The sequence below is a fragment of the Pseudomonas sp. HMSC067G02 genome, from assembly GCF_001813485.1.
GTDB lineage: Bacteria > Pseudomonadota > Gammaproteobacteria > Pseudomonadales > Pseudomonadaceae > Pseudomonas > Pseudomonas aeruginosa.
On record NZ_KV812628.1, the window covers coordinates 54,076 to 157,784 of the forward strand.

At 68.0% G+C, this 103,709-nt stretch carries 97 protein-coding genes, 1 pseudogene and 5 riboswitches (1 of these 103 running past the window's edge); of the genes and pseudogenes, 41 read left to right on the plus strand and 57 right to left on the minus strand.

Annotated features, from left to right (window positions below):
• The 4 genes from HMPREF2914_RS03370 to HMPREF2914_RS03385 form a co-directional block, all read right to left on the minus strand.
• Nucleotides 1-377 carry the beginning of a DUF58 domain-containing protein gene (locus HMPREF2914_RS03370; RefSeq protein WP_023091607.1) on the minus strand. Its footprint begins 577 nt before the window's first position, so only the first 377 of its 954 coding nucleotides appear in the window; the start codon lies at nucleotides 375-377; its stop codon lies off the left edge, out of view.
• The gene (locus HMPREF2914_RS03375; protein ID WP_003090974.1) at nucleotides 377-1,294 is read right to left on the minus strand and encodes an AAA family ATPase; all 918 of its coding nucleotides are present in this window, start codon (nucleotides 1,292-1,294) and stop codon (nucleotides 377-379) included. Before HMPREF2914_RS03375 ends, HMPREF2914_RS03370 begins: the two co-directional genes overlap by 1 nt.
• A gap of 248 nt (nucleotides 1,295-1,542) precedes the next feature.
• Nucleotides 1,543-2,241, minus strand: a complete 699-nt coding sequence (pyrF, locus tag HMPREF2914_RS03380) for an orotidine-5'-phosphate decarboxylase (protein WP_003090975.1) — start codon at nucleotides 2,239-2,241, stop codon at nucleotides 1,543-1,545.
• A gap of 96 nt (nucleotides 2,242-2,337) precedes the next feature.
• Entirely contained in the window at nucleotides 2,338-3,231 is an 894-nt protein-coding gene (locus tag HMPREF2914_RS03385; protein ID WP_016263298.1) for a LysR family transcriptional regulator, read from the minus strand.
• Between the two features lie 45 nt (nucleotides 3,232-3,276).
• On the opposite strand from HMPREF2914_RS03385, the gene HMPREF2914_RS03390 reads away from it, so the two are divergent.
• Nucleotides 3,277-3,918 (plus strand): DUF924 family protein, encoded by a 642-nt coding sequence (locus HMPREF2914_RS03390; RefSeq protein ID WP_023091606.1) that lies wholly within the window; start codon nucleotides 3,277-3,279, stop codon nucleotides 3,916-3,918.
• A 22-nt stretch (nucleotides 3,919-3,940) separates the two neighbouring features.
• Here HMPREF2914_RS03390 and HMPREF2914_RS03395 read toward each other — a convergent pair whose 3' ends face one another.
• Nucleotides 3,941-4,831: a LysR family transcriptional regulator gene (locus tag HMPREF2914_RS03395; protein ID WP_003090978.1), complete on the minus strand. Its 891-nt coding sequence runs from the start codon at nucleotides 4,829-4,831 to the stop codon at nucleotides 3,941-3,943.
• A gap of 91 nt (nucleotides 4,832-4,922) precedes the next feature.
• On the opposite strand from HMPREF2914_RS03395, the gene HMPREF2914_RS03400 reads away from it, so the two are divergent.
• On the plus strand, nucleotides 4,923-5,393 hold the full coding sequence (locus tag HMPREF2914_RS03400) for a multidrug/biocide efflux PACE transporter (protein ID WP_003101714.1): 471 nt from the start codon (nucleotides 4,923-4,925) through the stop codon (nucleotides 5,391-5,393).
• 8 nt (nucleotides 5,394-5,401) lie between these two features.
• On the opposite strand, the gene HMPREF2914_RS03405 is transcribed toward HMPREF2914_RS03400, so the two are convergent.
• Both HMPREF2914_RS03405 and HMPREF2914_RS03410 read right to left on the minus strand, forming a co-directional pair.
• The gene (locus HMPREF2914_RS03405) at nucleotides 5,402-6,313 is read right to left on the minus strand and encodes a response regulator (RefSeq protein WP_003090981.1); all 912 of its coding nucleotides are present in this window, start codon (nucleotides 6,311-6,313) and stop codon (nucleotides 5,402-5,404) included.
• Nucleotide 6,314: 1 nt separating this feature from the next.
• A complete protein-coding gene (locus HMPREF2914_RS03410) occupies nucleotides 6,315-7,616 on the minus strand; it encodes a sensor histidine kinase (RefSeq protein ID WP_003160587.1) in 1,302 nt (433 codons plus the stop codon).
• 236 nt (nucleotides 7,617-7,852) lie between these two features.
• Between HMPREF2914_RS03410 and HMPREF2914_RS03415 the strand changes: the two genes are divergently transcribed.
• Together HMPREF2914_RS03415 and HMPREF2914_RS03420 are read left to right on the plus strand one after the other, a co-directional pair.
• Complete coding sequence (locus tag HMPREF2914_RS03415; protein WP_003090984.1) at nucleotides 7,853-8,020, plus strand: DUF2897 family protein; 168 nt, start codon at nucleotides 7,853-7,855, stop codon at nucleotides 8,018-8,020.
• Nucleotides 8,021-8,252: 232 nt separating this feature from the next.
• Complete coding sequence (locus tag HMPREF2914_RS03420) at nucleotides 8,253-9,017, plus strand: CPBP family intramembrane glutamic endopeptidase (RefSeq protein WP_003090986.1); 765 nt, start codon at nucleotides 8,253-8,255, stop codon at nucleotides 9,015-9,017.
• Here the strand turns inward: HMPREF2914_RS03420 and atuR are convergent, their stop codons facing one another.
• Nucleotides 9,018-9,641 (minus strand): atu genes transcriptional repressor AtuR, encoded by a 624-nt coding sequence (atuR, locus tag HMPREF2914_RS03425; protein WP_003114740.1) that lies wholly within the window; start codon nucleotides 9,639-9,641, stop codon nucleotides 9,018-9,020.
• Nucleotides 9,642-9,894: 253 nt separating this feature from the next.
• Here atuR and HMPREF2914_RS03430 point away from each other — a divergent pair, with 253 nt between their 5' ends.
• The 8 genes from HMPREF2914_RS03430 to HMPREF2914_RS03465 all read left to right on the plus strand — a co-directional run bounded on the left by HMPREF2914_RS03430 (nucleotide 9,895) and on the right by HMPREF2914_RS03465 (nucleotide 21,266).
• Nucleotides 9,895-11,697 (plus strand): acyclic terpene utilization AtuA family protein, encoded by a 1,803-nt coding sequence (locus tag HMPREF2914_RS03430; protein ID WP_023091605.1) that lies wholly within the window; start codon nucleotides 9,895-9,897, stop codon nucleotides 11,695-11,697.
• A gap of 72 nt (nucleotides 11,698-11,769) precedes the next feature.
• Nucleotides 11,770-12,648 carry an SDR family oxidoreductase gene (locus tag HMPREF2914_RS03435; protein ID WP_003130778.1) on the plus strand — a complete coding sequence of 293 codons (879 nt, stop codon included), beginning with the start codon at nucleotides 11,770-11,772 and terminating at the stop codon, nucleotides 12,646-12,648.
• A gap of 1 nt (nucleotide 12,649) precedes the next feature.
• Nucleotides 12,650-14,266 (plus strand): geranyl-CoA carboxylase subunit beta, encoded by a 1,617-nt coding sequence (atuC, locus tag HMPREF2914_RS03440; protein WP_023091604.1) that lies wholly within the window; start codon nucleotides 12,650-12,652, stop codon nucleotides 14,264-14,266.
• 116 nt (nucleotides 14,267-14,382) lie between these two features.
• The gene (gene atuD / locus HMPREF2914_RS03445) at nucleotides 14,383-15,543 is read left to right on the plus strand and encodes a citronellyl-CoA dehydrogenase (RefSeq protein ID WP_003101733.1); all 1,161 of its coding nucleotides are present in this window, start codon (nucleotides 14,383-14,385) and stop codon (nucleotides 15,541-15,543) included.
• Between the two features lie 20 nt (nucleotides 15,544-15,563).
• Entirely contained in the window at nucleotides 15,564-16,358 is a 795-nt protein-coding gene (atuE, locus tag HMPREF2914_RS03450) for an isohexenylglutaconyl-CoA hydratase (protein WP_003119850.1), read from the plus strand.
• 45 nt (nucleotides 16,359-16,403) lie between these two features.
• Nucleotides 16,404-18,389, plus strand: coding sequence for a geranyl-CoA carboxylase subunit apha (gene atuF, locus HMPREF2914_RS03455; RefSeq protein ID WP_023091603.1), 1,986 nt, complete (start codon nucleotides 16,404-16,406; stop codon nucleotides 18,387-18,389).
• Nucleotides 18,390-18,452: 63 nt separating this feature from the next.
• The gene (locus HMPREF2914_RS03460) at nucleotides 18,453-19,277 is read left to right on the plus strand and encodes an SDR family oxidoreductase (RefSeq protein WP_003101741.1); all 825 of its coding nucleotides are present in this window, start codon (nucleotides 18,453-18,455) and stop codon (nucleotides 19,275-19,277) included.
• 162 nt (nucleotides 19,278-19,439) lie between these two features.
• On the plus strand, nucleotides 19,440-21,266 hold the full coding sequence (locus HMPREF2914_RS03465; RefSeq protein WP_003101743.1) for a long-chain-acyl-CoA synthetase: 1,827 nt from the start codon (nucleotides 19,440-19,442) through the stop codon (nucleotides 21,264-21,266).
• Between the two features lie 13 nt (nucleotides 21,267-21,279).
• Here the strand turns inward: HMPREF2914_RS03465 and HMPREF2914_RS03470 are convergent, their stop codons facing one another.
• The 13 genes from HMPREF2914_RS03470 to cobG form a co-directional block, all read right to left on the minus strand.
• Nucleotides 21,280-21,702, minus strand: a complete 423-nt coding sequence (locus HMPREF2914_RS03470) for a hypothetical protein (RefSeq protein ID WP_003091000.1) — start codon at nucleotides 21,700-21,702, stop codon at nucleotides 21,280-21,282.
• A gap of 345 nt (nucleotides 21,703-22,047) precedes the next feature.
• On the minus strand, nucleotides 22,048-22,812 hold the full coding sequence (gene sbrR / locus HMPREF2914_RS03475; RefSeq protein ID WP_009877630.1) for an anti-sigma factor SbrR: 765 nt from the start codon (nucleotides 22,810-22,812) through the stop codon (nucleotides 22,048-22,050).
• Nucleotides 22,809-23,393, minus strand: coding sequence for an ECF family RNA polymerase sigma factor SbrI (gene sbrI / locus HMPREF2914_RS03480; RefSeq protein ID WP_003119848.1), 585 nt, complete (start codon nucleotides 23,391-23,393; stop codon nucleotides 22,809-22,811). The genes sbrR and sbrI overlap by 4 nt, the downstream gene beginning before the upstream one ends.
• 330 nt (nucleotides 23,394-23,723) lie before the next feature.
• Nucleotides 23,724-25,163, minus strand: a complete 1,440-nt coding sequence (locus tag HMPREF2914_RS03485) for an aminotransferase-like domain-containing protein (protein ID WP_003091003.1) — start codon at nucleotides 25,161-25,163, stop codon at nucleotides 23,724-23,726.
• A 221-nt stretch (nucleotides 25,164-25,384) separates the two neighbouring features.
• A complete protein-coding gene (locus HMPREF2914_RS03490; RefSeq protein WP_004350740.1) occupies nucleotides 25,385-25,753 on the minus strand; it encodes a hypothetical protein in 369 nt (122 codons plus the stop codon).
• Nucleotides 25,754-25,838: 85 nt separating this feature from the next.
• Nucleotides 25,839-26,477, minus strand: a complete 639-nt coding sequence (locus HMPREF2914_RS03495; RefSeq protein ID WP_003091005.1) for a LuxR C-terminal-related transcriptional regulator — start codon at nucleotides 26,475-26,477, stop codon at nucleotides 25,839-25,841.
• Between the two features lie 193 nt (nucleotides 26,478-26,670).
• The gene (locus HMPREF2914_RS03500) at nucleotides 26,671-27,480 is read right to left on the minus strand and encodes an OmpA family protein (protein WP_003091007.1); all 810 of its coding nucleotides are present in this window, start codon (nucleotides 27,478-27,480) and stop codon (nucleotides 26,671-26,673) included.
• Entirely contained in the window at nucleotides 27,480-27,839 is a 360-nt protein-coding gene (locus tag HMPREF2914_RS03505; protein WP_003091008.1) for a DUF4398 domain-containing protein, read from the minus strand. Before HMPREF2914_RS03505 ends, HMPREF2914_RS03500 begins: the two co-directional genes overlap by 1 nt.
• On the minus strand, nucleotides 27,836-28,684 hold the full coding sequence (locus HMPREF2914_RS03510; protein ID WP_003091009.1) for a substrate-binding periplasmic protein: 849 nt from the start codon (nucleotides 28,682-28,684) through the stop codon (nucleotides 27,836-27,838). Before HMPREF2914_RS03510 ends, HMPREF2914_RS03505 begins: the two co-directional genes overlap by 4 nt.
• Before the next feature lie 69 nt (nucleotides 28,685-28,753).
• Nucleotides 28,754-30,433, minus strand: coding sequence for a precorrin-3B C(17)-methyltransferase (gene cobJ, locus HMPREF2914_RS03515; RefSeq protein WP_023091602.1), 1,680 nt, complete (start codon nucleotides 30,431-30,433; stop codon nucleotides 28,754-28,756).
• Nucleotides 30,426-31,178, minus strand: coding sequence for a precorrin-2 C(20)-methyltransferase (locus tag HMPREF2914_RS03520; protein WP_003091011.1), 753 nt, complete (start codon nucleotides 31,176-31,178; stop codon nucleotides 30,426-30,428). The genes cobJ and HMPREF2914_RS03520 overlap by 8 nt, the downstream gene beginning before the upstream one ends.
• On the minus strand, nucleotides 31,175-31,801 hold the full coding sequence (locus tag HMPREF2914_RS03525) for a precorrin-8X methylmutase (RefSeq protein WP_003107929.1): 627 nt from the start codon (nucleotides 31,799-31,801) through the stop codon (nucleotides 31,175-31,177). The genes HMPREF2914_RS03520 and HMPREF2914_RS03525 overlap by 4 nt, the downstream gene beginning before the upstream one ends.
• Nucleotides 31,798-33,168, minus strand: coding sequence for a precorrin-3B synthase (cobG, locus tag HMPREF2914_RS03530; RefSeq protein ID WP_023091601.1), 1,371 nt, complete (start codon nucleotides 33,166-33,168; stop codon nucleotides 31,798-31,800). The genes HMPREF2914_RS03525 and cobG overlap by 4 nt, the downstream gene beginning before the upstream one ends.
• 89 nt (nucleotides 33,169-33,257) lie before the next feature.
• Nucleotides 33,258-33,509: riboswitch (cobalamin riboswitch) on the minus strand.
• A gap of 85 nt (nucleotides 33,510-33,594) precedes the next feature.
• On the opposite strand from cobG, the gene HMPREF2914_RS03535 reads away from it, so the two are divergent.
• Genes HMPREF2914_RS03535 through HMPREF2914_RS03545 form a run of 3 tightly spaced genes read left to right on the plus strand, consistent with a single transcriptional unit; the run spans nucleotide 33,595 to nucleotide 36,660 of the window.
• A complete protein-coding gene (locus HMPREF2914_RS03535) occupies nucleotides 33,595-34,842 on the plus strand; it encodes a bifunctional cobalt-precorrin-7 (C(5))-methyltransferase/cobalt-precorrin-6B (C(15))-methyltransferase (RefSeq protein WP_015502696.1) in 1,248 nt (415 codons plus the stop codon).
• Nucleotides 34,835-35,935, plus strand: a complete 1,101-nt coding sequence (locus HMPREF2914_RS03540) for a cobalt-precorrin-5B (C(1))-methyltransferase (RefSeq protein WP_004363317.1) — start codon at nucleotides 34,835-34,837, stop codon at nucleotides 35,933-35,935. The genes HMPREF2914_RS03535 and HMPREF2914_RS03540 overlap by 8 nt, the downstream gene beginning before the upstream one ends.
• On the plus strand, nucleotides 35,932-36,660 hold the full coding sequence (locus HMPREF2914_RS03545) for a cobalt-precorrin-6A reductase (RefSeq protein WP_004363314.1): 729 nt from the start codon (nucleotides 35,932-35,934) through the stop codon (nucleotides 36,658-36,660). Before HMPREF2914_RS03540 ends, HMPREF2914_RS03545 begins: the two co-directional genes overlap by 4 nt.
• A gap of 53 nt (nucleotides 36,661-36,713) precedes the next feature.
• Here HMPREF2914_RS03545 and mntP read toward each other — a convergent pair whose 3' ends face one another.
• Complete coding sequence (gene mntP, locus HMPREF2914_RS03550; protein ID WP_003091017.1) at nucleotides 36,714-37,283, minus strand: manganese efflux pump MntP; 570 nt, start codon at nucleotides 37,281-37,283, stop codon at nucleotides 36,714-36,716.
• A 9-nt stretch (nucleotides 37,284-37,292) separates the two neighbouring features.
• Nucleotides 37,293-37,458, minus strand: a riboswitch (yybP-ykoY riboswitch).
• Between the two features lie 157 nt (nucleotides 37,459-37,615).
• A riboswitch (cobalamin riboswitch) is annotated at nucleotides 37,616-37,821 on the plus strand.
• Nucleotides 37,822-37,919: 98 nt separating this feature from the next.
• Here mntP and HMPREF2914_RS03555 point away from each other — a divergent pair.
• From HMPREF2914_RS03555 to HMPREF2914_RS03570, 4 genes are read left to right on the plus strand one after another with little or no spacing between them, the layout of a single operon-like run.
• Nucleotides 37,920-40,076 carry a TonB-dependent receptor gene (locus HMPREF2914_RS03555; RefSeq protein ID WP_004363311.1) on the plus strand — a complete coding sequence of 719 codons (2,157 nt, stop codon included), beginning with the start codon at nucleotides 37,920-37,922 and terminating at the stop codon, nucleotides 40,074-40,076.
• A gap of 52 nt (nucleotides 40,077-40,128) precedes the next feature.
• Nucleotides 40,129-40,902, plus strand: a complete 774-nt coding sequence (locus HMPREF2914_RS03560) for an ABC transporter ATP-binding protein (RefSeq protein WP_003091019.1) — start codon at nucleotides 40,129-40,131, stop codon at nucleotides 40,900-40,902.
• Nucleotides 40,899-41,870: an ABC transporter substrate-binding protein gene (locus tag HMPREF2914_RS03565; protein ID WP_003101423.1), complete on the plus strand. Its 972-nt coding sequence runs from the start codon at nucleotides 40,899-40,901 to the stop codon at nucleotides 41,868-41,870. Before HMPREF2914_RS03560 ends, HMPREF2914_RS03565 begins: the two co-directional genes overlap by 4 nt.
• Complete coding sequence (locus HMPREF2914_RS03570) at nucleotides 41,867-42,898, plus strand: FecCD family ABC transporter permease (protein ID WP_023091600.1); 1,032 nt, start codon at nucleotides 41,867-41,869, stop codon at nucleotides 42,896-42,898. Before HMPREF2914_RS03565 ends, HMPREF2914_RS03570 begins: the two co-directional genes overlap by 4 nt.
• Here the strand turns inward: HMPREF2914_RS03570 and HMPREF2914_RS03575 are convergent, their stop codons facing one another.
• From HMPREF2914_RS03575 to HMPREF2914_RS03585, 3 genes are all read right to left on the minus strand, one after another.
• Nucleotides 42,899-43,765 (minus strand): MBL fold metallo-hydrolase, encoded by an 867-nt coding sequence (locus tag HMPREF2914_RS03575; protein WP_003091024.1) that lies wholly within the window; start codon nucleotides 43,763-43,765, stop codon nucleotides 42,899-42,901.
• A gap of 119 nt (nucleotides 43,766-43,884) precedes the next feature.
• Nucleotides 43,885-44,478: a LysE family translocator gene (locus HMPREF2914_RS03580; RefSeq protein ID WP_003114018.1), complete on the minus strand. Its 594-nt coding sequence runs from the start codon at nucleotides 44,476-44,478 to the stop codon at nucleotides 43,885-43,887.
• 50 nt (nucleotides 44,479-44,528) lie between these two features.
• Nucleotides 44,529-45,365 carry an AraC family transcriptional regulator gene (locus tag HMPREF2914_RS03585; RefSeq protein ID WP_004363294.1) on the minus strand — a complete coding sequence of 279 codons (837 nt, stop codon included), beginning with the start codon at nucleotides 45,363-45,365 and terminating at the stop codon, nucleotides 44,529-44,531.
• Nucleotides 45,366-45,576: 211 nt separating this feature from the next.
• Here HMPREF2914_RS03585 and HMPREF2914_RS03590 point away from each other — a divergent pair, with 211 nt between their 5' ends.
• Complete coding sequence (locus tag HMPREF2914_RS03590; protein WP_003130754.1) at nucleotides 45,577-46,350, plus strand: SDR family oxidoreductase; 774 nt, start codon at nucleotides 45,577-45,579, stop codon at nucleotides 46,348-46,350.
• A 53-nt stretch (nucleotides 46,351-46,403) separates the two neighbouring features.
• Complete coding sequence (locus HMPREF2914_RS03595; RefSeq protein WP_023091599.1) at nucleotides 46,404-46,661, plus strand: hypothetical protein; 258 nt, start codon at nucleotides 46,404-46,406, stop codon at nucleotides 46,659-46,661.
• A gap of 11 nt (nucleotides 46,662-46,672) precedes the next feature.
• On the opposite strand, the gene HMPREF2914_RS03600 is transcribed toward HMPREF2914_RS03595, so the two are convergent.
• Together HMPREF2914_RS03600 and HMPREF2914_RS03605 are read right to left on the minus strand one after the other, a co-directional pair.
• Entirely contained in the window at nucleotides 46,673-48,310 is a 1,638-nt protein-coding gene (locus HMPREF2914_RS03600) for a methyl-accepting chemotaxis protein (RefSeq protein WP_003130752.1), read from the minus strand.
• Nucleotides 48,311-48,394: 84 nt separating this feature from the next.
• Entirely contained in the window at nucleotides 48,395-49,384 is a 990-nt protein-coding gene (locus HMPREF2914_RS03605; protein ID WP_003130750.1) for a LysR family transcriptional regulator, read from the minus strand.
• A gap of 100 nt (nucleotides 49,385-49,484) precedes the next feature.
• On the opposite strand from HMPREF2914_RS03605, the gene HMPREF2914_RS03610 reads away from it, so the two are divergent.
• Genes HMPREF2914_RS03610 through HMPREF2914_RS03630 form a run of 5 tightly spaced genes read left to right on the plus strand, consistent with a single transcriptional unit; the run spans nucleotide 49,485 to nucleotide 53,742 of the window.
• Nucleotides 49,485-50,654 (plus strand): M20 aminoacylase family protein, encoded by a 1,170-nt coding sequence (locus tag HMPREF2914_RS03610; RefSeq protein ID WP_003114014.1) that lies wholly within the window; start codon nucleotides 49,485-49,487, stop codon nucleotides 50,652-50,654.
• A 59-nt stretch (nucleotides 50,655-50,713) separates the two neighbouring features.
• On the plus strand, nucleotides 50,714-51,499 hold the full coding sequence (locus HMPREF2914_RS03615; RefSeq protein WP_003124439.1) for an ABC transporter substrate-binding protein: 786 nt from the start codon (nucleotides 50,714-50,716) through the stop codon (nucleotides 51,497-51,499).
• 55 nt (nucleotides 51,500-51,554) lie between these two features.
• On the plus strand, nucleotides 51,555-52,244 hold the full coding sequence (locus HMPREF2914_RS03620) for an ABC transporter permease (protein WP_003110298.1): 690 nt from the start codon (nucleotides 51,555-51,557) through the stop codon (nucleotides 52,242-52,244).
• Nucleotides 52,241-52,954, plus strand: a complete 714-nt coding sequence (locus HMPREF2914_RS03625; RefSeq protein ID WP_003091035.1) for an ABC transporter permease — start codon at nucleotides 52,241-52,243, stop codon at nucleotides 52,952-52,954. The genes HMPREF2914_RS03620 and HMPREF2914_RS03625 overlap by 4 nt, the downstream gene beginning before the upstream one ends.
• A gap of 20 nt (nucleotides 52,955-52,974) precedes the next feature.
• On the plus strand, nucleotides 52,975-53,742 hold the full coding sequence (locus HMPREF2914_RS03630; RefSeq protein WP_003091036.1) for an ABC transporter ATP-binding protein: 768 nt from the start codon (nucleotides 52,975-52,977) through the stop codon (nucleotides 53,740-53,742).
• A 9-nt stretch (nucleotides 53,743-53,751) separates the two neighbouring features.
• Here the strand turns inward: HMPREF2914_RS03630 and HMPREF2914_RS03635 are convergent.
• Nucleotides 53,752-53,964 (minus strand): annotated as a pseudogene (locus HMPREF2914_RS03635) (GNAT family N-acetyltransferase); the annotation flags it as partial.
• A 99-nt stretch (nucleotides 53,965-54,063) separates the two neighbouring features.
• On the opposite strand from HMPREF2914_RS03635, the gene HMPREF2914_RS03640 reads away from it, so the two are divergent.
• Nucleotides 54,064-55,395: an esterase/lipase family protein gene (locus tag HMPREF2914_RS03640; protein WP_003160602.1), complete on the plus strand. Its 1,332-nt coding sequence runs from the start codon at nucleotides 54,064-54,066 to the stop codon at nucleotides 55,393-55,395.
• Nucleotides 55,396-55,450: 55 nt separating this feature from the next.
• On the opposite strand, the gene HMPREF2914_RS03645 is transcribed toward HMPREF2914_RS03640, so the two are convergent.
• A complete protein-coding gene (locus HMPREF2914_RS03645; RefSeq protein ID WP_019395894.1) occupies nucleotides 55,451-56,959 on the minus strand; it encodes a PA2928 family protein in 1,509 nt (502 codons plus the stop codon).
• Between the two features lie 122 nt (nucleotides 56,960-57,081).
• Complete coding sequence (locus tag HMPREF2914_RS03650; protein ID WP_003091040.1) at nucleotides 57,082-57,696, minus strand: LysE family transporter; 615 nt, start codon at nucleotides 57,694-57,696, stop codon at nucleotides 57,082-57,084.
• Nucleotides 57,697-57,761: 65 nt separating this feature from the next.
• On the opposite strand from HMPREF2914_RS03650, the gene HMPREF2914_RS03655 reads away from it, so the two are divergent.
• On the plus strand, nucleotides 57,762-58,688 hold the full coding sequence (locus HMPREF2914_RS03655) for a LysR family transcriptional regulator (RefSeq protein WP_003110292.1): 927 nt from the start codon (nucleotides 57,762-57,764) through the stop codon (nucleotides 58,686-58,688).
• Between the two features lie 10 nt (nucleotides 58,689-58,698).
• Here the strand turns inward: HMPREF2914_RS03655 and HMPREF2914_RS03660 are convergent, their stop codons facing one another.
• Entirely contained in the window at nucleotides 58,699-59,289 is a 591-nt protein-coding gene (locus tag HMPREF2914_RS03660) for a TetR/AcrR family transcriptional regulator (RefSeq protein WP_003119828.1), read from the minus strand.
• Between the two features lie 125 nt (nucleotides 59,290-59,414).
• Here HMPREF2914_RS03660 and HMPREF2914_RS03665 point away from each other — a divergent pair, with 125 nt between their 5' ends.
• The 3 genes from HMPREF2914_RS03665 to cif all read left to right on the plus strand — a co-directional run bounded on the left by HMPREF2914_RS03665 (nucleotide 59,415) and on the right by cif (nucleotide 62,749).
• Nucleotides 59,415-60,524: an alkene reductase gene (locus HMPREF2914_RS03665; protein WP_023091598.1), complete on the plus strand. Its 1,110-nt coding sequence runs from the start codon at nucleotides 59,415-59,417 to the stop codon at nucleotides 60,522-60,524.
• Nucleotides 60,525-60,589: 65 nt separating this feature from the next.
• Nucleotides 60,590-61,768, plus strand: coding sequence for an MFS transporter (locus HMPREF2914_RS03670; protein WP_003091044.1), 1,179 nt, complete (start codon nucleotides 60,590-60,592; stop codon nucleotides 61,766-61,768).
• 21 nt (nucleotides 61,769-61,789) lie between these two features.
• Nucleotides 61,790-62,749, plus strand: a complete 960-nt coding sequence (gene cif, locus HMPREF2914_RS03675) for a CFTR inhibitory factor Cif (protein ID WP_003091045.1) — start codon at nucleotides 61,790-61,792, stop codon at nucleotides 62,747-62,749.
• Nucleotides 62,750-62,768: 19 nt separating this feature from the next.
• Here the strand turns inward: cif and HMPREF2914_RS32880 are convergent, their stop codons facing one another.
• On the minus strand, nucleotides 62,769-62,900 hold the full coding sequence (locus HMPREF2914_RS32880; RefSeq protein ID WP_003091046.1) for a hypothetical protein: 132 nt from the start codon (nucleotides 62,898-62,900) through the stop codon (nucleotides 62,769-62,771).
• A gap of 458 nt (nucleotides 62,901-63,358) precedes the next feature.
• Between HMPREF2914_RS32880 and HMPREF2914_RS03690 the strand changes: the two genes are divergently transcribed.
• Both HMPREF2914_RS03690 and HMPREF2914_RS03695 read left to right on the plus strand, forming a co-directional pair.
• Entirely contained in the window at nucleotides 63,359-63,940 is a 582-nt protein-coding gene (locus HMPREF2914_RS03690) for a cytochrome b (RefSeq protein ID WP_009876747.1), read from the plus strand.
• 155 nt (nucleotides 63,941-64,095) lie between these two features.
• A complete protein-coding gene (locus tag HMPREF2914_RS03695; protein ID WP_003091048.1) occupies nucleotides 64,096-64,344 on the plus strand; it encodes a hypothetical protein in 249 nt (82 codons plus the stop codon).
• A 55-nt stretch (nucleotides 64,345-64,399) separates the two neighbouring features.
• Here the strand turns inward: HMPREF2914_RS03695 and HMPREF2914_RS03700 are convergent, their stop codons facing one another.
• A complete protein-coding gene (locus HMPREF2914_RS03700; protein ID WP_023091597.1) occupies nucleotides 64,400-65,929 on the minus strand; it encodes a nucleobase:cation symporter-2 family protein in 1,530 nt (509 codons plus the stop codon).
• 428 nt (nucleotides 65,930-66,357) lie between these two features.
• Between HMPREF2914_RS03700 and paaP the strand changes: the two genes are divergently transcribed.
• Nucleotides 66,358-67,968 carry an aminopeptidase PaaP gene (gene paaP, locus HMPREF2914_RS03705; protein WP_003101464.1) on the plus strand — a complete coding sequence of 537 codons (1,611 nt, stop codon included), beginning with the start codon at nucleotides 66,358-66,360 and terminating at the stop codon, nucleotides 67,966-67,968.
• An 86-nt stretch (nucleotides 67,969-68,054) separates the two neighbouring features.
• On the opposite strand, the gene HMPREF2914_RS03710 is transcribed toward paaP, so the two are convergent.
• The 3 genes from HMPREF2914_RS03710 to HMPREF2914_RS03720 all read right to left on the minus strand — a co-directional run bounded on the left by HMPREF2914_RS03710 (nucleotide 68,055) and on the right by HMPREF2914_RS03720 (nucleotide 70,994).
• The gene (locus HMPREF2914_RS03710) at nucleotides 68,055-69,194 is read right to left on the minus strand and encodes a thiolase family protein (protein ID WP_023091596.1); all 1,140 of its coding nucleotides are present in this window, start codon (nucleotides 69,192-69,194) and stop codon (nucleotides 68,055-68,057) included.
• 121 nt (nucleotides 69,195-69,315) lie between these two features.
• Nucleotides 69,316-69,960 (minus strand): vWA domain-containing protein, encoded by a 645-nt coding sequence (locus tag HMPREF2914_RS03715; RefSeq protein ID WP_009313843.1) that lies wholly within the window; start codon nucleotides 69,958-69,960, stop codon nucleotides 69,316-69,318.
• A 20-nt stretch (nucleotides 69,961-69,980) separates the two neighbouring features.
• Nucleotides 69,981-70,994, minus strand: coding sequence for a magnesium chelatase ATPase subunit I (locus tag HMPREF2914_RS03720; protein WP_003130733.1), 1,014 nt, complete (start codon nucleotides 70,992-70,994; stop codon nucleotides 69,981-69,983).
• Nucleotides 70,995-71,564: 570 nt separating this feature from the next.
• On the opposite strand from HMPREF2914_RS03720, the gene HMPREF2914_RS03725 reads away from it, so the two are divergent.
• A complete protein-coding gene (locus HMPREF2914_RS03725; protein WP_015502681.1) occupies nucleotides 71,565-72,659 on the plus strand; it encodes a 3-deoxy-7-phosphoheptulonate synthase in 1,095 nt (364 codons plus the stop codon).
• Nucleotides 72,660-72,687: 28 nt separating this feature from the next.
• Here the strand turns inward: HMPREF2914_RS03725 and cobN are convergent, their stop codons facing one another.
• Entirely contained in the window at nucleotides 72,688-76,434 is a 3,747-nt protein-coding gene (gene cobN / locus HMPREF2914_RS03730; RefSeq protein ID WP_023091595.1) for a cobaltochelatase subunit CobN, read from the minus strand.
• A gap of 75 nt (nucleotides 76,435-76,509) precedes the next feature.
• The gene (gene cobW / locus HMPREF2914_RS03735) at nucleotides 76,510-77,562 is read right to left on the minus strand and encodes a cobalamin biosynthesis protein CobW (RefSeq protein WP_003110205.1); all 1,053 of its coding nucleotides are present in this window, start codon (nucleotides 77,560-77,562) and stop codon (nucleotides 76,510-76,512) included.
• Between the two features lie 120 nt (nucleotides 77,563-77,682).
• Nucleotides 77,683-77,874, minus strand: a riboswitch (cobalamin riboswitch).
• A gap of 58 nt (nucleotides 77,875-77,932) precedes the next feature.
• Nucleotides 77,933-78,083, plus strand: a riboswitch (cobalamin riboswitch).
• Between the two features lie 101 nt (nucleotides 78,084-78,184).
• Here cobW and HMPREF2914_RS03740 point away from each other — a divergent pair.
• The 5 genes from HMPREF2914_RS03740 to HMPREF2914_RS03760 all read left to right on the plus strand — a co-directional run bounded on the left by HMPREF2914_RS03740 (nucleotide 78,185) and on the right by HMPREF2914_RS03760 (nucleotide 81,412).
• On the plus strand, nucleotides 78,185-78,367 hold the full coding sequence (locus HMPREF2914_RS03740) for a CbtB domain-containing protein (protein ID WP_003091059.1): 183 nt from the start codon (nucleotides 78,185-78,187) through the stop codon (nucleotides 78,365-78,367).
• A 17-nt stretch (nucleotides 78,368-78,384) separates the two neighbouring features.
• Nucleotides 78,385-79,086: a CbtA family protein gene (locus HMPREF2914_RS03745; RefSeq protein WP_003091061.1), complete on the plus strand. Its 702-nt coding sequence runs from the start codon at nucleotides 78,385-78,387 to the stop codon at nucleotides 79,084-79,086.
• A 72-nt stretch (nucleotides 79,087-79,158) separates the two neighbouring features.
• The gene (locus tag HMPREF2914_RS03750; protein WP_003138621.1) at nucleotides 79,159-79,587 is read left to right on the plus strand and encodes a cobalamin biosynthesis protein; all 429 of its coding nucleotides are present in this window, start codon (nucleotides 79,159-79,161) and stop codon (nucleotides 79,585-79,587) included.
• Nucleotides 79,584-80,336, plus strand: coding sequence for a precorrin-4 C(11)-methyltransferase (gene cobM / locus HMPREF2914_RS03755; RefSeq protein ID WP_003102926.1), 753 nt, complete (start codon nucleotides 79,584-79,586; stop codon nucleotides 80,334-80,336). Before HMPREF2914_RS03750 ends, cobM begins: the two co-directional genes overlap by 4 nt.
• Before the next feature lie 128 nt (nucleotides 80,337-80,464).
• A complete protein-coding gene (locus HMPREF2914_RS03760; RefSeq protein ID WP_003091085.1) occupies nucleotides 80,465-81,412 on the plus strand; it encodes an alpha/beta fold hydrolase in 948 nt (315 codons plus the stop codon).
• A 72-nt stretch (nucleotides 81,413-81,484) separates the two neighbouring features.
• Here HMPREF2914_RS03760 and fabV read toward each other — a convergent pair whose 3' ends face one another.
• From fabV to HMPREF2914_RS03855, 19 genes are all read right to left on the minus strand, one after another.
• Complete coding sequence (gene fabV / locus HMPREF2914_RS03765) at nucleotides 81,485-82,681, minus strand: enoyl-ACP reductase FabV (protein WP_003102929.1); 1,197 nt, start codon at nucleotides 82,679-82,681, stop codon at nucleotides 81,485-81,487.
• A gap of 415 nt (nucleotides 82,682-83,096) precedes the next feature.
• On the minus strand, nucleotides 83,097-83,342 hold the full coding sequence (locus tag HMPREF2914_RS03770; protein WP_011716368.1) for a DUF2274 domain-containing protein: 246 nt from the start codon (nucleotides 83,340-83,342) through the stop codon (nucleotides 83,097-83,099).
• The gene (locus HMPREF2914_RS03775; protein ID WP_020203103.1) at nucleotides 83,339-84,619 is read right to left on the minus strand and encodes a TraB/TrbI/VirB10 family type IV secretion system protein; all 1,281 of its coding nucleotides are present in this window, start codon (nucleotides 84,617-84,619) and stop codon (nucleotides 83,339-83,341) included. The genes HMPREF2914_RS03770 and HMPREF2914_RS03775 overlap by 4 nt, the downstream gene beginning before the upstream one ends.
• A 2-nt stretch (nucleotides 84,620-84,621) precedes the next feature.
• The gene (trbG, locus tag HMPREF2914_RS03780; RefSeq protein WP_021204027.1) at nucleotides 84,622-85,614 is read right to left on the minus strand and encodes a P-type conjugative transfer protein TrbG; all 993 of its coding nucleotides are present in this window, start codon (nucleotides 85,612-85,614) and stop codon (nucleotides 84,622-84,624) included.
• Nucleotides 85,611-86,315, minus strand: coding sequence for a conjugal transfer protein TrbF (gene trbF, locus HMPREF2914_RS03785; RefSeq protein ID WP_011716365.1), 705 nt, complete (start codon nucleotides 86,313-86,315; stop codon nucleotides 85,611-85,613). The genes trbG and trbF overlap by 4 nt, the downstream gene beginning before the upstream one ends.
• An 18-nt stretch (nucleotides 86,316-86,333) precedes the next feature.
• Entirely contained in the window at nucleotides 86,334-87,716 is a 1,383-nt protein-coding gene (gene trbL / locus HMPREF2914_RS03790) for a P-type conjugative transfer protein TrbL (RefSeq protein ID WP_021204028.1), read from the minus strand.
• On the minus strand, nucleotides 87,713-88,030 hold the full coding sequence (locus tag HMPREF2914_RS03795; protein ID WP_021204029.1) for a hypothetical protein: 318 nt from the start codon (nucleotides 88,028-88,030) through the stop codon (nucleotides 87,713-87,715). The genes trbL and HMPREF2914_RS03795 overlap by 4 nt, the downstream gene beginning before the upstream one ends.
• 12 nt (nucleotides 88,031-88,042) lie before the next feature.
• Nucleotides 88,043-88,786 carry a P-type conjugative transfer protein TrbJ gene (gene trbJ, locus HMPREF2914_RS03800; RefSeq protein ID WP_011716362.1) on the minus strand — a complete coding sequence of 248 codons (744 nt, stop codon included), beginning with the start codon at nucleotides 88,784-88,786 and terminating at the stop codon, nucleotides 88,043-88,045.
• Nucleotides 88,783-91,233, minus strand: coding sequence for a conjugal transfer protein TrbE (gene trbE / locus HMPREF2914_RS03805; protein ID WP_021204030.1), 2,451 nt, complete (start codon nucleotides 91,231-91,233; stop codon nucleotides 88,783-88,785). The genes trbJ and trbE overlap by 4 nt, the downstream gene beginning before the upstream one ends.
• A gap of 10 nt (nucleotides 91,234-91,243) precedes the next feature.
• The gene (locus HMPREF2914_RS03810; RefSeq protein WP_021204031.1) at nucleotides 91,244-91,513 is read right to left on the minus strand and encodes a VirB3 family type IV secretion system protein; all 270 of its coding nucleotides are present in this window, start codon (nucleotides 91,511-91,513) and stop codon (nucleotides 91,244-91,246) included.
• Nucleotides 91,510-91,896, minus strand: a complete 387-nt coding sequence (locus HMPREF2914_RS03815; protein WP_022960600.1) for a TrbC/VirB2 family type IV secretion system protein — start codon at nucleotides 91,894-91,896, stop codon at nucleotides 91,510-91,512. The genes HMPREF2914_RS03810 and HMPREF2914_RS03815 overlap by 4 nt, the downstream gene beginning before the upstream one ends.
• Complete coding sequence (gene trbB, locus HMPREF2914_RS03820) at nucleotides 91,893-92,963, minus strand: P-type conjugative transfer ATPase TrbB (protein WP_022960601.1); 1,071 nt, start codon at nucleotides 92,961-92,963, stop codon at nucleotides 91,893-91,895. The genes HMPREF2914_RS03815 and trbB overlap by 4 nt, the downstream gene beginning before the upstream one ends.
• A complete protein-coding gene (locus HMPREF2914_RS03825; RefSeq protein ID WP_021204032.1) occupies nucleotides 92,960-93,448 on the minus strand; it encodes a CopG family transcriptional regulator in 489 nt (162 codons plus the stop codon). Before HMPREF2914_RS03825 ends, trbB begins: the two co-directional genes overlap by 4 nt.
• Complete coding sequence (locus HMPREF2914_RS03830; protein ID WP_021204033.1) at nucleotides 93,445-95,451, minus strand: conjugal transfer protein TraG; 2,007 nt, start codon at nucleotides 95,449-95,451, stop codon at nucleotides 93,445-93,447. The genes HMPREF2914_RS03825 and HMPREF2914_RS03830 overlap by 4 nt, the downstream gene beginning before the upstream one ends.
• A 236-nt stretch (nucleotides 95,452-95,687) precedes the next feature.
• The gene (locus HMPREF2914_RS03835; RefSeq protein WP_024718240.1) at nucleotides 95,688-95,942 is read right to left on the minus strand and encodes an EexN family lipoprotein; all 255 of its coding nucleotides are present in this window, start codon (nucleotides 95,940-95,942) and stop codon (nucleotides 95,688-95,690) included.
• Between the two features lie 2 nt (nucleotides 95,943-95,944).
• Entirely contained in the window at nucleotides 95,945-96,889 is a 945-nt protein-coding gene (locus tag HMPREF2914_RS03840; RefSeq protein ID WP_021204034.1) for a LysR family transcriptional regulator, read from the minus strand.
• A gap of 14 nt (nucleotides 96,890-96,903) precedes the next feature.
• Nucleotides 96,904-98,526, minus strand: coding sequence for an efflux transporter outer membrane subunit (locus tag HMPREF2914_RS03845; RefSeq protein WP_226342114.1), 1,623 nt, complete (start codon nucleotides 98,524-98,526; stop codon nucleotides 96,904-96,906).
• On the minus strand, nucleotides 98,498-101,665 hold the full coding sequence (locus HMPREF2914_RS03850; RefSeq protein WP_021204036.1) for an efflux RND transporter permease subunit: 3,168 nt from the start codon (nucleotides 101,663-101,665) through the stop codon (nucleotides 98,498-98,500). Before HMPREF2914_RS03850 ends, HMPREF2914_RS03845 begins: the two co-directional genes overlap by 29 nt.
• Nucleotides 101,666-101,684: 19 nt before the next feature.
• Nucleotides 101,685-102,887, minus strand: a complete 1,203-nt coding sequence (locus HMPREF2914_RS03855; RefSeq protein ID WP_021204037.1) for an efflux RND transporter periplasmic adaptor subunit — start codon at nucleotides 102,885-102,887, stop codon at nucleotides 101,685-101,687.
• Between the two features lie 141 nt (nucleotides 102,888-103,028).
• Between HMPREF2914_RS03855 and HMPREF2914_RS03860 the strand changes: the two genes are divergently transcribed.
• Nucleotides 103,029-103,634: a TetR/AcrR family transcriptional regulator gene (locus HMPREF2914_RS03860; RefSeq protein WP_023110675.1), complete on the plus strand. Its 606-nt coding sequence runs from the start codon at nucleotides 103,029-103,031 to the stop codon at nucleotides 103,632-103,634.
• The last annotated feature ends 75 nt before the right edge of the window (nucleotides 103,635-103,709 follow it).

Below are 103,709 nucleotides of genomic sequence, written 5' to 3' on the forward strand. Positions count from 1 at the left end.
AGCGGCCGCTCCGGCCAGCCGACGGCGATGGCCTGGCGCGCCCGCCGCGGGCTTTCCAGGCGCACCCGGAAACCGGCGCGCTCGCCGGCGAACACCGGGTCCGCTCCCAACGCGGTGAGGCGCAGGCCGGCAAGGTTGCGATAGGTATGGAGGATGGTCACCACGCCCAGGGACAGCAGCAGGAAGGTCAACCCGTAGGCCAGGCTGTTCTGGTAGTTGATCGCCGCCAGCAGCATCACCAGCAGCGCCAGGCCGAAAGCGCCGCCCTGGCGGGTCGGCAGGATGAATACGCGGCGCTGGTTCAGCTCGACGCTGCTCGCCGGCGGTATCCGCCGGTTCAGCCAGCGCTGCCAGCGCGGCCAGTTGCGCAGGCGCATCAGAGCGCCGGGACTTCGCGCAGCAGCCATTGCACCAGCGCGCCGCCACCGTGCCCGGTGGGGTCCGCCTGGTCGCGCAGGCGATGCCCGGCGACCGCCGGCAACACCGCCTGGACGTCTTCCGGAATCACATAGTCGCGTCCCGCCAGCAGCGCCCAGGCACGCGCCGCGGCGAGCAACGCCAGGCTACCGCGCGGCGACAGGCCGAGGGCGAAGGCCGGCTGCGTGCGGGTCGCTTCGACCAGGCGCAGCACGTAGTCCACCAGCGCATCGCTGGCGCGGACCTTCGGCACTTCGGCCTGGAAAGCGGCCAGCGCCGCGTGGTCGAGCAAGGGTTCCAGGCGCGGCAGCAGATCGCGCCGGGCTTCGCCGAGCAGCAGCGAACGTTCCGCCGCGCGTCCGGGGTAGCCCAGCGACAGGCGCATCAGGAAGCGATCCAGCTGCGATTCCGGCAGGGAGAAGGTGCCGCCCTGGCTGGCCGGGTTCTGCGTGGCGATGACGAAGAACGGTTCCGGCAAGGGCCGGGTGGCGCCCTCGATGGTCACCTGGCCTTCTTCCATCGCCTCGAGCAAGGCGCTCTGGCTTTTCGGCGTGGCGCGGTTGATCTCGTCGGCGAGCACCAGCTCGGCGAAGATCGGCCCGGGATGGAAGACGAATTGCCCGCTGTCCTTGTCGAACACCGAGGTACCGAGGATATCGCCCGGCAGCAGGTCCGAGGTGAACTGGATGCGCTGGAAACTGAGCCCGAGCACCCGCGCCAGGGCATGGCTGAGGGTGGTCTTGCCCATCCCCGGCAGGTCTTCGATCAACAGGTGCCCACGGGCCAGCAGGCAGGCCAGGGCCAGGCGCACCTGGCGGTCCTTGCCCAGGAGAATCTCATCGACCGCCTTCAGGCAGGCTTCCAGGGTGTTCAGCATCCCGACCTCGCGTTTCCGGGGAAAACAGCGATCCTACTGGCCTGGGGCCAGCCGGCAAGGCACTTGCAATTTTTCCTCACGAAACTGTGAAACCGTTGCCACCGGTACTTGCCGGAGTGCCCGCTACAAGCCTAGACGCTGGGGAGGGACAGGCGCCCCCCTGGGCGCCGGCGCGGATGATGCCTGCGCCATGTCCGGCTCGACACGACGCGCGACGGTCACCGACGGCAGGCGTGGGGGAAGCCGCCTCAGCCCAGTTCGGCGACGATCGCCGCCAGCGCCTTGGCCGGGTCGGCGGCCTGGCTGATCGGCCGGCCGATCACCAGGTAGTCGGAGCCGGCGTCCAGGGCCTGGCGCGGGGTGAGGATGCGCCGCTGGTCGTCCTGGGCGCTGCCGGCCGGGCGGATGCCCGGCGTGACCAGTTGCAGGCCCGGATGGGCGGCCTTCAGCGCCGGCGCTTCCTGGGCCGAGCAGACCAGGCCGTCCATGCCGGCCTTCTGCGCCAGGGCGGCGAGGCGCAGTACCTGCTCCTGGGGCTCGATGTCGAGGCCGATGCCCGCCAGGTCCTCGCGCTCCATGCTGGTCAGCACGGTCACGCCGATGAGCAACGGCCTGGGCCCGCTGAAGGCCTCCAGCGTCTCGCGGCAGGCGGCCATCATGCGCAGGCCGCCGGAGCAGTGCACGTTGACCATCCACACGCCCATCTCGGCGGCGGCCTTCACCGCCATCGCCGTGGTGTTCGGGATGTCGTGGAATTTCAGGTCGAGGAACACCTCGAAGCCCTTGCCGCGCAAGGTCTCGACTATACCCGCGGCACAACTGGTGAAGAGTTCCTTGCCGACCTTCACCCGGCACAGTTTCGGGTCCAGCTGATCGGCCAGCGCCAGGGCGGCCTCACGGGTGGGGAAATCCAGGGCGACGATGATGGGGGACTGGCAGGCGGACATGGGCTCTCTCGCGGCGAATCGAAAACGGCGCGCATTGTCGCAGAATCCGGCCGTTTGCCGTAGCCCGGAACACGCCGGGGAGATGAACGTCGTGGACTAGAGGCGGGCGCGGAGCAGTTGCTCCAGCCAGTCGACGAATGCCCTGACCCGCCGCGACAGATGCCGCCGGTGCGGATACAGGGCGTACGCCGGCATCGCTTCGGCCCGCCACTGCGGCAGCACCTCGCGCAGCTCGCCGCGTTGGAGGTGCTCGCGCACGTCGTAGGCAGGGATCTGGATCAGGCCCAGTCCGGACAGGCAGCAGGCGATGTAGCTTTCCGCGTTGTTCACCGTGACCCGGCTGCGCAGCGCGCGGGTCAGGGTGCGCCCATCCTCGCGGTACTCCCAGGGCAACACCCGGCCGCTGCTGGGCGAGGCATAGTTGACCGCCCAGTGCCGGTCGAGGTCGGCCGGCGTCCGTGGCTCGCCATGCTCTTCCAGGTAGGCGGGACTGGCGCAATTGATCAGTTGCATCTCGCCGAGGCGTCGCGCCACCAGGCTGCTGTTGCCCAACTGGCCGACCCGCAGGACGCAGTCGACGCCCTCCTGCACCAGGTCCACCGAACGGTCGCTGGAGCCCAGTTCCAGTTCGATGTCCGGATGCTGGCGGAAGAATTCCGGCAGCGCCGGGGCGATCAGCAGTCGCGCCACCCGGCTCGGCACGTCGACCTTGAGCCGGCCGCTGGCGCGGCTGCCGTCGCGGAACAGGCTCTCCAGCTCTTCCATGTCTTCCAGCAGGTGACGGCAACGCTCCAGCACCACGCTGCCGTCGTGGGTCAGCTGGACCTGCCGGGTGGTGCGATGCAACAGCCGGCTGCCGAGTTGCGCTTCGAGCTGCTGGACCGCCGCCGAGACCGTCGCCCGCGGCATGTCCAGCAGGTCCGCGGCCTTGGTGAAGCTGCCGGTTTCGGCAACGCGCAGGAACACGCGCATGCTGTCCAGACGATCCATGGGCAGGCCCCTTCTCTCTATTCGGGATGGCTGGACAGTCTATCCATGCCACCCACGTTTATCCAAAGAACCCGGACCAATAGCCTGGAGTCCCTACTCTACTTCCTGGATCCGCAGATGCCCCATGCAGCGCTTTTGCCTTCTCCCAGCGCGTCCCCGCTGCCGGAAGTGGTCGGTTTCTGGCGCGATGCCGGCCCTACCCTCTGGTTCGCCAGGAACGCCGATTTCGACCGGCGCTTCCGCGAGCGCTTCGCCCACCTCTACGAGCTTGCCTGCGCCAACGCGCTGCGCCCGGCTGCCGGTGAAGCCGAGGACCATCTCGGCCTGCTGTTGCTGCTCGACCAGTACCCGCGCAACGCCTTCCGTGGAACCCCGCGCATGTACGCCAGCGACGCCCAAGCGCGGCGCTGGGCGGAGCGGGCTCTGGGACAAGGCCTCGACCGCCAGGTCGAGGACGCGCTGCGACTGTTCTTCTACCTGCCGTTCGCCCATGCCGAGAACCTTGCCGACCAGGATCGCTCGGTAGCGCTGAACCACGGACTCGGCCAGCCCTTCCTCGCCCACGCTCGTGAGCATCGCGAGATCATCCGCCGCTTCGGGCGCTTTCCCCATCGCAATCCGATCCTCGGTCGCCCGTCCAGCGCCGAGGAACTCGCCTTCCTCGCCGCCGGCGGCTTCGCCGGCTGAACCGGGGTTCAGCCGGCCCTCCCTAGATAGGCAGGTCGCGATCCAGCAAGCGGTCCAGCAACCAGTTGGCCGCCGGTCCCAACGGCCGCTGCCGCGACCAGACCACGTCCACCGCCTGGCTGCGCGGCCAGCCGGACACCGGCAACTCCTTCAGCCGTCCGTTGGCGTAGCCGCTGACCAGCCAGCGCGGCAGCTCGGCCCAACCGAAGCCGTGGGTGGCCATTTCCAGCAGCAACAGGTAGTTGGGCGCCGACCAGCAGCGCCCGCCGCTGGACGGCAGGCCGTCGTTGATCGCCGCGCCGGTCTCGCTATAGGTGTTCAGGCGCAGCAAACGCCATTCGGAAAGGTCACGCTCGCTGACCCGCTCCAGGCCCGCCAGCGGATGGTCGACGGCGGCGAACAGACCGAACTCGGCACGCTCGGCGACCGCCGCCACGCCCAGCTCCGGCGGGTAGTGCGGCTGCGCGGCGAGCAGGCCGAGGGTGGCGCGGCCGCGGCTGACCTGGGCGATCACGTCCTGGTCCTCGGCGATCAGGCATTCGAACTCCAGCTCAGGGTAACGCTCGTCCAGTTCGGCCAGACGCGCCTCGTAGCGCGCCGAATGGTAGGTGTCGGATAGCGCCAGGGTCACCCGTGGCTCCGAGCCGCCGGCGAGCAGCGCGGCGACCCGGCGCAGGCGGTCGGATGCGCCGAGGACCTCCTCGACCCGTCCCAGCAGGGTGCGTCCGGCCTCGGTCAGTTGCGGCTGGCGGCCACTGCGATCGAAGAGTTCCAGGCCGAGGTCGATCTCCAGCCGGGCAATGGCCTCGCTGACGGTCGACTGGCTCTTGCCCAGCTTGCGCGCGGCGGCGCTGAAGGAGCCGAGGGAAACGGCCTGGACGAAGGCCTCGAGGGATTCGGGTGACAAATGCATATCGGTTTTTCCGATGGTATCCAACTTAACCCTATCCCAAAGACCGATGACAATACAGCCCGACTTCAACGACGAACCGGGAGCGTTCGCCATGACCCACACCCACACCGCCCTCGACAAGACTCTCAAGGAGCGGATCTTCCACGCCCTGGCCTTCGAGGGCCTGGCCGTCCTCCTCACCGCGCCGGTGCTGTCGCTGGTGATGAACAAGCCCCTGGCGCACATGGGTGCGCTGACGCTGATGTTCTCCACCGTGGCGATGCTCTGGAACATGCTTTTCAACAGCCTCTTCGACCGCGCCCAGCGGCGCATGGGCTTCCAGCGCACCCTGCAGGTCCGGGTGCTGCATGCGATGCTCTTCGAGCTGGGCCTGATCGTGGTGCTGGTACCGCTGGCCGCCTGGTGGCTGTCGATCGGACTGGTCGAGGCGTTCCTCCTCGACATGGGCCTGATCCTGTTCTTCCTGCCCTACACCATGGCCTTCAACTGGAGCTACGACGTACTCCGCGCACGCCTGGTGGAAAGCCGCCAGGCCAAGGCCGCCGGTTGCGACGCCGGCTAGGCCGGCGTTCAGGCCGTCAGCCGCTCGCGCAGGCGGCCGAGCATACCGAGCAGGCTGCCGACCCGTTCCTTCTCGCGCTCGTCGCGCGGCACCTCGGCCAGCCGGTCGACCTCCGGCAGGCTTCGCCCGCGCCACAGCAAGGCCTGCTCGGCGGCCGCCTTCAGGCCTTTCTCGAACAATCCCCTGCGGATCGGCTTGGGCAGGTAGCGGAATATCTGCGCCTGGTTGATCAGTTCGAGCAGGGCCTGGGTGTCGCGGAACGGCGTAACCACCAGGCTGAGCAGGCGCGGATGGGCCTGGGCCAGGGATTTCAGCAGCGGCGCGGTATGCTCCCCGGCCAGCTTCAGGTCGCTGACCAGCACCTCCACCGGTTCGGTGTTCAGCCACACCAGCGCCTCGGCCAGGTTGCGCGCGCGCAGCAGGCGGTGCCCGCCGGCATGGCAGAAGGCCCCGACGCAGTCCAGGGTTTCCGGGTCGTCGTCGAGCAGCAGCACGCTCAGCGGCGCCGCCAGCGTGGCCGCGGGCGGTGCCGGCAGGCCCTGGCGGCTGGCGATCTCCGCCGCCTGGCGCAGGGTGAAGGCCATTTCCTGGGGATTCCAGGGCTTGGTCAGGTAGCGGAAGATGCCGCCGTCGTTGAGCGCGTCGACGGCGGCGTCGAGGTCGGAATAGCCGGTGAGGAGAATCCGCAGGGTCTCCGGATAGCGCTCGCGAGCCTGCGCCAGCAGTTCGGCGCCGCTCATCTGCGGCATGCGCTGGTCGCTGACCAGCACCTGTATCCGTTCCGTCTTCAGGCGCTCCAGGGCGCGCCGCGGGTCGCTCTCGGTGAGCACCTCGTAATGGCGACGGAACTGCATGGCCAGGCTGCGCAGGATGCGCTCCTCGTCATCGACGAAGAGGATGCGGACGGGAGATGGGCTCATGTCAGGCGCTCCGTTTCAGTTCGCGGGCCTGCTCTCGCGGCAGGCTGATGAGGAAGCGGGTTCCGCGGCCCGGTTCGGAGGCCACGCGGATGGTCCCGCCATGTTGCTGGATGATCTTGTAGCTGATCGACAGGCCGAGCCCGGTGCCCTGCCCCACCGGCTTGGTGGTGAAGAACGGGTCGAAGATCCGCCCGAGGACCTCGGCGGGCATGCCCTTGCCGTTGTCCTGCACGGAGAGGAACACCTGGCGCTCGTCGGCCCAGCTCTTCAGCAGGATGCGACCGAAACGCTCCATGGCCTGCGCGGCGTTGGTCAGCAGGTTCAGCAGCACCTGGTTGATCTGCGACGGCGCGCAGGCGATAAGCGGCAGCTCGCCAAGCTGGCTGCTGATCTCGGCCTTGTCCTTGATGGCGGTGCGGGCGATCAGCACGGCGTTGCGCACGCAGTCGTTGAGGTCGACCTCCTCGCTGAAGGCGCGGTCCAGGCGGGCGAAGTCCTTGAGCCCGGAAACCAGCTCGCCGATCTGGCCGAGGCCGTAGCGGGTATCGACGAACAACTGCCGCAGGTCCTCGCGCAACTGTTCGACGGCGGCCTCGCGGCGCACCGCGTCGGCCGCCTGCAGCGCCTGCGCCAGGCGCGCTTCGTCGCACTGCGGGTCGCCCAGGCAGTCGACCAGCGCCGCCTGGGCATCGGCCAGGCGCAACAAGGGATCGCTCAGCTCCTCCAGCAGCGCCAGGTTGTTGCCGACGTAGCCGAGCGGCGTGTTCAGCTCGTGTGCGACCCCGGCCACCATCTGCCCGAGCGAAGCCATCTTTTCCGACTGCACCAGTTGCGCCTGGGACTCCTTGAGGTCCACCAGCGCCTTGCGCAGCACCCGGTTGCGCTGGGCGATGCGCGCCTCCATGGCCTTCAGCAGGTCGAGCACGGTGCCCAGGCCACGGTAGCGGCCCTCTTCGTCGACCAGGGCGAAGTCCTCGGTGATCGGATACTGCAGGCGACCGGTGACCTGCTGCGCCGCCTCTTCCAGGCTGGCGCCGAGGGAGACGCTGAGGGGCGCCCGGTTCATGACGTCGCGCACCGGATGGCGGCCCCAGAGGTCGCGGCCGAAACGCTGCATGAAGATGTCCTGGAGGGTGTAGCGGCTGACCAGGCCGAGGACCCGGCGCTCGTCGTCGACCACCGGCAGCGAGAGGAAGGCACGGTGCTCCGGCATCAGCAGGCGGTCGGCGACGTCGCTGATGCTCATCGCCGGAGTCAGGGGTTCCACCGGGCGCAACAGACGGGACAACGCGCTCGGAGACATCGGCAACCTCTCGCTGGCAGGCCCGGACGGGGCAATGAAGGGATACCCGCCAGTTAAGCAATGTCAGATTGCCAACATGTGACAGGCATCACGCCGACCAGGCTCAGCGCTTTCTCCGCCCGCAACTTCCAAGCGCCGCCGGGAGTCTCAACCACAGGACCTCGCGCCGGAACGTTGCCTGACAGAAAGGCAAACCCGGCGTATGGTGAACATTCATATCGATGAGGGAGAACAACATGCCCTGGTACGCCTGGTTGATCATCGTCCTCGCCCTGGGCTCCATCGTCGGCGGACTCCTGCTGCTGCGCGACTCGGCGAAGAAGCTGCCGTTGAGCGAGGAACAGCTCAAACGCATCCATGAACGCAACGCCGAGCTGGACGCGCAGGAGGCGAAGGACCGCTGAACCTATTGGCCTGCCGGCGGGTCACTAGGTCTCGTAGGAAAACCCCGGCGGGCGAAAAACCGGCGAGGCGAAGACTCGCGTGGCGGAGTCATGCGGGCCGCGCATGGTTTTTCCTGCGCAACCTGGGGTTCGTTCCCCGTGTGTTTCCCTCTGGCAGAAGGTCCGTTCCTTGCGCTTTTCCCATCCGCGGGTCGAAATGCCTTTAGAATCCCTCCTTTAAACGGGAGGCTGCATGCTCGGGCGTCTGATACCGCTTCTACCCATTCTGTTCCTGCTCGGGGGCTTCTTCACCGGGCACATCGCGCTGCTGACGGCGGTCATCGTCCTGCTCTACATCATCTGGGTGACCTACGCCGAACGCTGGCTGCCGACCCTGCTCTGGTGGCCGGTGAGCCTCGCCGCCAGCGCCCTGATCGCCATCCACTACCTGCCCGGCTTCATTCCCCTGCGCCTGTTCCCCTGGGACCTGGCCAGCGCCAGCCCGCCGATCCAGATGATCTGGCTGCCCTGGGACAAGGCCCTGGTCGCCCTTACCCTGCTCGCCTGGTGGCTGCGCCGGCCGAAGCAGCCGCTGGTGTCGCTGGATATCACCGCGCTGGCCTTCTGCCTGACCTTCTTCGTGGTGCCGCTGCTGTCGATCATGACCAATGCCGCGAGCTGGCAGCCGAAGTGGCCGGATGCCTTCTGGTGGTGGCTGGTACTGAACGTCGGGGTGGTCTCCCTGGCCGAGGAGGCGTTCTTCCGCGGCCTGCTGCAAAGCCAGTTGATCCGCTGGTTCGGCGCCTGGCCGGGAATCATCGTCGCGACCCTCGCCTACGCCGCGCTGCACCTGCTGGTGAACCCGGTGTACGCGCTGCTGGCCGGGATCGCCGGGCTGGGCTACGGCATGGTCCTGCACTTCAGCGGGCGGCTGTCCCTGGCGGTGCTGCTGCACGCTTCGATCAACACCCTGCACTTCCTCCTGCTGAGCTACCCGTTCCGCCTGATCTCCGAGTGATCAGGCGTTCTTGATCACCAGCGCCAGGGCCTCCTCGGCGAGCTGGTCGAGACTCATCGGTCCTTCCGGACGGAACCAGGTGGTGGTCCAGGACAGCGCGCCGGTGAGGAAGCGCCGCAGGATGAACGGATCGCCCTGGCAATAGCCGGCCAGCCGCGCCTCCCCCAGCACGTCGAGCCACATCTGCTCGTAGATGTCGCGCAGGCCGAGGATGTACGCCTGGCCTTCGGCGGACAGCGAGCGCCACTCGTAGACCAGCACCGCCATCGCCTCGCCGGTGCCGCCCATGATCGATTGCAGCTCGCAGCGGATCAGTCCCAGCACCCGCTCGCGCAGGTCCTCGGCGTCGGCCAGGGCGGCGCGCATCAGGGCGGTGTTGTAGAGGATGGTCTCTTCCATCACCGAGCGCAGGATCTCGTCCTTGCTCTTGAAGTGATGGAAGATGCTGCCCGACTGGATGCCCACCGCGCTGGCCAGGTCGCGCACCGTGGTGCGTTCGTAGCCTTTGCTGCGGAACAGGTGGGCGGCGGTCTGCAGCAGCTTGCCGCGGGCGCTTTCCGGATCGGTGAGCTGTCCGGTAGCCACCAGCTCCAGCATCACTTCCCGGGCTTTCTGATCGTCCAACGCTGAGTACCCCTTTTCCGGATCGTCGGCGGCTCGGTGCCGCTCATCCGCGCGCCCGGCCGCTCCGTATTTGCCGACCGGCCTCGGGATTGCCCCGCAAGTGCTTGTCGGCATTCATGAAATGTATGCCTGCGAAGACGACCGAGCAAGCGCTTGGGTAACAGCCGAGAACGGATTTGTTTCTGCCCTCTTCTCAACCAAGCGCTTGCTTGGTAATGTCGCCCCACACTTCCGCCGTCACGGGTCAAGAACAATGCAAAAGACCGTACGCATCGGCTGCGCCTCGGCCTTCTGGGGCGACACCTGCACCGCGGCCGCGCAGCTGGTGCGCGGCGCGCCGCTGGACTACCTGGTGTTCGACTACCTGGCCGAGATCACCATGTCGATCATGGCCGGCGCCCGCCTGAAACAGCCGGACGCCGGCTACGCCACCGATTTCGTCGAGGTCCTCGCACCGCTGCTGGGCGAGATCGCCGAGAAGAAGATCCGCGTCATCAGCAACGCTGGCGGGATCAATCCGCAGGCCTGTGCCGCCGCCCTCGCCGCGGCCTGCGAGAAGGCCGGGGTGCAGTTGAAGATCGCCGTGCTCCATGGCGACAACCTGCAAGCGCGCCAGGCCGAACTGGCCAAGGCCGGCATCCGCGAGATGTTCAGCGACGCGCCTTTCCCGCCGATGTGCGTCTCGCTCAACGCCTACCTCGGCGCACCGGGCATCGTCGAGGCCCTGCGCCTGGGCGCGGATATCGTGATCACCGGCCGGGTGGTCGACAGCGCGGTGGTCAGCGCCGCCCTGGTGCACGAGTTCGGCTGGGCCTGGGACGACTACGACCGACTGGCCCAGGCCGCCCTCGCCGGGCACATCGTCGAATGCGGCGCGCAATGCACAGGCGGCAATTTCACCGACTGGGAGCAGGTGCCGGACTACGAGCACATCGGTTTCCCCATCGTCGAGGTCGAGGCCGACGGGCGCTTCGTGGTGACCAAGGCGCCCGGCACCGGTGGCCTGGTCAGCGAACTGAGCGTCGGCGAACAGATGCTCTACGAGATCGGCGACCCACGCGCCTACCTGCTGCCCGACGTGGTCTGCGACTTCACCGAGGTGCGTCTGCGCCAGGTCGGACCCGACCGGGTCGCGGTGGAAGGCGCGCGCGGCCTGCCGCCCACCGACCGGTACAAGGTCAGCGCCACCTATCCGGACGGTTTCCGCTGCACCGCCAGTTGCCTGATCGCCGGCATCGATGCGCTGAAGAAGGCCGAGCGGGTCAGCCAGGCGATCATCGCCAGGACCGAGGAAATCTTCGCCGAGCGCGGCTGGGAGCCCTACCGCGAGGTCAATGTCGAACTGCTCGGCAGCGAAGCCACCTATGGTCCCCATGGGCGACGGCAGGACAGCCGCGAAGTGGTGGTCAAGCTGGCCGTCCGGCATCCGCGCAAGGAAGCCCTGGTGCTGTTCTCCCGCGAGATCGCCCAGGCCGCCACCGGGATGGCGCCCGGCCTGACCGGCATCGTCGGCGGCCGGCCGACGGTGTATCCGGTGATCCGCCTGTTCTCTTTCCTGATCGACAAGGCGCAATGCGCGTTGAGCGTGGAGATCGACGGCCAGCGCCATCCGCTGGAACTGCCGGTCCTCGAAGCCTTCGACCCGGCACGATTGGCCGAGGCGCGCCAGCCGCCACGCCCGGAGCAGCCCGCCAGCGCCAGCGTGCCGCTGGTGAAGCTGGCGGTGGCGCGCTCCGGCGACAAGGGCAACCACAGCAACATCGGGGTCATGGCACGGCATCCGGAGTACCTGCCGTGGATCGCCGAGGCGCTGGAGGAAGGCGCGGTAGTGGACTGGATGCAGCATGTGCTCGACCCGCAGACTGGCCGGGTCGGCCGCTGGTACCTGCCGGGCAGCCACAGCCTGAACTTCCTGCTGGAGAACGCCCTCGGCGGCGGCGGCGTCGCCAGCCTGCGCATCGACCCGCAGGGCAAGGCCTTCGCCCAGCAGTTGCTGGAGTTCCCGGTGGCGGTGCCGCAGGCGCTCGCCGACGCGCTGGAAACGCAGGGCAGATAACCACGACCAGGAACGACGAATGCGGCGTTCCGCTGCAACCACCCCACGGGATTCATCGGAGTCACCAGAACAATGAGCTACGACTCGATCTTCCGACCTGGCCTGTTCGACGGCCAGACCATCATCGTCACCGGCGGCGGCAGTGGCATCGGCCGCTGCACCGCCCATGAGCTGGCGGCCCTCGGCGCCCACGTGGTGCTGGTCGGACGCAAGGCGGAAAAGCTGGAGAAGACCGCCGGCGAGATCGTCGAAGACGGCGGCAGCGCCAGCTGGCACGCCTGCGACATCCGCGAGGAGGAAGCGGTGAAGACGCTGGTGGCGAATATCCTGGCCGAACGCGGGACCATCCATCACCTGGTCAACAACGCCGGCGGCCAGTATCCCTCGCCCCTCGCTTCGATCAGCCAGAAGGGCTTCGAGACCGTGCTCCGCACCAACCTGGTCGGCGGCTTCCTGGTCGCCCGCGAAGTGTTCAACCAGTCGATGAGCAAGACCGGCGGCAGCATCGTCAACATGCTCGCCGACATGTGGGGCGGCATGCCCGGCATGGGTCACTCCGGCGCCGCACGCTCCGGCATGGAGAATTTCACCAGGACCGCCGCCGTCGAGTGGGGCCATGCCGGCGTGCGGGTCAACGCGGTGGCGCCGGGCTGGATCGCGTCCAGCGGCATGGATACCTACGAAGGCGCGTTCAAGGCGGTGATCCCGACCCTGCGCGAGCACGTGCCGCTCAAGCGCATCGGCAGCGAGTCGGAAGTCGCCGCCGCCATCGTCTTCCTGCTCTCCCCCGGCGCCGCCTTCGTCAGCGGCAACACGATCCGCATCGACGGCGCCGCCAGCCAGGGCAGCCGCGCCTTCCCGCTGCTCAAGGGCAAGCCGGGACAGAGCCGCGCGTACAACGGCTTCCACCGCGCCTACCTGCCCGACGTACTGAAGGACCAGGAGGACTGACATGCCCGCGATCCAGTCGGAACTCGACGTCAACGGCGAGGACTTCGCCCGTAACCGCGAGGCCATGCTCGCCGCCGTGGCCGGCTTCCGCGAATTGGAGCAGAAGGTCCTGGACAAGGCCGCCGAGGCCAGGCCGAAGTTCGAGAAACGCGGCCAACTGCTGCCGCGCGAACGCCTGGCGCTGCTGCTCGACCCGGGCGCGCCGTTCCTCGAACTGTCCTCGCTGGCCGGCTACAAGCTGCACGACGACAAGGACGGCACCCAGGCCGGCGGCGGGATCATCGCCGGGATCGGCTACATCGCCGGGGTGCGCTGCCTGGTCAGTGCCAGCAACAGCGCGATCAAGGGCGGCACCATCTCCCCGACCGGGCTGAAGAAGACCCTGCGCCTGCAGCAGATCGCCATGGAGAACAAGCTGCCGGTGGTGACCCTCACCGAAAGCGGCGGCGCCAACCTCAACTATGCGGCGGAGATCTTCGTCGAAGGTGCGCGCGGCTTCGCCAACCAGGCGCGGATCTCCGCCATGGGCATTCCCCAGGTCACCGTGGTGCATGGCTCCAGCACCGCCGGCGGTGCCTACCAGCCGGGGCTGTCGGACTACGTGGTGGTGGTGCGCGGCAAGGCCAAGATGTTCCTCGCCGGGCCGCCGCTGCTCAAAGCCGCCACCGGCGAGATCGCCAGCGACGAGGAACTCGGCGGAGCCGAACTGCACGCGCAGGTCGCCGGCACCGCGGAATACCTGGCGGAAAACGACGCCGACGGCGTGCGCCTGGCCCGCGAGATCGTCGGCATGTTGCCGTGGAACGCTCAACTGCCGGCGCGCCCGGCGCGTTCCTGGCGCGAACCGCTGTACCCGGTGGAGGAGCTGCTCGGGGTGGTTCCGGCCGACCCGAAGAAGCCCTACGACGTCCGCGAGATCATCGCGCGCATCGCCGACGGCTCCGAGTTCCTCGACTTCAAGAACGAGTTCGACGGCCAGACCGTCTGCGGCCACCTGCGCATCGAGGGCCACGCCTGCGGCCTGATCGGCAACAACGGACCGATCACCCCGCAGGGCGCGGCCAAGGCGGCGCAGTTCATCCAGCTCTGCGAACAGAGCAACACGCCGCTGCTGTTCCTGCACAACACCACCGGCTTCATGGTCGGCACCGAGTCGGAGCGCCAGGGCGTGATCAAGCACGGCTCGAAGATGATCCAGGCGGTGGCCAACGCCCGCGTGCCCAAGCTGACCCTGGTGGTCGGCGGCTCCTACGGCGCCGGCAACTACGCGATGTGCGGACGCGGCCTCGACCCGCGCTTCATCTTCGCCTGGCCGAACAGTCGCACCGCGGTGATGGGCGGCGCCCAGGCCGGCAAGGTGCTGCGCATCGTCACCGAGGAGAAACACGCCAAGGAAGGCAAGGAAGCCGACCCGAAGATGCTCGAGATGCTGGAAACCGTCACCGCGCAGAAGCTCGACAGCCAGTCCACCGCGCTTTACGGCACCGCCAGCTTGTGGGACGACGGCCTGGTCGACCCGCGCGACAGCCGCAGGCTGCTCGGCTACCTGCTGGATATCTGCGCGGAAGCCGAGGCGCGGCCGCTGAAGGGCAACAGCTTCGGGGTCGCGAGGTTCTGACTGCAACAGGCGAGCCGGCGACAGCCCCTCTCCCCGCTCTCCCTGAAGGAAGAGGGTTGGGAGAGAGCAAGCGGATCCTGCCGGAAAACAATGATGCCCAGGAGGAAAGACAACCCATGATCTTCACCCAGGAACACGAAGAACTCCGCCGCACCGTTCGCAGCTTCGTCGAGCGGGAAATCAACCCCAACGTCGACCAGTGGGAAAAGGACGGCCGCTTCCCGATCCACGAGATCTTCCGCAAGGCCGGCGAACTCGGCCTGCTGGGCATCTCCAAACCGGAGAAGTTCGGCGGCATGGGCCTGGACTACAGCTACTCGATCGTCGCCGCCGAGGAATTCGGCAGCATCACCTGCGGCGGCATCCCGATGGCCATCGGCGTGCAGACCGACATGTGCACCCCGGCCCTGGCCCGCTTCGGTTCCGACGAGTTGCGCGAGGAGTTCCTCCGCCCGGCCATCGCCGGCGAGATGGTCGGCTGCATCGGCGTCTCCGAGGTCGGCGCCGGCTCCGACGTCGCCGGCCTGAAGACCACCGCGCGCAAGGACGGCGACGACTATGTGATCAACGGCAGCAAGATGTGGATCACCAACTCGCCGTCGGCCGACTTCATGTGCCTGCTCGCCAATACCTCCGACGACAAGCCGCACGTCAACAAGTCGTTGATCGTGGTCCCGATGAAGACCCCGGGCATTACCCTCAGTCCGCACCTGGACAAGCTCGGCATGCGCAGTTCGGAGACCGCCCAGGTGTTCTTCGATAACGTCCGCGTACCGCAGCGCAACCGCATCGGCGCGGAAGGCGCCGGCTTCATGATGCAGATGCTGCAGTTCCAGGAAGAACGGCTGTTCGGCGCGGCCAACATGATCAAGGGCCTGGAGCACTGCATCGACGTCACCATCGAGTATTGCAAGGAGCGCAGGACCTTCGGCCAGCCGCTGATCGACAACCAGGTCATCCACTTCCGCATGGCCGAGATGATGACCGAGGTCGAGGCGCTGCGCGCCCTGGTCTACCAGGCCACCGAGCTGTACGTGAAAGGCAGGGACGTGACGCGCCTGGCTTCCATGGCCAAGCTCAAGGCCGGCCGCCTCGGCCGCGAGGTCAGCGACGCCTGCCTGCAGTACTGGGGCGGCATGGGCTTCATGTGGGACAACCCGGTCTCCCGCGCCTACCGCGACACCCGCCTGGTATCCATCGGCGGCGGTGCCGACGAGATCATGCTCGGCATCATCTGCAAGCTGATGGGCATCCTGCCGGGCAAGAAGAAAGGCTGACGTTCCAGGAGGAAACCGGCATGAGCCTGCCGCATTGCGAGACCCTGCTGCTGGAACCCGTCGAGGGCGTCCTGCGGATCACCCTGAACCGCCCGCAAAGCCGCAACGCCATGAGCCTGGCGATGGTCGGCGAACTGCGCGCGGTGCTCGCCGCCGTGCGCGACGACCGTAGCGTGCGGGCGCTGGTGCTGCGCGGCGCCGGCGGGCACTTCTGCGCCGGCGGCGACATCAAGGATATGGCCGGTGCCCGCGCCGCCGGGGCTGAAGCCTACCGCACGCTGAACCGCGCCTTCGGCAGCCTGCTGGAGGAAGCCCAGGCCGCCCCGCAACTGCTGGTGGCGCTGGTGGAAGGTGCGGTGCTCGGCGGCGGTTTCGGCCTGGCCTGCGTGTCGGACGTAGCGATCGCCGCCGCCGATGCGCAGTTCGGCCTGCCGGAAACCAGCCTCGGCATTCTCCCGGCGCAGATCGCGCCTTTCGTGGTCCGCCGCATCGGCCTGACCCAGGCCCGCCGCCTGGCCCTCACCGCCGCCCGCTTCGACGGCCGCGAGGCACTGCGCCTGGGCCTGGTGCATTTCTGCGAGGCCGACGCCGATGCCCTCGAACAGCGCCTGGAGGAAACCCTCGAGCAACTGCGCCGCTGCGCGCCGAACGCCAACGCCGCCACCAAGGCCCTGCTGCTGGCCAGCGAAAGCGGCGAACTCGGCGCCCTGCTGGACGATGCGGCGCGCCAGTTCGCCGAAGCGGTGGGCGGCGCCGAAGGCAGCGAAGGCACCCTGGCCTTCGTACAGAAACGCAAGCCGGTCTGGGCCCAGTGAGCCACGACCGCGAAACAGGGCAACAGCCTCCAGGAGCCGAACGACATGCCCAGCTTCAACAAGATCCTCGTCGCCAACCGCGGTGAAATCGCCTGCCGGGTGCTGCGCACCGCCCATGAACTGGGCTACCGCAGCGTCGCCGTGTACAGCGAGGCGGACGCCGACGCCCGCCATGTGCAACTGGCCGACGAGGCCGTGTGCATCGGCCCGGCAGCGGTGGCGCAGTCCTACCTGAACCTCGAGGCGATCCTCGACGCCGCCCGTCGCAGCGGCGCCGAGGCGATCCACCCCGGCTACGGCTTCCTCTCCGAGAACGCCGAATTCGCCCGTGCCTGCGAAGCCGCCGGGATCGTCTTCATCGGCCCGGATGCGGAAGCCATCCACCTGATGGGCAGCAAGCGCCTGTCGAAGATCGCCATGCTCGCCGCCGGGGTGCCGTGCATCCCCGGCTACGAAGGCGCCGAACAGGACGACGCGACCCTGCGGCGCGAGGCCGAACGCATCGGCTACCCGCTGATGATCAAGGCCAGCGCCGGCGGCGGCGGCCGCGGCATGCGCCTGGTGGAGGAACCCGGCCAACTGCTGGAACAGTTGCGCACCGCGCGCTCGGAAGCGCTGGGCGCCTTCGGCAGCGCCGAGCTGATCCTGGAGAGGGCCGTGCCGCGCCCGCGCCACGTGGAGATCCAGGTGTTCGGCGACCGCCACGGCAACCTGCTCTACCTCGGCGAACGCGACTGCTCGGTGCAGCGCCGCCACCAGAAGGTCATCGAGGAAGCCCCCTGCCCGGTGCTCGATGCCGACCTGCGTCGCGCCATGGGCGAGGCGGCGGTGAAGGCCGCGGCCTCGGTCAACTACGTGGGCGCCGGCACCGTCGAGTTTCTTCTCGGCGAGGATGGTCGCTTCTACTTCCTGGAGATGAATACCCGCCTGCAGGTCGAACACCCGGTCACCGAACTGGTCACCGGCCAGGACCTGGTGGCCTGGCAGATCCGCATCGCCGAGGGCCATCCGCTGCCGCTGCGGCAGGAGCAGGTGGAACTGCGCGGGCATGCCATCGAGGTCCGCCTCTACGCCGAGGACGCCGGTCGCGGCTTCCTGCCGCAGACCGGCACGGTGCTGCGCTGGGACCCGGAACTGCTGCCCGGCGTACGCATCGACCATGGCCTGGTCGAGGGGCAGGCGGTGACGCCCTTCTACGACCCGATGCTGGCCAAGCTGATCGCCTACGGGGCGACCCGCGACGAAGCCCGGCGCAAGCTGATCCGCGCGCTGGAGCGCTGCGTGCTGCTGGGGGTCGACGGCAACCAGCGGTTCCTCGCCAACCTCCTGGCGCATCCGGACTTCGCCGCCAGCGAGGCGACCACCGCCTTCATCGGTGAACGCTTCGCCGAAGACCCCAGCCTGCAACCGCGCCAGCCGGGCGCCGAGGAACTGGCCCTGGCCGCCGCCCTGCTCTACCAGGCCGGCGCCGAGGCCAGTGCGCACCAGCCCGGCCTGGCCGGCTGGCGCAGCGCCGCCGGGGCACCGTGGAAGATCGTCCTGAAGCACGCCGAACAGCGCCTGGAGATCGGCCTGGAGGTCCTCGAAAGCGGTCGTCGGCCGCGACTGCTGGCGCGCCTGGAGCGACGCGAGATCGCCGTGCGCCTGCTCGACTGCGACGGACGCTGGGCCAGCGCCGAACTCGACGGCATTCGCCGTCGCCACGCCTACCACCTGGACGGCGGGCGCCTCTGGCTATACGGCCACGGCGGCAACCTCGAACTGCTCGACGTCACCCACGCCGGCGCCAGCGCCCAGGTCGGCGCCAGTTCCGGCACGCTCAAGGCGCCGATGGACGGCGCCATCGTCGAGGTGCTGGTCGGCGAGGGCGAACGGGTCGGCAAGGGCCAACTGCTGCTGGTGCTGGAGGCAATGAAGATGGAACACCCGCTGAAGGCCGGAGTCGACGGCGTGGTCCGCCGCGTCCAGGTCGGCCGTGGCGAGCAGGTACGCAACCGGCAGGTGCTGGTCGAGGTGGAAGCCGACGCCTGAGACAACCCGCCGCTCATCCGCAACGACAACGACAACGACAACGACAAGAAAACGGAGACGCCCATGTCACTGCACGGCAAGACCCTGTTCATCACCGGCGCCAGCCGCGGCATCGGCCGGGAGATAGCCCTGCGCGCCGCGCGCGATGGCGCCAACCTGGTGATCGCGGCGAAGAGCGCCGAGCCGCATCCGAAGCTGGAAGGCACCATCTTCAGCGTCGCCGCCGAGGTCGAGGCCGCCGGCGGCCAGGCCCTGCCGCTGCAACTCGACGTGCGCGACGAGCAGGCCGTGGCGGCGGCCATGGCCCGCGCCGCCGAACGCTTCGGCGGGATCGACGCACTGGTCAACAACGCCGGGGCGATCCGCCTGGTCGGGGTGGAAAAGCTGGAGCCCAAGCGCTTCGACCTGATGTACCAGATCAACACCCGCGCGGTGCTGGTCTGCAGCCAGGCCGCCCTGCCCTACCTGCGCAGGAGCGCCAACGGCCACATCCTCAGCCTGTCGCCGCCGATCAACCTGGCCGGCAGGTGGTTCGCCCAGCACGGCCCCTACACGGTCACCAAGTACGGCATGAGCATGCTTACCCTGGGGATGCACGAGGAGTTCGGGAAATACGCCATCAGCGTCAACGCGCTGTGGCCGAAGACCATGATCGCCACCGCCGCCATCGAGTTCGAGCTGGGCAGCCGTGACGCCTTCCGCCGCGCGCGCACCCCGGCGATCATGGCCGACGCCGCGCACGCCATTCTCACCAGCGAGGGGCGCAGCCTCAGCGGGCGCCTGCTGGTCGACGAGGAATTGCTGCGCGAGCGCGGCCAGAGCGATTTCGAGCAGTACCGCTACGACCCGGAGGGTGGCGCGCTGGTGCCCGACCTGTTCCTCGACTGAGGTCTCCGACGAAAGGCGCGCGGCGCTCTGCGGCGGGCTTCCGGGCTATTTGCCGAAGTGCCCCGGGGCGACCGCGCAACGGTCATAGCCGAGGCGGCGGCTGCGGTCTAGAGTCGCGGGAGCGTCCTACGCCCCGCACAACAACGACAAAGCGCGAGAGCCATGACCCACGCCGACCTGATCACTTTCAACCGTTTCGTTGCCCGCCTGCCTGCCACCTTCGGCCGCGTGCCGCGCATGCTGCGCGGCCTGTACTACACCGCGATCCGTAACCGCGAGAAGAGCCTGTCCCTGGGCTGGGCGCTGGAGCGCGCGGCACGCCTGTACCCGGACAACCCGGCGGTGCTCGACGGCCAGCGGCGGATCAGCTACGCCCTGTTCAACGGCTGGGCCAATCGCCTGGCGCGCGCCTTCAAGGCCGAGGGCGTAGGCCACGGCAGCGTGGTCGCGGTGATGCTGGAGAACCGCGTCGAGCTGCTGGCGATCCTCGCCGCCCTGGCCAAGCTCGGCGCCATCGGCGCACTGGTCAACACCACCCAGCGCGGCAAGGTCCTGGTGCACAGCCTGAACCTGGTGAAGCCCGGCCACTTCGTGGTCGGCGAAGAGTTGCGCGAGGTGTTCGAGGAAGTCCGCCAGGAGGTGCTCGGCAACGCCGGCCATTGCTACTGGGTCGACGACGGCGACACCCTCGGCGATCCCGGCTCGCCGCCGATGGGCTGGCGCAACCTGATGCGCCTGGCCCAGGGACAGACCTCGGAGAACCTCGAGGACACCGGCAGGGTGCGGCTCAAGGACTCCTGCTTCTACATCTACACCTCCGGCACCACCGGCCTGCCGAAAGCCTCGATCATGAGCCACGGCAAGTGGATCAAGGCCTACGGCGGCTTCGGCCATTCCGGCCTGGGCCTGGGCCGCGACGACGTGCTCTACCTGACCCTGCCCTGCTACCACAACAACGCCGTGACCGTCTGCTGGAGCGCGGCGCTCGCCGGCGGCGCGGCCATGGCCCTGCGCCGCAAGTTCTCCGCCAGCGGTTTCTGGAAGGACGTGCAGCACTACCGGGCGACCTGCTTCGGCTACATCGGCGAACTCTGCCGCTACCTGCTGAACCAGCCGCCGTGCGCCGAGGAACGCGGCAATAGCCTGACCTGCATGATCGGCAACGGCCTGCGCCCGTCGATCTGGGCCGAGTTCAAGCAACGCTTCGAGATCCAGCGGATCACCGAGTTCTACGCTTCCAGCGAAGGCAACATCGGCTTCACCAACGTATTCAATTTCGACAATACGGTGGGCTTCTCCCCAGCCACCTACGCCATCGTCCGCTACGACCTGGAGAACGACCGCCCGGTGCGCGACGCCAAGGGCTTCATGGAGAAGGTCGGCAAGGGCGAGGTCGGCCTGCTGATCAGCGAGATCAGCGCGAAGTGGCCGTTCGACGGCTACACCGATCCGGCCAAGAGCGAAGCGGTGATCCTCCGCGACGTGTTCAAGAAGGGCGACGCCTGGTTCAACACCGGCGACCTGATGCGCGACATCGGTTTCAAGCACACCCAGTTCGTCGACCGTCTCGGCGACACCTTCCGCTGGAAGGGCGAGAACGTTTCCACCACCGAGGTGGAAAACGCCCTCGGCGCCTTCGACGGGGTCGAGGATGCGGTGGTCTACGGCGTGGAGATTCCCGGCACCAACGGCCGCTGCGGGATGGCCGCGCTGCGCCTGGCCGATGGCGTCGAACTGGACCGCGAGGCCCTCGCCGCGCACCTCGACCGCGAGTTGCCGGCCTATGCCACGCCGGTGTTCCTGCGCCTGCTGCGCGAAGTCGAGACCACCGGCACCTTCAAGTACAAGAAGACCGACCTCAAGCGCGACGCCTACGATCCCGCGCGGGTGAGCGACAAACTCTTCGTCAGGTTGCCCGGCAGCGCCGGCTACCAGCCGCTGGACGCGGAGCTGTACCAGGCGTTGCAGGAGCAGCGCTACCGCTTCTGAGCGCCGGGGCGGCCTACTGGCGGAACTCGAACTGCAACTCGGCCCCTTCCAGGGGCCGCGACACGCCCAGTTCGCGGTCGCGATAGAGCAACTGGCCGTTGAGGCGGAAGTCGCTGTCGTCCTTTTCCTCGAACATCGGCGGCAACAGCGGCTTGGGCTTATGGGTCTCTTCCGTGCCGGGCGGCGCCATCTTCTGCACCAGTTCCTTCGGCAGGCGCAGGTCCAGCTTGGCGCTCGGCAGCGGCTTGCGCACCTCGGGGTCGAGACGAGCGGTGGAAGCGCGCTTCGCCGGCGCCGGCTTGTCCTTGGCGACCGGCCTGCTGGCCGGCTTCGGCGGCGCAGCCGCAGGCTTCGGCTTGGCCGGCGGCTTGGGTTCGGCAACCTGCTCCGCGGCTGGCGCGACCTTCTTCGAAGCTGTTTTCGGCGCGGCAGGCACGGCAGGCGCTGGCTCCGCTCGTGCAGGCTTCACTGGCTTGGCAGGGGCGCGCTGCTCCTGCGGCGGTGCTTCCGGGGCTTTCTTTTCCGGTGCCTTGGAGCCGTCATCGCAGGCCGCCAGGAAGCAACCGAAAAGAACAACGACGCAAATTCGGCAAAGACGTTTCATAGTCACGCAGGTATGGCCAATTGCGGCAATGCTGACGGCAGACTGCAACCAAGGCAAGGGGTCACTATCGTCATCCTGGCACTCTCTCGGTTGTTCGCCCCATGTCTAACCTGTCATGCACGGATAACCGCTTGATGTCAGCCCGCGACGCCATCATGGCGTCGCGGGCCATGGTCGTCACGGCCGTTTCTTGGCGCTCGCGGCTATCGTCGCGAGGCGTTCCAGTCGTTCCACCAGGTTCTCTCCGGGGAAACGTTTCTGCAGCTCGGCCAACTGGGTCGCGGCCTGCTCCGTCTTGCCCTGCTCACGTAGGGCAAGGACCGCCCCGAGCGCCTCGTCGAGCACCTCCGGCTTCACCGCAACCGCCTTGCCCCTGGCCTGGGCGACGAAGTCGCCAGCCAGCTCCGCCTGGACCTTCGCCTGCTGCGCGGCCTGGGCCGGCGGTCGGTCGGCCAGGGCAGCCGGAGCCGGCGGCGCGGCCTCGGCCATCAGTTGCGGCGCCTCCCCGGACGATGCGTAGCTGGCCAGCAAGGCCGGGGGCTCCGACATCTCGCCGGACAGCGGAGCCGGCGCCGCCGGCGCGCGCATGGCCCGCTTCGCCGCAGCGGCCCCGGCGACTCCGTCGCGCAGGGGCACATCGCTGAACGCCACTTCGGGGCGGGCCTGACGCTCGGCGTCGTCCAGCACGTTGTGGCTGACCAGCCCCAGCACCAGCGCCACGCCCAGCAGGCTGGCGAAGGCCGCCTGCCAACGCGGCCTGCGGGAGGCTTCCAGCCAGCGCCGCCACCAGGACCGGGCGGGTTCGACATGCGCCGCCTGGCGTCGCGCGGCGGCGAGGATCGCCTGGTCCAGCGCCGGCGCCGGTTGCTGCGGCGCGTGGGCGCGGAAATGCGCCAGCATCTGCTCTTCGGCGACGCTCGCGGAATGCTTCTGTGGGTTCATACCGCCACCTCCTCGGCCAGCAGCCGGCGCAGCTTCTGCACCGCGTAGCGGAAACGGCTCTTCACCGTCTCCAGCGGCGACTGGGTGAGCGTGGCGATCTCGGCCAGTTCCAGTTCACCGTGGGCGCGCATCAGGAATACCTCGCGCTGTTCCTCGGGCAGGGTCTCCAGCGCGCTCTGCAAGCGCTCGCCGTCGCGGCTCAGGCTGAGCTGCTGCTCGGGGCCGGCGCCCTGGTCGGGTTGCGCGTGCAACTGTTCGTCGTAGCTGTCCTGCAACGGCTGGCGCTGGCCATGCTTGCGCCAATGATCGATCAAGCGGTTGCGGGCGATCTGGTAGAGCCAGGTGCGGAAGCTCGCCCGGCCCTGCGGCTGGCTCTCGCTGCGGATCAGGCTGAGCCAGGTTTCCTGGTAGATCTCGTCGGCCAGTTCGGTCTGTCCGGCCAGGCCGCAGAGAAAACGGTAGAGACCTTGCCGATGGCGCTGGTAGAGCACCTCGAAGGCCGCGCTATCGCCCTTGCGGTAACGCGCCAGCAGCGTTTCGTCGCTGCCGGCGGCCGTCGTGGCGCTGGTGGAGGCATGCATGCCGCTGGTCGACTCCTGTCCTGTGTCAAAGGCGACCGAGAGCAGGCTCATCGGCCACATCCTTCGCGGCACGCATCGGCGTCGCCACGAAACGCCCGGGCCGTCGCCAGAAGCGCGGCCGGAGCGGCTATCGGTAGACATTTTCCAGCGTCGGACAGTTCGGCGAAAGTGCCGGTCCGGATGGAAGCCGGGAAAAACATCGAGACGACCTCGTCGTGCAGCGGAGAGATACCCGCTGAGACGAAGCTGTCGGTGGATTCGGGTTAATCCCCGGGAAAATTCTTCGCGGACTGTCGCGGGGTGCCCCTCAGCCAGGGGAGCGCCTCGCGCTCAGGCGGCGATAAGGCCTTCCTGGCAAAGCTGCCCGGCAAGCATGCCGAGGGTCATGATCGCCCGCTCCGCCTCGCGGTTCCAGGGAATCCCGCAGGTCAGCCGCAGGCAGTTGTTGAACTGCTCGGTGTTGCTGAAGATCAGCCCCGGGGCGATGCTGATGCCCTGCTCCAGGGCCCGCACGTGGAGTTCCTTGGTGTTGACCTTGGCCGGCAGGCTGACCCAGAGGATGAAGCCGCCCTTGGGCCGGGTCATCTGCGTCCCCTCCGGGAAGTACTGCTGCACCGCCAACTGGTAGGCGGTCATGTTCTTCCGGTACTCCTGGCGGATGTAGCGCAGGTGGCGGTCGTAGCCGCCGTTCTCCAGGTAGGCGGCGACGCCCATCTGGGTCACGGTGCAGGCCGAATGGGTGGTGAAGGTCTGCAGGCGACGGATCTCCTCCTGGTAGCGCTCGGCGATGATCCAGCCGATGCGTACGCCGGGCGAGATGGTCTTGGAGAAACTCGAGCAGTAGATCACCCGGCCGTCGCGGTCGTGGGACTTGAGCGAGCGCGCCTGGCCCTGGTCGAACATCAGTTCGCCGTAGATGTCGTCCTCGACCACCCCGATGTTGTGTTCGGCGGTCAGTTTCAGCAGTTGCTTCTGGCGATCCTCGGGAATCGTCCCGCCGAAGGGATTGCTCAGCCGCGCGGTCAGCACCAAGGCCTTGATCGACCACTGGTTGGCCGCCAGTTGCAGCGCTTCCAGGCTGATCCCGGTGCGCGGGTCGCTGGGGATCTCGATCACCTTCAGGCCCAGCACGTCAGCCAGTTGCAGCAGGCCGTAGTAGCTCGGCGACTCGGTGGCGATCAGGTCGCCGGGACGGGTCAGCACCCGCAGGGCCATGTGGATCGCATCCACGCAGCCGTGGGTGATGGTCACCTGCGACGGGTCGACCACCACGCCGGCGTCGCGCATGCGGATCGCCACCTGCCGCCGCAGCGGCTCGAAACCGGGGCTGAACATGTAGCTGAACGCCCGTGGGCTCTGGAAGCGGGTGACCTTGGCCAGTTGCTGGTGCAAGGCGCGCACCGGCAGGTAGTCCACATGCGGCACCGCCGCGCCGAGCGGGAATACCCCTTCGCGGCGGGACTCGGCGAGCACCTGGTTGATGATGCTGCTGCGGGTGACCAGGCCGGGACGCTCGACCCGCGCGATATCCGGGGTCGGCGCGGTCAGTGCCGGGGTGCGGTGGACGTAGAAGCCGGATTGCGGACGGGCGCGGATCAGTCCCTGGTCCTCGAGGGTGGCGTAGGCCTGCAGCACGGTGGCGTGGCTGACGTTCAACTGGGTGCTGAGCTTGCGCACCGACGGTACCCGCTCGCCCGGCTGGTAGACGCCACGGCGAATGTCCTCGGCCAACTGCTGGGCGATGCGTTGGTAAAGCAGCAGATTGGTCATGGCGGGTTTTCCTCGGCGATTGAACCGAAACAGTAGCTCAATTCGTGAAACTGCTCCAGAACAGTTCGGCCGACAACCAGGCATACAGTCGCAAAACTGTACGGGTCGGTCGCAGAGACGGCGCGTTCGCGAGAAAAAGAAAACCCGGTCGGTCGCCACCGGCCGGGTACGGGCGGGAAATAGTCCGCCAAGAGCCGCCTGGGGAGCGGCCATAGGGAAAGTCAGAAACGCAACGCGTCCGCCGCCGCGCTCTCGCCGGTCGACGCTTGCCAGGCGAAGGGGCTTGGTGCCAGGCCGAGATCGCCGAACAGGCGGTAGTCCGGGACGGCGGCGGGCTGGCGGGCGGCCGGGGAAAAGTCATCGCGGCCGAGGCGGGTGACCAGAACCCGGGCCTGCACCTGCAATGCCACCAGGCTGAGGCTTTCCCGCGCCGTGCAGCCCACCTCGCCGCACGCCACCGGCGAGTCCTCCAGCAGGAGTTCCTGGCGGCGTGCTTCGGCAACCGCGCGGAGTTCGGCGGCGAAGGACGGCTGGCACAGGCTCAGCAACAACGGCAGGACGAAACGGGCAAAGCGGGGCTGGCGGATCATGCGGATTCCTCGGCTGCGGCGGGATGGCTCCCGGGGGCTGGCGAGGATTGTTCCGCAACTGGCGGTCGAGATGTTTCGAACCCGGTCAGGCGAGTTCGTGTAGCCAGTTCATCACGCCCAGGGCGATCAGTTCGGCGTCGCTGTTGAGGCCTATCTTGACCATCGCGTTCTTCTTGTGGGTGCTGATGGTCGACACGCTGCGCATGGTCCGCTGGGCGATCTCGCTGACCGTGTCGCCACGCGCCAGGCGCCGGAGGATGTCCACCTCGGTGGGGCTCAGCGGCTTGCCGGTATGCCGCTGCGGGTGCAGGCCGGGGTCGAGGAAGGTCTGTCCGAGCGCCATGCACTCCAGCGCCGCCTTCAGCGTCTCCAGCGGGCTGCGCTTGCTGATGTAGGCCGAGGCGCCGCTGCGCAGGACCGCCTTGGCCAGCAACGGCGCGCTGAACACCGAGTAGACCATCACCTTCATTTGCGGGCAGTGCCGGGTCAGCCATTCCACCAGGTGGATACCGTCGCGGCTGCGCTGGCCAGGCAAGCCCAGCTCGGTGATCAGGATGCTTTCCGGCGGCAGGTCGGCCAGGCGCTCCACCAGGCTGTCGCTATCGCCGACCACCGCCAGCACCTGGCGTCCGCACTCCTCGCTGAGGTAGCGCTGCAGCGCCCACTGCATGACCGGGAAGGAATCGGCGATCACCAACCCCGGCAGGGTTTCGTTCGAACTCATGGCGCCTCTCTACTCGTTATAACGAAATACAAGGTGCTTATGCTGCACGGATTGCCGCTCGAACTAGTTCGATCCCGATGATAGCCCGCTCTTGCGCAAGTTCTGACAGAGAAATCCAGCGCCACCCGGTTCGCCAGACGAAAAAAGCCCCGGACCCTTTGGGGTACCGGGGCTTCCTGCGGCGGCGCGGTTCTCAGCGCGGCGCGCTGAGCTGGCCCTTGTCGTTGGAGAAGACGATCTCCACCCGGCGGTTCTGCGCCCGTCCCCGGTTGGAGGCGTTGTCGGTGACCGGGAAGGCTTCGCCGTAGCCGACCACCTGCATGCGCGCGGGATCCACGCCGAGATCGGCGAGCACGTCGGCCACCGCCTGGGCGCGCTCGCGCGACAGGTCGAGGTTGGCCTGCCTGTCGCCGACGCTGTCGGTATAGCCTTCGATGCGGATCACCCGCCGCGGATTGAGCTGGAGGAACTGCACCAGCTTCAGCGCGGTGCGGTTGGCCGCCGGCTTGAGTTCGGCGCGGTTGAAGTCGAACAGCACGTCGCCAAGGGTGAGCACCAGGCCACGCTCGGTTTCCTCGGTGCTGAGACTGGCGATCTCCTCGCTCAGGCGCTGGCCCTGCTCCTGCACGCTGAGCAGCTTGGCTTCGCGCAGGGCCAGTTGCAGGCGCTCGCGCTCCAGTTGCAGGCGGGTCAGGCGCTCCTGGTTGAGGTTGAGCAAGGCGTGCTGGCGAGCGATCTCGCTGTAGCGCTGGCTCAGGTAGGCATACTGGATCACGTCGCTGCTGCTGCCCCAGTAGCTGGACAGGCGTTCGGCGCGGGCCAGCGATTCGCCGGCGCGGATCACATCCTTGGGCGCCGCGCGGAGCACGTCGGAATCTTCCTTGACCTGATCGAACTCGCTCTGCGCCTTGGCCAGCGACTGTTCGCTGAGCTTGTGGTCGGCGCAGCCAGCCAGCGCGGCGCAGGCCAGCAGGGTGGCGAAGAGAGTCGCTTTGCCCGGCATCAGTCGGTCTCCCCCAGTTGCTTGCGCAGACGTTTCAGGCTCTTGTCCAGCTCGCCGAGCTGGTCCTTGCTCTTCTGCGTCAGCACCTTGGACTCGGCGAGGCGTGCGTCCAGCTCGGCCTGCTCGGCCAACAGGCGCGCCTTCTTGTAGGACTCCGCGGTCATCGCGATCTGCGCTGCGGCGTACTTGTCCTGGGCCAGTTTCAGCTCGGCCACGTCGTCGGTGGCACCCACCGCCTTGGCCTGCTCCAGCGCCTGTTCGGTCAGGCGCATCTGCTCCAGCGGAGCCGGGTCGTTGCTCGCACAACCGCTCAGGGTCAGCGCGGCGAGGCCTGCGGCCATCATCCATCGAATGCTCACAAGTCACTTTCCTGCGTAGTCGAACTGGCGCCGGAAGCCGGCAATTGCTGGGCTTTCCAGCGTTCGAGATTGTCCTGCAAGAGCGTTACGGGAACGCCGGCAGCCGACAATTCTGTCATCTTTTTCGCCAGTTGTCCGCGCAGCCACGGATCGTTGCAGGCGGAGTTGTGCGACAGCGTCAGGTACAGCCCCTCGCTGCTCAGCACCGGTTCCAGCGCCTCCAGGTCGTCGGCCATGCCCAGCGCCTCGACCTGGGCCTGCCCGGGCAGCGCCTGGTAGAGGAGGAACTCGCTGCGTTTGAGCATCAGGTCCTGCAAGCCCTGGGTCAGGCTCGGCACCGGCTTCAGGTCGAGGCTGGCCTTGGCGAAACGGTCGAACTCCTCGCCCAGGCTGCTGCCGGCCAGCACGCTGCCCTTGTGCCCGATCAGGTCGTCGCGGCCGATGAACGGGAACGCGGCGTCCTTGTTCACCCAGACCACCCCGCTGGTCATCAGGAACGGCGGATGCACGTAGTCCATGCTGCCGAGCCGTGCCAGGGTCAGGTAGGCTCCGGCGAGCAGGTCGGCGCGACCGCTGGTCACCTCTTCCTGGGCCTTCTCCCAGGAGCCGCTGTAGAGCACGTCGATGCGCACGCCAAGTTCCTTGCCCAGGCGCTGCAACAGGTCGGCATTGGCTCCGATCAGGCGCTTCGGATCCTGCGGGTCGCGCCACAGGTAGGGTGGGTACTCCGGGTTGCCGGTGGCCACCAGGCGCTCGCAGGAGCCGGCCGCCGCGGCCAGCCCCGGAACGAACAGCGCCGCCAGCAGGATGCCGGCCAGGCGGCACGGGGAACAGCGAAAGGACATGGATTCAGGCTCCGCGGTACAGGGATGCGCGCAGCAGTCTGCCACATTTCCGCGCGCGCTCCCGCCCCGCTATTCCGATGGGTACCAGCGCGGCGTGTAGACCCAGGCTTCGCCGTCGGCACGCGGGAAGCTGCGGGTGGTGGACGAGCCGATGATCACCAGGGTGCGCATGTCCACCTGCTCCGCACGCAGCTCGCCCAGGGTGGTGCGCAGCAGGCGCTCGCCGGGCCGCCCGATGTCGCGACCGAGCACCACCAGGGTCTGCGGCGAACGATGGCGGGCGACGATCTCCAGCGCCCGTCCCAGTTGCCAGGGCCGCGCCCGCGAGATCGGATTGTAGAAAGCCATCGCCAGGTCGGCGGCGCCGGCCAGGTCGAGGCGCCGCTCGATCACCTCCCAGGGCTTGAGGTTGTCGGACAGCGACAGCAGGCAGAAATCGTGGCCCAGAGGCGCCCCCGCCCTGGCCGCGGTGGCCAGGGCCGCCGAGACGCCAGGGAAGATCCGCAGCTCGACCACGTCCCAGGCCGGCTCGCCAGCGCCATGCAGGGCTTCCAGCACCGCGGCGGCCATGGCGAACACGCCGGGGTCGCCGGACGATACCAGCACCACCGCCCTGCCCGTCGCCGCCAGTTCGAAGGCATGCCGGGCGCGCTGCAATTCCTCGCGGTTGTCGCTGCCATGCAGCACCTGTCCGGCGCGGAAGGGTCCGGCCATGTCGACGTAGGTCTGGTAGCCGAGGATGTCCTCGGCCTCGTCCAGTGCCCGCCGCGCCGCAGGCACCATCAGCTCGGCGCAGCCGGGCCCCAGGCCGATCACCGTGAGTCGGCCGCGACGCTGGCCGATGCGGTCCATCGCCAAGGGCGCGGCGGCCACCGCCAGCCGGTCGCCGACCTGCTCGGCGGCGGGCAAGGCCTGGCGCAGGCGCGCAGCGGGATCGGCCTGCGGCAGGAAGCGCAGCGGTACGCCGAGCGCATCGGCGGCGGCCTGCAGGCGCGGATCGGCCATCCGCGCGCTGTCGGCCAGCAAGCCGCCGAGCGCCGCCGCGGCCAGGCCGGCATCGACCAGCGCCTGGCGCACCGCGTCCGCCGCCGCGTCGGCAGGTTCGAGCGCCGCCAGCACGCAGCGCGGATGGATCAGCAGTTCCTCGGCCCGCGGCGCACGCGCCGAGGGCGTCACGTGAATCGCCAGCGCCGCCGCCGGGTCGCGCGGCAAACGGGCCGCGTCGAGCCAGTCGGCGGCACCCTCGACGCGCACCGGCTGGCCACCGAGCAAATCGGCAACGAAGCGCTTGCCCTGCTCCAGGTCGGCCAGGACATAACCGACGGGCGGGTTGAGCACGCAGGTGCCGAAGCGCAGCTCGCCGCTGGTGGTGATCGCCGGCGCCACGGCCAGCACCTCGCCGATTTCCCGCGCCAGCCGGTTGACCCCGGCCAGCCCGCCGAGCAGCGGCACCACCGCGCTGCCGTCCTCGGCCAGGGCCAGCACCGGCGGCTCCGCTCCCTTGCGTTGCAACAACGGCGCCAGGCTGCGAATGACGATGCCGGCGGCGCACAGGGCGACGATCGGGCGGTCGGCGCAATACAGTTCGCGCAGGGTGTCGCCGAAGTCCGTATAGGAACGTTCGGCCTCGACCCGCCCGGCGAGCCCGTGGACCAGCGCCCCGGGATAGCGCGCCTGGACCCGCCGCGCGGTATCCAGCGCGCCCTGGCCGAGGATGACGATGGCCGGAACCTGCTGGGCGTCACTCACCGCCGGCCCCTCCCTGCCACTTGTCGCCGGGGACGACGATCAGCGAGAAGTACGGCGAGGCCATCGGCTCCACCCGTTCCAACGGCACGATCCGCTGGTTGGCCATGGTCGCCCGCTCGACGTACAGCGCGCGGCGCTCGAGGCCAAGCTCGACCAGCACGCGGCGGACCTTGTCGAAATTGCGGCCGAGCTTCATCACCACCGCCGCGTCGGCATCCGCCAGGCGCCGGCGCAACTCCTCCTCGGGCAGCACTCCGGAGAGCACCGAGAGGCTCTGGTTGCGGTACACCAGCGGCGCACCGAGCACCGCCGCGCCGCCGAGCATCGAGCAAACGCCAGGCACCACTTCGCTTTCGTAGCGCGTCGCCAGGCGGTCGTGGAGGTACATGTAGGAACCGTAGAAGAACGGGTCGCCCTCGCAGATCACCGCCACGTCGCGGCCGGCGTCCAGGTGCGCGGCCAGCTGTTCGGCGGCGGTGTCGTAGAAATCGCTGATGATGGTCTCGTAGCACAGCGGCGGTTCCAGCTTCTCGGTGGTCACCGGATAGACCAGCGGCAGGCGCACTTGGGCCTGGTCCAGGTGCGCCTCGATGATGCCGAAGGCGTTGCCCTTCTTGCCCTTGGCCACGAAATAGCCGACTACCGGCGCCGCGCGCAGCAGGCGCAGGGCCTTGAGGGTGATCAGTTCGGGATCGCCGGGCCCGACGCCCAGGCCCAGCAGGCGGCCCTTCACGACACTCATCATTCGCGCTCCGTGGCCAGGGCGTTCACCGCCGCGGCGGCCATGGCGCTGCCGCCACGGCGACCGCGGACGATCACGTAGGGCACCCCGCGGCTATCGGCGGCGAGCATCTCCTTGGATTCCGCGGCGCCGACGAAGCCGACCGGGAAGCCCAGGATCAGCGCCGGTTTCGGCGCGCCGGCGTCGAGCATTTCCAGCAGGTAGAACAGCGCGGTCGGCGCGTTGCCGATCACCACCACGCTGCCCTCCAGGTGCTCGCGCCAGTGCTCCAGGGCCACCGCCGAGCGGGTATTGCCGAGTTCCGTGGCGAGCGCCGGCACGTCCGCTTCGTTGAGGGTGCAGATCACCCGGTTGGCGGCGGGCAGCCGCGAGCGGGTCACGCCTTCGGCGACCATCCGCGCGTCGCAGAGGATCGCCGCGCCGGCGGCCAGCGCGGCGCGGCCGGCGGCGCCGGCGCCGGGCGAGAAGCGCAGGTCGTCGACCACGTCGACCATGCCGCAGGCGTGGATCACCCTGACCGCGAGCTTTTCCAGGTCGGCCGGGATGCCGGCGAGGTTCGCTTCGGCGCGGATGGTGGCGAACGACTGGCGATAGATCGCCTGGCCATCGCGGATGTAGTCAATCATGCGGGTTTTCCGGAAGTGGGCTGGGAAGGCAGGGCCGCCAGGTAATCGGCGGCCGTGGCGAAAGTCAGGCGGCTGGCCAGCAACTGGCCGAATCCGGGGTGGCATGGGTCGCGCCGGTACAGGTCGTAGAACCCGCCGCTGCGCGCCAGCAGGGTGAGCGGCGCGCGGTGGGCAGCGGCGCAGGACCGTTCGCAGCCGCACAGGTGCAGTTGCGGCAGGTCGCTGCGCGGGCCGAGGCGTTCGGCCAGGCGCAAGGCGTCGCCCTTGGTGTCGGCCAAGCCCCTGGCGCAGGCGCTGGAACCGCTGCAGGCGATCAGCCGCGCCAACGGCGCGTCGGGCTCGGTCAGCAGGCCGAGTCCGCGCAGGCCGAGCAGCGCCTGGTGGGCCTCGGCCTGCGCCAGGTTCGGCAGGAGCACGCCTTGCCAGGGGGTCAGGCGCAGGCTGCCGTCGCCATGGCGCTCGACCAGCTCGGCCAGGCCTTCCAGGCAAGCGCTGTCGAGCCGGCCGAGCGGCGCCGCCGCGCCGACCATCGCCAGGCCCGGCTGGCGTTGCGGCTGGACGCCGAGATGACTCCACGCACGCCCCGGCGGACGCCGCCAGGCCGCCACCCGCTCGTCACGCCGCAGAGGGAAATCCAGGCGCGCCTGCAAGGCCTCCAGCAAGGGTTCTCCGGCCAGCTCCTGCAACAGGTGGCGCATCCGCGTCTGTTGCGGCTGGGCGCGTTCGAGGAACAGGTCGAGCAGCGCCAGCACCAGGGACTCGCCCCGCTCCGCCGGCAACGCCGCCAGGGGGCGGTCGCGGGCCGGGCAGCCGGCGAGTCCGAAGACCAGCGTCGCGGTCGGCGCCGCAGGCATCGGCGAGAGCCAGATGTCATGGGGATGTTCGAGCATCGCCAGGTCTTCGCCGCCGTCCAGCTGGATGGCGAACTTGGCCGACAGCGCGTGGTAGCGGCTGTCCGCCTGGAGCCGCAGCAACAGCCGAGCGGCCAGCGGGCGCACGTCCAGCGACAGGTGCGGATCGAGCCCGGCGGCCGGGCTGAGCATCAGGTTGCGCACGTCGTCGGCGCCGGCCAGGGCCCCATGCCGGGGACCGAGGCCGGCGTCCAGCAGGCGGCGGACGAGCCGCTCTTCCTCGCCGCGACGGACGCCACGCAATTGCAGGTTGGAACGGTTGGTCGCCTCGATCACGCCGCTGGCGCAATCCCGCGCCGCGGCCGCCACGGCGCGTGCCTGGGCGGCGTCCAGGCGACCGGCATCGAGCTTGATGCGGCAGATGCCGCCGTCCAGCGCCTGGACGATACGCAGCAGGCCGGGACAGGGCGACGGACGTGGTACGGGCAGGGGTGCCGGGGTCTGGTCGTCGTTCAAAAACGCTACTCGAATCGGCGTCGCGGCGACCGCACCGCTGTCCCCCAGGGACAGACCACGGCATCGGTACACCCCGCCCGATGTTGGCACTCGCGACTGGTTTCGGCGGCAGGTCTCCTGGCTCGCAGCCCGGCGTTCCACCCGGGGGAGGAACCTCCGCTTCGCGCCGCCTTCCCGGTAATCCAGTGGCGAATGGCGCGAATACAGGCTGCATACAGTTGCGGGGGCAGCCACGGCTAGGCCCGGGCTTCGAAAAGACCGCGGCTCCGTGTTCCCTCTTCGGCCCTCGTTGGCCCCGCGCTAACGCGAAAGGGCCGGGCACCGACGAACGCGCTATTATGCCGCCCAGCCCGGGGCCGGGAAAACCCATTCCGTCCGGAAGCCGTCGCGGGCCCTTCACAGACGCATTTCAGGAGTATCGGAACCGTGTCATCGGCAGACTCGACGCCTCCCTGGCTGACCCTGGTGGGCATCGGCGAGGACGGTTATCCCGGCCTCGGCAAGCAGGCCCGGCGTGCCCTGCTGCAAGCCAGCCGGATCGTCGGCGCGGCGCGCCAGCTGGAACTGCTGCCGCCGTGCATCGGCGCCGCCCGCGAAACCTGGCCGACGCCGTTCTCCCTGGAACCATTGCTGGCCCGGCGCGGCCAGCCGACCTGCGTGCTGGCCAGCGGCGACCCGATGCTGTTCGGCGTCGGCGCCAGTCTCGCCCGGCAACTGCCGGCGACCGAACTGCGGGTCCTGCCGGCGCCCTCCTCCCTCTCGCTGGCCGCCGCCCGCCTCGGCTGGGCCCTGCAGGAAGTCGCCTGCCTGTCACTGGTGGCGCGTCCGCTGGCGGCGCTGCAGGCACAGGTCCACGACGGCCGGCGCCTGCTGGTCCTCAGCAATGACGGCGACAGCCCGGCCGCCATCGCCCGCCTGTTGAGCGCCCGTGGCTTCGGCGCCAGTCGCCTGAGCGTGCTGGAACACCTCGGCGGGCCGCTCGAGCGCCGTCTCGACGGCCTCGCCGGCGACTGGTCGCTGCCGCGCGCCGCCGATCTCAACCTGGTGGCGGTGGAATGCCGCGCCGGCACCGGCGCCGTGCGCCTGCCGCTGACCCCGGGCCTGGCCGACGAAGCCTATCGCCACGACGGCCAGTTGACCAAGCGCGACGTCCGCGCCGTGACCCTGGCGCGCCTGGCGCCCTGCCCCGGCGAGCTGCTCTGGGACGTCGGCGCCGGCTGCGGCTCCATCGGCATCGAATGGATGCGCGCGCACCCCAGTTGCCGGGCGATCGCCATCGAAGCCAACGACGAGCGCCAGGAACATATCCGCCACAACCGCGACGCCCTCGGCGTACCGTCCCTGCACCTGGTCGCCGGCAGCGCCCCGGAGGCGCTGCTGGAACTGCCCGAGCCGGACGCCATCTTCATCGGCGGCGGGGTCACCGCCGAGGGCGTGCTGGAAACCTGCTGGGAGCGCCTGCGGCCCGGCGGCCGCCTGCTCGCCAACGCGGTCACCCTGCAGAGCGAACGGGTGCTGCTCGACTGGCAGCAACGCCTGGGGGGCGACCTCACCCGCCTCGGCGTCGCCCACGCGCGACCGCTGGGCGGTTTCGATACCTGGCGCCAGGCCTTGCCGATCACTCTGCTGGAATTGCGCAAACCCGCCGCCAGGAAGCCTCCCCGCGATGCGTGAGGAAACCCCCGAGCAGCCCGCGCCGTTGCGCAGCGGCTACACCACCGGCAGTTGCGCCACCGCCACCAGCCTGGCGGCGGCGCGCCTGCTGCTGGGCGGCACGACCAGCGACGCGGTGCAGATCGTCCTGCCCAAGGGACAGCAGGTGCTGATGCGCCTGGAATTCTGCCGCGCCTGGGAAAACGGCGCGGAAGCCGGCACCCTCAAGGATGCCGGCGACGATCCCGACGTCACCCACGGCGCCCTGGTGTTCGCCCGGGTGCGCCTGGGCGCCGAGCCTGGCGTGCGCTTCCATGCCGGCCCCGGGGTCGGTACGGTGACCCGCCCAGGGCTGACCCTGGCGGTCGGCGAGCCGGCGATCAATCCGGTGCCGCGACAGATGATCGAACGCCACCTCGCCCAGCTCGCCGCCGAACGGGGCTACGCCGGCGGCTTCGAGGTCGCCATCGGCGTGGAGGGCGGCGCCGAGCTGGCGCTGAAGACCATGAACCCGCGCCTGGGCATCCTCGGCGGGCTGTCGATCCTCGGCACCAGCGGCATCGTCCGGCCGTTCTCCTGCTCGGCCTATATCGCCTCGATCCATCAGGGCATCGATGTCGCTCGCGCCAACGGCGTCCGTCACATCGCCGCCTGTACCGGCAACGCCAGCGAGGACGCCATGCGCCGGCGCTATGGGCTGCCGGAGATCGCCCTGATCGAGATGGGCGACTTCGCCGGCGCGGTGCTCAAGCACCTGCGCAAGGCACCGGTGGAAAAGCTCAGCCTGTGCGGCGGCTTCGGCAAGATCAGCAAGCTCGCCGGCGGCCACCTCGACCTGCACAGCCGCCACTCCAGCATCGACCTGCCGCAACTGGCCGGCTGGGCTGCCGCGCTCGGCGCCAGCGCCGCGCTACAGGACTGCATGCGCGCCGCCAACACCAGCCAGCAGGCGCTGGCCCAGGCACACGCCGAAGGCGTGGCCCTGGGCGATGCGGTCTGCGCCCACGCCCTGCGCTTCGCCCGCGGCATCGTGCCCACCGAGGTGGCGCTGGAAGTCTTCGCCATCGACCGCCAGGGCAACCTGGTCGGCCAGGCCTGCGAGGAGCGCCGATGAAACGCCTGTTGCTGCTCGGCGGGATCGGCGAGGCCCTGGCCCTCGCCCGCCGGCTCGGCCCGGCGCATCTCTACAGCCTCGCTGGGCTGGGCAAGGTGCCCGGCGACCTGGCCTGCCAGGTCCGGGTCGGCGGCTACGGCGGCGCCGAAGGGCTGGCGGCGTTCATCGACGAGCAGGGCTTCGACCTGCTGGTGGACGCCACCCACCCCTACGCCGCACGGATCAGCCGGAACGCCGTGCGCGCCGCGCGACTGGCCGGAGTGCCCTGCTGGGCGCTGCGCCGGCCCGGCTGGCAGGCCGGGCCCGGCGACGACTGGCGCGAGGTAGCCGACTGGCGCGAGCTGATCGCCGCCCTCGCACCCTTCCGCCGTCCGCTGTTCACCCTCGGCCGCGAACCGCTGGAGCATCTCGGCCAGGTCCCGCCGCACCAGCACTGGACCGTGCGCTGCCTGCAAGGCCAGCCGGCCGCGCCGCGCGCCGAGGTGATCGGCGCGCGCGGGCCGTTCAGCCTGGATGGCGAACGGGCGTTGTTCGAGCGCCTCGCCTGCGACGTGCTGGTGAGCAAGAACAGCGGTAGCCAGGCCACCGAGCCGAAGCTCCAGGTGGCGCGGGAAATGGGCCTGCCGGTGCTGGTCCTGGCACGTCCGGCGCTACCGCCGGCGGACCGCGAGTTCGCCGACGGCGAGGCGCTGCTGGCGGCAATCCGCGATTGGGAAAGCGCCTGAAGCGAACGCCCACCCACTCGCCGCGACCTGTCCCGCCCCGTCTCCGGCGCCGCTCACGCCGCGCTGAGATGCTCGTAGAGAATGGTCGCGCCGACCAGGATCAGCACCACCCCGCCGACCATCTCCGCGCGCTTGCCGGTCACTGCGCCGAGCGCCCGGCCGAGCATGGTGCCGAGGGTGACCATGGTCATGGTGGCCAGGCCGATGGCGCCAGCGGCGAGGAAGATGTTGACGTCGACGAAGGCCAGGCCGACGCCCACCGCCAGCGCGTCGATGCTGGTGGCCAGCGCCGTCACCGCGAGAATCCAGAACGAATGCTGGCCGGGCTTTTCCTGTTCCGTCGCATGATCCGCGCGCAGGCCGTTGTGGATCATGTGCAGGCCGAGCAGCACCAGCAGGACGAAGGCGATCCAGTGGTCCCAGTCGGCGACGAACTGGCTGGCGGCCTGGCCAAGCAGCCAGCCGACCAGAGGGGTGATCGCCTCGATCACGCCGAAGATTATCCCGGTGCGCAGCGCCTCCGACAGGCGCGGCCGATCCAGGCTGGAGCCCTTGCCGATGGCCGCGGCGAAGGCATCGGTGGACATGGCGAAGGCGAGGAAGATCAGGGAAACGGGATTCACGCGGATACTCCAGCCGGGCATGAGTCAACGACATGACCCCGCGGCCCGGCTTTGGCGCAGGAATGTCGTTGGTCTCACCAATCCGGTTGGATGCGCTGGCCATGGCAGGTTGCCAAGAATGTTGACCAGCGCGCCGTCAACGGGTGACGGCAGGCTACTCCCCAAGGAAGGCCGGCAGCATAGCAGGCCGGCGTGAAGAAAATGTGATGACCCGGGAAGCTGCGCCAGGGCGTGGGGTCCGGCGAAGAAAGACTGCACAAGCGAATTGTTATAGTATAACATTTTATTCAATCCAGATCGTTCAAGGCTTGACTGGAAACGGTGCGGATGTTCCCATCCGGCCCGTTCCAGGTGCCTCCTGCCGCCGCGCAGGAGGTGAAACGGGAAGCCGGTGCGTCACTTCAGTGATCAGTCCGGCGCTGCCCCCGCAACGGTAAGCGAGCGAAATCCTCTTCAGGCCACTGTGCTCCAGCATGGGAAGGCGAGGATTTCACGACCCTCGCAAGCCCGGAGACCGGCCTGCAACGCCCTGTTGGCACACCCGCGGTGGGCGGGAGCGAGCCGGTTGTTCGAGGCGCTGTCGCGCCTGCGATTTCCTGCGCGTTCCGTCCTGCCCGGTCATGAGATGGAACGCCCATGCCCCGCTTCAGCCGTTTGCGCACCGAGCCTTTCGCCCTCGGCCTATCCACCAGCCTGCTGCTGGTACCGCCCGCCCTCGCCGAAACCGAGGAAGCCGCCCTCGCCCTGCCCAGCCAGTTGGTCAGCGTTCGCCAGGACCCCGCCGAACTCGACCACATCGATCTCGCCACGCCGGTCAGTGCCGGTTCGCGCCTGGGCCTCAGCGCCCTGGACACCCCGGCGAGCACCAGCAGCATCAGCGGCGAGGAAGTTCGCCGGCGCAACAACCCCAGCGTCCAGGCCGCCGTCACCCGCAGCCCCGGCATCAGCTTCATCGGCACCCCAGGAGATGGCGGTACCGGCCTCTCGGCGCGCGGCTTCAGCGGCCACGCATCGGTGATGCAACTGTTCGACGGCACGCGCCTGTACACCGGCATGGGCACGGTGAACTTCCCCAGCGATCCGTGGATGGTCGAGCGCATCGACGTGATCCGCGGCCCGGCCTCGGTGCTGTACGGCGAAGGCGCCACCGGCGCGGTGATCAACGTGGTGCCGAAGAAGCCTTTCGCCGGCGAGATCCGCAACCACCTGCGCCTCGGCTACGGCTCCTACGACAACCGCCAGTTGGCCCTGGACAGCGGCGGCTCGCTGACCGACAGCCTCAGCTACCGGCTCAACCTGAACCAGCAGCAGAGCCACGGCTGGATCGACCGTGGCGACTCGCGCAACCTGGGCATCAGCGCGGCGCTGCGCTGGCAGGCCAGCGACGATCTGGCCTTCACTCTCGCCCACGACTATGGCGACCAGGAGCCGATGAACGACTTCGGCACCCCGCTGGTCGGCGGCAAGTACCACAAGCGCCTGCGCGAGAAGAACTACAACGTGCGCAACGACGTGCAGCGCTACAACGACCAGTGGACCCGCCTGACCAGCGACTGGAGCCTTTCCGACAGCGTCACCGCGAGCAACCAGCTGTACTACATCAAGGCCCGCCGTCACTGGCGCAACGCCGAAACCTACGAATGGGACGTCCCGCGCGAAGAGCTGTTGCGCAGGGACTACCTGCGCATCAGCCACGAGCAGGAGCAGATCGGCGACCGCCAGACCTTCGCCTTCCAGCACGCCCTGTTCGGCCTCGACAGCCGCACCCTGGTCGGCGCCGAGTACAACCGCATCCGCTTCCGCCTGACCAACAACTCGCCCTATACCGATGTCGGCGGCGACTACATCGACCCCTGGCACCCCGCGCCTGGCTACTTCGAAAGCCGCTCGCCCTACCGGCCGCACTCGCGCAGCCAGACCCGCACCTTCGCCCTGTTCGCCGAGAACCGCCTGCAGCTCAACGAGCGCCTGTCGCTGGTGACCGGGGTGCGCCGCGACCAGAACCATATCGACCGCGACGACCTGCGCGCCGGCACCCGCAGCGACCGCAGCCTGCAGGGCGGCAACTGGCGCGCCGGGCTGGTCTTCGCGCTGACCCCGGAACTGTCGCTGTACGGCCAGTACTCCACCAGCGAGGACGGCGTGAGCAACCTGATCACCCTCAACGCGGCCCAGCAGCAAATGGACCTGACCCACTCGAAGCAGACCGAGGTCGGCCTCAAGCAACTGTTCCCGGACGGTCGCGGCGAATGGACCCTGGCCGCCTACCATATCGTCAAGAAGAAGCTGCTCAGCGCCAACCCGCTGCCGCCGCACGACGCGCAGCAGGTCGGCCAGCAGAGTTCGGACGGCCTGGAGGCCAGCCTGGAACTGAACCTGGCCCAGGACTGGCGGCTGTCAGCGAACGCCGCGCTGGTGCGTGCCGAATACGACGACTTCGACGAAACGATCGACAAGCAGACCTACTCGCGCAACGGCAACCGCCCCAGGAACGTGCCACGGCGCACCGCCAACCTCTGGCTGGACAAGTCCTTCGCCGAGACCCTGCGCGTCGGCGCCGGGCTGCGCTACGTCGACCGGCGCTACGCCGACGCCGCCAACCAGGCCAGCCTGCCCGGCTACACGGTGGTCGACGCCAACCTGGGCTGGCGGGTACGGCCGGACCTGACCCTCGGCCTTGAGCTGTACAACCTGTTCGACCGCCAGTACGCCCTGGCTGACAACAACAACGGCCAGCAATGGATCATGGGCCAGCCGCGCTCGTTCAACGTCACCGCCGACTTCAGTTTCTGAAGTCGGCACCGCGGCAATCGTCTCTGCTGAACCACCGGACCTGCGAGTAGCCATGTCGTCCCTTCACCTCGATGCCCTGCACTGGTCGCCCGACGCCTCCACCGAGTTGCTGCGCGGCGTGCACCTGGAAGTCCCGGCCGGCAGCTTCGTCGGCCTGATCGGCCCCAACGGCAGCGGCAAGACCAGCCTGCTGCGCTGCGCCTTCCGCTATGCGCGACCGCAGCGCGGCCGGGTGGTGCTCGACGGCGACGACCTCTGGCGCCAGCCGCCGCGCTGGGCCGCCCGGCGCATCGCGGTGGTGTTGCAGGAATTCCCCGAGGACTTCGGCCTCGCCGTCGAGGACGTGGTCGCCATGGGCCGCACGCCGCACAAGGGCCTGTTCGACGGCCACGGCGCGGACGACCGCCAGCGGGTCCGCCAGGCGCTGCTCCAGGTCGGTCTCGAAGGGCGTGCCGCGAGCCCCTTCGCCAGCCTCTCCGGTGGCGAGAAGCAGCGCGCCCTGCTGGCTCGCGCGCTGGTCCAGGAACCGCGCCTGCTGATCCTCGACGAACCGACCAACCACCTCGACCCGCGCTACCAGCTGGAGCTTCTGCGCCTGCTGCGCGGCCTCGGCCTGAGCACCCTGGCGAGCTTCCACGACCTCAACCTGGCGGCGGCCTTCTGCGACCGCCTCTACGTGCTCGACGGCGGGCGCATCGTCGCCCAGGGCACGCCGACCGAGGTGCTCGACGCCGACCTGCTGTGGCGGGTGTTCGGCGTCCGCGCCCTGGTCGACCGCCACCCCCTCGCCGACCACCCGCGCCTGACCTGGATTACCCAAGCATGAAGCACCCGATCCTGCACCACCTGCTGCTCGGCGCCCTGCTCGCCTGCGCCGATGCCGCGCTGGCCGAGCGCTACCCGCTCAGCGTGCGCAGTTGCGAGCGCGAAGTGACGTTCGAGCGCGCGCCGTCGCGCGCGGTCAGCCACGACATCAACCTCACCGAGATGATGGTCGCCCTCGGTCTGCAGACGCGCATGGTCGGCTATACCGGCATCAGCGGCTGGTGGAAGAATGCCGATCCCGGATTGATCGCCGCGCTCAAGCCGCTGCCCGAGCTGGTGGCGCGCTACCCCACGGCGGAAACCCTGCTCGATGTCGACGCCGACTTCTTCTTCGCCGGTTGGGGCTACGGCATGCGCGTCGGCGGCGACCTCACTCCGGCCAGCCTGGAGCCGCTGGGGGTGAAGGTCTACGAGCTGAGCGAATCCTGCGCGCAGATCGGCGAGCCGCGCCGCGCCAGCCTCGACGAGCTGTACCGCGACCTGCGCAACCTGGGACGGATCTTCGACGTCGAACCGCGCGCCGAGCGCCTGGTCGCCAGCCTCCAGGCACGCATCGAGCGCGCCCGCGCCGGCATCCCGGCGAACGCCGAGGCGCCGCGGGTGTTCCTCTACGACAGCGGCGAGGACCGCCCCTTCACCTCTGGCCGCCTGGGCATGCCGCAGGCGCTGATCGAGGCCGCCGGCGGTCGCAGCGTGACCGACGACGTGGCGGCCAGCTGGACCCAGGTCAACTGGGAAAGCGTGGTCGCCCGCGATCCGCAGGTCATCGTCATCGTCGACTACGGCGAGACCAGCGCCGCGCAGAAGCAGCGTTTCCTCGAAGAGAACCCGGCGCTGCGCAGCCTGACCGCGATCCGCGAGCGACGCTTCATCGTCCTGCCCTATAACCAGGCCACGCCAGGCATCGGCAACGCCGCGGCGATAGAAACCCTGGTCGCCGGCCTCCACCCTCGGGCGCCACGTCCATGACCCTGTTCCGCAGCCCTCGCGCCTATTGCCTGTTGCTGGGCAGCCTGGTCCTATTGCTCGGCCTGTCCTGCGTTCTCGCCCTCGGCTTCGGTCCGGCGCGACTGGACAGCGGCCTGGTCGGCCGCATCGTCCTCCAGCGCCTGTTCGGCGTGGCGGCGGAGCCCGGCGCCTGGAGCGCTGGCCAGGAGCACATCGTCTGGCTGATCCGCGCCCCGCGGGTACTGCTCGGCGCTTGCGTCGGCGCCGGCCTGGCGCTGGTGGGGGCGGCGCTGCAGGCGGTCACGCGCAATCCGCTGGCCGATCCGCACCTGCTCGGCGCCACCTCCGGCGCGACCCTCGGCGCGGTGCTGGTGGTGCTCTACATCGGCGAGGTGATCGGCCTGCTGACCCTGCCGCTGGCGGCCTTCCTCGGCGCCCTCGGCAGCATGCTACTGGTGCTCGGCGTGGCCAGCCGCGGCGGCCGCCTGGGCAGCGACCGGCTGTTGCTGGCGGGGGTCGCGGTGTCCTTCGTGCTCCTGGCGCTGGCCAACCTGCTGCTGTTCCTCGGCGACCACCGCGCCGCCTCCTCGGTGCTGTTCTGGATGCTCGGCGGCCTCGGCCTGGCGCGCTGGTCGTTGATCTGGCTGCCGGCGCTGTGCGTGGCCGGCGGCCTGCTGGTACTGCTCGGGCTGGGCCGTGCGCTGAACGCGCTGATGGCCGGCGAACAGACCGCCGTGACCCTCGGCCTGGACGCCCGTCGCGTACGCCTGTGGGTCTTCGTCTGCTGCTCGCTGCTGACCGGCGTGCTAGTCTCGGTGAGCGGCGCCATCGGCTTCGTCGGTCTCATGCTGCCGCACGCCGCGCGCCTGCTGGTGGGCGCCGAGCACCGCCGACTGCTGCCGGTGTGCGCCCTGCTCGGCGCGCTGTTCCTGGTCTGGATGGATGTCGCCGCGCGCACCCTGATCGCCCCCCAGGACCTGCCCATCGGCATCGCCACCGCGGCCATCGGTGGGCTGTTCTTCATTCTCCTGCTGCGTCGCCGCAACTGATCAGAACAGATCCAGCGGGATCTTCAGGTAACGCACCCCGTTGCCTTCCACCGGCGGCAGGTTGCCGCCGCGCATGTTGACCTGGATCGCCGGCAGCATCAGGGACGGCATGCCGAGGGTGGCATCGCGCTGCTGGCGCATGGCGACGAACGCCTCCTCGTCGACGCCTTCGCGGACGTGCACGTTGTGCCGGCGCTGCTCGCCGACGCTGGTTTCGCAGCGGTGCTCGTCGCGGCCGGGAGCCGTGTAGTCGTGGCACATGAACAGGCGGGTCGCGTCGGGTAGCGCGAACAGGCGCTGGATCGAGCGATACAGCTGGCGCGCGTCGCCGCCGGGGAAATCGCAGCGGGCGGTGCCGTAGTCGGGCATGAACAGGGTATCGCCGACGAAGGCGCTGTCGCCGACCAGGTAGGTCATGCACGCCGGGGTATGCCCCGGGGTATGCAGCGCGCGGCATTCCAGGGCGCCGATGCGGAACGACTCGCCGTCCTCGAACAGGTGCTCGAACTGGCGGCCGTCCACCGGGAACGCCTCGCCCAGGTTGAACAGGCCGGAGAATTTCGCCTGCACCTGGGTGATTCGCGCGCCGATGGCCAGGCGCCCGCCCAGTTCGCGCTGCAGGAAGATGGCCGCCGACAGGTGGTCGGCGTGCACGTGGGTCTCCAGCAGCCATTCCACCTGCAGGTCGTGCTGGCGAACGTGGCCGATCAGGCGTTCGGCGCTGGCATGGCTGGTACGCCCGGCGGCCGGGTCGTAGTCGAGCACCGGGTCGACGATGGCGCAGGCGCGGCTGGACGGGTCGCGCACCACATAGCTGTAGGTGGAGGTGGCCGGGTCGAAGAAGGCAGTGATGTCGGGTTTCAACATGGAGGTTCCTTGCGCGGCGTGCTGACGGCGACCGCGCCATGGCTACGGATCGTCCCACCATAGCCAACCCGGGCCCCGCGTACCAACCCACAGGTTTGTCAGGAAGCTACCGGACCGCCTCAAAGCAGCAGGGCGGCCCAGGCCGAGGCCAGCAGCAACAGCGCCATGCCCTGGTTGAAGCGCTTCATCAGCGACGGCGAGCGCAGCAGCCGCGCGCTGCCGACGCCGAGCAAGGCCCAGCTGGCCAGGCACGGCAGCGAAACCAGGAAGAACAGCAACGCCAGCAGGCCGATCCGCCCGGCCTGTCCGGCGCCTTCCCCGGCGAACAGCGCCAGCGCGGCGAGGGCCATCATCCAGGCCTTGGGATTGACCAGTTGCAACGCCGCGCCGCCGAGCACGCCGAGGCGCCGCGGCGGCTCCGCGCCGTCGATGCCGCCCGCGCTGCGGAACAGGCTCCAGGCCAGGTAGCTGAGCCAGCCGACGCCAAGCCAGGCGAGCCCCTGCTGGAGCAACGGGTGGCGCCGCAGCAGCTCGCCCAGGCCGAGCCCGAGCAGCAGGATCAGCGCCGCCACCGCCGCGCAGGCGCCGAGCACGATCGGCCAGGCGGCGGCCAGGCCGTGGCGCTGGCTGTTGCTCAGGACCAGGATGTTGGTCGGTCCGGGGGTGATCGAGGCGACGACGGCGAACAGCAGGAAGGGCACGAGGGATTGCATGGACGGGCTCCTGTGGCGGGGGAGCCTTCATCCTGGCGGCGCACCGGGCCTCAGTCTGGAAGCTGGGTGCACTGCCTGCGGTAGGCCGCCGGAGTCATCCCGTAGGCGCGCCGGAACCAGCGGCCGAGATGGCTCTGGTCGGCGAAGCCGAGGGCGCTGGCGAGGTCCGCCGGTTGCCCGCCGACAGCGAGCATCTGCCGCGCCTTGGCCAGCCGCAACTGGACCAGGTAGGCGTAGGGTGGCAAGCCGTAGGCGGCCTTGAATGCACGGTTCAGGCGGAAGCGGTCGGTGCCGCAGGCGCTGGCCAGCTCGTCCAGGCCGATGTCCTGGTAGAAGTGCGCATGCAGGTAGTCGCGGGCTTTCTGCGCCACCAGCGGCAGGCGTGGATCGAATGGCTTCGCCTCGCGCCAGCCGAGGTGCACGCGCAGCCGCTCCAGCACCAGCTCCAGGGCGGTCTGCCGCAGCAGTCGCAGCTCGCGGCCATGCAGGACGCGGAAGGCCTGGGCGATGGCCAGGGTCAGGCGCGGGTCTTCGGTGAGGTTGGCGTGGAAGCCGGGGTCGCGGTCGCTGGGCGCATCGTCGAAGGTCGCCCGCAGTTCGCGCCGCAGCCAGTCCGGCTGCAGGTACAGCATCGAGTAGGTGAAGCCGCCGGCGATCGGCGCGCGACCGTCGTGGATCTCCCCCGGTTCGACCAGGAATACCTGGCCGGCGGTGCTGTCGTGTCGGCGTCGGCGGCAGTTGAATTGCTGCACGCCGATCTCGGTGTAGCCGATCAGGTAGCTGTCGTGCCAGTGCGGATCGTAGGCGTGGCCCTCGAAATGGGCGCGCAGGGTCTCGATCCCGGTCTCGGAGTCGCGGGCCAGGTCGATCCAGTCTCGGCTGCCCATCGTGCGTCAGGTCTTCCCACTCGTTGGTTTTCGTCGCCGCGACTATAACGCGCCCGTCCCGGGGTTCTAGAAGATTCGTGCAGGCGGCTGCGCTCCTCCGGAGGCGGGAATTGATCGGCGTTTCTGGACAATCTATCCAGGCCGCCGCGATTACTCCGCAAGGCCGCCCTCCCTAGACTGGGTTCTCCACTCACCGCAGGAGAAACACCCCATGGTCGACCACTCCATCAAAGGCAAGACCGTCCTCATCACCGGCGGCGCCAAGAACCTGGGTGGGCTGATCGCCCGCGATCTCGCCGCCCACGGCGCGAAGGCCATCGCCATCCACTACAACAGCGCCGCGAGCAAGGCCGACGCCGACGCCACCGTCGCCGCGCTGCAGGCAGCCGGGGCCAAGGCGGTAGCGCTGCAGGGCGATCTCACCAGCGCCGCGGCCATGGAAAAGCTGTTCGCCGACGCCATCGCCGCGGTGGGCAAGCCGGACATCGCCATCAACACCGTCGGCAAGGTGTTGAAGAAGCCTTTCACCGAGATCAGCGAGGCCGAATACGACGAGATGAGCGCGGTCAATGCCAAGTCTGCGTTCTTCTTCCTGCGCGAAGCCGGCAAGCACGTCAACGACAACGGCAAGATCTGCACCCTGGTGACCTCCCTGCTTGGCGCCTATACCCCGTACTACGCCGCCTATGCCGGCACCAAGGCGCCGGTGGAGCACTTCACCCGCGCCGCCTCCAAGGAATTCGGCGCGCGCGGCATCTCGGTCACCGCGGTCGGCCCGGGTCCGATGGACACGCCCTTCTTCTATCCCGCCGAGGGCGCCGACGCGGTGGCCTACCACAAGACCGCAGCGGCGCTGTCGCCCTTCTCCAGGACCGGCCTGACCGACATCGAGGACGTGGTGCCGTTCATCCGCCACCTGGTCAGCGAAGGCTGGTGGATCACCGGCCAGACCATCCTCATCAACGGCGGCTACACCACCAAGTGACCCAGCGTCCCGGTCGCCGCCACGGCGACCGGCACCTGTCCGGGAAAGACCCCATGCACGTGACCCTGGTAATCGCCGGCGGGATCATCCTGCTCGGCCTGTTCCTGCTCTTCGGCGAACTCTGGGAGGCCGGGCCGGCGCCCGCTGCCGGCCTGTTCCTGCCGACCTGGCTGGCCGTCGCGCTGGTCAACCTGTGGGTCGGCGTCCAGCACGCCGGCTACGGCTTGCGCGAAGAACTGCCGATCCTGCTGCTGGTCTTCCTGGTCCCGGCGGCCCTGGCCGGCGTAGCGTTCTGGCTGGCGCCGCGCTAGGCGGCGGCGCTTCAGACGCGGAAACGCCCGACCAGCCGCGCCAGTTCCGAGGACAGCTCGGACAGCCGGCGGCTGGCCCCGGTACCCTGCTCCGAATGTTCCGCCGCCTGGGCGGAAAGCTCGCGCACCTCGCTGATGTTGCGGGCGATTTCGTCGATCACCCGGCTCTGCTCCTCGCAGGCCGAGGCGATCTGCGCGGCGAGGTCGTTGATCCGCCCCACCGCGTCGCCGGTGGCGGCCAGCACGCCGTCGACCCCGGCGGCGCGCTCGACGCTGTCGCGCGCCTTGAGACTGCCCGACTGCATGGCCCGCACGGCGTTCTGCACCCCGGCCTGGAGACGCTCGATGCGCGCCTGGATGTCCTTGGTCGACTCCTGGGTGCGCGCCGCCAGCGCCCGCACCTCGTCGGCCACCACGGCGAAACCTCGACCCTGCTCGCCGGCCCGCGCGGCTTCGATGGCGGCGTTGAGGGCGAGCAGGTTGGTCTGTTCGGCGATGCCCTTGATCACCGTCAGCACCGCGTCGATGCTGGCGGTTTCCTGGGCCAGTTGCTGGATGCTCTCGGAACTGCTCTCCACTTCCCGCGCCAACTGGCGGATCACCTCGATGGTCGCCTCCACCACGTTGGCGCCCTCGCGCGCCTGCCGGCGAGCGTCATCGGCCACCTGCGCGGCGCTCTGGGCGTTGCGCGCCACCTCATGGACGGCACTGCTCATCTGCGTCGCGGCGGTGCTGACCTGGTCCACCGACGCGTGCTCGCTGTTGATCAGACGATCGTTGGCGGCGGTCATGCCGGCCAGCGAACCGGCGGAATCGGCGACCTCGCCGGTGACCCGGCCGACCTCGCGGATCAGCGGCTGCAACTTGTCGAGGAAGGCGTTGAAGGCGCTGCCGAGGCGGCCGGGTTCGTCGCGCGAAGTGACCTCCAGGCGCACGCGCAGGTCACCATCGCCGTTGGCGATCTCTTCCAGGCGTTGCAGCAGGCGCTGCAACGGACGGGTCACCAGGCCGGGGAACACCAGTACCAGCGACAGGCACACCAGCAGGCCGAACGCCACCAGCGCCACCTGCTGCCAGCGGTGGCGCTCGCCCAGCGCGGAGGACGCCTCGCCGTCGGCGGCCGCGGCCGCCTCTTCCATCTCGTCGAGCTGGTTGATCACCTCGCGCATCGCCCCGAACTGGCGATCGCTGTCACCGTAGCTGAGCTGCGCCGCGGCGCTCGGATCGCTGGCCGCCAGGCTCAGCACCCGCGCCGAGGTCGCGCTCCAGAGGGCATAGCCGCGCTCGAACTCGGCGACCTTGGCCAGTTCCGCCTCGCCCGGCTGCATCGCCGCGTACTGGCGCACCCGATCCAGGGCCTGCTGCAGGTTTTCCGCGTGATCGTTCCTCAGGCCGGCGATCTGCTCGGCGTTCAGGAGGCTATCGAGCAGGCTGCGCTCGGCGACGAAGGCCTGGTAGAGATCGCGGTCGGCGTTGAGCAGCAGGGCGATGCCGGGGAGAAAACGCTTGCCCAGGCGCTGGTTGGATTCGTTCTGCTGGGCGATGCCATGCACGCCGAGCGCGCCCACCAGCAGCAGAAGCACCGCGAGCAGGAGGATCGGCAGGGCGATTTTCCTGCGGAACGATAGGTTAGCGAACCATTGCAGCATGCCGGCATCCTCGCTCGTGGCTTTCCAGGCTATCGGTCGCAGCACGACCGATCTTGAGCGACCGTACGTCCGTGCCAGTAGGAATCAGACTAGCAGGCGCAGGGTTTCGAACAGGCGCCGGTCATCCTTCTTCGCCGAGCGGGCGTGGCGGCGGATCACCTGCAGCAGGCACTCGACGAAGCATTGCGCCGGATTGCTGAGGGCGCCGCCGCGCCGGGTGATGATGCCCAGCCGCCGTGGCTCGAAGGTTTCCCGCAGCGCCAGCGGCACTACCCGGCCGAGCAACGGCGGGGCGGCGCCGATGATCGCCGGCACCCAGGTGCACATGTCGGCCTGCTCCACCAGGGTCTGCAGGATCGCCACGGAGTGCGCGCGAACGATGCGCCGCTCGTCGATCAAGGCGCCGTGGCGCCAGAACAGCTCGCGCATCAGGGTGTCGTGGCCGTCGCCGGTGTAGTTCAACGCCCAGTCCTGTTCCAGCAGTTCGTGGATCGAGCCGCAACCCGCCAGCGGATGCCCCTGGCGGACCAGCACCGCGGTGTCGTAGTCGAGCAGCTTCTCGCAGGCGAATTCCTGGGCCGCCTGGGCGCCGTGCAGCGGGCCGATGGCGAAATCCATGCTGCCGTCGCGAAGCAATGGCTGGGCCACCGCCATCAGGCTTTCGAAAAGCTCCAGGCGCACCTCCGGCATGCGCTCGCGGAACGCCTGCACCGCCTCCGAGAGGAAGGTCAGCGCCACCCAAGGCGTCACCCCGATGCACAGCCGGCCGCTGGCCTGGCCACGCAGGTGGTCGAGTTCGACCTGCGCGTGCTCCAGTTGCTTGAGCACCAGCCGGGCGTGGATCAGCAGCGCCTTGCCGTATTCGGTGAAGGTCAGGCCGCTGGGCGTGCGGACGAACAGCGGCAGATGCTGTTCGGTTTCCAGTTCGCGCAGCGCGCGGGTCACGGCCGCCTGGGAAATCCCCAGGGCGCGGGCGGCGGCGCGGATGCCGCCGGCGTCGGCACTGGCGACCAGGGCTTGCAACTGGTGGAGTTTCACGGGCTTACCGAGGTGACAACGAAAGGTTGTCATCATAGCCAAAGCGAGCCTCCCCGCCAGTCCCCCGCTTGCCTACCATCGGCTTCGACAACGCCCTGCCGCCCACCGGTCGGAGCCCTTGAGGAGAACAAGAAGAATGACCGAGCCTGCCGTCCTGCCCGCCATCGCGGCGCTGCGGGAAGAGATGGTTACCTTGCGCCGCCACATCCATGCCCACCCGGAGCTGGGTTTCGAGGAACGGCGAACCGCCGCGCTGGTCGCCGAATGCCTGGAGGCCTGGGGCTACCAGGTCAGCCGTGGGGTGGGTCGCACCGGCGTGGTCGGCACCCTGTGCCGCGGCGAGGGCCCCGCGCTGGGCCTGCGCGCCGACATGGACGCGCTGCCGATCCAGGAAGCCACCGGCCTGCCCTACGCCAGCCAGGTGGACGGCGTGATGCACGCCTGCGGCCACGACGGCCACACCGCGATGCTCCTCGCCGCGGCCAGGCACCTGGTCGAGTCGCCGCACTGGCGCGGCACCCTGCAACTGATCTTCCAGCCTGCCGAAGAGGGCCTCGGCGGTGCCCGCGCGATGCTCGACGACGGGCTGCTGGAGCGCTTCCCCTGCGACGCCATCTTCGCCATGCACAACGTCCCGGGATACCCCGTCGGCCATCTGGGCTTCCATCCCGGCCCCTTCATGGCCTCGGCCGACACCGTGGTCATCCGCGTGATCGGCAGCGGCGGCCACGGCGCGGTGCCGCAGCGCACCGTCGACCCGGTGGTGGTCTGCTCCGCCATCGTGCTGGCCTTGCAGAGCATCGTCTCGCGCAACGTCGATCCGCAGGACACCGCGATCGTCAGCGTCGGCGCAATCCATGCCGGGACGGTCTCCAACGTGATCCCGGCCAGCGCCGAAATGATCCTCAGCGTCCGGGCCCTGACCGCGGAAACCCGTGCCCTGCTGGAGCGCCGCATCGGCGAACTGGCCCGCGGCCAGGCCGCCAGCTTCGGCGCGCGGGCGGAGGTCGACTACCGGCATTGCCATCCGGTGCTGGTCAACCATCCCGGGCAGACCGCGTTCGCCCGCGAGGTGGCCCGCGACTGGCTGGGCGAGGAATGCCTGATCGACGGACTGCGGCCGTTCACCGCCAGCGAGGATTTCGCCTTCATCCTCGAACGCTGTCCCGGCAGCTACCTGGTGATCGGCAACGGCCAGGGCGAGAGCGGCTGCCAGTTGCACAACCCCGGCTACGACTTCAACGACGACTGCCTGGCCGTCGGCGCCAGCTACTGGGTGCGACTGGCCGAGCGCTTCCTGGCCTGAGCCAGGGTTTTCAACGGGCGCGCGGCCTGGCGCGCGCGGATCGACAGAGGACAACCACAATGACAAGAACCCTCGGCAGCATCGCCCTCTCCCTCCTCCTCGCCGCACCGGCCGGCGCCGCCGACTGGACCGGCAAGGTCCTGCGCCTGGGCGTCGACCCGACCTACCCGCCGCTCGAATACAAACAGCCGGACGGCCGCCTGGCAGGCTTCGGCATCGAGATCGGCGAAGCCCTCTGCGCGGAGCTGCGAGCCCGCTGCGAATGGGTCGAAAGCAACTGGGACGGCATCATCCCGGCGCTGCTGTCGCGCAAGATCGACGCCATCGTCTCGTCGATGACCATCACGCCGAAACGCGCACAGCACATCGCCTTCACCGACCGCGTCTCCAACGCGCCGAGCCGCCTGGTGGTACGCCGCGGCTCAGCGCTCCTGCCCGACGCCGAGAGCCTGCGCGGCAAGCGCGTGGGGGTCGGCCAGGGCTCCAACCAGGAGGCCTACGCCAAGGCCGAATGGGCCGCCAAGGGGGTGCGGGTCGTCTCCTACCAGAACCAGGACCAGGTCTACGCCGACCTCGTCATGGGCCGCCTCGACGCCTCGCTGCAAGGCGCAGTGCAGGCCAGCTACGGCTTCCTCGACAAGCCGGTCGGCAAGGATTTCGAACTGGCCGGAGCGGTGCTGGACGACCCTCGCTACTTCGGGGTCGGCGACGGCATCGGCCTGCGCAAGGAAGACGTGGCGCTGCGCGAGGACCTGAACAAGGCGCTGGCGACGATCCGCGCCAACGGGACCTACGCGCGAATCAACGCCCGCTACTTCGATTTCGACCTCTACGGCGCGCCCTGAACGGCGTCCGGCCGCTTTTCACCTCGACCGACAACAACAAGCAATGGAGAGTGAAATGTTCCTCGACGGCTTCGGCCCGCAGATACTCGCCGGCACCCTGGTGACCCTGAAGCTGGCGCTGGGCTCCCTGCTCGGCGCCGTGCTCATCGGCCTCCTCGGCGCCAGCGCCAAGCTCGCCGCCAACCGCCCGCTGCGCGCCCTGGCCAGCGGCTATACGACGCTGATCCGCAGCGTCCCCGACCTGGTCATCATGCTGTTGCTGTTCTTCAGCCTGCAGATCCTCCTCAACCGCGTCACCGACGCCCTCGGCATCGCCCAGGTCGACATCGACCCGTTCGCCGCCGGCTGCGTCACCCTGGCGTTCATCTATGGCGCCTACTTCACGGAAACCTTCCGCGGCGCCTTCCAGGCGGTCCCGGCCGGCCAGGTCGAAGCCGCGCAAGCCTACGGCATGGGGCGCTGGCGAGTGTTCCGCCGGGTACTCCTGCCGCAGATGCTGCGCTACGCCCTGCCGGGCATCGGCAACAACTGGCAGGTGCTGGTCAAGTCCACCGCGCTGGTCTCGATCATCGGCCTCGGCGACCTGGTCAAGGCCACCCAGGACGCCGGCAAGGGCACCCTGCAGTTCTTCCACTTCACCCTGGTCTGCGGGCTGATCTACCTGGCCATCACCGCAATCTCCAACGCCGCGCTGCTGTGGCTGGAGCGGCGCAGCTCGCTGGGCGTCAGGAGGCCGCTGCCATGAACGCGGTACTCGACGAATACTGGCAGGCCTACCTGTGGACCGACGGCCTGCAACTGACCGGACTGGCGATGACCCTGTGGCTGCTGATCCTCGCCGTGGCGCTTGGCTTCCTGCTGGCCATCCCGCTGGCGGTGGCGCGAACCTGCGGCAACCCGCTGCTGCGCTACCCGGTCTGGCTCTACACCTACGTGTTTCGCGGCACCCCGCTGTACATCCAGTTGCTGTTCTTCTACACCGGCGTCTACAGCCTGAATGCCATACGCGCCCAGGACTTCCTCAACGCGTTCTTCCGCGACGGCTTCAACTGCACGGTGCTGGCCTTCGTCCTCAACACCTGCGCCTACATGACGGAAATCTTCGCCGGCGCGATCAGGAACACGCCCCACGGCGAAGTGGAAGCGGCGCGCGCCTACGGCATGGGCGGCTTCACCCTCTACCGGCGCATCGTCCTGCCCTCGGCGCTGCGCCGGGCACTGCCGTACTTCAGCAACGAAGTGATCCTGATGCTGCATTCCACCTCGGTGGCGTTCACCGCCACCGTGCCGGACCTGCTCAAGGTGGCCCGCGACGTCAATTCCGCCACCTATGCGCCGTTCCTGTCCTTCGGCATCGCCGGCGCGCTCTACGCCGGCACCGCCTTCCTGCTGATCTGGTTGTTCCGCCGCGGCGAGCTGCGCTGGCTGGCCTACCTCAGACCGCAAACCCACTGACCTCTCCCGGAGACACGCGCATGTACAGCCTGCAGGTCGAAGACATCCACAAGCGCTACGGCAGCCATGAGGTGCTCAGGGGCGTTTCGCTCAGGGCCGGCAAGGGAGACGTGATCAGCATCATCGGCTCCTCCGGCTCGGGCAAGAGCACCTTCCTGCGCTGCGTCAACTTCCTGGAAAAACCCTGTGCCGGGCGCATCCGCGTCGGCGACGAGGAACTGCGCACCCGTCCCGGCGCCCTGGGCGAGCTGCGCGCCGCCGATCCCCGGCAGTTGCAGAGGATCCGCAGCCGGCTGGCGATGGTCTTCCAGCATTTCAACCTGTGGAGCCACCTGACGGTGCTGGAGAACGTGGTCGAGTGCCCGGTCAACGTCCTGAGAATGAACCGCGACGACGCCGTGGCCCGCGCGCGCCACTACCTGGCCAAGGTCGGCCTGGCGGAGAAGGTCGAACGGCAGTATCCCTGCGAACTCTCCGGCGGCCAGCAACAGCGCGTGGCGATCGCCCGCGCCCTGGCCATGGAGCCGCAGGTGATGCTGTTCGACGAACCGACCTCGGCGCTCGATCCGGAACTGGTCGGCGAAGTGCTGAAAGTCATGCAGCAGTTAGCCGAGGAAGGTCGCACCATGGTCCTGGTCACCCACGAGATGGCCTTCGCCCGCCAGGTTTCCAGCCATGTGATCTTCCTCCACCAGGGCGTGATCGAAGAGCAAGGGACGCCGGACCAGGTGTTCGGCGCGCCGCGCAGCGAGCGCCTGCGCCAGTTCCTCGCCGGCAACCTGAAATGAGCCCGGGGCTCAGCGCGACGGCGCGAGGAAACGCACGAAGACCAGCTCCGGATCACCTTCGTCGAGGTTGTCGATCACCCCGCTCGGCTGGAATCCCTCGCGCTCCAGCAGGCGCCGCATCGGCAGGTTGGAGCGGTTGCGGGAAGTGAACAGGCGGTCGCCGCGACAGTCGTCCCGCGCCTGCCGCAGCAAGGCGCTGGCGATGCCGCGCCGGCGGTAGTCGGGAGCGACCGCCGCATCCTAGACGTTTTCACAGGTCAGGGCACGTCGCCGCGGCGCATGATCTATAGTCGCCCGGATCAGCCCCAGAGGATGCCGGACATGCCCCGTTCGATCGTCATCGTCCACGGCTGGAGCGACGATTCGAAGTCGTTCCGCCGCCTCGCCGAGCAGCTGGAAGCCTGGTTCGGCAGCGCGCCGACGCAGATCCGCCTCGCCGACTGGATCTCCCTGCAGGACGACGTCACCTACGCCGACCTCGCCGCCGCCCTGGATCGCGCCTGGACCGCCCAGGGACTGTCGCGGGCACCGCGCACGGTTGACGTGGTGGTGCACAGCACCGGCGCCCTGGTGCTGCGCGACTGGCTGACCCGCCACTTCGACCCCGCCAGCGCGCCGGTCAAGCGCTTCCTGATGCTCGCCCCGGCCAACTTCGGCTCGCCGCTGGCGCACAAGGGACGCTCCTTCATCGGTCGCGTACTGAAAGGCTGGAACCGCTTCGTCGGGCAGACCGGCACCCAGGTGCTGAAGGGACTGGAGCTGGGCTCGCCGTACTCCTGGCAACTCGCCGAGCGCGACCTGTTCGGCGCCGAGGCCTGGTACGGCGCCGGCCGCCTGCTCGCCACGGTACTGGTGGGCAATGTCGGCTACAGCGGCGTCGAAGCCATCGCCAACGAAGCCGGCGGCGACGGCACGGTGCGGATCGCCACGGCGAACCTCAACGCCTGCCGCCTGAGCCTCGAACTGGATGTCCGCCAGCGCGCCAGGCCCGGCTGGCGCCTGGAAGAATCGCGCGGCGAGATCGCCTTCGCCATCGTCGACGGCGAGAACCACGCCAGCGTGGCGCTGAAGGACCGCGGGCCGAAGAACCCGCATACCCTGGAGCTGATCCGCGCCGCACTGGAGGTCGAGGACGCCGATTACCGGAGCAGCGGCGCAAGCTTCCCCTGGCAGCGCCGCATCGATCAGCTCGACCCCGGCATCGAGCGCCGCTCGCCGCGCTACCTGAACCTGGTCAGCCACGTCTGCGACGACCTCGACCAGGAGGTGCGCGACTACTTCATCCAGTTCTTCCGCAAGCTGAACAGCGACCGGCGTTTCGAGCAGCGCTTCTACGAGCAGGTCATCGCCGACGTCCATCCCTACGAGGACAACCCCGCCTACCGCTCGCTGTACCTGTCGATCGAGTCCCTCGACGACCTGCTCGCCGGCTTCGCCGTGGACACCCTGTCGCTCAGCGTGTCGGCCCAGCCGCCGTTCGATCCGCCGCGCCAGCCGGTCGGCTATACCGCGGTGGGCCCCGGCGACAGCGAAGGCCTGGCAATTCCGCTGGCGCAGGTGCCGCGCTTCCTCGCCGCCCACCGCACCCTGCTGCTGCGCATCCGCCTGACGCGCCTGGTGGACAGCGGCGTATTCGTCTTCAGGAACCCCTGAATCGGCGCCCGGCCCCCCCCCCCGCTGGGCAGCCACCCAGGCCGGGCGCAGGCGATCACGGTTGGCCTTCGGGCCACTCGACCCGCTGCAATGGCGCGCCGCCGCGCCCGAGGCGATGGACGATGCCGCTGCCCCGGCGCAGATCGACCCGCACCAACCGCCCGCCGTCCTCTCCACGGCCGCTGAGAAGCAGGTTGCGGGCATCCAGGCGGAACAGCCGTTCGGGACGCTCGATGGGCAGCTCCAGGGTCCAGAGCAAGCTGCCATCGGTGGAAACCGAGCTGAGCAGCAGCTCGCTACGCTCGGCCAGGCTGCGCCGGTGCAGCACCAGCCAGTTGCCGTCGACTCGCCAGGGACGGCGCGCCAACCTGGAATCGCCGCCCGGCAGCGCCGAGGCATAGCGACGGTACAACGCCTCCTCGCGCGTCTGCTCGTCGCGCCGGCGACGGTACTCGGCATCCGCCGCCGCCTCCAGGTCGGCGACCCGTTCCCGCCAGGCATCGTGCGCGGCAATCCAGCGTCGTCGTTCCTGGCGGTAGGCGTCACGCGCCGCAAGGAACGCACGGGTACTGGGAAAACGCTCCACGCGCTCGTCGAACTCTTCCGGCGGCTGCGGCTCGGACGGCAGCGACGGATGCTGGCGCTGCCGCTCGGACGGTCGCTCGAGCAGCCGCTGCGGCTCTTCGGCAGCGGCTGGATCGGGCAGCAGGCCAGCCTGCAGGAAGGCCGCGTCGAGCAGCGGACGCAGTCGATTCTCCGCCGGCGACCGCCAATCCAGGGTGCCCAGTGATAGGCGCTGGCGTCGCGCCCGTTGGTTCGCTGCCGGCAGCGCCTCGCCACGCTCCAGCGCGCGGGCCTCGTGATCGCTGGCGAGGATCAGCAGGCGTCCGTCGGGCAGGCGCGTCAGGCCCGGGGCCTGCCAAGCGATCCCGGCACTCGCCGGCGGCGGCGGGTCGCCGTGGAAATACCGCGCGGCATCGACTTCCGGGGCTTCGCGCAGGGCCAGGCTGTCGCCGTCGAGGAACCAGACGCGACCGTCCAGGGCGAGCATCAGCAATCCGCCCCGGCCTTCGTCGTAGCGATAGGCGTCCTTCCCCCAGGGCGCCGACTTCAACGGCAGGCCGCCAGTGCGCCGCTCCAGTTCGTCGAACGCCAGCGCAGGGGCAGCGTCGCGCCGGTCGAGTACGTAGAGTTCGTTGCGCAGGAAGAACAGGTAGCGCGACGACTGGCCCAGCAGTTCGCCGGAACCCCAGTCGTCGCCGCGCTCGTTGTCGGCATCCAGGCGCGCGCTCCAGCGCAGGCTGCCGTCCTCGAGATCGACCACCTGGGCATAGCTGCGGCTGCTGCCGTGTACCACGCCGTTGTCCACTTCGTTGGCGCGATAGTCGTCGAGGGTGAACGCCAGGTAGGAATGGCCCTGTTCCTCGAAGACCAGTTGCGGCCCGCTGAACCCGGCCTCGTCGTACTGGCCGAGAATGAAATGGATGGCCACCGGCAAACCGACCAGCAGGCCCAGGCCGAGTACCGCCCAGAGGACGGCGAAAAGCGTCGCTCCCTTCTTCATGCAACTCCCATGCGTCCCGCGATCCTGGGACCGTCCCTCAACTGGCGACGGCATGAACGGCGCATTCTAGGGAGCCGCCGGCCTCGCTTCAAAGGCGGCAAGCGGCCATCAGTGGTCCATGCTCATGGGCTTTTCGCCCCCAGCAGGACGCCGAAACCGACCAGCAGGGCGCCGAAAAACTGGTCGATGCGCCGGCGGAAACGCAGGAGCCGGCCGCGCACCGCCGGGCTCGAGAGAAAGCAGGCGACCAGGCCGAACCAGGCCACGTGGGCGAGCGCGATGAAGGCCCCGTAGCCCAGTTGCGCCGGCAACGCGGTATGCGGATCGATCACCTGCATGAACAGGCTGACCACGAACAGGCAGGTCTTCGGATTGAGCGCATTGGTCAGGAAGCCGCTGCGCAACATCGCCCAGGACGAAACCCCGGCGCCGCCCGCCGCCTCCTCCGCCACCGTGTCCTCTCGCGCCAGCAGCATGCGCAGGCCGAGGAACACCAGGTAGGCGGCGCCCGCCAGCTTCAGCGCGGTGAACAGCGCCAGCGACTCGCGCACCAGCACGCCGACGCCGAGGATGCTGTAGCCGACATGTACCGTCACCCCCGCGCCGATGCCCAGCGCGGTGAGCAGGCCGGCGCGGCGGGAATACAGCAGGCTGTTGCGCGAGACCATGGCGAAATCGGCGCCGGGGCTGATCACCGCAAGCACGGTGATGGTCAGGAAAGCTAGCAACTCTGTCATGCCTGGAAGGCTCCAAGGTAGAATGGATGGCACAATCTACCGGTCTCCAGCGCCGAGCGAGAACGATGAATACTGACAATCATGGTGAGGAAAACTCACCATTCAGGCGCCGCCGCCTGCCCTCGCTGAACGCCCTGCGCTGCTTCGAGGCCGCCGCCCGCCTGGAGAACTTTTCCCGTGCCGCCGAGGCCCTGTGCCTGACCCACGGCGCCATCAGCCGCGCCGTGCGGACCCTGGAGGAGGAACTCGGTTGTGCGCTCTTCGAACGCCGCGGCCAGCGGGTTTTCCTCAGCGAGGCCGGCAGGCGCCTGCTCGCCGGCACCGGCCCGGCTCTCGACCTGATCGAGCGCACCGGCGAGGCCCTGCGCGCGGAGGCCGGACCCACCGCGCTGGTGCTGTCCTGCGAACCGACCTTGCTGATGCGCTGGCTGATCCCGCGGATCGCCGGATTCATGCAGGAACAGCCACGACTGTCGATCCAACTGGTCGCCGGCGGCGGGCCGTTCGCCTTCGGCCGCGGCATCGACCTGGCGATCCGCCGCAACGACTTCCCCTGGCCGCCCGGCAGCCATGCCCACTGGCTGTTCGACGAGCAGGTCGGGCCGGTCTGCCGGGCGAGCGACGTCGAACGGCATTTCCACCTCGATGCAGGACCGCCCGGGCTTCGCGCCGTCGCACCGCGCCTGCACACGGCGACCCGCCCGCAAGCCTGGAACACCTGGACCCGTCTCGCCGGACAGGCGCCGGCGACGACCGAAGGGCAGCGCTTCGAGCACTTCTACCTGAGCCTGCAGGCGGCCGGCGCCGGACTCGGCGTAGCCATCGGCCCCTGGCAACTGGTGCGCGACGATCTGTCCGCCGGCCTGCTGGCGGCGCCGCTGGGATTCCTCGCCGACGGCAGCAGCTATCACCTGCTGACCCCGCGACCGTTGCAGGCCGGAGAGCCTGCCACTCTGCTGCTGGAATGGCTGCGCCGCAGCGCGGCGGCCTGATGCGGCCCGCTCAGGGCCAGGCGCGCAGCGCCCGTTCGACCACCGCCAGCAGGCGCTCGCAAGGCACCCGGTCCTTGGCCTGCACGCTGAGGCCGAACAGCACGGTGGCATAGAAGGTCGCCAACTCCTCCACGTCGGTGTCCGCCGCCAGGTCGCCGTCAGCGATGCCGCGCCGCATGCGCTCACGGAACAGGCGGATCGACTCGCCGCGCTCGGCGCTCAACGCGTCCCGCACCGCCTCGCTTTCCGGGGTTCCGGTCAGCGCCGCGAGCACCACCAGGCAACCGCGCGGGAACTCGTCGGAACAGAAGCGCGCGACGGTCTCGCGGAGCAGCTCGGCCACGCCCTCGCGGGCGCTCGGCGCGCCATCGAGGACATCCCGGCGATAGCGGCCGTGCTGGCCGAGATAGTGGGCCAGGGCTTCGCGGAACAGCCCTTCCTTGCTGCCGAAGGCGGCGTACAGGCTGGGCGGCCTGATTTCCATCGCCTCGGTCAGGGCCGCCAGCGAAGCGCCTTCGTAGCCACGCACCCAGAACACGTCCATGGCTCGCTGCAGGGCGGTGTCCCTGTCGAATGCCCGTGGCCTGCCTCGCGTTGCCATCCTGACCTCCATTATTTGTATCGATCACTATAAATTTACTTGACGAGCGTTGCCGTCGCCATATTATTTAGCGACCGATACAGATATTCAAGCCATCTCCCTGCCGCCTTCGAAAGGAAAAGACCATGTCCAAATTGCTCCTCTCCCCGCTCGCCGTAGGCAACCTGGCCTTGCGCAACCGCATCGTCATGGCGCCGATGACCCGCTCCCGGGCGCAACAGCCGGGCGACGTGCCGACCGCCCTGAACGCTCTCTACTATGCGCAGCGCGCCGGCGCCGGGCTGATCGTCAGCGAGGGCACGCAGATTTCCCCCCTCGGCCAGGGCTACGCCTACACCCCCGGTATCTACAGCGAGGCGCAACTGGCCGGCTGGCGCCAGGTCACCGAGGCGGTGCACGCCGCCGGCGGACTGATCGCCGCGCAGCTCTGGCATGTCGGGCGCATGTCGCATCGCTCGCTGCAGGCCGGCGGCGAGGCGCCGATCGCGCCCTCGCCGATCCAGGCCAAGGCCCAGGTGTTCATCGCCGATGGCCAGGGCGGCGGATCCATGGCGCCGGCCGACGCGCCGCGGGAAATGACCCTGGAAGACATCCGCCGGGTCCGCGACGAATTCGTCCGCGCCGCGCGCAACGCGCTCGACGCCGGCTTCGACCTGGTCGAGCTGCATGGCGCCAATGGCTACCTGATCGACCAGTTCCTCGCCAGCGCCAGCAACCGGCGCAGCGATGCCTATGGCGGTAGCCTGGAGAACCGCGCGCGGTTCCTGCTGGAGATCGTCGACGCGCTGGTCGCCGCGGTCGGTGCCGAGCGCGTCGGCCTGCGCCTGTCGCCCTGGGGCACGATCAACGACATGCACGACGACGAGCCGGAAGCGATGACCCTTTACCTCGCCGAAGCCCTGCAGCGACGCGGCATCGCCTACCTGCACCTGGCCGAGTGGGAATGGAGCGGCGGCCCGGCCTACCCGCAAGGCTTCCGCGAGCGCCTGCGCGAACGCTTCCGCGCGCCGCTGATCGTCTGCGGCAACTACGACGCCGAGCGCGCCGAAGCGATACTCCAGGCCGGACTGGCCGACGCGGTGGCGATCGGCCGGCCGTTCATCGCCAACCCCGACCTGGTCGAGCGGATCCGTCTCGGCGCGCCGCTGGCCGAGGCCAACCAGGCGCGGTTCTACGGTGGCGACGCCGCCGGCTACACCGATTACCCGACCCTCGGCCAGTCCGCTACGGCCTGATTCCCTTCCCTCCCATGCATCGTTCCCGGGCGCGGCCACGGCTGCGCTCGCGGAGGAGTCTTGCCGTGCTATTGCCCATCCTCCTGCTGGCCGCCGCCGGCTTCACCATCCTGACCACCGAGTTCGTCATCGTCGGCCTGCTCCCGGCGCTTGCCGCAGACCTCCAGGTCAGCGTCGCCCAGGCCGGCCTGCTGGTCAGCCTGTTCGCCTTCAGCGTCGCCGCCTTCGGTCCGTTCCTCACCGCCGCACTGGCGGGCGTCGAACGCAAGCGGCTGTTCGTCGCCTGCCTGCTGCTGTTCGCCGCGGCCAATGCGCTGGCCGCCGTAGCCGGCGATATCTGGACGATGGCCGTGGCGCGCTTCGTCCCGGCCCTGGCGCTCCCGGTGTTCTGGGCCATGGCCAGCGAAACCGCCGCGCACCTGGCCGGCCCCTCGCGCGAAGGACGCGCCGTGGCGCTGGTGTTCTTCGGCATCGTCGCCGCCACCGTGCTCGGCATTCCCATCGGCACGCTGATCGCCGACGCCTGGGGTTGGCGCCTGGCATTCGCCGCACTCGCCGCGCTGGCCCTGGCCAAGGCGCTGCTGCTGGCCGCCTGGCTGCCGCGCATTCCCGGACGGCCGGGCGTCTCGCTGCGCAGCCAGGCGAGCGTGTTGCGCCAACCGCTGGTGCTCGGCCACCTGTTGCTGTCGCTGCTGGTCTTCACCGGCATGTTCACCCCCTACACCTACCTGGCCGACATCCTCCAGCGCCTGGCCGGCTTCAGCGGTTCGCTGGTCGGCTGGACGCTGATGGGCTTCGGCGCGGTAGGCCTGCTCGGCAACTGGCTCGGCGGGCGCCTGGTGGATCGCAGCCCGCTGGGCGCAACCCTGCTGTTCGTCCTGCTGATGGCGCTGGGCATGCTCGCCCTGGTGCCGACCCTCGGCAACGCCTGGCTGCTCGCCGCCACCCTGGCGACCTGGGGCGTGGCCCAGGCAGCACTGTTCATCGTCGGCCAGGTGCGGGTGATGAAGTCCGCGCCGCGGGCCCCGGCGTTCGCCGCCTCGCTGAACATCTCCGCCTGCAACGCCGGGATCGGCATCGGCGCCCTCGCCGGCAGCCGGGTGATCGACGGCAGCGGCCTGGCGCCGCTCGGCGAGGTCGGCGCGCTGGTCTGCCTGGCGGCGATGGCCGTGGCCCTGCTGCTGATGCTGGCGCCACGCCAAGCTGCCACCGAGCCGTCCCTCGGCGGCCACATCCCTCACTGACCCCACCAAGGAAGCACAACCATGATCCTCGATAGACTCTGCCGCGGCCTCCTGGCCGGCATCGCCCTGACCTTCTCCCTGGGCGGCTTCGCCGCCGAGGAATTCCCCGTCCCGAATGGCTTCGAAAGCGCCTACCGGGAAGTCGACGGCGTGAAGCTGCACTACGTGAAAGGCGGCCAGGGGCCGCTGGTGATGCTGGTGCACGGCTTCGGCCAGACCTGGTACGAATGGCACCAACTGATGCCGGAACTGGCCAAGCGCTTCACCGTGATCGCGCCGGACCTGCCCGGCCTCGGCCAGTCCGAGCCGCCGAAGACCGGCTATAGCGGCGAACAGGTCGCCGTCTACCTGCACAAGCTGGCCCGGCAATTCAGCCCGGATCGCCCGTTCGACCTGGTGGCCCATGACATCGGTATCTGGAACACCTACCCGATGGTGGTGAAGAACCAGGCCGACATCGCCCGCCTGGTGTACATGGAAGCGCCGATCCCGGACGCGCGGATCTACCGCTTCCCGGCCTTCACCGCCCAGGGCGAGTCGCTGGTCTGGCACTTCAGTTTCTTCGCCGCCGACGACCGCCTGGCGGAAACCCTGATCGCCGGCAAGGAGCGCTTCTTCCTCGAGCACTTCATCAAGTCCCATGCCAGCAACACCGAGGTGTTCAGCGAGCGCCTGCTGGACCTGTACGCCAGGTCGTACGCCAAGCCGCACAGCCTGAACGCCTCGTTCGAGTACTACCGCGCGTTGAACGAGAGCGTGCGGCAGAACGCCGAACTGGCGAAGACCCGCCTGCAGATGCCGACCATGACCCTCGCCGGCGGCGGCCACGGCGGCATGGGCACGTTCCAGCTGGAGCAGATGAAAGCCTATGCGGACGACGTCGAAGGCCATGTCCTGCCCGGCTGCGGCCACTGGCTGCCGGAAGAGTGCGCCGCGCCGATGAATCGCCTGGTGATCGACTTCCTCAGCCGCGGTCGCTGAGTCGTCCCGGTCCGGGCGATCAGAACTGCTCGCCCGGGCAGAACAGGCAGCGCAGCAGCAGGGTCATGAGCACGACAGCGCCGGAAACCAGCAGGTAAGGCAACGGGGAGAACAGGTCGTCCTGGTCCTTGCCATCGTGCTCACTACTCATGCTCTCACCTCGAGAATCGTCATGGCGGAAAAGACGCAGGATATGCACTTGCCGTCCTTGAAAGTGCACGGCGAAGTGTTCGAAGACTATAGAAACGAAGCGATCGAGTTCAATTACATCTGTGTCAGCTTGCTGTCGGCAAAACGTCAGCGGAAAGACAACGGAATATATTTCCCGATAATGCTTGCGGGGTCTGCCGCGCGCCGCCCCCAGGCTCTCCCAGCGTGAGGAATAGCCTCGGCGAAGGAAAAACCCACTTACAATGATCCCGACCCGGAATTATTCCGCCAAGTGGGCTCCGTTTCGGAAAAAAGCGACTCGCAGCACTGTTTCGGTGCAATAACGTCACATGTGAAAGTTTCGATTAAGTTTTCCGTTATCGATTATCCATAAATACGTTTGATCGCTCTCCGGACGTTTCATAGATTGCACGCCTTCACTCTCTGCGAGGCATTCCCGTGACGCATCCAGCGACCGTCTACAGCCTGTCCACCCGCCTGCTGCACTGGAGCATGGCGTTCTGTTTCATCGGCGCAATCGTGCTGGCCTATTTCGTCATCTGGGTGCTCGGCCATGACCACCCGCAGCGCCTGCCGGTACTCAACCTGCACTGGGTGCTGGGCCTGCTGGTCGGCCTGCTGCTGATCCCACGGATCGTCTCGCGGCTGCGCGGGCCGCGCCTGCCAGCGGTCCCCGGGACGCCGCTGGAGCACCGCCTGGCGCACTACGCGCACCTGTCGCTGTATGCCTTGATGCTGGTGATGCCGCTCACCGGCTACGTCGGCACCCGCCTGCCCACCGACTTCGGCCTGTTCGTGGTACCCAGCTTCAAGGACACCGCGCTGTTCGCCTGGATTTCGCAAACCTGGAACCTGAACTGGGAGGCGTTCGAGAAGCCCTTCGACGCCGTTCACCGCGTGGTCGGCCTGTGGCTGAGCACCTCGGTGGTGCTGCTCCATGCGCTCGCCGCCGGCTACCACCAGTGGGTCCGCCGCGACGGCACCCTGGAGCGCATGCTCGGCCGTCGCCAGCGCCGCTGAGCGGGGCCCTTCGTCGGCTCTCGCGGCGGATCGGCGACGATCTGCTATAGAGGTAGGGACACGCAGGGAAAACCTCGCCGCCCCGAGGCTCCTCCGTGGCAACCACAGGCGTCGCGCAGGTAGCCGGGTCGGCCTCCGACAGAGAGGAGCATGCCATGGCCAGCCTGCACTGCCAGCACCGCAGCTACACCATCACCGCCGATGTCGTCGAGCATCCGGGCATTCCCACGCCCTGGGCCGGCGGCTGCCACATCACCGATCCCGAAGGCCACACCAGCAAGCGCATCGCCCTGCCCGTGCGCTTCGCCTTCCTCGCCGACCTGGAAAACGCCCAGCGCGCCTCCATCGCCCACGGCAAATGGCTGGTGGACCAGCGCCTGGACCGCGGCAAGGCGCTGTTCTGAAGCGCACAACGAAAACGGCCCTCGCAAGGAGGGCCGTCGTTCATCGCGGCGCGGCTCAGGCGCTGCCGGCTTCAGCGGTTTCGCTGCGCCGTCGCGGCGGCGCGCCATGGCTGTCGTCGCCGGCCAGCGGCACTTCGTTGCCCTGGGCGTCGTACAGCTTGCCGTCGAGGAAATAGTCGCCTTCGTGCAGGGCGGCGATGTCCTGGTAGCGCAGGGTCCGCTCGCTGGCGGCGACGAACACCGACTGCTGGTCGGAGTTGCCGGCGGTGAAGTGGTTGAACGCCAGGTTGAGCAGGATCGCCATGATCGCCGAGGAACTGATGCCGGAATGGAAGATGGTGGCGAACCAACTGGGGAAGTGATCGTAGAAGGTCGGCGCGGCGATCGGGATCATACCGAAGCCGATCGAAGTGGCGACGATGATCAGGTTCATGTTGTTGCGGTAGTCCACCTTCGACAGGGTGCGGATGCCGCTGGCGGCGACCGTGCCGAACAACACGATGCCGGCGCCGCCGAGCACGGCGGTTGGCACCGCGGCGATCACCCGGCCCATCACCGGCAGCAGGCCGAGGATCACCAGGAACAACCCACCGGTGGCGACCACGTAGCGGCTCTTGATCCCGGTCACCGCCACCAGGCCGACGTTCTGGGCGAAGGCGCTCTGGGTGAAGGAGCCGAAGATCGGCGCCAGCATGCTGGAGAACATGTCCGCGCGCAGGCCGTTGCCCAGGCGCCGCGAGTCGACCTTGGTGTCGATGATCTCGCCTACCGCGAGGATGTCCGCCGAGGTTTCCACCAGGGTCACCATGATCACGATGCACATCGAGATGATCGCGGCGACCTGGAAGGTCGGCATGCCGAAGTGGAACGGCGTGGGAAACGCCACCAGCGGGCCTTCGGTGACCTTGGAGAAGTCGGCCATGCCGAGGAACACCGCGATGAAGGTGCCGATGACCATCGCCAGGAGGATCGACAGGCGCGAGATCGAGGCGCTGCCGAGCTTGCTCAGCAGCAGCACGATGACCAGGGTGATTGCCGCCAGGCCGATGTTGGCCATGCTGCCGAAGTCCGGCGCGTGGCTGTTGCCGCCCATCGCCCAGCGCGCGGCGACCGGCATCAGGGTCAGGCCGATGGTGGTGATGACGATGCCGGTCACCAGCGGCGGGAAGAATTTGGTGATGCGCGAAAAGATCGGCGTGATCAGCAACCCGATCAGCGAGGCCGCCATCACCGCGCCGAGCACTGCGGGAATGCCGCCGCTGCCACCGCTGCCGATGATCGCCACCATGGTCGCCACGCCAGCGAAGGACACCCCCTGGACCAGCGGCAACTGACAGCCGAAGAACGGCACGCCGAGGGTTTGCAGCAGGGTCGCCAGGCCGCCGGCGAACAGCGAAGCGGCGATCAGCAGGCCGATGTCGCCGGGCGCGAGGCCAGCGGCCTGGCCGAGGATCAGGGGGACCGCGACGATACCGCCATACATGGTCAGCACATGTTGCAGGCCGTAGGCCATGTTGGCGCCGACACCGAGGTTCTCGTCTTCAGGCCGTGGAACGGATGGAGTTCCGGAGGACGTCGTTTTCATGGTGCGCTGTTCTCGCTTTTATTGTTGTGCGCACACTGTAGACAATTCGATCCGAAAATATCCAGAAGAATGTATACAAAAATTCCAACAAATCTGTGACAGCGCTGCCGCCGGTCACCTCCGCTCGCGCGCTTATCCGCGCGCCAGACGGTTTCCTTCCTGCTGCGCCATCCTCCCAGCCCCGACCAACGGCCATGGGCCCGCGCCGAAGGGCATTAACGATAGAAAGCCGCCCTCCATCCCGCCAGCGAGCTATCAGCAATTCTTCCGCGAAAAGTTGATGAAATTCACATTTCAGGAATTACGCCAGGACAGCCCGGAAAGCGCTCCTAGTCTGGCAGTCAGGCCGTGCCCGAGGCGACATTTCGGGCAATAGCGCCATGCCATCAACGGCTTATCGATCATCGCCTCACAAGGAACGGAGTCTCATGAGCAACAAGAACAATCTCAGATACGCACTCGGCGCCCTCGCCCTCTCGGTTTCCGCCGCATCCCTGGCGGCACCTTCGGAAGCGCAACAGTTCACCGAGTTCTGGACCCCCGGCAAACCCAACCCGTCGATCTGCAAATCGCCGTTGCTGGTCAGCACCCCGCTTGGCCTGCCGCGCTGCCTGCAAGCCAGCAACGTGGTCAAGCGCCTGCAGAAGCTGGAAGACATCGCCAGCCTCAACGACGGCAACCGCGCCGCCGCCACGCCGGGCTACCAGGCCTCCGTCGACTACGTGAAGCAGACCCTGCAGAAAGCCGGCTACAAGGTCAGCGTGCAGCCCTTCCCGTTCACCGCCTACTACCCGAAAGGCCCGGGTAGCCTGAGCGCCACCGTGCCGCAGCCGGTCACCTACGAATGGGAGAAGGATTTCACCTACCTGTCGCAGACCGAGGCAGGCGATGTCACCGCCAAGGTGGTCCCGGTGGACCTGTCCCTCGGCGCCGGCAACACCTCCACCAGCGGTTGCGAAGCGGAAGACTTCGCCAACTTCCCGGCCGGCTCGATCGCGCTGATCCAGCGCGGCACCTGCAACTTCGAGCAGAAGGCCGAGAACGCCGCGGCCGCCGGCGCCGCCGGGGTGATCATCTTCAACCAGGGCAACACCGACGACCGCAAGGGCCTGGAGAACGTCACCGTGGGCGAGTCCTACGAGGGCGGCATCCCGGTGATCTTCGCCACCTACGACAACGGCGTGGCCTGGTCGCAGACCCCGGACCTGCAGTTGCACCTGGTGGTCGACGTGGTACGCAAGAAGACCGAGACCTACAACGTGGTCGCCGAGACCCGTCGCGGCAACCCGAACAACGTGGTGATGGTCGGCGCGCACCTCGACTCGGTGTTCGAAGGCCCCGGTATCAACGACAACGGTTCGGGCAGCGCCGCCCAACTGGAGATGGCCGTGCTGCTGGCCAAGGCGCTGCCGGTCAACAAGGTGCGCTTCGCCTGGTGGGGCGCCGAGGAAGCCGGCCTGGTGGGCTCGACCCACTACGTGCAGAACCTCGCCCCGGAAGAGAAGAAGAAGATCAAGGCCTACCTGAACTTCGACATGATCGGCTCGCCGAACTTCGGCAACTTCATCTATGACGGCGACGGTTCCGACTTCGGCCTCCAGGGTCCGCCCGGCTCGGCCGCCATCGAGCGCCTGTTCGAAGCCTACTTCCGCCTGCGCGGCCAGCAATCGGAAGGCACCGAGATCGACTTCCGCTCCGACTACGCCGAGTTCTTCAACAGCGGCATCGCTTTCGGCGGCCTGTTCACCGGCGCCGAGGGCCTGAAGACCGAAGAGCAGGCGCAGAAGTACGGCGGCACCGCCGGCAAGGCCTACGACGAGTGCTACCACAGCAAGTGCGACGGCATCGCCAACATCAACCAGGACGCCCTGGAGATCCACAGCGACGCCATGGCCTTCGTGACCAGCTGGCTGTCGCTGTCGACCAAGGTGGTCGACGACGAGATCGCCGCCGCCGGGCAGAAAGCACAATCGCGGTCGCTGCAGATGCAGAAGAGCGCCAGCCAGATCGAACGCTGGGGTCACGACTTCATCAAGTAACCGCGACTACCCTGCGCCGGGCCGCCGGCGCAGGTTCCCCATCCAGGCCCGGCTCATCCACCGGGCCTTTTTTCATTGGCGCGCGATCACTCCACCGCTTCCAGCAGGGTCGCCACGCCCTGGCCGCCGGCGATGCACTGGGTGGCGATGGCATAGCGCCCGCCGGTGCGCCGCAGCAACGCGGCGGCCTTGCCGGTGATCCGCGCGCCGGTGGCGCCCAGCGGATGGCCGATGGCCAGGGCGCCGCCATCCAGGTTGATCCTGTCCATGTCCAGCCCCAGTTCGCGGATGCAGGCGATGGATTGGCTGGCGAAGGCCTCGTTGATCTCCACCAGGTCGATGTCGGCGATGCCCAGCCCGGCCCGTTGCAGGACCTTGCGCGTCGCCTGCACCGGACCCATGCCCATGACCTCCGGCGCACAACCGGCCACCGCCACCGCCTTGATCCGCGCCAGGATCGCCAGCCCGTGGCGGCGCGCGAATTCCTCGCTACAGACCAGCAGCGCGGCGCTGCCATCGGTGAGCGGCGACGAGGTGGCGGCGGTGACGCTGCCGCCGAACGCCGGCTTCAGTTGGGCCAGGCTCTCCAGGTTGGTACCCGGGCGGATGCAGCCATCCTCGGCGACCCGGCCGGCAGGGGTGTCGATGGCGACGATCTCCTCGCGCAGCAAGCCGGCCTCGCGCGCGGCGACTGCCTTGGCGTGGGAGCGTACGGCCATCTCTTCCTGCTCGACGCGGCTGACGGCGTAGCGCTCGGCGACATTCTCGGCGGTCTGCCCCATGCTCATGTATACCGCCGGATAGTCCTGCAGCAACGCGGGATTGGGCGACAGGTTGAAGCCGCCCATCGGCACCCGGGTCATCGACTCCACCCCGGCGGCGATGAAGGCTTCTCCGGCGCCCAGCAGGACTTGCCCGGCGGCGTAGTGGATAGCGCTCATGGACGAACCGCAGAAACGGTTGAGGGTCGCGCCGCCGAGGCTCTGCGGGAAGCCGGCGCGGAAACTGGCGATGCGCGCGATGTTCATGCCCTGTTCCGCCTCCGGATAGGCGCAGCCCATGACCACGTCCTCCAGCAGAACAGGGTCGAGATCGAGTTTCTCCACCAGGCCCTTGAGCACCGCGGCGGCCAGGTCATCCGGGCGGATATCGACCAGCGCGCCTTTCCTGGCGAAGTGGAACGGCGAACGGGCGTAACCGGCGATAACGACTGAAATCGGCGACATGAGGATATCTCCGTGAGATGGATTGGCTGGATCGCAGGAAGATATTACGCGCATAATATTTATTGAATGACAGTCGAAATACAATTTGACCGAAAAAGCCGCAGGGCTCGCCGAAACGCCCTCAGACTTCGTTCAATTCGCTGATATGCCGATACTCGGCCCCCAGCTCCCGGGCCAGGCGCTCGGCCTTGCCCAGGCGCAGCGGGCCGCTTTCGAGGTCGATCAGCAGACTCGGGCAGGCAGCCTCCGGCAGCGCCGGCCAGTCGCGCAGGCGGCCGTCGGTAAGCACCAGCAGACGCTGATGCTCGGCGGGTTTCTGCCGCTGTCGGCGCGCCAGCCAGCCAGCGGCCTGGTGCAGGGCGTCGAGCAGCGGCGTACCGCCGCCGGCGCCCAGCTGGCGTAGCCAGTCCTGCAACTCCCGCGAAGCCTTCTGCCCCTGCCAGAGCCATTGCGCCTGCTGCCCGGTGGCGTGCAGCACGGCCAGGCGGACGCGCTGCCGATAGGCCTCCTCGAACAGCGTCGCCAACAACCCCTTGGCCTGGGCCAGAGCGCCGTACCGGCGGGTGCTGGCGGAGGCATCGACGATCACCAGCCAGAGTTCGCCCGGGTGCCGGCTGCGCGGCTGGCGAAGCAGGTCGCGGCGCTGTCGGGGACGTCCGCGCAGCAGGGTCGGCAACCATTGGATGGCGCCCTCCGCACCCTGGCTCAGGGCGCCGCCAAGACCGCCGCGCAGGGCTCCGGGTCTGCTCCTGGCATCCGCACCCATGACCGAGCGCGGGCGGATGCTCAGGGCTTTTTTGGCCAGCGCGGCAGCTCGCGGGCGGTCCCCATGGCCACCGGCCGAGCCGGCAATTCGCCCCACTGCCCTTCGCCGTCGCCGGCGCGCTCCGGGAGCGCGGCAGGGGCCGCGGGCGGTGGCGGTGGATTGGCCGCCGATGGCGGCGGGCTCGACTGGCGACGGCGATGCAGCAGGGCGAAATGTTCCACCGCATCGATGTCCTCCGCCTCGATCCGCTCGCCGCCGCGCCAGGCCGCATGGGCGCGCGCCGCGCGCAGCCAGACCAGGTCGGCGCGCAGGCCATCGACAGCCGCCTCGAAGCAGCGTCGGGCGATGCTGTCCAGCGCCGCATCGTCCAGGGGAATCCGCGCCAGTTGCCGGCGTGCCTCGGCGCAACGGCGGCGCAGGGTGTCCTGCTGGCCTTCCCAACGTTCGACGAAGGCCTGCGGGTCGGCATCGAAGGCCAGCCGGCGACGGATGATCTCTGCCCGCTCGGCCGGCGGCGGCTGGGTGTCGAGGCGCACGTTGAGGCCGAAACGGTCGAGCAGTTGCGGGCGCAGTTCGCCCTCTTCCGGGTTCATCGTGCCGATCAGCACGAAACGCGCCGGATGCCGGTGGGAAATGCCATCGCGCTCGACCAGGTTGACGCCGCTGGCGGCGACGTCGAGCAACAAATCCACCAGGTGGTCCGGTAGCAGGTTCACCTCGTCGACGTAGAGCACGCCGCCGTCGGCCTTGGCCAGCACGCCCGGGGAAAACCGCGCGCGACCTTCGCCGAGGGCGGCGTCCAGGTCGAGGCTGCCGACGATGCGCTCCTCGCTGGCGCCCAGCGGCAGGGTAACGAACTCGCCCGCCGGCAGCAGTTCGGCGACGCCCCGCGCCAGGGTCGACTTGGCCATTCCGCGCGGCCCCTCGATCAGTACCCCGCCGATCGCCGGATCGACCGCGGCCAGGCACAGCGCCAGCTTCAGTTCGTCGGCGGCGACCACGGCGGACAGGGGGTAATGCACGGTAGCGCTCATGGGGATTCCTGCGGCGGACGGACGGAAATACGGACCGCCAAGTCTATCAGGCCGGCGGCGCCGGTATCGAACCGTGAAACAGTCGTTGAACCGGCCGCCTCGCTTGCAGTAAGCTCGGGACTCGTTCACGGGAGAAACCCATGCCGCACACCCGCCATCCGCACCTGCACTCCAGCGCCTCGCGCCCTGGCCTGTCGTTGCGCGCGCGTGCGCCGCAGGCACCCCGTGCCGCGTATTTCTTCGGGTATTGGTTTAGCCACTCCGGCGCCTGATACCCCAACGGCGCCCACGGTATACGGGACGCCTACCCTGCACACGCAAACCCCCGGTCGGCTCCCCGACCGGGGGTTTTGTCTTTCCAGCCCGATTTTCCGGCCCACAAGGCCACAACCACAGACCAACGCACAGGACATCGATCATGACCGCATACCGCTACCGCACTGGCTACCCGCTCAACACCTGGCGATTTAGCGACGGCCGCCAGCCGCTCGCCAACCCACGACATTGCCGAACACCTCGATAGGGCACGACGCGCGCGGGATGCCCGCCGCCAGCCCAGGAAGCCAGACCATGAACTCATCCGTATCCGCACTGACCGCCCTTTCGCCGAACGCCCAGGCCGTCGCCCTGCCCAGCGCCACCGCCCGTACCGCCCTGGAACGCCTGCCCAGCCCGCTCGAACTCAAGGCTCGCCAGCCGTTGCCGCTGGAGCTGGCCAGCCAGGTCGCCGCCAGCCGCGACGCCATCCGCGCCATCCTCGACGGCGACGACCCACGCCTGCTGGTGGTAGTCGGTCCCTGTTCGATCCACGATCCCCGCTCCGCCCTCGAATACGCCGAACGCCTCGCCGCGCTGAGCGACGAACTCGACGGCCAGTTGCTCCTGGTGATGCGCGCCTACGTGGAAAAGCCACGCACCACGGTGGGCTGGAAGGGCCTCGCCTACGACCCGCACCTGGATGGCAGCGACGACATGGCCGCCGGCCTGGCGCTATCCCGGCAACTGATGCTGGACATGCTGCGCCTCGGCCTGCCGCTGGCCACCGAACTCCTGCAACCGCTGGCCGCCGGCTACTTCGACGACCTGCTGAGCTGGGCGGCGATCGGCGCGCGCACCAGCGAATCGCAGATCCACCGCGAGCTGGTCAGCGGCCTCGGCCTGCCGGTGGGCTTCAAGAACGGCACCGACGGCGGCGTCGGCATCGCCTGCGACGCGATCCGTTCGGCGGCCCACGGCCACCGCCATTTCGGCCTCGACCCGCACGGTCACCCGGCGCTGATCGAGACCCGCGGCAATCCGGACACCCATGTGGTGCTGCGCGGCGGCCGCCACGGTTCGAACTACGGTCCCGAACAGGTGCAGGCCGTACGCCAGGCCCTGGAAAGCCAGGGCATCGCCACGCGGATGATGGTCGATTGCAGTCACGCCAACAGCGGCAAGAACCCGCTGAACCAGCCCGGCGTCCTCGCCAGCGTGCTGGACCAGCGCCTGGCCGGCGCCAGCGACCTGGTCGGGGTAATGCTGGAAAGCCACCTGTTCGACGGTTGTCAGGCGCTCGGCGGCGAACTGCGCTACGGCGTCTCGATCACCGACGGCTGCCTCGGCTGGGAAGGCACCGAGCGGATTCTCCGCGACGCCGCCCGGCGGCTCGCCGAGGGGCGCTGAAAGCGGCGCGAGCGGCCATGCCGCTCCGCTATTCCTCTTCGACGTCCAGCAGCAGGTTCTCCAGGGCCTCGCGATAGACCCCCGGCTCCTGCCAGAGCCCACGCCGCTGCGCCTCCACCAGGCGCTCGGCCATGTCGCGCAAGGCTTGCGGATTGTGCTGGCGGACGAACTCGCGGGTCTCCGCGTCGAGCAGGTAGGCGTCGGCCAGCAGCGCGTACTGGTGGTCGTCGATCAGCTCGCTGGTGGCATCGAAGGCGCACAGGTAGTCCACCGTCGCCGCCAGTTCGAAGGCGCCCTTGTAGCCGTGGCGCTTCATCCCGGCGATCCACTTCGGATTCACCGCCCGCGCCCGCACCACCCGGTTGAGTTCTTCCTTGAGCGTGCGGATGCGCGGGTTGTCCGGCTGGCTGTGGTCGCCGTGGTAACTGGCCACCGGCGCGCCGCGCAGGGTTTCCACCGCCGCCAGCATGCCGCCCTGGAACTGGTAGTAGTCGTTGGAATCGAGCAGGTCGTGCTCGCGGTTGTCCTGGTTGTGCAGCACCGCCTGCAGGCGTTCCAGGCGCTGGGCGAAGCGTTCCCGCGCCGGCGTGCCGTCGTCGGCGGCACCGTAGGCGTAGCCGCCCCAGTTCAGGTAGACCTCGGCAAGGTCGGCGCGGGTCTCCCACAGCCGCTCTTCGATTGCGCCCTGCACGCCGGCGCCGTAGGCACCCGGCTTGGCGCCGAAGATCCGCCAGCCGGCCTGCCGGCGCGCCTCCGCCGGCGCCGTGCCCTGCGCCTCGAGGCGCTGGCGTTCCAGGCGTACGCGAGCGGCCAGCGGGTTCAGCTCCTCCGCCTCGTCCAGCTCGGCGACCGCCTGCACCGCCGCATCGAACAGGCGGATCAGGTTGGCGAAGGCGTCGCGGAAGAACCCGGAGACTCGCAGCGTCACGTCGACCCGCGGGCGGTCCAGCAGGGAGACCGGGAGGATCTCGAAATCGGCGACGCGCTGGCTGCCGGCCTGCCAGACCGGTCGCACGCCGAGCAGGGCCAGGGCCTGGGCGATGTCGTCGCCGCCGGTGCGCATGGTCGCCGTGCCCCACACCGAGAGGCCGAGCTGGCGCAGGTGATCGCCATGTTCCTGCAGGTGACGCTCGAGCAGCAGGTTGGCCGACTGGAAGCCGATGCGCCAGGCGGTCGGGGTCGGCAGGTTGCGCACGTCCACCGAGAAGAAGTTGCGTCCGGTGGGCAGCACGTCGAGTCGCCCGCGACTCGGCGCGCCGCTCGGACCGGCCGGTACGAAGCGCCCTTCGAGGGCTGCCAGCAGACCGTCGATCTCGGCCCCGCCACAGGCGTCCAGGGTCGGTGCCACCTGTTCGCACAAGCCGCGCAACACCTCGCCGCTGGCACGCCAGGCGGCAGGCGGCGATTCGCCGCCCAGGCAGCGTTCTATCCAGTGCAACGCCAGCAATTCCAGGCGTTCGCGGGTATCCCCGAGGGTACGCCAGGGCTCCCCGCCCCGTTCTTCCAGGCAGGCCGGCCGCGCGCCCTGCCAGGCCTCGCCCATGTCGCAGGCCAGCGGATCGAAGCCCAGGCCAAGGTCGTCCGCCAGGCTCTTCAGCAACCCGGCGTTGGCGCCCTTGCCATCGCCGCGCGGAACCCGCAGCAGCGCCAGCAGGGTATCCAGGCGCAATCGCCCGCTCGGCGATTCGCCGAACACATGCAGGCCGTCGCGGATCTGCGACTCCTTCAGGTCGCAGAGATAGGCGTCCAGCTGCGGCAGCCAGCTGTCCGGATCGTCGCTGAGCTGCAAGCCGATCTCGCGGTCGAGACGGTTGTCGCGCAGGAGGACGAGAATCTCGCCGCGCAACTGTTCGGCGCGGCGCGGGTCGAGCAGCGAGGCATCGTAGAACTCGTCGGCCAGGCGCTCCAGGTCGCGCAGCGGGCCGTAGCTCTCGGCGCGGGTCAGCGGCGGCATCAGGTGGTCGATGATCACCGCCTGGGTGCGGCGCTTGGCCTGGGCGCCCTCCCCCGGATCGTTGACGATGAACGGATAGATGTTCGGCAGCGGACCGAGCAACGCGTCCGGCCAGCATTCGGCGGACAGGCCGACTCCCTTGCCCGGCAGCCATTCCAGGTTGCCGTGCTTGCCGACGTGCAGCAGGGCATCGGCGCGGTAGGCGTGGCGCAGCCAGAAGTAGAACGCCAGGTAGCCGTGCGGCGGCACCAGGTCGGGATCGTGGTAGACCGCCGCCGGATCGAGCTGATAGCCGCGCGCCGGCTGGATGCCGACGAAGGTCAGGCCATAGCGCAGGCCGGCGACCATCATCCGCCCGTCGCGGAACATCGGGTCCTGTTGCGGCTCGCCCCAGCGCGCCAGCACCGCCTGGCGATTGCGCTCCGGCAGGCGTGCGAAGCAGGCCAGGTAGTCGTCCAGCGCCAGGCTCTGGGCGCAGGGCCGCAGGTCGAGATGCTCCAGGTCGTTGCTGACGCCGCCGAGCAACTGGCGGATCAGCTCGGTTCCGCTGGCGGGCAGTCCGTCGACCGGGTAGCCCTGCTGGCGCAGGGCACGAAGGATGTTCAGCGCCGCCGCCGGGGTGTCCAGGCCGACGCCGTTGCCGATCCGGCCATCGCGGGTCGGGTAGTTGGCCAGCACCAGCGCCACCCGTTTTTCCGCGCTTGGCTTGCGCGCCAGCTCGGCCCAGCGCCGCGCCAGTTCGGCGACGAAATCCATGCGCTCGTCGTCGGCGAGGTAGCAGACCACGTCGCTCTCGCTGCGTTCGCTGCGCCAGGCCAGGCCCTTGAAACTGATCGGCCGGGTGACGATGCGTCCGTCCAGCTCCGGCAGCGCCACGTGCATGGCCAGGTCGCGCGGCCCCAGGCCTTGCGGGTTGTCCAGCCAGAGCGGGCGGTTGTCCAGCGAGCAGATCGCCTGCAACACCGGCACGTCGCGACGGAACGGACGCAACTCGGGCGCCTCCGGATTGGACTGGGCGAAACCGGTGGTATTGACGATCAGCGCGGCGTCGCTGCGCTCCAGCCAGTCTTCCACCTGCGCCAGGCAGGCGCTTTCCTTGAGGCTGGCCAGCGCGATCGGCAACGGGTTGAGCCCCTGCGCCGCGAGGCGCTCGCAGAAGCGTGCGATGAAGGCGGTGTTGGCTGCCTGCAGGTGGGTGCGATAGAACAGCAACGCGACCACCGGACGCCCGGCCTGCCAGTCGGCACGCCAGTGTTCCAGGGTCGCCTCGGCATGCCGTGGATGGAACAGCGCCACCCGCGGCAGCGCCTGCGGTTCGCGCCAGGCGTAGTCGCGGCCGAGGCACTGGCTGGCCAGGCAGCGGTAGAACTGCCCGGCGTTCTCCAGGCCGCCCTGGCGCAAGTATTGCCAGAAGCGCTCGGCCTGCTCCGCCGGCAGGTTGCCAAGGGCGCTCAGCTCCGGGTCGGGGCGGTCGTCGCCGGGCACCGGGATCAGCAGCGAACCGCGCTCGGCCAGCGCCACCAGTTGCTCCACGCCGTAGCGCCAGTAGCCGATGCCGCCGTGCAGCGAAAGCAGGATCACCCGCGCGTGCCGCAGCACTTCGTCGACGTAGAGGTCCACCGAGGCGTGGTTCTGCAACTGCATGGGGTTGGCCAGGCGCAGGCTCGGGTAGTCGTCCGGCAGCGCACGGGCGGCCTCGGCCAGCAATGCCAGGTGCGAATCGCCGCTGCAGAGGATCACCAGCTCGGCGGGAGTCTGGGCCAGGTGGGCGATGCCGTCGTCGGGAACGAAGCCGCCAGGTTGGGTGCGCAACAGGTGCATGGACGTTCTACCGGTAGGACGCAAGAAGCTGGGGCCGGCGAATCGCCATCGCCGGCCCCGGCCGGGGATCACGGATCAGGCAAGCGCTGTGCGCAGCTGGTTGGCGATGGCGGCCTGGTCCAGCTCCTGGCCGATCACCACCAGCCGGGTGCTGCGGGCTTCGTCGGCCAGCCACTTGCGGTCGAAATGCCTGTCGAAGCGCTTGCCGACGCCCTGCACCAACAGGCGCATGGGCTTGCCCGGAATGGCGGCGAACCCCTTGATGCGAAGTATGTCGTGACGCTCCACCAGCTCGCCGAGGGCCTCGAGCAGCGCAGCTTCCTCCACCTCGGGGAGATCGACGTGGAAGGAGTCGAACTCGTCGTGGTCGTGGTCCTCGTGGCCTTCATGGTCGTGGTGGGTCGGCCGGCCGTCGATGTGCAGCTCGGCCTCGGCGTTGAGGCCCAGCAAGACCGGGAGCGGCAGCTCGCCCCGGCTCGCCTCGACGATCTTCACCGCCGCCGGTAGCTCCCTGGCGATCTCCGCGCGGACCCGCACCAGGGCCTCGGCGTCGAGCTGGTCGGCCTTGTTCAGGATCACCAGGTCGGCGCTGGCCAACTGGTCCTCGAACAGTTCGTGCAACGGTGATTCATGGTCGAGGTTGGGGTCCTGGCGGCGTTGCTGGTCCACCTGCTCGGGATGGGCGGCGAAGGTGCCGGCCGCCACCGCCGGGCTGTCGACCACGGTGATCACCGCGTCGACCGTGCAGGCGTTGCGGATTTCCGGCCACTGGAAAGCCTGCACCAGCGGCTTGGGCAGGGCCAGGCCGCTGGTCTCGATGAGGATCTGGTCAAGGTCGCCGCGGCGCGCCACCAGCTCGCGCATCACCGGGAAGAACTCTTCCTGCACGGTGCAGCACAGGCAACCGTTGGCCAGCTCGAAAACGCGGCCCTGCGCCTCTTCTTCGCTGCAACCGATGGAACATTGCTTGAGGATCTCGCCGTCGATGCCGAGTTCGCCGAACTCGTTGACGATCACCGCGATGCGCCGGCCTTCGGCGTTGTCCAGCATGTGCCGGAGCAAGGTGGTCTTGCCGGCGCCGAGGAAGCCGGTGACGATGGTGACGGGGAGTTTCGCCAGGGTTTTCATGGGCAGCCCTTGTTCAGCTCGGCGGGCATGCGGACGAGTGGCGCGGACGCAGGGGCCGCGCAACGGATTCGCCACCGGATCACCCCGCCCGGTTGTATGGAAGTCTTGTCCCCGGGCATCGCGCCACGGGATCGACGAGGCAGGTCTCCTGGCTCACGGTCTGGCGTCTCCGCCGGTTCCCCGCCTTCCCGCGTCACGCAGTGGCATTGGGGAACGATCGCCGTTCACAGTTGCGGGGGCAGCCGCGGCATCGACCGCGTTCCCTCTTAGCCCCGCCGTCGCCGGCGAGGAACCTCGAACCGGCAAGGCTACGCAGTGCGCGGGCCAGGGTCAATCGGGCCGGTTGACGCCCGGCGGTCCTTCATGCTGTCCTAGGCGGGTTGTCCCAGGTGTCTCGTGCCGGCGCGCACGAGGTGAAACGGGAAGCCGGTGACGCTCTCCGAGCCAGTCCGGCGCTGCCCCCGCAACGGTAAGCGCATCGCGCGCGAGCCCGGAGACCGGCCTGGAACCTTTCGTTTGATTCACCCGCGGTGGGCGGGCGCAAGCGTGAAGCGGGCCGTCCGGTCCCGTTCCTCGTGCGTACTCCTCTGCCACGCCCATGCCAATCCAGAGGGAACGCACCATGTCCAGCAGCACCCTGGCGCACGCCAGCTCCACCACCTCCCTGTCGAAGCGACTGAGCCTGGCCATCGGCGCCGGCCTGCTCGGTGCGCTGCTGGTCTATTTCGCCGGTTTCTCGCACATCGACGCGGTACACAACGCCGCCCACGATACCCGGCACAGCTCCGGCTTCCCCTGCCACTGAGTCGCGAGGGAACCAGGATGATCAAGCGTATCGCCCAGACCGCCGGCTTCGCCGGCCTGCTCGCCGCCCTGCTGCTGACCCTGCTGCAGATTCTCTGGGTCACCCCGCTGATCCTCGAGGCGGAGACCTACGAGAAGAGCGAGCCGGTCGCGGCCCAGCCCCACGAACACGCCCCCGGCGTCGCCGCCCATGTCCACGACGAGGAGGCCTGGGAACCGGAAGACGGCTGGCAGCGTACCCTCTCCACCACCGGCGGCAACCTGGTGGTGGCGGTCGGCTTCGCCCTGATGCTCGCCGGCCTCTTCACCCTGCGCGCGCCGGGCCAGACCTGGCAGGGCCTACTCTGGGGCCTGGCCGGCTACGCGGTGTTCTGCCTTGCGCCGTCGCTGGGCCTGCCGCCGGAGCTGCCGGGTACCGCCGCGGCCGACCTGGTGCAACGCCAGTACTGGTGGATCGCCACTGCCGCCGCCACCGCGGTGGGCCTGGCCCTGCTGGTGTTCGGCGGCAACTGGCCGCTGAAGCTGGTCGGCGCCGTCCTGCTGGCGCTGCCGCACCTGTTCGGCGCGCCGCAGCCCGAGGTCCACGCCAGCCTGGCGCCGGAAGCCCTGGCCCAGCGTTTCGTGGTCGCCTCGCTGGTCAGCAATGCGCTGTTCTGGGCCGCCCTCGGCCTGGCCGCTGCCTGGCTGTTCCGGCGCAACCGGGGCGGCGTCGACGCCTGACCGCCTGCCACCCGCGACCCTTGCCGGTCGCGGGTCCATAGTGTCTCTCCTTCCATCTCCTCCGGTCCGCGCATGCCCCTGCCCATCCCCAGCCTGCTGATCGCCGGCATCGGCTGCCGCCGAGGCTGTAGCGCCGAGCATCTGCGCGCGCTGCTGGAGCGAACGCTGGGCGAACACGGGCACAGCCTGGCCGACCTGGACGCCCTCGCCAGCATCGACGGCAAACGCGACGAACCCGGCCTGCGGCAACTGGCCACGCTGCTCGAACGCCCCGTGCATTTCCTCGCGCCCGCCGTCCTGCACGACTACGAGCCGCGCCTGCTCAGCCCCTCCGCCGTCGCGCTGCGCGAAACCGGCTGCTCCAGCGTCGCCGAGGCCGCCGCCCTGGCCCTGGCCGAACACCTGGGCGGCGGTCGCGCCGATCTGCTCGGGGCGAAACGCAGCGACGATCGGGCGAGCATCGCCCTGGCACGACTTCTCACCGAACGAGAACTCCCATGACCGTCTATTTCATCGGCGCCGGTCCCGGCGACCCTGACCTGATCACCGTCAAGGGGCAGCGCCTGATCCGCCAGTGCCCGGTGATCCTCTACGCCGGCTCGCTGGTTCCGCAAGCGCTGCTCGAGGGGCACCAGGCCGGCCAGGTGGTGAACACCGCCGAGCTGGACCTCGAACAGATCGTCGAGCTACTCGCGCAAGCCCATCGCCGCGGCCTCGACGTAGCCCGCGTGCATTCCGGCGATCCCTCCCTGTACGGCGCCATCGGCGAGCAGATTCGCCACCTGCGCGAACTCGGCATCCCCTATGAGATCGTCCCCGGAGTCACCGCCACCGCCGCCTGTGCCGCCCTGCTCGGCTGCGAGCTGACCCTGCCCGAAGTGTCCCAGACGCTGATCCTGACCCGCTACGCCGCACGCACGAAGATGCCGGAAGGCGAGAGCCTGGGCGACCTGGCGCGGCACCGGGCGACCCTGGCGATCCACCTGGGCGTCGCCCACCTGGCGAAGATCGTCGAGGAACTGCTGCCGCACTACGGCGCCGACTGCCCGGTCGCGGTGATCCACCGGGCCAGTTGGCCCGACCAGGAACAGGTTCGCGGCACCCTCGGCGACATCCTGCCCAAGGTCGCCGCCAGGAATTTCCGCCGCACCGCGCTGATCCTGGTCGGCGAGGTGCTGGCCGCCGAAGGCTTCGCCGACTCTTCGCTGTACCGCGCCGAGCATCGACATCTCTATCGACCCGGCGAATGAACCGCCGTCCTTAGGTTCGGCGCCGACCACCGGCAGCACGCCTAGACTCGTCGCAAGGCTTGCGACAGCGGGCCAGCACGGCTAGCGTTCAGCGCTGGCCCCTTTTTTCCTGAAGCCTTCGGACACCCATGAAACGATTCCTCCTCGGTCTGGTTCTGCTGCTGGCGGTCGCCGCCGGCGTCCTCTACTTCGTCCCGGCTACCCTCCTCGCCAGCGTACGCACCGTCGAGCGCGGCCTCGCCGGTCTCAGCGAGCACAGCGTGCAGGTCGACAACCTGGAGATCGCCTACCTGGAAGGCGGCTCGGAAAAGAACCCGACCCTGTTGCTGATCCACGGCTTCGGCGCCGACAAGGACAACTGGCTGCGCTTCGCCCGGCCGCTGACCGAGCGCTACCATGTGGTCGCCCTCGACCTGCCCGGCTTCGGCGACAGCAGCAAGCCGCAACAGGCCAGCTACGACGTCGGCACCCAGGCCGAGCGAGTCGCCAATTTCGCCGCCGCCATCGGCGTGCGCCGCCTGCACCTGGCCGGCAACTCCATGGGCGGGCACATCGCCGCGCTCTACGCGGCGCGCCATCCGGAACAGGTGCTATCGCTGGCGCTGATCGACAACGCCGGGGTGATGCCGGCGCGCAAGAGCGAACTGTTCGAGGACCTGGAGCGCGGCGAGAATCCCCTGGTGGTGCGCCAGCCGGAAGACTTCCAGAAGCTGCTCGACTTCGTGTTCGTCCAGCAACCGCCGCTGCCGGCGCCGCTCAAGCGCTACCTCGGCGAACGCGCGGTAGCCGCGTCGGCGTTCAACGCGCAGATATTCGAACAACTGCGCCAGCGCTACATCCCGCTGGAGCCGGAACTGCCGAAGATCGAGGCACCGACCCTGCTGCTATGGGGCGACCGCGACCGCGTGCTGGACGTCTCCAGCATCGAGGTGATGCGTCCGCTGCTGAAGCGGCCCAGCGTGGTGATCATGGAAAACTGCGGACACGTGCCGATGGTCGAACGCCCGGAGGAAACCGCGCAGCACTACCAGGCCTTCCTCGACGGCGTACGGAACGCCCAGGTGGCCGGTCGCTGAAAACGCGAACCGGCGCCTGGGCGCCGGTTCGGGGGAGCGGGAACCGTCGCGAGGACGGCTCGGATCCAGGCATCAGGCCTGGATCAGGTTGGCGATCTGCACGTCCGGGTTGACGTCCTGCTCGTAGTCGACCCCAGCGACCTCGAAACCGAACAGGTTGAGGAACTCGCTCTTGTAGCCGGCGAAGTCGGTCAACTCGTAAAGGTTCTCGTTGGTTACCTTGTCCCACAGCTCCTCGACACGGGACTGCACTTCCGGCTGCAGTTCCTTGTAGTCGGCACGCAGGCGGCCTTCCTCGTCGAGGCGCGGCTCGGCGCCGTACAGGCTCTCCCGGTACAGGCCGTCGACCTGCTCGATGCAACCTTCGTGGGTGCCCTGCTCCTTCATCACCTTGAACAGCAGCGACAGGTACAGCGGCATCATCGGGATCGCCGAGCTGGCCTGGGTCACCACCGCCTTGAGCACCGACACGCGCGCATCGCCGCCCAGCGGGGCGAGCTTGTCGCGGATACCGAGGACCTTCTGGTCGAGATCCTTCTTGGCCGCGCCGATGGAACCGTTCCAGTAGATGTCGTGGGTGATCTTCTCGCCCAGGTAGGTGAACGCGGTGGTCTTCGCGCCGTCGGCCAGCACGTCGGCTTCCAGCAGCGCGTCGATCCACATCTGCCAGTCCTCGCCGCCCATCACCGCAACGGTATCGGCGACTTCCTGGTCGCTGGCCGCCTCCAGGACCACGTCCTTGATCACTTCCTTGTCGGTGTCCAGGCCACGGAAGCTGACCGACTTGCCGATCGGCTTGAGGGTCGAGGAGAACACTTCGCCGCTCTTCGGATGGGTACGGCGCGGCGCGGCCAGGCTGTAGACCACCAGGTCGACCTTGCCGAGATCGCGCTTGATGGTCTCGATGGTCAGCCGCTTCACCTCGTCGGAGAAAGCGTCGCCATTGATGCTGCGGGCATACAGGCCTTTCTCGTGGGCGAACTTCTCGAAGGCCGCCGAGTTGTACCAGCCGGCGGTACCCGGCTTGCTCTCGCTGCCCGGACGCTCGAAGAACACCCCGAGGGTATCGGCGCCGGAACCGAACGCGGCGGTGATGCGGGCAGCCAGGCCATAGCCGGTGGAGGAACCGATGACCAGGACCTTCTTCGGTCCGTTGACGACGGGGCCCTTGGCCTCGACGTAGTCGATCTGTTGCTTGACGTTGGCCTCGCAGCCTGCCGGATGGGTAGTGACGCAGATGAAGCCACGCACGCGCGGTTTGATGATCATGAAAACCTCGGTTGCTAGATGCCGGAAAAGCACATTCAGGAGCTAGAGACGTCGCGCATTGTAAATGAGACACCTCCGCTTGGGCGGACCGAAGGCAGGAATCGTGACCAAAGGGTCACGCGTCGCAGCCCGGACATAAAAAATGTCCGCTGTCAAGTCGTTAGTGCGGACATGCAACGGTACGAAAGGTCTTGTGGGGCAATAGGTTAGGCCAGATTTCGGCCTCGGTGTGCTCTTACCGCGTTTTGAGCTAGGTGCCGCATAGGCGCTTCGCGGTAGCAAGCCTAGGAGCGGCGGAGCGGGCAAGGTCGCACCGCCATCATAGCCCGGCCTATCGCAAGCCACCGCTCAAAGCGAAAGCGCAGCCCTTGGGCTGCGCTTTCATCGTGGGCGGATGGTAGAGGCGTCCGCATCGTCAACTCGGCTTCGGCGGGGCGGCCTTGCCTGCCCCTCCTTTTCTGAATCCCCGATCCCCCGCCATGAACGCTTCCAGCATGTGCGGGATCAGCGTCGCCGCATCGACTGCCTCGCCATACGCCTGCGCGTGCAGCGCGGCGTAGCGGTCGAGGTCGGTTTTAAGACTGGCCGGGCAGGCAAAGGTGAGCTTGACGCTTTCGGTCTTGGGCAGCGGCCCCAGCCGCAGCTTCTTGGTTGTGCTCATCGTGAAGTCCCCCGATTGAAGAACAGCGGCTGGTACGGCCGCAACACCAAGTCGCGGTTGACGATGATCCGCACCGGCAGGCCGGGCCGTTGGGTCAAGGTGGGCTGGATGTTGAGGTTGCGCCGGGTCACTTCCTGGCCGATTTGATTCACCGTGTCCTGCAAACTGTCACGCCCGGCGATGATGACGCGATCGCCATCTTGTCGATTCTCCGGCGCGGCCAGTTCGGCGCCGACGCCCAGCAGGGTCGTCAGCGCCGCACCGGCAAAGATGCGGCCCCAGTGGTAGTCCACATCGTCTTCCAGGCCGGCATAGCCGGCCGGATCTGCGCCGGCCAGATTGTCGAGCGTCAACGAAGACGTGTCCGGCAGAATGATCCGATTCCAGACGACTTGAACGCGGCTCTGCCCGTAACTGACCTGGCTGTTGTATTTGCCCAGGATGCGCGAACCCTGCGGGATCAGCAGGAAACGCCCGGTGGCCGTGTCATAGACCGGCTCTGTCACAGTGGCGATCACGTCGCCGGGCAAGTCCGACTTGATGCCCGTCACCAGCGCTCCGGCAACCACCGTTCCGGCCATGACCTGATACGGCGAAGCCGGCAGGGTCAGGTTGCCGGAATTGCGGGTTTCCGTAGAGCCGCCTTTCAGGAAAGCCTCCTTCTGGTCTTGCCGGTTCTGCACGGCGGTCGGATCGGCAGGCTGGGCCGCCGTCGAGGCCGGCCCGGCGGCCATCGGGTCGAACGCCGCATTGGCGGCGAAGCCCGGCGCGGTGGCGGCCTGCGACTGCGCGACCGGCGCGGCCGCCTGCGCACCCGAGCGGAAGAACACGGACGATGCTGCGGCAGCTTCGGCTTCCTTGCGCAGCGCATCGTTCGGGTCGTGGCCGGGAGCCGCGTAGGCGGCTGTCACCGGCTGCTGCGACTTCACGATGACCGGGCCGAGGTCGCCCGGCAGCGGCGGCCCCAGCTCGGGTACATCGTGCGGCAAGGCTGGCGGCAGCTTCGAGTAGTCCGTCGGTAGCGCATCCAGCCCTTCGGACTTCGAGACGCGATCGACGTTGTAAAGCTCGGTTTGCTCGCCCGTACCGCGCCGATGCGGTTGCAGCGACCAGATCGTGGCCCCAAGCACGGCGACCGACAGGCCGCCCGCGAGGATGGCCAGCGTGCGCCGGTTCAGGCGCGTGACCGGACGCGGCTGGGCACGCAGCGCCACAGCCTCGGGCGCCACCTTGCCCGCCGGCGGAGCGGCGAGGTCGGGAGTGTCATCCTGGCTCATGGTCAGTTCCTCCGCGCCACGCCATCGGTGCGCTCGATACGCACCACGTCGCCGCCATCGCCGCCCAGCCGCAGTTCGGCCGCGCCGAACAGGCGATCCACGATGTAGTACGGCGAGCGGAAACGATAATTCACCAGTTGCCCGTCGCCCTGCACGCCGATGACGAACAGCGGCGGCAGCTCGCCCTGGGCAATGCCCGCCGGAAACTGGATATAGACCTTCTCGCCGTCATCGAAGGCACGCAGCGGCTTCCACGGCGGGTTGCTGCCCGATACCGCGTAACGGAAGCGGATCTTCTCCAACGCCAGGCCGGTATCGACTGGCGCGGCGGCGCTGGCCGCCTGCGACTGGCGCTGCAAGGCCAGCATCCGGTCGCGTGGATAGTCCCAGGATACCGAGGCCATCCATGCCTTTTCCGTCGAGGTCAGCTCCAGCAGGTAGGTGCGCCGGCTGGTGGTGATGACCAGATTGGTTTTCAGGCCCGAGCGGATGGGCTTGACCAGCACATTGACGCGCAGCGCGTCGCTGCTGCCGCTGGACGTGTCGCCCACGATCCAGCGCACGGTATCGCCGGCGGCGACCGTCACCAGTTCCTCGCCCGGCTGGAGCGAAACCACGGTCACGCGCCCCGGCGAGGCATAGACCTGATAAAGCGCACCATCGGTGAAAGGCCACACCTGGATAGCATTGACGTAGCCCTCGCGTGTGGGTGCGATGCGTGCCTCGGCGTTGGCACGGGAAACACGTACCTTCTCGTCGGCTGGCTCCGGCGCAGCCGGGGCCGCATCGACCTCCGGCAGTGGCTTCAACTGCGCCGGCAACGCCAGCGGCTCGGGGACGGCGACGACTTCCACCGGCGCGAGCGGTTCGGGCAGCGGCTGGGCCAGCACTGGCTCATCAAGTGAGATGGTCGGCGGCGGCTTGCCCTGCGAGGCGCAGCCCGCGAGGGCAAGCAGGATCAACGGCAAAGCGTGAAAGCGGAAAGGCAGGTTCATGGCTTGGCTCCTTCGGAAGAATCCAGTTCGCGGCTCCACGACAGGCCGTTGACGTAGATACCCAACGGGTTCTTGCGCAGGCGCTGTTCGGTGCGCGGGGTTTGCAGGACGGTGGAAAGCACGGCGTTCCAGCGTTCGGTGCCAGCGGGTGCGCCATTGACGAACCGTTGCTCCGTCCAGCGCACGTTGAAAGACGTGTCGCTGGCACGCACCACGCTGGTGATCTGCACCGTCACCGATTCCTTGCCGATGCGAGCGAATGGATCATTGGTGCGGGCGTAGTCGTTGAGCACGGCCGCGCCCCGGTCGGTGGTGTAGTCGTAGGCATCGAGCCAGTTTTGCCGCACGACGATGGGGTCGATGGACAGCGAGCGCACCAGGCTGACGAAGCGTGCCAGGTGGTGCGCGATCTGCGCATCGGCGGGCCGGTACGGCGTGGCGGCCTCGCCCACGGCGCGAACCTGTCCGGCCTGATCGACCTCGATGACGTAAGGCGTCACGATGGACTGCGCCGAGCGCCATACCAGGCCACCGGCCATCAGTAGCGCGAGCACCAGGCAGCCGAAGGCCATCAGCCGCCAGTTCTTGGCCTGCACGCGGGCCGAGCCGATACGCTCGTCCCACACCTGGGCGGCGGCTTGATACGGGGTGGCAGGCTGCGGCGTATCGGCGTAGCGCACCTGCGGTCGTTTGAATCGCATGGGTGTTCTCCTTGAGGGTCAGGTATCGGAATCGCGCAGGCTCGGGCCTTGCCCTGAGCCGCCGCCGTCGCCACCGCGCAGCGTGTGGGCGGTGGTGGTCGCGGCATGGGTGATCTGCTGGCGGCGGTGCATCCGCTTGGCCCAGGCGGGTTGCTCTTGCTTCTGCGAGTTGGCAGCGCCGTCTGCGGCCTCGCTTGCGGCGGATTGGCCCGCCGCGGCTGCACCGGCATCGTCCGAAGATCCGTTCCAGCCGGCACGAAAGGAACTGGTCATCTTCTGCCCTGCTGCGGAAGCACCAGAAGCGACGCGGCGGCTGGCGGCCTGTGCGCTGGTCTTGGCGACATTGCCAAGGCCAGCCGCCGCGCCTTTGGCCCCGCCGCCCGCAGCGGTGGAACCCGCCTGGAACGCCGACCGCGCGTTGCCAGCCGCTGAGGTGGCGGCACGCGCCCCGGCACCGGCCAGCTTCGCGGCGGCTGGCGCCATGCGTGCCCCGGCGGCTACGGCGGCGCCCACGCCGGTCGCGGCGGCACCGATGGCGACGCCCGTGCCGACAGCGCCGACAGCAGCACCGGCCATCGCGCCCGCGCCAAGCTGAGGCGCACCGGACACCAGGCCGGTGGCGATGCCGGGGCCGAAGATGCCCAGCGCCAGCAGCGCGAGCGAGGCCAGCATCACGACCAGCGCATGGTCGATGGATGGTTCATCGGGATGCGCTTGGAACTCGGCGAACAGACCCGAACCGATGCCGACGATGACGGCCAGCACCAAGACTTTGATGCCCGAAGACACCACGTTGCCGAGCACCTTTTCCGCCAGGAAGCTCGTCTTGTTCCACAGCGCGAACGGCACCAGCACGAAGCCGGCGAGCGTGGTCAGCTTGAACTCGATCAGCGTGATGAAAAGCTGCACCGCCAGCACGAAGAAGCAGAGGATCACCACCAGCCAGGCGAGGAACATCACCACGATGGGGTCGATGTTCACGAACACCTCGGGGAACCCGGCCATGTCCCCGATCTGTTCCAGAATCGGTGCTCCTGCGTCAATGCCGGTTTTCGCCAGCCGCCCCGGCTGAAGAAAATTCTCCATCGTCATGGCCGAGCCGGTGGCCGTCAGGCCCAGCCCGGCGAACGAGCGGAACACGATGCTCGCCAGCCAGTTGAAGTTGCCGATGATGTAGGCGAAGGCGCCGACGTAGAGCACCTTGCGCAGCAGCTTGGCGATCACGTCTTCGCCCTGGCCGGTGGCGTGGCTCATGGCCCAGTACAGGCCCGCGATCGTCATGTCGATGACGATGAGCGTGGCGGTGAGAAACGCCACTTCGCCTTGTAGCAGCCCGAAGCCCGAGTCGATGTAGCGCGAGAACGTATCGAGGAAACGGTCGATGATGGTCACGTCGTTCATGGCGTGTTCTCCGGCGAGGTGAGCGGCGCTGGCATGTCGTCGGTGGGCGTGTCGAAGCTCGGCGGAATCGGCGGCAGTTCGGTCAGCGATTCGTATTCGTCCGGCCCGGTGTGGCCGGCGAAGAAGCGTCGCCGGAAGGCTTCGGCGGCGGCGCGGCAGGCGTCCTCGCCTACGGCTTGCCGATCAGCCGCGCATTGCCCGCGTAGCGCCTTGAGCCGCACGGGGTCGGCGGCCAGGGCGTCGGCCAAGTTCTCGACCGGCTGCTGGCCGCAAGCGGTCAGCAGCACGGCCAGCAGGACGGAAGCGCATCGCATGGCCGCCTCCCGTCAGTTGTTGTAGAAGTTGACGGACTGCGGCGTGTACGGCGTGCCGGTGCCGAGGAAGCGCCGCCGCACTTCGCGGGCGCGTTCGGTCGCCGCCGCCTGCCGCGCCAGTTCCAGCGAAGCGGCCCGGTCTTGCGTGATCTGGAGCTGCTGCGCCTGGATCGACTGCTTGGCCTGCAAGGCGAGAAGCTGATTCGTCGCCTGCATGGCTTGCAGAGCGCCGGTGGCCGACTGGCTCTGGCTCACGAGGTCGGCCAGCGCACTTTCGTCTTGAGCAAGGTTTTGCGACACCTGCGCCTGCATCCGCATCGCGGTGTGCAGACCGTTCAAGGTGTTCTGCCAGCGTTCGCGGGCGTCCTGCGCCATGCGGTCGCCGCTGATGGTGGCGGCATATTGCTCCGGGTACAGGCGGGCGAACGTGGCGTCCATGCTCTGCACGTCGTAGGCCAGGCCGCGTGCCTCGGCGATCAGGCGCTCAGTGGTGGCGAGCGTCGAGCGCAGCCGGTTGACGATGTTGAAGTCCAGCTTCGCCAGATTGCGTGCCTGGTTCATCAGCATCTGCGCTTCGTTCTGGAGCTGGTTGATCTGGTTGTTGATCTGCTCCAGCGTGCGGATGGCTGTCAGCGTGTTCTGCACGAAGTTCGACGGGTCGAACACCGTCAGCGCGGACGCGGGCTGCACGGCCAGCAGCGATACCGACAGCACGGCGGCGAGCGAGACGGACAGCAAACGGGGCTTGGTCTTCATGGTGAAACCTCCAGTGGTTGGGAGTTGAGAAACGAAGCGGCCGCCGGTGAGGACGGCAGCAGGTCGGCAGCCCAGTCGAGGCCGCGATGGCGCAGCCACGCGCCGGTGAAGCCGGGGGCGCCGGCCTGCGTCAGCACGCGGTCGATGTCGCGTTGGTCTTGAGGGGTGGATGCGCCCGCGAAGGCGAGCGCCAACGGCCCCAGGTCGAGATCGAATAGGCGGTTGCCGAGACGCGACTGGTAGTAGTAGTCGCGCTTGGGCTGCGCGGTGGCGACGATCTCGATCTGCCGGCTGTTGAGCCCGAAACCCTCATAGATCGTGCGAATCTGCGGCTCGGTCGCCTGCGGGTTAGGCAAGAAAATCCGACTGGCGCAGCTCTCGATGATCGCGGGCGCGATGGTCGAGTCCTTGATGTCCGCCAGGCTCTGCGTGGCGAAGATGACGCTGACGTTCTTTTTCCTGAGCGTCTTGAGCCATTGCCGGATGCGGGCCGCGAAAGATGGCTCATCGAGGAACAGCCAGGCTTCATCCAGAATCAGCAGCGTGGGCGCACCATCGAAACGCTCATCGAAGCGGGCGAACAGGTAGCGCAGCACCGCTTGCACGGCGGCGGGGCTGTGCATCAGTTCTTCCATCTCGAAGCCCTGCACGTCGGCCATGCCCAGCCGGTCGCGGTCGGCGTCCAGCAGCTTGCCGTGGGCGCCGCCAAGCACATAGGGCGACAGCGCTTGCCGTAGCGCGTTCGATTGCAGCAGCACGGAAAGCCCGGTCAGCGTGCGCTGTTCCACCGGCGCACCGGCGAGGCTACCCAGCGCCGACCAGATGGCTGCCTTCTCGTCGGGGCCGACGGTCACGCCTTCGTGCAGTAGCCGGCCTTCCACCCATTCAGCCGCCCAGGTGCGGTAGCCCTCGCTGTCGATACGGGCCAACGGCTGAAAGGCGATGCCGCCATCGGCACCGAGGTCGTAGTGTTCGCCGCCGAGGCCGAGGATCGTGGCACGCATGGAGCGGCCCATGTCGAAGGCGAAGATCCGCGAGCCGAAGTAGCGCCGGAACTGCATGGCCAGAATGGCAAGCAGTACCGACTTGCCCATGCCGGTCGGCCCGGCGACCAGTGTGTGGCCCACGTCGCCGATGTGCGTGACCAAGCGAAAAGGCGTCGCGCCATCGGTGCGGGTGACGATCAGCGGCGGGCCGTCCAGATGGTCGTTCTTCTCCGGCCCGGCCCACACCGCTGACAAGGGCATCATGTGCGCCAAGTTCAGCGTCGAGACGATGGGCTGGCGCACATTGGCGTAAGCGTTGCCAGGAATGGACGACAGCCACGCATCCACGGCGTTCAGCGTTTCGGGGATGGTCACGAAGCCCCGGCCCTGGATGACGCGCTCCACCATGCGCAGCTTTTCGTCGGCCGCGGCTGGATCGACATCGAGCACCGTCACTGTGGCGGTGAGGTAGCCGAAGGCCACTTGATCGCTGCCCAGTTCCTGCAGGGCGGCGTCGGCATCGGCGGCCTTGTTGCTGGCGTCGGTATCCACCAGCGGGCTTTCCTGCTGGAATATGGTTTCACGCAGCAGCGCGATGACGTTCTTGCGCTTGGCGAACCACTGGCGGCGCAGGCGACCGAGTTCCTTTTCCGCTTCGGCTTTGTCCAGGCAGAGAAAGCGCGTGCTCCAGCGGTAGGCGAAGCCCAGGCGGTTGAGGTCGTCCAGCAGGCCCGGCCAGGTGGAAGTTGGAAAGCCCCGCACCGACACCACGCGCAGGTGCTGGTCTCCCAGCGTGGGCGCCAGGCCACCGACTAGGGCGCAGTCGGCCAGTAGCGCGTCGATGTGGAACGGCACTTCGGGCACGCCCACGCGATAACGCCTCGTCGAAACCGCGGCGTGCAGGTAGGTCAGCGTCTCGGCGTCATCGAGCCAGGCGATTTCCGGCATCACGCCATCGAGCAAGTCGAAGACACGATCGGCTTCCGCCACGAAGGCATCGAGGCGACCGCCCCAGTCCACGCCATCGCCGGGCGCGTTCTCGAAGAGCAGCTTGGCCGCGCGGGCGCGCGATTCCTCGGGCGGCAGGTAAGCCAGCGTCAGGTGATAGCCGCTCTCGAAGTGATGCCCTGATTCCTCGAAGGCGGCGCGGCGTTCCTCGTCCACGAGCCAGGACAGCGGTTCGGGAAAGTCGGAGTGTGGGTAGTCCGCCGCCGGCCGGCGTTCGGCCTCAATGAACAAGGCCCAGCCCGAACCCAGGCGGCGCAACGCGTTGTTGAGCCGCGCCGATGTGGCGATCAACTCGCCTTGCGTGGCGCTGTCCAAGTCCGGCCCGCGAAAACGTGCCGTGCGCTGGAAAGAGCCATCCTTGTTCAGCACAACGCCCGGCGCGATCAGCCCGGCCCAGGGAAGCCAGTCGGCCAGCAGCGCGGGCCGTTGGCGGTATTCGGCAAGGTTCAGCATGGCATCGTCCTCACACGTCCAGCAGCGGCTTGTGCTTGATGTGCCGGGCGAAGACCTGCATGAACTGCGGATCGACACGCGCGCCCCATACGGCCAGCGAATGGCCGATGATCCAGAGCACCACGCCGGGAATCCACAGTTGCAGGCCCAGCCCGACGGCGGCGGCCAGCGTGCCGTTGGCAATCGCCACGGTGCGCGGCGCACCGCCCAGCAGGATCGGCTCGGTCAGCGAGCGATGCAGCGGCACTTCAAAGCCCGGAAGATCGGTGGCCGTGCTCATACGACGGCCCCGCCGGAGAAGCTGAAGAACGACAGGAAGAAGCTCGAAGCCGCGAAGGCGATGGACAGGCCGAAGACGATCTGGATCAGCTTGCGAAAGCCGCCACTGGTATCGCCGAAGGCCAACGCCAGGCCGGTGGCGATGATGATGATCACCGCGACGATGCGGGCTACCGGCCCCTGGATGGATTCGAGAATGGATTGCAGCGGGCCTTCCCACGGCATTGAGGAACCGGCGGCCTGCGCCGTGCCCGCCAGCAACAGCATCAACACCGCGAGCAGCAACCCTTGTCCTGCGGGTCGGGCCAGGCGATGCAAACGCGCCAGCATGGGCAGCGGGGAAAGCGGGTTTACAGAAAGACGGAAAGCATCAACGTGCGTCATGGCAGTTCTCCAGGTTGTTCAGGGATCGAGGAAGGCGTAGCGGCAGCGGCTGTAAGAGGAACCGGCGGCAGCTCGGGAAGCGTCGCTTCCAGCGCATCCGCCAGGCGGTAGCCCGCGCCGTCGAAACCGACGACGCGGGAAATGGTTTCGACGTGGCGCTTGCGGCCGCGGCCTGCGATGTGGATCACGACATTGACCGCCTCGGCGATCAGGGCGCGGGGCGGATTCACCGCCACTTCGAGGATCAGTTGCTCCAGGCGCAGCAGCGCGCCCAACGCGGAGCCGGCATGAATGGTGGCGATGCCGCCGGGGTGGCCGGTGCCCCAGACCTTCACCAGATCCAGCGCTTCGCCGCCGCGCACTTCGCCGACGATCACGCGGTCGGGCCGCAGGCGCATCGTGGCCCGCACCAGCTCGGTCATGGACACGACGCCGGCGCGGGTGCGCAGCGGCACATGGTCGCGGGCCGCGCATTGCAGTTCGATGGTGTCTTCGAGCACCAGCACGCGGTCGCCGGTGGCGGCGATCTCGGCCAGCAAGGCATTGGCCAGCGTGGTCTTGCCGGTGCTGGTGCCTCCGGCGATCAGGATGTTGTGCCGCTCGCGCACGGCATGACGCAGAAACTCGGCCTGCCCAGTGGTCAGGATGCCATCAGCCACATAGCGATCCAGACCGATGATGCTCACGGCACGCTTGCGCAGCGCAAAGGCCGGGCCGGGTGCGGCGGGCGGCAGGATGCCCTCGAAGCGTTCGCCGGTTTCAGGCAGTTCGGCGGTCAAGAGCGGTTGGCCGCGATGCACCTCCGCACCGACATGGGCGGCGACCAGGCGGATGATGCGTTCGCCATCGGCTTCGGGCAGTTCGACGCCGAGCGGCGCACGGCCAGACGACAGCCGATCCACCCACAATGTCCGGTCGGGGTTGAGCATCACTTCCACCACGTCCGGGTCTTCCAGCGCAGCGGCGATCACCGGCCCCATCGCCGTGCGCAGCATCTGGATGCGGCGATCCTGGGATGCTGCAGCGGATGAGCGCGGTTCGGGCGGGATTTGAGGAACGGCACTCATGACGCACGCTCCGCAGTGCGTTCATGGGCGGCGGCCATCGCGGCCGCGTCATCCATGCGCATCTCGAACTCACGATCCTGGGGATGCAGTTCTTCCACCACGTCCCGTACCAGGCTGCGGCCACGCAGCAGGTGGCGGCCTAACTGTTCGACGAACTGCTCGAAGCGCGCCTTGCCCTGCGCGCGAGCCGCATCCTGATGGGCCTCCGGCACCGGCGTGCTGACGGTCAGGTAGTAGCGGACGAATAGCGCCAGCGTCTCGATCTGGATGTTCTGGTCACGCTCCAGGCGCTCGGCCTGCCGCGACAGGCGATCCAGTCGTTTGGCGATGGCGGCCTCACGCTGGTCGCCGGCATCGGGCGATAGCCACGATGCGAGCGCCGCCGCGACGATGGACGACTTGGACACGCCTTTCTTGGCGGCCAGTTCTTCCAGACGTTTGGCGTGCTCGTGCTGGATGAACAGATTGAGGCGGTATTGGCTCATAGGTCGATTCCGTCGTTGGGGTCGAGAGAAGCCAGTCGCGCCGTGCGTTGCAGGGCGGGGTCGATCTGGCCGGGAAGCACCGGGGGCATGTCGTCGTCATCGAGCAGCGACAGGTCGCTGCTCGGGGCATCCATCTCGGGGGCATAGGCGATGGCTTCGGACAGTTCGGGCTGGCGGCGTGGGCCGCCATCGTCGGTCGAACCCAAGGCCTCCAGGTCATCGGCGGACGCCGTGGCCGGTGTCGCGGGAACCGCAGGTATTGCCAAGCCGCTCCAGTCGTCAGGCCGTGCCGGCGGCACATCGGCATAGCGGCCAGCCGTCACCGAAGGCGGCGGTAATACCCGCTGCTTGAAATTGGCATCGGCGAAATAGCGCAGCTTCTTCGCCTTGATCGGCGCGACACTGGACACCATCACCACCGCTTCATCGGTCGGCAGTTGCATCACTTCGCCCGGCGTAAGCAGTGGCCGTGCGGTTTCCTGCCGCGACACCATCAGGTGGCCGAGCCATGGGGCCAATCTGTGTCCGGCATAGTTGCGCTGGGCGCGCAGTTCAGTGGCGGTGCCGAGGGTTTCAGAAATGCGTTTGGCCGTTCGTTCGTCGTTGGTAGCGAAGGTCACGCGCACATGGCAGTTGTCCAGGATCGAATGGTTCTGCCCATATGCCTTGTCGATCTGGTTGAGCGACTGCGCGATGAGGAAGCTGCGGATGCCATAGCCCGCCATGAAGGCCAGCGCGGTCTCGAAGAAGTCCAGACGGCCCAGCGCCGGGAACTCATCGAGCATCAACAGCAGCTTGTGGCGGCGTTGGATGCCATCACTGCCATCCAGCGATTCGGTGAGCCGTCGTCCGATTTGGTTGAGGATCAGCCGGATCAGCGGTTTGGTGCGCGAAATGTCAGAAGGCGGCACTACCAGATACAGCGAGACGGGATGCTCTGAAGCGATCAGGTCGGCAATGCGCCAGTCGCAACGCGAGGTGACTTCGGCCACGGTCGGATCGCGGTACAGGCCGAGGAACGACATGGCAGTGGAGAGCACGCCCGAGCGCTCGTTGTCGCTCTTGTTGAGCACTTCGCGGGCGGCGGAGGCGACAACCGGATGCTGCACATCACCCAAGTGCTTGGTCGTCATCATCCGGTGCAATGTCAGCTCGAACGGGCTGGCTGGATCGCTGAGAAAGTTGGCGACGCCACGCAGCGTCTTGTCTTCGCCCGCGTACAACACATGCAGGATGGCACCGACCAGCAGCGCGTGACTGGTCTTCTCCCAGTGGTTGCGCTTCTCCAGCGCACCTTCGGGATCGACCAGGATGTCGGCGATGTTCTGCACGTCGCGCACCTCATGCGCGCCGCGCCGCACTTCCAGCAGCGGGTTGTAGGCCGCCGAACTGGCATCGGTCGGGTTGAACAGCAGGCAATGCGAGAAGCGCGAACGCCAGCCAGCGGTGATCTGCCAGTTCTCGCCCTTGATGTCGTGGATGACGGCGGATGCCGGCCAGGACAGCAGCGTCGGCACCACCAGGCCCACACCCTTGCCCGAGCGCGTGGGCGCAAAGGTCAGGACGTGTTCCGGCCCTTCGTGCCGCAGGTAGTGGCCGTCATGCTGGCCGAGAAAGACGCCGGCGGGCTGCGTCAGCCCGGCCTTGCGAATGTCGGCGACATCGGCCCAGCGGGCCGAGCCATAGGTCGTCACTTTGCGCGCCTGGCGCGAGCGCCACACCGACATGGCGATGGCGACCACCACGGCCAGCAGGCCGCTGCTCGCCGCGATCATGCCGCCGGTGTCGAACACCTGCGGCGCGTAGGCGTCGAAGAAGAACCACCACTCGAACAGCTTCCACGGGTAATAGACCGGCGTGCCGTGGAAGTCGAACCAGGGCGCGCCCAGGCGTAGCTGGTAGCCCAAGGCGGCGGCGGTCCATTGCGTGGCACCCCACACACCGGCGATCACGATGCCGAAGACGGCGGCGATCTGCCCGAACAACACGCCCTGAGCTTGCATACCCTGGCCTCCGATTTCTCCTGCGCTGATTCCCCGTGGAAAACGCGGCACAAAGGCGTGCCGCAGGCGTCAGGATCGGTGCCGGTTCAGTGCCGGTCAAAGACCGTTATCGGCAGCAAGGTGATGCAAAAAGCATGGTGTCATGCAGAGGCGAAACCAGTAAAAACGCCGCAGGCGTGAGCGCGCGGCGGCGTGTCGAGAAAGAAAAATCAAGATTCGCGGCAGAAAGCCAACAATCAGAACTTCGGCGGCGTGTAGGGCGTGTTTCCATAGCCAAAGAAGCGCTTGTTCGTCGCCTCGGCCACCCGGTTGCACAGCACGTCTCCCATCGTCGGGCGTTCGGTCTTGCACTGGCGGCGCAGCTCCCTCAGGCGCGCAGGATCTGCGACCAGCTCTTCCACGGTCGGTACATTGGTTGCCTGTTTCGGTGTTTCGGACTGGCCGCAAGCGGACAGCGCGGCGACCAACAGGAATGGGGCGATCTGCTTCATGGTCATGACTCGACTTCCTCTTGGGAATCGGGTTCAAGGGGGGGCGTGGCTCTGATGCCGTCCGGCGATTCGATGGCCTGCACACGCTCGATAAAGCGTGACAGCACGTCCGAGGATCCACCTTCCCGGTGCAGCACATAAGTGGTCAGCATGGGTGAGCGACCCGCCAGCGGCCGAGCCACAATCCCAGGCTCACGGCTGCCTGCGATATGCGGCGCTCCGGCTAGGCCCAGCGCAAAGCCCGCCGACACTAACGCCATCATCAAATCGCACGAAGCCACACGTTCGGCAATCAGCGGCTCCATATCTATCCGGCGCAGTACACGCTCGACTTGGCGAGCATGGCCTTCGCATACGTGCGGATCGCACAGCACCAGCGGATAGCGCAGCACTTCTTCCAGCGGGATGCGCCTGTGCTTCAAAAGCGGATGGCGTGCAGGAACCGCCACCATCAGTGCATCGCTCCAAACGGCTTCGGCAGTGATGCCTTCTCCAACTTCATCGGACTGGGCAAAGCCCACGTCGTACAGGTCGTCATGCAGTCCCTTGATCTGCTGCGACAAGGGTACCTCGAACAGGCGAATCTCGACTTCGGGTTCTTCCTGCCGACACAGCGCCAGCAAGGACGGCAGGCGCGAGGGCGTGATGCCGTCGGACAGTGCGATACGCAACTGACCGTGGAAGCCGTTGGTGGCTGCATTCACGCTATCGCGCGCCTGCTGCAAGGCGGTGAAGATGCGCGGCACATGCTCCAGAAACAGCTTGCCCGCCCGTGTCAGCCGCGTGCTGCGGCTGGTACGAATGAACAACTGTTCGCCCAGGCTCTCCTCCAGTTCCTTGATAGTGCGCGACAGCGGTGACTGCTCGATGTGCAGCCTCTCGGCCGCGCGGGCGAAATGTAGTTCTTCGGCGACAGCGAGAAAGCAGCGTAAGTGTCGAATCTCCATTTCGCCTCCTGTTGTCAGTACAAAGGCCGTTTGAGAGTCGCAGCGTTGTAGCCGCTCATCTCACCGAGTTCATCCAGTTCAGGCCTGTCGCCGCTTTTGTGGCGCTGCGCGACTGCCTCGCCCTGCGGTCCGGGCAAGGCGTGTGACCAGCCGCCGGCCAGCGTCTTGTAGACCGCCACCAACGCCGTCGCCCTGCGGGTGGCGCTTTGTGCCAGCAAGTCTTCGGACTCCAAGCGTGAACGTTCGGCCTCCAGCACATCCAAAACATGGATGGCGCCGCCCTCAAATTGCAGGCGAGCCGTCTTGGCTGCCCGGCGGCTGGCCTCGGTCGCCTGTACCAGCATGGCGTTCTCGGTCTGCGCGCGCGATAGGCGTACCAGCGCGTTCTCGGTTTCTTCCATGGCGCGCAGCACCGTGCGCTCGTATACCGCCAAGTTTTCGGCAGTGGCTGAATTGGCCGCCGCGATGCGCGACCGCACCCGGCCCACGTCTAGGAAGGAACCACCCACACCGAGCGAGATCATTCGCGTTTCACTATCACGCTCGAACAACGAACCAAAGCCCAACGCCTGCGTGCCGATCAGCCCTCCCAACGTAAAGCGAGGGAACAGGTCTGCCATGGCTACGCCGATACGCGCAGTGGCCGCAGCCAGCCTACGTTCTGCCGCAGCCACATCGGGACGGCGACGCAGTAGATCGCCCGGTGCACCGGCGTTGATCTGGGCGGGCAGCTCAGGCAAGGCTGCGGGGTGATCCAGCACTTCGGCCATCGCCGCAGGCGTGCGGCCAGTGAGCACGGCAATGCGGTGGGCGGCCACAGCAGCCTCAGCTTCAAGCGGCGGAATGCGCGAGCGTGTCAGCGCCAATTGCGTGCGGGCGCGGTCGGCATCGAACGACGTGCCCCGGCCGTTCTCGAACAAGACCTCGATCAGCCGCAGCGTTTCGGCTTGGTTGATTTCGTTGTCCCGCGCGACCTGTAATTGCACTTGCAAGCCGCGCAAGCGGAAATAGGCGTCGGTCAACTCGGCCACCATAGCCACTTGTACGCCCGCCAGGTCGGCTGCGCTGGCCTCGGTCTCGGCGCGCTGCGATTCCACGCTGCGCCGCACTCGGCCAAAGAAGTCCAATTCCCAGATCACGGATAGGCCAGCCGAATGCAGATCGTTATCCCGGTCGGAGCGGGACGCATCCGGTGCTTGTGCAGCACTGGCGCGCTGGGTACTGATTTCACCGGACGCGCCCAGCGTCGGATAGTAGTCTTGGCGACGTTCGCGCGACAGTGCGCTGGCTTGCTCGTAGCGCGACAGTGCTATGCGGATGTCGTGATTGGCGTGAAGAGCATTCTCCACCAAAGAGTGCAGCACCGGGTCATCCAGTTCCCGCCAGAATTGCGCATCGGCCTCCGGTACAAGCTGGGACACGGCAACGGGGTCTTGGCGGGCATACGTCACTGCCTGGGGCGCGGCAGGTGCCTTGTAATTCGGCCCTACTGCGCAAGCTGCCAGCGTCAACGCCACCAAAGGGAGCAGTACCAGATGTGGCATCCGACGTAGGCATGGTCGGATGCGGGATGGCGTTTGAAGCATGACGGAATCAGTCCTTGTGGAGTCAGTCATGGGTGGCCTCCATGGCGACATTTGCCTGGCGACGTGGCTTGCGCGTCGCGAGCCTGCGTAACGCGACGTAGAAAACAGGAGTCAGGAATAAACCGAACAAGGTCACGCCGAGCATGCCGGCGAACACAGTCACTCCCATAACCTGGCGAATCTCCGCGCCTGCGCCGGAACCGACCATCAGCGGCACCACGCCAGCGATGAAGGCGATGGAAGTCATGATGATCGGGCGCAGACGAAGGCGTGATGCCTCCAGCGCGGCATCGAGGATGCTGTGCCCCTTGCGCTCAAGTTCACGGGCGAACTCCACGATCAGAATGGCATTCTTGGAGGCCAGACCAATCAGCACTATCAAGCCAATCTGCACGAAAATGTTGCTGTCACCACCCGCGAGCCACACGCCCGTCATGGCCGACAACAGGCTCATGGGCACGATCAGGATGACGGCCAGCGGCAACGTCCAGCTTTCGTACAGTGCCGCCAGCACCAGGAAGACCAACAGTACCGCCAGCGGGAACACCACCAGCGCGGTATTGCTTTGCGTGACCTGCTGGTAGCTGAGGTCGGTCCACTCCAGTTGCATGCCTGGCGGCAGCACCTTGTCTGCAATGGATTGCACTTGCTGCAATGCCTGCGATGACGACACCAGACGCGGATCAAACTCACCAATCAGGTCGGCAGATGGATAGCCGTTGAAGCGGATGACGGGATCGGGGCCGAATGTCTTGCGCACGTCCACCATGCTGCCGATGGGCACCATGTCGCCATTGGCGTTGCGGGTGCGCAGTTTGACCACGTCCTCGACAGAACTGCGGAACGGTGCGTCCGCCTGAGCCATCACCCGGAAGGTGCGGCCAAAGCGCGTGAAGTCGTTGACATACGCCGAACCCAGGTACACTTGCAGCGTATCGAAAAGATCGGTCACGGCCACGCCCTGTGCCTTCGCCTTGGTGCGGTCCACTACGGCGTCAAGCTGCGGCACATTGGCCTGATAGGAACTGATCGGATATTGGAATCCCGGTTCTTGCGAGATGGCCGTCGCCAGCTCGGTGGTCGCCGTCTGCAATGCGGCATAGCCCTCACGGTTGCGATCCTGCACGTAAAGAGAGAACCCGGAACCCGCGCCCAGCCCCATGACAGGGGGCGGCATGATGGCAAAGGCCAGACCGTCCTGCTCCTGAGCGAAGCGCTCGTTCAACTGTTCCGCAATCTCGGTTGCAGTGTGCTTGCGCTCATTGATGGGCTTGAGTACGAAATACACTAGGCCGCTATTGGACGTGTTGGTCAACTGCAAGCCGTTCATGCCCGGGAACTGCACGGCGTTGTAGACGCCATCGGTCTTGAGCGCGATGTCGCTCACACGGCGGACCAGCGCTTCCGTGCGCTCCAGGGATGCACCCTCGGGTAGCTGGATGACACCGAGGAGATACAGCTTGTCCTGCATGGGGATGAATCCGCCAGGGACGGCCTTGAACACAGCTCCCGTCGCCACCAGTAGCGCGATGTAGACGAGAAACACCGCACCACGCCGCCCGAGGATGCGCGACACGCTGTTTCCATAGCCATCCGCGCTGCGCAGGAAGAAACGGTTGAACGGCCGTAATATCCAGCCCAGACTGCGATCCAGCACCCGCGTGGGCAGGTCTGGCGCGGCACCATGCGGGCGAAGCAGGCGCGCGGCCAGCGCAGGCGACAGCGTCAGCGAGTTGATGGCCGAAATTACCGTGGAGATCGCAATGGTGACGGCGAACTGTTTGTAGAACTGCCCTGTCACGCCGGACAGGAATGCCATAGGCACGAATACCGAGCACAGCACCAGCGAGATGGCGACGATGGGGCCACTGACTTCGCGCATGGCCTGATGGGCCGCAGCCAGCGGCGCCAGCCCTTCGGCGATGTTGCGCTCGACGTTTTCCACCACCACGATCGCGTCGTCCACCACGATCCCGATGGCAAGCACGAGTCCAAAAAGCGTGAGCGTATTGATGGAAAAGCCCAGCATCAGCAGCACGGCGAAGGTGCCTACCACCGACACCGGCACGGCTAGCAGTGGGATGATGGAGGCACGCCAAGTCTGAAGGAACAAGATCACCACCAGCACCACCAGTCCGATGGCTTCCAGCAGAGTGTTGACGACCGCCTTGATCGACTGACGCACGAAGACAGTTGAGTCATACTCCAACGACCATTCCACTCCCTCGGGAAAGCGCTTGGCCAACTCGTCCATCTTCGCGCGGACTTGATCCGAGATTTCGATGGCATTGGCGCCCGGGGCTTCAAAGACAGAGATCGCGACAGCAGGCTTGTTGTTGAGCAACGACATCAGCGAGTAGCTGGATGCGTCCATTTCCACGCGCGCCACATCTCGCAGCCGGGTGACCTGACCCTGCGATCCGGTCTTGACGATGACGTCGCCGAACTCTTCTTCCGTCACCAGCCGGCCCTGCGCATTGATGGACAGGAGGAAGTCGCTTCCCGAGGGGTTGGGCGGCGCACCTAGTTGACCGGCCGAGACCTGGACGTTCTGTTCGCGCACGGCTTCGACCACATCGCCGGCGGTCATACCCAGCGCCGCAATTTTGTCGGGGTCCAGCCATAAGCGCATGGCGTAGTCGCCAGAGCCGATGATCGTGGCATCGCCCACCCCCTGGATGCGTGCCAACTCGTCGCGTACATGGAGCACGGCATAGTTGCGCAGGTACAGCGCGTCATAGCGATCGCCCGGCGAGCGCAACTGCACGACCAGCGTTTCGTTGGGGAACTGTTTGACGGTCACCACACCTTGCTGGCGCACCGCTTCGGGAAGACGCGGCTCTGCCTGGGCGACACGGTTCTGTACCTTGACCTGGGCGTCGTCGGGATCGGTGCCAGGACGGAAGGTGACGGTCAGCACCAACACGCCATCACTACCGGCCACGGACTTCATGTAGAGCATGTTTTCCACGCCGGTGATGGATGCCTCCAGTGGTGCGGCTACCGTGTCGGCGATTTCGCGCGGATTTGCGCCAGGATACGTGGCGCGAACCTGTACGCTGGGTGGCACGACTTCCGGGTACTCGCTGACGGGCAAGAGCGGGATCGCGATCAACCCAACCACGAAAATGATGATGGACAGCACGGCCGCAAAAATCGGCCTGTCCACGAAAAAGCGGGCAAAGTTCATGATGGCTGGCTCTCCGCGCTCATTCGCTCGCCTGGGCGTTTTGTCGGCCTGCAGGCGCCATTTCAATGTCCTGGGCCGTCACTGGCATGCCGACAGAAACCTTCTGGATGCCGTTGACGATCACGCGGTCGCCGGGATTTAGACCTTCCTCGACGATGCGCAGGCCTTCGGCCTTGCGTCCCAGCGTGATGTCGCGGCGCTGGGCGGTGTTGTTCTCATCGATCACATACACGTACTTGCGGCTCTGGTCGGTCAGGATGGCCTTGTCGTCGATCAGCATGGCCTCGAAACTGCCGCTACCCGGCAGGCGCACTCGGGCATAGAGGCCCGGCGTAAGCAGGCCGTCGGGATTGACCAGGGTGGCGCGTGCGCGGATGGTGCCGGTGGCCGCATCGACACGGTTGTCCACGAAGTCCACGTTTCCGGCGTGTGGATAGCCGTTCTCGCCGACCAGGCCCACCTGCACCGGGATACTTTCGCTGCGCTGGTCGGGGCGCTCTCCGTTGCGAGCCATGTGGGCGTAGCGCAGATAGGTACGCTCGTCGACATCAAAATGCACGTGCACCGGGTTCAGCGAGACTACGGTGGTCAGGATGCTGGCCTGGCCGTCAGCACTCACCAAGTTGCCTGCCGTGACCAGTGCACGTCCGGCGCGGCCTGTGATGGGCGAACGTACCTGGGTGAACGACAGATCCAACTTGGCGGTCTCGACTGCGGCTTGGGCGAACTGCACGTTGGCTTGGGCCTGATCGGCGGCGGCGTGGCGCTGCTCCAACTCCTCGGTGGAGGCTGCTTGCAACGAAGCCAGCTTTTGAGCACGGGCCGCTTCGCTACGTGCCAGTGCGGCCTGCGTGCGGGCGCGGGCCAAGTCTGCTTCCGCGCGAGCCAGAGCAGCACGGTAACTGCGAGCGTCAATCTCGAACAGCACGTCGCCACGTTTGACGATCTGGCCCTCTTCGTAATTGACCCTGTCGATGTAGCCACTCACACGTGGCCGCAGCGCAACGCCTTCCACCGCCTCGACGCGGCCATTGAACTCATCCCATTGGACGATCTTGCGCACCGACACAGGTGCCACGCTGACCGTGGGTGGAGGGGCGGCGACCGCGTCGGCGGCGTCGCTATTGCAGCCAGCTAGGGACAGCGCCAGCAAGCTCGCCGCAGCTAACGGCAAGGCGCGGCGCCAGGAAGGCAGGACCGCAAGGTAAGGCAATGTGCTCATTGTTTTCAGTCTCGAAGGGATGGCGAAACCCGGTTGATAAAATTTGACATACGTGACGTATGCCATTTATCATCCACTCATACGCAACGTATGTCAATCATTTACATACACTTCTTATGTGAAAAATCGGAGGACGACCTAATGGCACAAAAGCGTGCAGAGATGATTGAGGAAACGCGGGCCAAGCTCATCAGTGCCGCCCGCGCTGCGTTCGCAACCGTGGGATATGCGGACAGTTCAATGGATGAGCTGACGGCCCAAGCCGGACTGACGCGCGGAGCGCTCTATCACCACTTCGGTGGAAAGAAAGGGCTGCTGGAGGCGGTCATCGCCCAGATTGATGCAGAGATATCTGGCCGACTGGCCGTCATCGTCGAGGAGGCGGAGTCCACCTGGGACGGCTTCGTTCAGGAGTGCATTGGCTACATCAAGATGGCCGTCGAGCCCGAAGTCCAGCGGATCGTCCTGCTGGACGGGCCAGCGGTTCTGGGCGATCCCTCCCAGTGGCCCAGCCAGAACGTGTGCATCGTGAATACGCGCCGCAGCCTCCAGAAGTTGATCGAGGAGGCAGTCATACGCCCCGTCGATCCCCTGGCGACGGCCCGCCTGATAAACGGGGCGCTGCTGGGCGCATCGCTGTGGATCGCCAGCGCAGACGACCCACGCGCCGCTTCCGAAAAAGCCGTGCAGGGATTTCTTGTACTGGTGGCGGGCTTGCGGCGGGACACCTCTCCCGCGCAGCCGTAACAACCCAAAGGTGCCGACCGGCAGGCCGGACTCTTTGACCCAGAAATATAGGAGTAATATTGAATGTCATCTCAA

Coding starts and splice junctions, on each gene's coding strand:
- HMPREF2914_RS03395 (WP_003090978.1), bottom strand. CDS start 4,831: ATGCATTTGTCACCCGAATCCCTCGAGGCCTTCGTCCAGGCCGTTTCC.
- HMPREF2914_RS03420 (WP_003090986.1), top strand. CDS start 8,253: ATGCTCGGGCGTCTGATACCGCTTCTACCCATTCTGTTCCTGCTCGGG.
- HMPREF2914_RS32880 (WP_003091046.1), bottom strand. CDS start 62,900: ATGAGTAGTGAGCACGATGGCAAGGACCAGGACGACCTGTTCTCCCCG.
- HMPREF2914_RS03630 (WP_003091036.1), top strand. CDS start 52,975: ATGTACAGCCTGCAGGTCGAAGACATCCACAAGCGCTACGGCAGCCAT.
- HMPREF2914_RS03770 (WP_011716368.1), bottom strand. CDS start 83,342: ATGAGCACAACCAAGAAGCTGCGGCTGGGGCCGCTGCCCAAGACCGAA.
- HMPREF2914_RS03725 (WP_015502681.1), top strand. CDS start 71,565: ATGAACTCATCCGTATCCGCACTGACCGCCCTTTCGCCGAACGCCCAG.
- HMPREF2914_RS03740 (WP_003091059.1), top strand. CDS start 78,185: ATGTCCAGCAGCACCCTGGCGCACGCCAGCTCCACCACCTCCCTGTCG.
- HMPREF2914_RS03815 (WP_022960600.1), bottom strand. CDS start 91,896: ATGACGCACGTTGATGCTTTCCGTCTTTCTGTAAACCCGCTTTCCCCG.
- trbJ (WP_011716362.1), bottom strand. CDS start 88,786: ATGAAGACCAAGCCCCGTTTGCTGTCCGTCTCGCTCGCCGCCGTGCTG.
- atuF (WP_023091603.1), top strand. CDS start 16,404: ATGCCCAGCTTCAACAAGATCCTCGTCGCCAACCGCGGTGAAATCGCC.
- HMPREF2914_RS03655 (WP_003110292.1), top strand. CDS start 57,762: ATGAATACTGACAATCATGGTGAGGAAAACTCACCATTCAGGCGCCGC.
- HMPREF2914_RS03665 (WP_023091598.1), top strand. CDS start 59,415: ATGTCCAAATTGCTCCTCTCCCCGCTCGCCGTAGGCAACCTGGCCTTG.
- HMPREF2914_RS03485 (WP_003091003.1), bottom strand. CDS start 25,163: ATGACCAATCTGCTGCTTTACCAACGCATCGCCCAGCAGTTGGCCGAG.
- HMPREF2914_RS03465 (WP_003101743.1), top strand. CDS start 19,440: ATGACCCACGCCGACCTGATCACTTTCAACCGTTTCGTTGCCCGCCTG.
- sbrI (WP_003119848.1), bottom strand. CDS start 23,393: ATGCATGCCTCCACCAGCGCCACGACGGCCGCCGGCAGCGACGAAACG.
- HMPREF2914_RS03590 (WP_003130754.1), top strand. CDS start 45,577: ATGGTCGACCACTCCATCAAAGGCAAGACCGTCCTCATCACCGGCGGC.
- cobW (WP_003110205.1), bottom strand. CDS start 77,562: ATGAAAACCCTGGCGAAACTCCCCGTCACCATCGTCACCGGCTTCCTC.
- cobN (WP_023091595.1), bottom strand. CDS start 76,434: ATGCACCTGTTGCGCACCCAACCTGGCGGCTTCGTTCCCGACGACGGC.
- HMPREF2914_RS03540 (WP_004363317.1), top strand. CDS start 34,835: ATGCGTGAGGAAACCCCCGAGCAGCCCGCGCCGTTGCGCAGCGGCTAC.
- trbB (WP_022960601.1), bottom strand. CDS start 92,963: ATGAGTGCCGTTCCTCAAATCCCGCCCGAACCGCGCTCATCCGCTGCA.
- HMPREF2914_RS03760 (WP_003091085.1), top strand. CDS start 80,465: ATGAAACGATTCCTCCTCGGTCTGGTTCTGCTGCTGGCGGTCGCCGCC.
- HMPREF2914_RS03825 (WP_021204032.1), bottom strand. CDS start 93,448: ATGAGCCAATACCGCCTCAATCTGTTCATCCAGCACGAGCACGCCAAA.
- HMPREF2914_RS03845 (WP_226342114.1), bottom strand. CDS start 98,526: ATGTCGCCATGGAGGCCACCCATGACTGACTCCACAAGGACTGATTCC.
- pyrF (WP_003090975.1), bottom strand. CDS start 2,241: ATGTCCGCCTGCCAGTCCCCCATCATCGTCGCCCTGGATTTCCCCACC.
- HMPREF2914_RS03835 (WP_024718240.1), bottom strand. CDS start 95,942: ATGAAGCAGATCGCCCCATTCCTGTTGGTCGCCGCGCTGTCCGCTTGC.
- HMPREF2914_RS03375 (WP_003090974.1), bottom strand. CDS start 1,294: ATGCTGAACACCCTGGAAGCCTGCCTGAAGGCGGTCGATGAGATTCTC.
- HMPREF2914_RS03650 (WP_003091040.1), bottom strand. CDS start 57,696: ATGACAGAGTTGCTAGCTTTCCTGACCATCACCGTGCTTGCGGTGATC.
- HMPREF2914_RS03830 (WP_021204033.1), bottom strand. CDS start 95,451: ATGCAAGCTCAGGGCGTGTTGTTCGGGCAGATCGCCGCCGTCTTCGGC.
- HMPREF2914_RS03775 (WP_020203103.1), bottom strand. CDS start 84,619: ATGAGCCAGGATGACACTCCCGACCTCGCCGCTCCGCCGGCGGGCAAG.
- HMPREF2914_RS03615 (WP_003124439.1), top strand. CDS start 50,714: ATGACAAGAACCCTCGGCAGCATCGCCCTCTCCCTCCTCCTCGCCGCA.
- HMPREF2914_RS03610 (WP_003114014.1), top strand. CDS start 49,485: ATGACCGAGCCTGCCGTCCTGCCCGCCATCGCGGCGCTGCGGGAAGAG.
- trbE (WP_021204030.1), bottom strand. CDS start 91,233: ATGCTGAACCTTGCCGAATACCGCCAACGGCCCGCGCTGCTGGCCGAC.
- HMPREF2914_RS03745 (WP_003091061.1), top strand. CDS start 78,385: ATGATCAAGCGTATCGCCCAGACCGCCGGCTTCGCCGGCCTGCTCGCC.
- HMPREF2914_RS03585 (WP_004363294.1), bottom strand. CDS start 45,365: ATGGGCAGCCGAGACTGGATCGACCTGGCCCGCGACTCCGAGACCGGG.
- HMPREF2914_RS03715 (WP_009313843.1), bottom strand. CDS start 69,960: ATGGGTGCGGATGCCAGGAGCAGACCCGGAGCCCTGCGCGGCGGTCTT.
- HMPREF2914_RS03620 (WP_003110298.1), top strand. CDS start 51,555: ATGTTCCTCGACGGCTTCGGCCCGCAGATACTCGCCGGCACCCTGGTG.
- HMPREF2914_RS03860 (WP_023110675.1), top strand. CDS start 103,029: ATGGCACAAAAGCGTGCAGAGATGATTGAGGAAACGCGGGCCAAGCTC.
- HMPREF2914_RS03560 (WP_003091019.1), top strand. CDS start 40,129: ATGTCGTCCCTTCACCTCGATGCCCTGCACTGGTCGCCCGACGCCTCC.
- HMPREF2914_RS03495 (WP_003091005.1), bottom strand. CDS start 26,477: ATGAGTTCGAACGAAACCCTGCCGGGGTTGGTGATCGCCGATTCCTTC.
- HMPREF2914_RS03600 (WP_003130752.1), bottom strand. CDS start 48,310: ATGCTGCAATGGTTCGCTAACCTATCGTTCCGCAGGAAAATCGCCCTG.
- HMPREF2914_RS03605 (WP_003130750.1), bottom strand. CDS start 49,384: ATGATGACAACCTTTCGTTGTCACCTCGGTAAGCCCGTGAAACTCCAC.
- atuE (WP_003119850.1), top strand. CDS start 15,564: ATGAGCCTGCCGCATTGCGAGACCCTGCTGCTGGAACCCGTCGAGGGC.
- HMPREF2914_RS03855 (WP_021204037.1), bottom strand. CDS start 102,887: ATGAGCACATTGCCTTACCTTGCGGTCCTGCCTTCCTGGCGCCGCGCC.
- HMPREF2914_RS03595 (WP_023091599.1), top strand. CDS start 46,404: ATGCACGTGACCCTGGTAATCGCCGGCGGGATCATCCTGCTCGGCCTG.
- HMPREF2914_RS03795 (WP_021204029.1), bottom strand. CDS start 88,030: ATGCGATGCGCTTCCGTCCTGCTGGCCGTGCTGCTGACCGCTTGCGGC.
- HMPREF2914_RS03415 (WP_003090984.1), top strand. CDS start 7,853: ATGCCCTGGTACGCCTGGTTGATCATCGTCCTCGCCCTGGGCTCCATC.
- HMPREF2914_RS03525 (WP_003107929.1), bottom strand. CDS start 31,801: ATGATTGACTACATCCGCGATGGCCAGGCGATCTATCGCCAGTCGTTC.
- HMPREF2914_RS03430 (WP_023091605.1), top strand. CDS start 9,895: ATGCAAAAGACCGTACGCATCGGCTGCGCCTCGGCCTTCTGGGGCGAC.
- HMPREF2914_RS03405 (WP_003090981.1), bottom strand. CDS start 6,313: ATGAGCCCATCTCCCGTCCGCATCCTCTTCGTCGATGACGAGGAGCGC.
- HMPREF2914_RS03625 (WP_003091035.1), top strand. CDS start 52,241: ATGAACGCGGTACTCGACGAATACTGGCAGGCCTACCTGTGGACCGAC.
- paaP (WP_003101464.1), top strand. CDS start 66,358: ATGAGCAACAAGAACAATCTCAGATACGCACTCGGCGCCCTCGCCCTC.
- HMPREF2914_RS03810 (WP_021204031.1), bottom strand. CDS start 91,513: ATGAGCACGGCCACCGATCTTCCGGGCTTTGAAGTGCCGCTGCATCGC.
- HMPREF2914_RS03555 (WP_004363311.1), top strand. CDS start 37,920: ATGCCCCGCTTCAGCCGTTTGCGCACCGAGCCTTTCGCCCTCGGCCTA.
- HMPREF2914_RS03460 (WP_003101741.1), top strand. CDS start 18,453: ATGTCACTGCACGGCAAGACCCTGTTCATCACCGGCGCCAGCCGCGGC.
- HMPREF2914_RS03660 (WP_003119828.1), bottom strand. CDS start 59,289: ATGGCAACGCGAGGCAGGCCACGGGCATTCGACAGGGACACCGCCCTG.
- HMPREF2914_RS03400 (WP_003101714.1), top strand. CDS start 4,923: ATGACCCACACCCACACCGCCCTCGACAAGACTCTCAAGGAGCGGATC.
- HMPREF2914_RS03500 (WP_003091007.1), bottom strand. CDS start 27,480: ATGCCGGGCAAAGCGACTCTCTTCGCCACCCTGCTGGCCTGCGCCGCG.
- HMPREF2914_RS03490 (WP_004350740.1), bottom strand. CDS start 25,753: ATGATCCGCCAGCCCCGCTTTGCCCGTTTCGTCCTGCCGTTGTTGCTG.
- HMPREF2914_RS03390 (WP_023091606.1), top strand. CDS start 3,277: ATGCCACCCACGTTTATCCAAAGAACCCGGACCAATAGCCTGGAGTCC.
- fabV (WP_003102929.1), bottom strand. CDS start 82,681: ATGATCATCAAACCGCGCGTGCGTGGCTTCATCTGCGTCACTACCCAT.
- atuD (WP_003101733.1), top strand. CDS start 14,383: ATGATCTTCACCCAGGAACACGAAGAACTCCGCCGCACCGTTCGCAGC.
- cif (WP_003091045.1), top strand. CDS start 61,790: ATGATCCTCGATAGACTCTGCCGCGGCCTCCTGGCCGGCATCGCCCTG.
- HMPREF2914_RS03570 (WP_023091600.1), top strand. CDS start 41,867: ATGACCCTGTTCCGCAGCCCTCGCGCCTATTGCCTGTTGCTGGGCAGC.
- trbL (WP_021204028.1), bottom strand. CDS start 87,716: ATGAACGACGTGACCATCATCGACCGTTTCCTCGATACGTTCTCGCGC.
- HMPREF2914_RS03720 (WP_003130733.1), bottom strand. CDS start 70,994: ATGAGCGCTACCGTGCATTACCCCCTGTCCGCCGTGGTCGCCGCCGAC.
- atuC (WP_023091604.1), top strand. CDS start 12,650: ATGCCCGCGATCCAGTCGGAACTCGACGTCAACGGCGAGGACTTCGCC.
- trbG (WP_021204027.1), bottom strand. CDS start 85,614: ATGAACCTGCCTTTCCGCTTTCACGCTTTGCCGTTGATCCTGCTTGCC.
- HMPREF2914_RS03510 (WP_003091009.1), bottom strand. CDS start 28,684: ATGTCCTTTCGCTGTTCCCCGTGCCGCCTGGCCGGCATCCTGCTGGCG.
- cobM (WP_003102926.1), top strand. CDS start 79,584: ATGACCGTCTATTTCATCGGCGCCGGTCCCGGCGACCCTGACCTGATC.
- HMPREF2914_RS03700 (WP_023091597.1), bottom strand. CDS start 65,929: ATGAAAACGACGTCCTCCGGAACTCCATCCGTTCCACGGCCTGAAGAC.
- HMPREF2914_RS03410 (WP_003160587.1), bottom strand. CDS start 7,616: ATGTCTCCGAGCGCGTTGTCCCGTCTGTTGCGCCCGGTGGAACCCCTG.
- HMPREF2914_RS03565 (WP_003101423.1), top strand. CDS start 40,899: ATGAAGCACCCGATCCTGCACCACCTGCTGCTCGGCGCCCTGCTCGCC.
- HMPREF2914_RS03520 (WP_003091011.1), bottom strand. CDS start 31,178: ATGATGAGTGTCGTGAAGGGCCGCCTGCTGGGCCTGGGCGTCGGGCCC.
- HMPREF2914_RS03695 (WP_003091048.1), top strand. CDS start 64,096: ATGGCCAGCCTGCACTGCCAGCACCGCAGCTACACCATCACCGCCGAT.
- HMPREF2914_RS03710 (WP_023091596.1), bottom strand. CDS start 69,194: ATGTCGCCGATTTCAGTCGTTATCGCCGGTTACGCCCGTTCGCCGTTC.
- HMPREF2914_RS03640 (WP_003160602.1), top strand. CDS start 54,064: ATGCCCCGTTCGATCGTCATCGTCCACGGCTGGAGCGACGATTCGAAG.
- HMPREF2914_RS03840 (WP_021204034.1), bottom strand. CDS start 96,889: ATGGAGATTCGACACTTACGCTGCTTTCTCGCTGTCGCCGAAGAACTA.
- HMPREF2914_RS03575 (WP_003091024.1), bottom strand. CDS start 43,765: ATGTTGAAACCCGACATCACTGCCTTCTTCGACCCGGCCACCTCCACC.
- sbrR (WP_009877630.1), bottom strand. CDS start 22,812: ATGAACCCACAGAAGCATTCCGCGAGCGTCGCCGAAGAGCAGATGCTG.
- HMPREF2914_RS03435 (WP_003130778.1), top strand. CDS start 11,770: ATGAGCTACGACTCGATCTTCCGACCTGGCCTGTTCGACGGCCAGACC.
- trbF (WP_011716365.1), bottom strand. CDS start 86,315: ATGCGATTCAAACGACCGCAGGTGCGCTACGCCGATACGCCGCAGCCT.
- HMPREF2914_RS03645 (WP_019395894.1), bottom strand. CDS start 56,959: ATGAAGAAGGGAGCGACGCTTTTCGCCGTCCTCTGGGCGGTACTCGGC.
- HMPREF2914_RS03385 (WP_016263298.1), bottom strand. CDS start 3,231: ATGGATCGTCTGGACAGCATGCGCGTGTTCCTGCGCGTTGCCGAAACC.
- HMPREF2914_RS03750 (WP_003138621.1), top strand. CDS start 79,159: ATGCCCCTGCCCATCCCCAGCCTGCTGATCGCCGGCATCGGCTGCCGC.
- HMPREF2914_RS03545 (WP_004363314.1), top strand. CDS start 35,932: ATGAAACGCCTGTTGCTGCTCGGCGGGATCGGCGAGGCCCTGGCCCTC.
- HMPREF2914_RS03580 (WP_003114018.1), bottom strand. CDS start 44,478: ATGCAATCCCTCGTGCCCTTCCTGCTGTTCGCCGTCGTCGCCTCGATC.
- HMPREF2914_RS03850 (WP_021204036.1), bottom strand. CDS start 101,665: ATGAACTTTGCCCGCTTTTTCGTGGACAGGCCGATTTTTGCGGCCGTG.